Origin of the sequence: Actinacidiphila sp. bgisy160, assembly GCF_965342435.1 — a bacterium.
GTDB lineage: Bacteria > Actinomycetota > Actinomycetes > Streptomycetales > Streptomycetaceae > Actinacidiphila.
In genome coordinates, this window is the sequence record NZ_CBDRCM010000019.1 from 1 (window position 1) to 115,343 (window position 115,343).

Annotated in this window: 83 protein-coding genes and 2 pseudogenes (1 of these 85 running past the window's edge); 53 read left to right on the forward strand and 32 right to left on the reverse strand. The window is 72.8% G+C overall.

Going from position 1 to position 115,343, the window contains the following annotated elements:
- Positions 1–27: 27 nt before the first annotated feature.
- From ACRWNP_RS17290 to ACRWNP_RS17335, 10 genes are all read right to left on the reverse strand, one after another.
- Entirely contained in the window at positions 28–1,083 is a 1,056-nt protein-coding gene (locus ACRWNP_RS17290) for an iron-siderophore ABC transporter substrate-binding protein (protein ID WP_431962187.1), read from the reverse strand.
- 229 nt (positions 1,084–1,312) lie between these two features.
- Entirely contained in the window at positions 1,313–2,002 is a 690-nt protein-coding gene (locus ACRWNP_RS17295) for a hypothetical protein (RefSeq protein WP_431962189.1), read from the reverse strand.
- A 26-nt stretch (positions 2,003–2,028) separates the two neighbouring features.
- A complete protein-coding gene (locus ACRWNP_RS17300; protein ID WP_431962191.1) occupies positions 2,029–2,598 on the reverse strand; it encodes an N-acetyltransferase family protein in 570 nt (189 codons plus the stop codon).
- 95 nt (positions 2,599–2,693) lie between these two features.
- On the reverse strand, positions 2,694–6,770 hold the full coding sequence (locus tag ACRWNP_RS17305; RefSeq protein ID WP_431962193.1) for a discoidin domain-containing protein: 4,077 nt from the start codon (positions 6,768–6,770) through the stop codon (positions 2,694–2,696).
- A 664-nt stretch (positions 6,771–7,434) separates the two neighbouring features.
- A complete protein-coding gene (locus tag ACRWNP_RS17310) occupies positions 7,435–10,194 on the reverse strand; it encodes an FtsX-like permease family protein (RefSeq protein WP_431962195.1) in 2,760 nt (919 codons plus the stop codon).
- A 1-nt stretch (position 10,195) separates the two neighbouring features.
- Positions 10,196–13,540, reverse strand: coding sequence for an FtsX-like permease family protein (locus ACRWNP_RS17315; RefSeq protein WP_431962197.1), 3,345 nt, complete (start codon positions 13,538–13,540; stop codon positions 10,196–10,198).
- 471 nt (positions 13,541–14,011) lie between these two features.
- Entirely contained in the window at positions 14,012–14,422 is a 411-nt protein-coding gene (locus tag ACRWNP_RS17320; RefSeq protein WP_431962199.1) for a VOC family protein, read from the reverse strand.
- A gap of 85 nt (positions 14,423–14,507) precedes the next feature.
- Entirely contained in the window at positions 14,508–14,909 is a 402-nt protein-coding gene (locus ACRWNP_RS17325) for a helix-turn-helix domain-containing protein (RefSeq protein WP_431962201.1), read from the reverse strand.
- Between the two features lie 92 nt (positions 14,910–15,001).
- Positions 15,002–15,214 (reverse strand): hypothetical protein, encoded by a 213-nt coding sequence (locus ACRWNP_RS17330; RefSeq protein WP_431962203.1) that lies wholly within the window; start codon positions 15,212–15,214, stop codon positions 15,002–15,004.
- A gap of 42 nt (positions 15,215–15,256) precedes the next feature.
- The gene (locus ACRWNP_RS17335) at positions 15,257–16,390 is read right to left on the reverse strand and encodes an MGDG synthase family glycosyltransferase (protein ID WP_431962205.1); all 1,134 of its coding nucleotides are present in this window, start codon (positions 16,388–16,390) and stop codon (positions 15,257–15,259) included.
- Between the two features lie 293 nt (positions 16,391–16,683).
- Between ACRWNP_RS17335 and ACRWNP_RS17340 the strand changes: the two genes are divergently transcribed.
- The 5 genes from ACRWNP_RS17340 to ACRWNP_RS17360 all read left to right on the forward strand — a co-directional run bounded on the left by ACRWNP_RS17340 (position 16,684) and on the right by ACRWNP_RS17360 (position 21,644).
- Positions 16,684–17,517 (forward strand): SDR family NAD(P)-dependent oxidoreductase, encoded by an 834-nt coding sequence (locus ACRWNP_RS17340; protein WP_431962207.1) that lies wholly within the window; start codon positions 16,684–16,686, stop codon positions 17,515–17,517.
- A 4-nt stretch (positions 17,518–17,521) separates the two neighbouring features.
- Positions 17,522–18,460: a DMT family transporter gene (locus ACRWNP_RS17345; RefSeq protein WP_431962209.1), complete on the forward strand. Its 939-nt coding sequence runs from the start codon at positions 17,522–17,524 to the stop codon at positions 18,458–18,460.
- The gene (locus ACRWNP_RS17350; protein ID WP_431962211.1) at positions 18,457–19,191 is read left to right on the forward strand and encodes a polysaccharide deacetylase family protein; all 735 of its coding nucleotides are present in this window, start codon (positions 18,457–18,459) and stop codon (positions 19,189–19,191) included. The genes ACRWNP_RS17345 and ACRWNP_RS17350 overlap by 4 nt, the downstream gene beginning before the upstream one ends.
- A gap of 149 nt (positions 19,192–19,340) precedes the next feature.
- Entirely contained in the window at positions 19,341–21,185 is a 1,845-nt protein-coding gene (gene asnB / locus ACRWNP_RS17355; protein WP_431962213.1) for an asparagine synthase (glutamine-hydrolyzing), read from the forward strand.
- A 30-nt stretch (positions 21,186–21,215) separates the two neighbouring features.
- Positions 21,216–21,644: a MarR family winged helix-turn-helix transcriptional regulator gene (locus tag ACRWNP_RS17360; RefSeq protein ID WP_431962215.1), complete on the forward strand. Its 429-nt coding sequence runs from the start codon at positions 21,216–21,218 to the stop codon at positions 21,642–21,644.
- Between the two features lie 194 nt (positions 21,645–21,838).
- Here the strand turns inward: ACRWNP_RS17360 and ACRWNP_RS17365 are convergent, their stop codons facing one another.
- The gene (locus tag ACRWNP_RS17365) at positions 21,839–24,643 is read right to left on the reverse strand and encodes an AAA family ATPase (RefSeq protein ID WP_431962217.1); all 2,805 of its coding nucleotides are present in this window, start codon (positions 24,641–24,643) and stop codon (positions 21,839–21,841) included.
- A 230-nt stretch (positions 24,644–24,873) separates the two neighbouring features.
- Between ACRWNP_RS17365 and ACRWNP_RS17370 the strand changes: the two genes are divergently transcribed.
- Together ACRWNP_RS17370 and ACRWNP_RS17375 are read left to right on the forward strand one after the other, a co-directional pair.
- The gene (locus ACRWNP_RS17370) at positions 24,874–26,073 is read left to right on the forward strand and encodes an epoxide hydrolase family protein (RefSeq protein ID WP_431962219.1); all 1,200 of its coding nucleotides are present in this window, start codon (positions 24,874–24,876) and stop codon (positions 26,071–26,073) included.
- Positions 26,074–26,148: 75 nt separating this feature from the next.
- Complete coding sequence (locus ACRWNP_RS17375; protein ID WP_431962221.1) at positions 26,149–26,337, forward strand: bleomycin resistance protein; 189 nt, start codon at positions 26,149–26,151, stop codon at positions 26,335–26,337.
- A 45-nt stretch (positions 26,338–26,382) separates the two neighbouring features.
- Here ACRWNP_RS17375 and ACRWNP_RS17380 read toward each other — a convergent pair whose 3' ends face one another.
- The gene (locus ACRWNP_RS17380; protein ID WP_431962223.1) at positions 26,383–26,997 is read right to left on the reverse strand and encodes a DsbA family oxidoreductase; all 615 of its coding nucleotides are present in this window, start codon (positions 26,995–26,997) and stop codon (positions 26,383–26,385) included.
- A 111-nt stretch (positions 26,998–27,108) separates the two neighbouring features.
- Positions 27,109–27,987 (reverse strand): alpha/beta fold hydrolase, encoded by an 879-nt coding sequence (locus tag ACRWNP_RS17385; RefSeq protein ID WP_431962225.1) that lies wholly within the window; start codon positions 27,985–27,987, stop codon positions 27,109–27,111.
- A 136-nt stretch (positions 27,988–28,123) separates the two neighbouring features.
- Between ACRWNP_RS17385 and ACRWNP_RS17390 the strand changes: the two genes are divergently transcribed.
- Entirely contained in the window at positions 28,124–30,121 is a 1,998-nt protein-coding gene (locus tag ACRWNP_RS17390; RefSeq protein ID WP_431962227.1) for a BTAD domain-containing putative transcriptional regulator, read from the forward strand.
- A 75-nt stretch (positions 30,122–30,196) separates the two neighbouring features.
- Here the strand turns inward: ACRWNP_RS17390 and ACRWNP_RS17395 are convergent, their stop codons facing one another.
- From ACRWNP_RS17395 to ACRWNP_RS17410, 4 genes are all read right to left on the reverse strand, one after another.
- Complete coding sequence (locus tag ACRWNP_RS17395; protein WP_431962229.1) at positions 30,197–30,400, reverse strand: cold-shock protein; 204 nt, start codon at positions 30,398–30,400, stop codon at positions 30,197–30,199.
- Between the two features lie 239 nt (positions 30,401–30,639).
- Positions 30,640–30,912 (reverse strand): hypothetical protein, encoded by a 273-nt coding sequence (locus tag ACRWNP_RS17400; protein ID WP_431962231.1) that lies wholly within the window; start codon positions 30,910–30,912, stop codon positions 30,640–30,642.
- A gap of 132 nt (positions 30,913–31,044) precedes the next feature.
- Positions 31,045–34,581 carry a S8 family serine peptidase gene (locus tag ACRWNP_RS17405; RefSeq protein ID WP_431962233.1) on the reverse strand — a complete coding sequence of 1,179 codons (3,537 nt, stop codon included), beginning with the start codon at positions 34,579–34,581 and terminating at the stop codon, positions 31,045–31,047.
- Between the two features lie 201 nt (positions 34,582–34,782).
- Positions 34,783–36,921: an alpha-galactosidase gene (locus tag ACRWNP_RS17410; RefSeq protein WP_431962235.1), complete on the reverse strand. Its 2,139-nt coding sequence runs from the start codon at positions 36,919–36,921 to the stop codon at positions 34,783–34,785.
- Positions 36,922–37,099: 178 nt separating this feature from the next.
- On the opposite strand from ACRWNP_RS17410, the gene ACRWNP_RS17415 reads away from it, so the two are divergent.
- From ACRWNP_RS17415 to ACRWNP_RS17435, 5 genes are all read left to right on the forward strand, one after another.
- Positions 37,100–38,275, forward strand: a complete 1,176-nt coding sequence (locus tag ACRWNP_RS17415) for an ROK family transcriptional regulator (RefSeq protein ID WP_431962237.1) — start codon at positions 37,100–37,102, stop codon at positions 38,273–38,275.
- Positions 38,276–38,283: 8 nt separating this feature from the next.
- Positions 38,284–39,597 carry an ABC transporter substrate-binding protein gene (locus tag ACRWNP_RS17420; RefSeq protein WP_431962239.1) on the forward strand — a complete coding sequence of 438 codons (1,314 nt, stop codon included), beginning with the start codon at positions 38,284–38,286 and terminating at the stop codon, positions 39,595–39,597.
- A gap of 20 nt (positions 39,598–39,617) precedes the next feature.
- Complete coding sequence (locus ACRWNP_RS17425) at positions 39,618–40,586, forward strand: carbohydrate ABC transporter permease (protein ID WP_431962241.1); 969 nt, start codon at positions 39,618–39,620, stop codon at positions 40,584–40,586.
- The gene (locus ACRWNP_RS17430; protein ID WP_431962243.1) at positions 40,583–41,509 is read left to right on the forward strand and encodes a carbohydrate ABC transporter permease; all 927 of its coding nucleotides are present in this window, start codon (positions 40,583–40,585) and stop codon (positions 41,507–41,509) included. Before ACRWNP_RS17425 ends, ACRWNP_RS17430 begins: the two co-directional genes overlap by 4 nt.
- A gap of 66 nt (positions 41,510–41,575) precedes the next feature.
- Positions 41,576–43,411, forward strand: a complete 1,836-nt coding sequence (locus ACRWNP_RS17435) for an alpha-galactosidase D (protein ID WP_431962245.1) — start codon at positions 41,576–41,578, stop codon at positions 43,409–43,411.
- 209 nt (positions 43,412–43,620) lie between these two features.
- On the opposite strand, the gene ACRWNP_RS17440 is transcribed toward ACRWNP_RS17435, so the two are convergent.
- From ACRWNP_RS17440 to ACRWNP_RS17455, 4 genes are all read right to left on the reverse strand, one after another.
- Entirely contained in the window at positions 43,621–44,907 is a 1,287-nt protein-coding gene (locus ACRWNP_RS17440) for an ATP-binding protein (RefSeq protein WP_431962247.1), read from the reverse strand.
- 45 nt (positions 44,908–44,952) lie between these two features.
- On the reverse strand, positions 44,953–45,327 hold the full coding sequence (locus ACRWNP_RS17445; RefSeq protein ID WP_431962249.1) for an ArsR/SmtB family transcription factor: 375 nt from the start codon (positions 45,325–45,327) through the stop codon (positions 44,953–44,955).
- Positions 45,328–45,527: 200 nt separating this feature from the next.
- Entirely contained in the window at positions 45,528–45,902 is a 375-nt protein-coding gene (locus ACRWNP_RS17450; RefSeq protein ID WP_431962251.1) for a hypothetical protein, read from the reverse strand.
- Positions 45,903–46,065: 163 nt separating this feature from the next.
- The gene (locus tag ACRWNP_RS17455; RefSeq protein ID WP_431962253.1) at positions 46,066–46,959 is read right to left on the reverse strand and encodes an aminoglycoside phosphotransferase family protein; all 894 of its coding nucleotides are present in this window, start codon (positions 46,957–46,959) and stop codon (positions 46,066–46,068) included.
- Between the two features lie 108 nt (positions 46,960–47,067).
- Between ACRWNP_RS17455 and ACRWNP_RS17460 the strand changes: the two genes are divergently transcribed.
- Positions 47,068–47,760, forward strand: coding sequence for a hypothetical protein (locus ACRWNP_RS17460; RefSeq protein WP_431962255.1), 693 nt, complete (start codon positions 47,068–47,070; stop codon positions 47,758–47,760).
- A gap of 268 nt (positions 47,761–48,028) precedes the next feature.
- On the opposite strand, the gene ACRWNP_RS17465 is transcribed toward ACRWNP_RS17460, so the two are convergent.
- Positions 48,029–49,183: an ROK family protein gene (locus ACRWNP_RS17465; RefSeq protein WP_431962257.1), complete on the reverse strand. Its 1,155-nt coding sequence runs from the start codon at positions 49,181–49,183 to the stop codon at positions 48,029–48,031.
- A gap of 408 nt (positions 49,184–49,591) precedes the next feature.
- Here ACRWNP_RS17465 and ACRWNP_RS17470 point away from each other — a divergent pair, with 408 nt between their 5' ends.
- The 6 genes from ACRWNP_RS17470 (at position 49,592) to ACRWNP_RS17495 (ending at position 58,544) form a co-directional block, all read left to right on the forward strand.
- The gene (locus tag ACRWNP_RS17470) at positions 49,592–51,688 is read left to right on the forward strand and encodes a fibronectin type III domain-containing protein (RefSeq protein ID WP_431962259.1); all 2,097 of its coding nucleotides are present in this window, start codon (positions 49,592–49,594) and stop codon (positions 51,686–51,688) included.
- Between the two features lie 68 nt (positions 51,689–51,756).
- Positions 51,757–52,800 carry a carbohydrate ABC transporter permease gene (locus ACRWNP_RS17475; RefSeq protein ID WP_431962261.1) on the forward strand — a complete coding sequence of 348 codons (1,044 nt, stop codon included), beginning with the start codon at positions 51,757–51,759 and terminating at the stop codon, positions 52,798–52,800.
- A 12-nt stretch (positions 52,801–52,812) separates the two neighbouring features.
- Positions 52,813–53,739 carry a carbohydrate ABC transporter permease gene (locus ACRWNP_RS17480; RefSeq protein WP_431962263.1) on the forward strand — a complete coding sequence of 309 codons (927 nt, stop codon included), beginning with the start codon at positions 52,813–52,815 and terminating at the stop codon, positions 53,737–53,739.
- A 28-nt stretch (positions 53,740–53,767) separates the two neighbouring features.
- Positions 53,768–56,191, forward strand: coding sequence for a glycosyl hydrolase family 95 catalytic domain-containing protein (locus ACRWNP_RS17485; RefSeq protein ID WP_431962265.1), 2,424 nt, complete (start codon positions 53,768–53,770; stop codon positions 56,189–56,191).
- Positions 56,185–57,198 (forward strand): acetylxylan esterase, encoded by a 1,014-nt coding sequence (locus ACRWNP_RS17490; protein WP_431962267.1) that lies wholly within the window; start codon positions 56,185–56,187, stop codon positions 57,196–57,198. Before ACRWNP_RS17485 ends, ACRWNP_RS17490 begins: the two co-directional genes overlap by 7 nt.
- Positions 57,195–58,544: an ABC transporter substrate-binding protein gene (locus tag ACRWNP_RS17495; RefSeq protein WP_431962269.1), complete on the forward strand. Its 1,350-nt coding sequence runs from the start codon at positions 57,195–57,197 to the stop codon at positions 58,542–58,544. The genes ACRWNP_RS17490 and ACRWNP_RS17495 overlap by 4 nt, the downstream gene beginning before the upstream one ends.
- 407 nt (positions 58,545–58,951) lie before the next feature.
- Here the strand turns inward: ACRWNP_RS17495 and ACRWNP_RS17500 are convergent, their stop codons facing one another.
- Entirely contained in the window at positions 58,952–59,938 is a 987-nt protein-coding gene (locus ACRWNP_RS17500) for a LuxR C-terminal-related transcriptional regulator (protein ID WP_431962271.1), read from the reverse strand.
- A gap of 207 nt (positions 59,939–60,145) precedes the next feature.
- Between ACRWNP_RS17500 and ACRWNP_RS17505 the strand changes: the two genes are divergently transcribed.
- Positions 60,146–63,142 (forward strand): S8 family serine peptidase, encoded by a 2,997-nt coding sequence (locus ACRWNP_RS17505; protein ID WP_431962273.1) that lies wholly within the window; start codon positions 60,146–60,148, stop codon positions 63,140–63,142.
- An 86-nt stretch (positions 63,143–63,228) separates the two neighbouring features.
- On the opposite strand, the gene ACRWNP_RS17510 is transcribed toward ACRWNP_RS17505, so the two are convergent.
- From ACRWNP_RS17510 to ACRWNP_RS17525, 4 genes are all read right to left on the reverse strand, one after another.
- The gene (locus tag ACRWNP_RS17510; protein ID WP_431962275.1) at positions 63,229–64,026 is read right to left on the reverse strand and encodes a hypothetical protein; all 798 of its coding nucleotides are present in this window, start codon (positions 64,024–64,026) and stop codon (positions 63,229–63,231) included.
- A 197-nt stretch (positions 64,027–64,223) separates the two neighbouring features.
- Positions 64,224–67,958: a S8 family serine peptidase gene (locus ACRWNP_RS17515; protein ID WP_431962277.1), complete on the reverse strand. Its 3,735-nt coding sequence runs from the start codon at positions 67,956–67,958 to the stop codon at positions 64,224–64,226.
- Positions 67,959–68,073: 115 nt separating this feature from the next.
- Positions 68,074–68,487 (reverse strand): hypothetical protein, encoded by a 414-nt coding sequence (locus ACRWNP_RS17520; protein ID WP_431962279.1) that lies wholly within the window; start codon positions 68,485–68,487, stop codon positions 68,074–68,076.
- Between the two features lie 50 nt (positions 68,488–68,537).
- The gene (locus ACRWNP_RS17525) at positions 68,538–69,188 is read right to left on the reverse strand and encodes a TetR/AcrR family transcriptional regulator (protein ID WP_431962281.1); all 651 of its coding nucleotides are present in this window, start codon (positions 69,186–69,188) and stop codon (positions 68,538–68,540) included.
- Between the two features lie 104 nt (positions 69,189–69,292).
- Here ACRWNP_RS17525 and ACRWNP_RS17530 point away from each other — a divergent pair, with 104 nt between their 5' ends.
- Together ACRWNP_RS17530 and ACRWNP_RS17535 are read left to right on the forward strand one after the other, a co-directional pair.
- The gene (locus tag ACRWNP_RS17530; protein WP_431962283.1) at positions 69,293–69,850 is read left to right on the forward strand and encodes an NAD(P)H-dependent oxidoreductase; all 558 of its coding nucleotides are present in this window, start codon (positions 69,293–69,295) and stop codon (positions 69,848–69,850) included.
- A 106-nt stretch (positions 69,851–69,956) separates the two neighbouring features.
- Positions 69,957–70,436 carry a hypothetical protein gene (locus ACRWNP_RS17535; protein WP_431962285.1) on the forward strand — a complete coding sequence of 160 codons (480 nt, stop codon included), beginning with the start codon at positions 69,957–69,959 and terminating at the stop codon, positions 70,434–70,436.
- A gap of 49 nt (positions 70,437–70,485) precedes the next feature.
- Here ACRWNP_RS17535 and ACRWNP_RS17540 read toward each other — a convergent pair whose 3' ends face one another.
- From ACRWNP_RS17540 to ACRWNP_RS17550, 3 genes are all read right to left on the reverse strand, one after another.
- Positions 70,486–74,211, reverse strand: coding sequence for a S8 family serine peptidase (locus ACRWNP_RS17540; protein ID WP_431962287.1), 3,726 nt, complete (start codon positions 74,209–74,211; stop codon positions 70,486–70,488).
- Between the two features lie 369 nt (positions 74,212–74,580).
- Positions 74,581–74,958: a VOC family protein gene (locus ACRWNP_RS17545; protein ID WP_431962289.1), complete on the reverse strand. Its 378-nt coding sequence runs from the start codon at positions 74,956–74,958 to the stop codon at positions 74,581–74,583.
- Positions 74,959–75,086: 128 nt separating this feature from the next.
- Positions 75,087–78,110 carry a glycosyl hydrolase gene (locus ACRWNP_RS17550; RefSeq protein ID WP_431962291.1) on the reverse strand — a complete coding sequence of 1,008 codons (3,024 nt, stop codon included), beginning with the start codon at positions 78,108–78,110 and terminating at the stop codon, positions 75,087–75,089.
- A 342-nt stretch (positions 78,111–78,452) separates the two neighbouring features.
- On the opposite strand from ACRWNP_RS17550, the gene ACRWNP_RS17555 reads away from it, so the two are divergent.
- The 9 genes and pseudogenes from ACRWNP_RS17555 to ACRWNP_RS17595 all read left to right on the forward strand — a co-directional run bounded on the left by ACRWNP_RS17555 (position 78,453) and on the right by ACRWNP_RS17595 (position 87,414).
- Entirely contained in the window at positions 78,453–79,049 is a 597-nt protein-coding gene (locus ACRWNP_RS17555; RefSeq protein WP_431962293.1) for an MBL fold metallo-hydrolase, read from the forward strand.
- Between the two features lie 94 nt (positions 79,050–79,143).
- Positions 79,144–79,510: pseudogene (locus ACRWNP_RS17560) on the forward strand (GNAT family N-acetyltransferase).
- A 105-nt stretch (positions 79,511–79,615) separates the two neighbouring features.
- Positions 79,616–79,993, forward strand: a complete 378-nt coding sequence (locus ACRWNP_RS17565) for a signal peptidase I (protein ID WP_431962295.1) — start codon at positions 79,616–79,618, stop codon at positions 79,991–79,993.
- A 531-nt stretch (positions 79,994–80,524) separates the two neighbouring features.
- The gene (locus tag ACRWNP_RS17570) at positions 80,525–82,786 is read left to right on the forward strand and encodes a M4 family metallopeptidase (protein WP_431962297.1); all 2,262 of its coding nucleotides are present in this window, start codon (positions 80,525–80,527) and stop codon (positions 82,784–82,786) included.
- Between the two features lie 294 nt (positions 82,787–83,080).
- Complete coding sequence (locus ACRWNP_RS17575; RefSeq protein WP_431962299.1) at positions 83,081–83,941, forward strand: helix-turn-helix transcriptional regulator; 861 nt, start codon at positions 83,081–83,083, stop codon at positions 83,939–83,941.
- 137 nt (positions 83,942–84,078) lie between these two features.
- Positions 84,079–84,912 (forward strand): oxidoreductase, encoded by an 834-nt coding sequence (locus ACRWNP_RS17580; protein ID WP_431962301.1) that lies wholly within the window; start codon positions 84,079–84,081, stop codon positions 84,910–84,912.
- A gap of 157 nt (positions 84,913–85,069) precedes the next feature.
- Positions 85,070–86,005, forward strand: a complete 936-nt coding sequence (locus ACRWNP_RS17585) for an NAD-dependent epimerase/dehydratase family protein (protein ID WP_431962303.1) — start codon at positions 85,070–85,072, stop codon at positions 86,003–86,005.
- A 77-nt stretch (positions 86,006–86,082) separates the two neighbouring features.
- Positions 86,083–86,958: a LysR family transcriptional regulator gene (locus tag ACRWNP_RS17590; RefSeq protein WP_431962305.1), complete on the forward strand. Its 876-nt coding sequence runs from the start codon at positions 86,083–86,085 to the stop codon at positions 86,956–86,958.
- Positions 86,959–87,060: 102 nt separating this feature from the next.
- The gene (locus tag ACRWNP_RS17595) at positions 87,061–87,414 is read left to right on the forward strand and encodes a WhiB family transcriptional regulator (RefSeq protein WP_431962307.1); all 354 of its coding nucleotides are present in this window, start codon (positions 87,061–87,063) and stop codon (positions 87,412–87,414) included.
- 29 nt (positions 87,415–87,443) lie between these two features.
- Here ACRWNP_RS17595 and ACRWNP_RS17600 read toward each other — a convergent pair whose 3' ends face one another.
- Together ACRWNP_RS17600 and ACRWNP_RS17605 are read right to left on the reverse strand one after the other, a co-directional pair.
- Positions 87,444–87,857 (reverse strand): nuclear transport factor 2 family protein, encoded by a 414-nt coding sequence (locus ACRWNP_RS17600; RefSeq protein WP_431962309.1) that lies wholly within the window; start codon positions 87,855–87,857, stop codon positions 87,444–87,446.
- 177 nt (positions 87,858–88,034) lie between these two features.
- On the reverse strand, positions 88,035–88,835 hold the full coding sequence (locus ACRWNP_RS17605) for an alpha/beta fold hydrolase (protein ID WP_431962311.1): 801 nt from the start codon (positions 88,833–88,835) through the stop codon (positions 88,035–88,037).
- A gap of 250 nt (positions 88,836–89,085) precedes the next feature.
- On the opposite strand from ACRWNP_RS17605, the gene ACRWNP_RS17610 reads away from it, so the two are divergent.
- The 21 genes and pseudogenes from ACRWNP_RS17610 to ACRWNP_RS17710 form a co-directional block, all read left to right on the forward strand.
- Positions 89,086–90,267, forward strand: a complete 1,182-nt coding sequence (locus ACRWNP_RS17610; RefSeq protein ID WP_431962353.1) for an ROK family protein — start codon at positions 89,086–89,088, stop codon at positions 90,265–90,267.
- A gap of 293 nt (positions 90,268–90,560) precedes the next feature.
- A complete protein-coding gene (locus tag ACRWNP_RS17615) occupies positions 90,561–91,742 on the forward strand; it encodes an ROK family protein (RefSeq protein WP_431962313.1) in 1,182 nt (393 codons plus the stop codon).
- A 100-nt stretch (positions 91,743–91,842) separates the two neighbouring features.
- Entirely contained in the window at positions 91,843–93,387 is a 1,545-nt protein-coding gene (locus ACRWNP_RS17620; protein ID WP_431962315.1) for a sugar ABC transporter ATP-binding protein, read from the forward strand.
- Positions 93,384–94,421 (forward strand): ABC transporter permease, encoded by a 1,038-nt coding sequence (locus ACRWNP_RS17625; RefSeq protein WP_431962317.1) that lies wholly within the window; start codon positions 93,384–93,386, stop codon positions 94,419–94,421. The genes ACRWNP_RS17620 and ACRWNP_RS17625 overlap by 4 nt, the downstream gene beginning before the upstream one ends.
- 85 nt (positions 94,422–94,506) lie before the next feature.
- A complete protein-coding gene (locus ACRWNP_RS17630; RefSeq protein ID WP_431962355.1) occupies positions 94,507–95,544 on the forward strand; it encodes a substrate-binding domain-containing protein in 1,038 nt (345 codons plus the stop codon).
- A gap of 49 nt (positions 95,545–95,593) precedes the next feature.
- The gene (locus ACRWNP_RS17635) at positions 95,594–96,808 is read left to right on the forward strand and encodes a Gfo/Idh/MocA family protein (RefSeq protein WP_431962319.1); all 1,215 of its coding nucleotides are present in this window, start codon (positions 95,594–95,596) and stop codon (positions 96,806–96,808) included.
- A gap of 28 nt (positions 96,809–96,836) precedes the next feature.
- Positions 96,837–97,841 (forward strand): sugar phosphate isomerase/epimerase family protein, encoded by a 1,005-nt coding sequence (locus tag ACRWNP_RS17640; RefSeq protein WP_431962321.1) that lies wholly within the window; start codon positions 96,837–96,839, stop codon positions 97,839–97,841.
- A gap of 298 nt (positions 97,842–98,139) precedes the next feature.
- The gene (locus ACRWNP_RS17645) at positions 98,140–101,859 is read left to right on the forward strand and encodes a ThuA domain-containing protein (RefSeq protein ID WP_431962323.1); all 3,720 of its coding nucleotides are present in this window, start codon (positions 98,140–98,142) and stop codon (positions 101,857–101,859) included.
- Positions 101,860–101,952: 93 nt separating this feature from the next.
- Positions 101,953–103,137: an inositol-3-phosphate synthase gene (locus tag ACRWNP_RS17650; RefSeq protein ID WP_431962325.1), complete on the forward strand. Its 1,185-nt coding sequence runs from the start codon at positions 101,953–101,955 to the stop codon at positions 103,135–103,137.
- Complete coding sequence (locus ACRWNP_RS17655) at positions 103,134–104,354, forward strand: SCO3242 family prenyltransferase (protein ID WP_431962327.1); 1,221 nt, start codon at positions 103,134–103,136, stop codon at positions 104,352–104,354. Before ACRWNP_RS17650 ends, ACRWNP_RS17655 begins: the two co-directional genes overlap by 4 nt.
- A complete protein-coding gene (locus ACRWNP_RS17660; RefSeq protein ID WP_431962329.1) occupies positions 104,351–105,208 on the forward strand; it encodes a sugar phosphate isomerase/epimerase family protein in 858 nt (285 codons plus the stop codon). Before ACRWNP_RS17655 ends, ACRWNP_RS17660 begins: the two co-directional genes overlap by 4 nt.
- Positions 105,205–105,846, forward strand: a complete 642-nt coding sequence (locus tag ACRWNP_RS17665; protein WP_431962331.1) for an EboA domain-containing protein — start codon at positions 105,205–105,207, stop codon at positions 105,844–105,846. The genes ACRWNP_RS17660 and ACRWNP_RS17665 overlap by 4 nt, the downstream gene beginning before the upstream one ends.
- Complete coding sequence (locus ACRWNP_RS17670) at positions 105,846–106,694, forward strand: TatD family hydrolase (protein WP_431962333.1); 849 nt, start codon at positions 105,846–105,848, stop codon at positions 106,692–106,694. Before ACRWNP_RS17665 ends, ACRWNP_RS17670 begins: the two co-directional genes overlap by 1 nt.
- A 13-nt stretch (positions 106,695–106,707) precedes the next feature.
- Entirely contained in the window at positions 106,708–107,877 is a 1,170-nt protein-coding gene (gene eboE / locus ACRWNP_RS17675; protein ID WP_431962335.1) for a metabolite traffic protein EboE, read from the forward strand.
- On the forward strand, positions 107,874–109,262 hold the full coding sequence (locus ACRWNP_RS17680; RefSeq protein WP_431962337.1) for an alkaline phosphatase family protein: 1,389 nt from the start codon (positions 107,874–107,876) through the stop codon (positions 109,260–109,262). The genes eboE and ACRWNP_RS17680 overlap by 4 nt, the downstream gene beginning before the upstream one ends.
- 34 nt (positions 109,263–109,296) lie before the next feature.
- The gene (locus tag ACRWNP_RS17685) at positions 109,297–110,334 is read left to right on the forward strand and encodes a sugar phosphate isomerase/epimerase family protein (RefSeq protein ID WP_431962339.1); all 1,038 of its coding nucleotides are present in this window, start codon (positions 109,297–109,299) and stop codon (positions 110,332–110,334) included.
- A gap of 510 nt (positions 110,335–110,844) precedes the next feature.
- On the forward strand, positions 110,845–111,111 hold the full coding sequence (locus tag ACRWNP_RS17690) for a hypothetical protein (protein WP_431962341.1): 267 nt from the start codon (positions 110,845–110,847) through the stop codon (positions 111,109–111,111).
- 229 nt (positions 111,112–111,340) lie between these two features.
- A complete protein-coding gene (locus ACRWNP_RS17695; protein ID WP_431962343.1) occupies positions 111,341–112,090 on the forward strand; it encodes an SDR family oxidoreductase in 750 nt (249 codons plus the stop codon).
- 576 nt (positions 112,091–112,666) lie between these two features.
- Positions 112,667–114,100, forward strand: a complete 1,434-nt coding sequence (locus tag ACRWNP_RS17700) for an aldehyde dehydrogenase family protein (RefSeq protein ID WP_431962345.1) — start codon at positions 112,667–112,669, stop codon at positions 114,098–114,100.
- A 147-nt stretch (positions 114,101–114,247) separates the two neighbouring features.
- Complete coding sequence (locus ACRWNP_RS17705; protein WP_431962347.1) at positions 114,248–115,069, forward strand: helix-turn-helix transcriptional regulator; 822 nt, start codon at positions 114,248–114,250, stop codon at positions 115,067–115,069.
- Positions 115,070–115,153: 84 nt separating this feature from the next.
- A pseudogene (locus ACRWNP_RS17710) lies at positions 115,154–115,343 on the forward strand (helix-turn-helix domain-containing protein); it runs 851 nt beyond the window's last position.

Here is a 115,343-nt window from a genome sequence, read left to right on the forward strand (position 1 = left end):
CCACGGCTCTGGAACGGCCTCGCCGGCTCAGGCGGTGAGGTGCTTGTCCAGGTCGTCGAGGACCGCGTGCGCCGCGGTGACCCCGAGCCCGAGGTACCAGGTCTCGTCCGGCACGTCGAAGGCGTGGCCGTCCTTGACCGCCTTCAGGTTCTTCCACAGCGGGTTGCCCTGGGCCTTGGACTTCTCGGTGGCCTTGGGGTCGCCGTAGACGCCGGTGAAGATGTAGTCGCCGTCGGCCTGGTCGATGTTCTCCGCGCTGATCTCCGCGGCCAGGTCGTCGATGTCCTGGTTCTTCGGCCGCGGGATGCCGACGTCCTTGAGGATGGTGCCGATGAACGAGTCGTTCGCGTAGAGGCGGATCTTGCCCTCGGGCATGTAACGCACCATCGACACGGTCGGCTTGTCGGCTCCGAGCTTCGTGCCGAGCTCCCGGGCCTTCTTCGTGTACGCCTCCAGGCTCGCCTTGGCCTGCGCGGTCTTGTCCAGCGCGGCGGCGTTGAGGAGGTAGTTCTCCTTCCACGTGAAGCCGGGGCGGATGGAGAAGACGGTCGGCGCGATCTGCGACAGCTCGTCGTAGGAGTCGGCGGCGCGCAGCTGGCTGCCCAGGATCAGGTCGGGCTTGAGCGCGGCGATCGCCTCCAGGTTGAGGCTGTTGATGGTGCCGATGTTCGCGGGCTTGCCCGCGTCGCCCTCGAGGTAGGACGGGAGTTCCGGCGAGCCCTCGGTGGGCGCGAGGCCGACCGGCTTGACGCCGAGCGAGACGACGTTATCGAGCTCACCCACGTCCAGGACCACGACGCGCTTCGGCCGCGCCTTGAGTACGGTGCTGCCCATGGCGTGCGTGATGGTGCGCGGCCACTCGCCCGGCTTGGCGGTGGTGCCCATGGCCGCGGTCTTCTCGGCGGCGTCCCCGAAGTCCTTGCCGCCCTTCGCGACGGACTTGGAGTCCTTGGACCCGGCGGTCGCGGAGGCGGCTGCGCTGCTCTCCTTCCCGTTGCTGCTGGACCCGCCGCAGGCCGCGAGGGACAGCGCGGCGGCGATGGCGACAGCGACGGCGGCTGTGCCGCGGCGCCGAAGAGACATGTGGAGACTCCTGTACGTGGTTCACCTTTGAAGCGTTAGGCGAGCCTAACCTTATGCGCTGTCCGCGTGCCCTCCGCAGGCGGGGGTCCCCGCACGCTCTCGCCACCCTCGCTCGAACCTCACGGGGCCCTGGTGGTTGCGGCGTTCGTCGGGCGGCAGGCCGTCGTCGTCACTGTGGAGAATGGGTCACGTCCCTGACGCGCTGACCCCCGCCAACGGCTCCCCGTGCTCACCGAGGGCGCGGACGCGGCCCGGGTCCGGGACGTCCGTCGCCGTTCCCCGTACGGGAGCCGCCGCTCAGCGGCGAGCCCCAGGCCGGATCGTGCCAGACCTCGTCCGCCGTCCCGTCGACCAGGCACCGGGCCGCCGTCCCCGCCGTCTCCTCCGGCGCCCCGACCGCCGTGAGCGCACCGGCGATCCGCGGGACGGCCTGCCGGGCGTGCCGGCGGCCGTCGTTGAGCAAGGGCAGCAGGAGCAGCAGCCGGGCGGCGGGATCGGTCAGGCCCTCCCGCGGCCCGGCGGCCGGCACCGCCGCGGCGACGTGCAGCAGGTGCCGCCAGCCGAGGCCGGGGCCGCGGCGTTCGCCGTCGTACGACAGCAGCGTCCGCGCGCCGGCCCAGCCGGGATGGGTGAGCAGGAAGTCGAGCCCGAATGCGTCGGCGAAGTTCCGGAAGACCACGACGGCGCAGTGCCCGTCCCCGAAAGGCACTCGGAGGACCGGCCAGGCCGACTCGTCGTACAGCACCTCGCCCAGGGCGTCGCTGTCGGCGCCGTCGTCCCCGAACCACTTCGGCTCGGGACGGCCGCCGTCCGGCCCTGCCGCGCACCACTCCAGGAGGTGGTTCGCCCAGAAGCCGGGCCGGGCTGCCAGGGGCTCACCGGCCGTCAGCGGCCCGCCCTCGTACCCCTTGATCTGCACGCGCACAGGATGCCACGCGGCGCGCGTCAGGCCCGCGGCTGGGAAGTGCCCGACGACGCGGCGGCGGACACGCGGTCGTGCAGGTCGAGCCGGAGCCGCAGGAAGTCGAGGCCACCCGGGCCGGGGCGGCGGTGGCCGTCCGGGACCCACCCCTGACGGGTGTAGAACGCAAGGGCGCGGCTGTTGCGCTCCCAGGCGTCCAGCAGACCCGTCTCCAGGGAGGATTCCCGCAGGAAGCGCACGAATTCGGCGTGCAACAGCCCCCCGACGCCGCGGCCCCAGCGGTCCGGGCGTACATGGATCCGGTGCAGCTGACCGCAGGAGCGCGCGGCCTCCGCGCCTTCCTTCGGCGGCCCCATGGCCACCACACCGACCACCTCGGTGTCCTCGACGGCGCACAGCACCGTCATCGCGCCCGACTGGATGGCCTGCGCCCAGGACGCCCGGCGGCGCGCCCACCCGTCGGGACTGTCGATCTCGGAGCCGGGCAGGCCGCCCGCCTGGTAGTACGCGGCACGTGCCTGCGTGTGCAGGTCCACGATGGCCGCCAGGTCGCCGAACCGCGCCGGGCGCATCAGGGCTGGAGAAGTCGTCACCTCCTGTCAGACGTCCGCGATGTGGGACGGGTTCCCGGCACGCCGGACCGGCGTGGGGGCCACCCGGCAGGTGACCCCCGCGCCCGCGCGACCGGTTACGGCTGCGCGGTGACCTGCGGCACGTTGTAACCGTCGACCCGCAGTCCGGGCCGCTTCGACGGCAGCGCCCCGGCGGGCCAGGACAGCGTCACCGTGCGGCTCTCGCCCGGCAGCAGCCACAGGTAGTTGTCGCTGTACAGCGTGGGCAGCACCCGGTCGCCGGAACGGGAGTCCAGCAGGCAGAGCCGGACCAGGGCGGCCACCGAGGACCCGCGGTTGCTCAGCCGCGCCGTCAGCCCGTGGCGGGCGCCCGCGAGGTCGGTGTCCGTGACGTCGGCGCAGACCCGGGTCCGGGCGGCCTCGTTGAGCGCCCGCATGTGCTCGGGCTTGCGGTAGCGCCAGTAGACGTTCTCGGACAGCACCTCTCCGTGGCGGTCCGTCAGGCTCAGGCGCAGCAGGTGGAAGTCCGGCAGGTCGTCCGTCCAGGCCACCGTGAAGGCGTCGGCCTTCGCCGACGCGGCCACGTCCACCGTCCCGTGCCGCTCCGGGGACAGCGGACGGCCGGACAGGTCGAACAGACGCGCGGACACCTTCGCGCCCGTCAGGGCCCGGGGCGTGTGGTTGACCGCCACGACCTTCCCGCTGACGGGGTCGGCCTGCACGTGGACGGGCTCGGCGGCCTTGCGGACGCCGTAGTAGGCGCCGTTGACGTCGAAGTCGTAGTCGTACGTCTGCCACACCGTGCTGTACCAGGCGGGGTGCGACATCCACAGCATCAGACCGGAGGCGTCGTCCCACAGCCGGCCGTTCCAGGCCTCGAACATGGCGCGGAAGTTCTCGTAGTTGACGAACTGCGCCTTGCGGCAGAAGTCGTAGAGGTCCTCCGCGGTGCCGAGCCGGCCCTCGATGGCCGCGTGGTAGTTCTGCGGGGCCTGGTTGCCGCGGGTGCTCCAGTCGTGGTGGTACCAGACGCCGCCGACCGGCCACGCGGGCTCTTCGCCGGCCATGCGCCGCATGGTCTCGGCGGTCGATACGACGGGCATGCCGATCTCGGTGTGGAAGCCGAAGACGCCGCCGCCGTAGGTGGACGCGGAGTAGTACCGCTCGGGCTCGACCCAGCCGTACGGGCCGCCGCCCGAGACGATGCCGCCCGCCGAATTGTTCTGGTACAGCAGGGCGGGTGCCTCCGCGCGCACCGCGGCGCGCATCCCGTCGTCGACCGGACCCGGGGGGTTGCCCTCGTTGGCGCCGCACCACACCACGACGCTGGGGTGGATGCGGTAGCGCCGCACGGTGTCCCGGGCCAGGTCCAGGAAGGCCTGGCGGTTCGGCGGGTCCATTGCCCAGGCGTTGGGGAAGTCGTTCCACACCAGCAGGCCGTACTCGTCGCAACTGGCGTGGAACTCCTCGCGGTTGCTGCTGGCGACCCAGTTGCGGATCATCGTGAAGTTCATGTCGCGGTGCATGCGCACGGCCGCGTCCATGCGGTCCGCCGGCATGCGGCGCAGCAGCTCGTCCCAGCCCCAGTTGCCGCCGCGGGCGAAGACGCGGACGCCGTTGACGCTGATCTTGAGCGGTACGGTGGAGTTGTCGACGGACTTCACGTCCGTCCAGTGGTCGCCGTCGTCGGAGACCTGGACGGTGAAGGTCTTGGCGTACGCCTGCTCCCAGGTGATGGCGACGCGGTCGAAGCGCACCGGGGCGCCCAGGTCCACCCGGATCCACTGCTCGTCCTCGTACTTGGAGGACCAGCGGGTGCCCGGCTTGCCGTCCACCGCGTTGGCCGGCTCGCTGCCCTCGCCCTCGAAGGACGAGGCGGTGGCCTCCTTGCGCAGCGCGAGGTCGACGCCCGGCGTGCCGCTGTCGACCACCGACAGGCCCCACATGGACGAGCCCCAGCTGGTGGCCCGCGTGTGGCACAGGATCCGCACGTGGCGCGCCGTGGTGGCGGAGAAGTCGACGTTCTGCAGGCTCGCCGCGCCTCCGGTCCGGAACGGCAGGGGGACGGCGGAGTTGTCCACCGATGCGGCGTCGGTCCAGTGGTCGCCGTCGTCGGAGACCTGGATGGTGTACGTCTCGGCGTACGCCTGCTCCCAGGTGATGACGACGCGGTCGAAGGACACCGCGGAGCCCAGGTCGACCCGGATGAACTGGTCGTCCTTGAACTCCGACGACCACCGGGTGTCCGGGTTCCCGTCCGTGGCGTTGCCCGGCTGGTTGGCCGGGTCGTCGGTCGAGGAGGCGTAGGCCTCCTTGTGCAGGGCCAGGTCGACGCCGGGCGCGGAGCTGTCGGCCACCGTGAGGCTCCACATCGACGAACCCCAGTCGGTCGCCCGCGTCCGGCACAGGACCCGCACGTGACGGGCGGTCGTGCGGGCGAACGTGACCGTCTGGGCGTAGGCGTCGGAGCCCGACTGGAACGTCAGCGGGACGTCGTACTCGTAGCCGAACTGACGCATGCCGAAGCGCGTGGTGCGCCGGTCGCTCTCCTGCCCGGCGACGGAGGCGGTGAGGGTGAGCCGGTGCAGCTCCGGCTCGCCGTAGCCGTTGGGCCACCACAGCTTCGGGTTCCGCACGCGCAGCCGGGGGTCGGAAGCCGGGGCGAAGACGACGTCGGTGCTCCCGCCCCCGGGCACGGTGACCGTCCGCCGCACGCGCACACCGTCGAAGGCGGCGGTGACGGTGACGGACCGGGCGTCCGCCGCTGCGTTGCGGACCGGGACGACGATGGTGACTTCGGCCGTGCCCGTGTCGGGCAGGTCGGGCAGGACGGTGTCGACGCGGGGGTCGCCGAGTACGGCGTCGCCTGTGGAGCGCAGGCGCACGTGATTCCAGATGCCGGCGGCCCGGTCGCGCACTGCGGGCATCCAGTCCCAGCCGGAGGAGGCCAGGTAGGTCGGCGAGTTGCGGTTCATCATGTTCGCGCCGGCGTCGACGAAGGCGAGACCCGCCGGGCCCTTGTCGCCGGGGCTGCCGGGGAACGGCATGGGGCTGATCCTCACCGCGAGGGCCTGCGGGCCCTCGGCGGCCAGCAGCCCGGTCACGTCGTAGGTGGCGCGGGCGAAGGGGAAGGTGAGGGTGCCGGCCTGCTTGCCGTTGAGCCAGATGTCCGCCTCGTGGTTGACCCCGTCGAACTCGAGCCAGACGCGGCGTCCCGCCCCGGTGGGCAGGCCCTTGGGCAGGCGGAACTCGCGCCGGTACCACCAGGAGTGGCGGGAGAGGGCCTCGGGGATGTGCAGGTTGGCGAAGCCGGCGACCGGGTCGGGCAGGTGCCCCTCGGCGACGAGGGAGGACAGGACGGTCCCGGGCACGACGGCCGGCAGCCAGGCGCTGGTGTCCACGGACGGGGCCGACAGCTCCGCGGCGGTGCCGCCCGCCCAGTCGTCCATGGTCAGGTCCCAGCCGGACTCCAGCGGTACGGTGCCGTCGTCGGCGACCTCGAGGGCCGGGGGCGTGCGGTGGTGGGTGCCCCAGTCGGTCCAGCCGGTGGCCTCGGGGCGCTTTCCGCGCGGGGTGCCGTACACCTGGAGGCCGTTGAGGCCCAGCGGGTTGGCGTTGGAACGTTTGGTGACGGTCATCCGCACCCAGCGGGCGGTGACGGGCTCGGCCAGGGCGATCTCCACGACCCCGCCCTTGCCGTCGTCGGTGCGGTGCACGACGGTCCACGACTTCCCGTCGCGCGAGGTCTCGATGACGAAGGCGACCGCGCAACTCGACAGGATCTCCTGGCCGGTGGTGTTGTCGCGCGGGTTGCCGCCGGTCGAGGGGGTGTACGGCGGGTCGTCGGCGGTCGCCTCGAAGGTGAGGCGCACGGACTCCACCTCGCACAGCCCCTGGAGGTCGACGGATATCCACTGCGGGTCGCCGGCGGCGGCCCGCCACCCGGAGCCCCGCACGCCGACCCGGTCGAGGCCGTCGACGGCGAACTCGGCAGGTGTGGGGGCGTAGTCGGTGGAGGACACCGTGACCGGGCGGTACGCGGCGAGTTCGCTCCGGGCACCGGCGGGGTTCGAGGGCCGTGTCTGCGCTGCCGCGGCGGCGGGGAAGGCCATGCCGAGCCCGAACCCCGCGAGGAGGGTGGAGCCGGTGGAGAGTACGGCGCGACGGGAGGGCAAGGAGGACTTATCCGGCATGAACAGCGGCTCCGTTCAGGGATGTTCAATGACGAGACGGCCTGACATCATGGCGATGACAACGTTGCCATCGCGATGACAACGTTGCCGAACATGCACCCGCCGGGAAGAGCCTGTCAAGGTTCCGGGCGCGCCGCGTTCCGGGATTCTCCTGAATTAGGAATACATGTTGACATGAGTCGGGCTTCGCGTAAGAGTCGTTGGTCCGCCCGCGCCAGAGGCCGTCCGGGGTGGCGGCCCGGGACGGGAAGGTGTCGCCCGCCGCGTGACCGTCAAGGACGTCCGTGTCGCCGCGAAGAGAAGGCTGCCGGGCGGTGGGTTGTCCGGAACGTCCGGTGCGCCGGGCTCGTCACTCGTCGAGTACGTGCCACGTGCCGCCGGGCGGCCCCGTGTGAAGGTCTGCTTCCCGCCCGACGGTCGTGCAGTTGAGCCGTCTTGCCTCACGGAGGTTCTGGGCTCCGGTGTCGCCCGAGCACAGAACGAGGTGGGACGCTCACCGTTCCGTGACGGCCGTGTCATCGTGATGGCTTGGCCGGGGACCGCGGCAAAAGCTCCGCCGCAGCAGCGGCGTCGGCTTACGAGTCCGGCGCGCCCTCGGCGTTGTCGGTGTGGTGGTCGGGGGCGCGGTCGCGCTCGGCGGTCCCGGACGTGACCTGACTCATGATCATTCCCCCATCCGCAGTTCGGTTCCTTCTCCCCGTCGTCCGGTCAGCCAGGCCTGCACGGCCAGCACCACGCAGGCCAGCACCACCAGCGCGGCCGACGGCACCAGCAGCGACGCCGCGTCGGTGCGCAGCACCGTCCCGGACGCGCCGGTGACCGGCTCGGTCGTGGAGAAGGCGAGGGCGGTGAGATCAACCCCCTGACGCAGCAGCGGGACCGTGGCCAGGCCGACCAGGATGCCGCCGAGAGCGCCCAGCAGGACCTGTGGCAGCGTCTCCGCGACGGCGAGCCATTGCCGTTGACGGCCCGTCATGCCCATCGTCCGGAGTCGGGCGAGGAGGGCCTTGCGCTGCGGTGTGTGCACCATCAGGGAGAGCAGCAGGGCCAGCGCGCTGTAGCCCGCGCCGGCGGCCACGGCCGCCAGGTAGACCCGTCGGGCGCCGGTCTGGAGTGCCGAGGAGGTGAACGAGGCGCGTTCCGCGGAGCGCAGGACCACCGTCAGGTCCGATGAGACGGCGCGCGCGGCGGCGTTCAGGGCCCGCCCGTCCAGCCGCGGCCCCGTCACGTAGAGCGTGTTCGCGGCCTGGGCGGGGGAGCGGGCGGACTCGGGATGCGTGCGGGCCAGGCCGGCCGCCGGGATGACGACGAAGTCGCCGCCCAGGACGGCGGGCGTCACGTCCCGCACCGCGACGGTGCGCACCGGGGTCGCTCCGGCGAAGGCCTGCACGGTCGCGGTAGTCCTGCCGAACTCCCCCGCCAGGCCGGGGGAGACGATCGCGGGGAGCGGTCCGGTGCCGTCGTCCTCGAGTGCCGCGGCGGAGAAGGGGGCGCCGATGCCCGTGGACGCCGCCAGGGCGGCGTACCGCGCCGGGTCGACGACCACCAGGTCGTAGGAGGTCCCGGCCGGCGCCGTCGACAGTCCCGTCTCGACCCGCACGGGCGAGGTCCCGAGCACGCCGGGCAGCCGCCGGACCCGCGCGTCCAGTCCGCCGGGGAGCGTGGTGAGGGTCTCGATCCGCGCGTCGCCGCCGACCGCCCGCGTGGCGGCCCGGTCGCGGCCGCTCTCGACGCCGGTGAGGACCGAGCCGCCGAACGACGTCACGGCCAGCGCCACCAGCACGGCCACCAGCGGCAGCGCCGTGGCGGAGGGCGTACGGCCGGCCCGGGCCAGCCCCAGGTACAGCACCGAGCCCCGCAGCCTGGCCGCGGGCCCGGACAGCAGGCGCAGCGGCAGCGGGTACAGCCGCAGCAGGACGAGGGCCCCGATCACCGCGACCAGCACCGGCGCCGCGGCGGTCAGCAGGTCCGCGCCGCCGCCGGCCGTGCCCCGGCGCCGCAGCGCCACGACCGCGCCGGTCACGATGACCGCCACCGTCAGCTCCGCCATCGTCCGGCGGCGCGAGGGCGGGGCCTGCACGAGGTCGTCACGCCGCTCCGGGCCGACCCGGCGGACTTGCGCCACCGCCCGCAGCGGCAGCGCCGGCACGGCGACCGCCGCCACCAGCACCCCGGCGAGCAGGGAGGCCGCGAAGCGTTCGGCCGGCACCAGCAGCAGCGCGAGCAGCACCCCGGCCGCCGCGGACGGGACGACCACGACCGCGCTCTCGGTCAGCAGCCGCGCGCACAGACCCGTCAGACTGCTTCCGCGAGCCCGCATCAGCCGCAGTTCGGTGCGACGGCGGGTCGCCGAGAGGCCGCCCGCCATCAGCAGGACGATGCCCGCCACCGCGCCCACGCCGACCGTCGCGATCAGCACCAGCGGCGCGGCCGCTTCCCGCTCCCGTACGAACGGCCCCAGGAGCGAGGCGAGTCCGTCCTCGTCCACGGTGATGGCCCCGCTGCCCGTCATGGTGCGCAGCTGTGTGGAGTCCGGCCCGCCCGACAGCGACGCCAGCCGGTCGCGCAGCGCGGGCACGTCGTGGGCGGAGAGCGCGTCGACGTCGGCGGGGTGGTGCCAGTAGAGGCGGGCGCCCTCGGGCAGGCCGAGCAGCACGCCGCCGGCGTCCTGGCCGATCAGCGCGGTGAAGTGCCAGTAGTGCTCGGGGTCCTCACCGGGCGGCCCGGGGACGCTCACCAAGGTAGGGGCGAGCAGGTCCTGTTCGGCGTTCCAGAAGGCCTCGCCGGGCGAGCGTGGTTCGACGATCCCGGTGATCCGGACGGTCAGCCCGGTCCCCGTCGTGTCCAGCAGGCGGACCGTGGAACCCGAGCGCAGACCCATCACCTTGGCGGTCCGGGCTGTGAGCACTGCCTCCACCTCGCGCTCCCCGGAGGTGGACGCGGGCATGCGCCCGGCGACGAGCCGTGAGCGGGCGGCGAAGCCCGGCTGCGAGACGAGCGTCGCCCGCGGATCAAGGTTCTTGGTCGGACGCGGCAGGCCGGGATCGGTCGCGGCGGCCGCCACCGTGTTGCGCACCCCGTACACCGTCTGCGCGGTGTCCAGGGCCAGCGGCGGCCGCACCACGCTCCGGAACGCGTCCTCGTTCCTGGCGAGCGCGCTCGCCAAGAACGGCGAATCGCCCCCGACACGCGCGCCGGCGAACGACACGTCCAAGGTGGCGGTGACGCTGCGGTCGGGCAAGGAGGCGTGCCGGAGCGTGTCGCGCAGCGCGGCGTCCTCGTACGCCTCCACGGAGCGGGGCAGCGCCGCCGCGAGGAAGGCGGTCACCAGGACCAGGGCGGCCAGCGCCAGCGCCCCGCCCGGGGCCGCGCGCAGGCGGGCAGCGGTCCACGAGGCGGTCCGGGCCGCGCGCACCTCGGCCATGTCATTCCCCTCCCTGGCGGCGCAGCGCGCGGACCGGATCGGCCGTGCGCAACGCCGCCACCGCCACCGCCAGCAGCGGCAGCACCGCCACCGCGGTCAGCAGTTCCAGCAGCGGCACGGCCGGCAACTGCACCCGTACCGCGGGCACCGGGCTGTCCGCGCGCGCCGTCAGCACGATCAACGGCACGATCGACCGGGTCAGCAGCCCGCCCAGCAGCGCCCCCACGCCCACCGCCGTCAGCACCAGCAACCCCTGCTCCGCCGCGATCACCCGGGCCAGCGACCCGCGTGGCGTGCCCAGCGCCCGCAGCAGCGCGAACTCCTCCGACCGCTCTCGTACCGCTCCCGCGGCGGCGACCGCGAAACCCACCGCGGCCAGCACCGCGGCCGCCACCACCGCCGCGGGCAGGGCCGACAACGGGCCCGCGCCCAGCGGATCGCGCCGCAACTCCGCCCGCGCCTCGTCGCGGACGACGATCGTGGCGGCGTCCCCGCGGGCCCGCAGCGCCGCCGCGACACGGGGAGCTCCGGCCGGACCGGCGGCGAGCCACCACTCGGTGGGCTCCAGCGGGCGCTGGTCCTGGAGGACGAGCGCGCGATCGAGGCTCGCCAGGTCGAGCAGGACGGCGCCGCCGCCGGTGCCCGAGGAGCCGTCCGGCCCGGTGGTGGGCAGCGCGTGGACCGACCCCGTGACGCGCAGGGACAGCCGTGTGCCGGCCAGTTCGACCGGGACGGTGCTGCCGGGTCTCGCGTCGACGGCGCTCAGGAAGTCGTCGGTGACGACCGCGGGCAGCACCGTGGGCGGCCGGGGCGGCCCGGCCCGCAGGGTGAGGGAGGCGCCGTCGGCGCCGCCCGGGGCGTCCTTCTGGAAGGGCTCCTCGCCCGTGTCGTAGCGGACGGTCAGCGGGGTGTCCGCGGCGGAGCGCGGCTTGCCGGCGTCCGAGGGGCGGTATCCGAGGCCGGGGGCTTCGGGGAAGTCGGGGTTGTCGATCTGCGTGCGGGCCGACCACGCCGTCGTGGTGGGGGAGGGCACGTCGCGGAGGCCGTCGGCGGTCATGGCGTGTACCCGGGTGACGGTCAGGCTGTGCCGCTCGTTCCGGCGGGGCACGCGGTACTCGGCCCTGAGCCCGGTCATGCGCAGCGGCCCGGCCGGGCCCGCGCCGCGTGCCCGGCCCGTCACGGCGGCGAAGTCGGCTTCCAGCACGTGCTGTTCGCCGTCGGCCCGAACCTCGCCGAGAGGAAGGGTGTACGGGACGCCGTACCGGTCGGTCACCGTCACGTACAGCTGGTCGGTCACCGTGCCCGTGATCGTGCGGTCCTCTGCCCCCAGGGACCGCAGACGGACCGTCAGGCGGAGCCGGTCCGTGCCGTCGGGCAGGACGAACCCGGCGCCGCGGGCAGCGGTTTCGCCGTCCGCGCGCAGGGGCCGCATGAGGTCGGTGAGGGATTCGGTGGACAGGTCGTCGCGCAGCCGCAGGACCTGGGCCGCCGCGGTGGTGTCCACGGCCACGACGGTGGCGTCACGGTCGCGGGGGAGGGACACGGTGTCGCGGGCCGCCGGGGTGACGGCCGCGATGCCGGGCACGTCGTCGTAGATGCCGCCCTGCCCGAACGCGGGCGTGGCGGAACCGGACACGCGCAGGTCGGCGCCGACCGCGAAGTCCGCCTGGTCGTCCTGCGACCGGGTCCAGGTGCTGTTCTCGCCGATCGCGAACATGCTGATCGACACGGCGAAGACCAGCAGCAGGGCAGGCCCCGCCCCGCGGCCCGGGCGGCGCGCCAGCTGCCAGCCCACCAGGGACGCCGGCAGCCCGCGGGCCTTCGCCGCGCGACGCTCGCCGAGCCGTGCCGCCAGCGGCAGCAGCCGCAGCGCCAGCACCGCACCCGCCAGCAGGCACAGCGCGGGCGCCCCCACCAGGACCGGATCCAGCCCGAGCCGTCCGGAGGTGTCCGTGCTCAGCGCTCCGCTCCCCGCCTCGCGGCGGGACAACTGCCAGAACGCCAGGGCGGCCACGAGCACCAGGCCCGCGTCCGCGCCCGCCTGCGCCGCGGCGGGCAACGCCCGCCTGCGCCGCCGCGCCGAGTACTCCTGCGCGTACGTCCCCGAGCGCCGCAGTACGGGCACGACGACGGCGAGGGCACAGGCGAGCGCGGTGAGCGCCGCCACCCACCAGGCGGTCACCGGCGAGGGCTCCAGCCGTACCCCCGCCCGGGCCAGTGCCCCGTGACCGGCGAGCAACCGCACCAGCGGACCGGAGAGCAACGGCGCCAGCACGACGGCCGGTACGGTCAGCAGCAGGGCCTCGGCCGCGGCGAAACCGGTCATCTGGGCGCGCGAGCCGCCGCGGGCGCGCAACTGCGCGGTCTCGCCGGAACGTTCCTCCGCGAGCAGTCCGGCGACCAGGAGCAGAGACAGCGCGGCCAGCAGCATCAGCTGCAGCACGCTGATCAGCAGGGTCGACCGGCTGACCAGCAAAGTGCCACGCAACTCACCGAACAGGAGCGGGAGTTCGCTGTCCGCCACGACGGAGTTCGCGGCCGGCAGGGCTTCCAGCCGCTGCACCGTGCGCTGGACGCTCCCGCTGACGTCGTCGGCGCGGGCCGTGGTCATCGCGGCGAAGTCCCCGTGCGTCTGCCACTCCATCTCCACCGCGGGAACGCCGCCGGGCCCGAAGGCCCCCGGGCCGGTCAGCATCGGCCCGTAGGTGGTGAAGGAGAGCGTCCGTACCCCGCGGCCGCCGAGTGGGTCGAGCCGCCAGTACAGGGAGTACGCGTCGACCGGCCGGTACGTCCCGGTCACGCGGACCCGCAACGTGCCGTGGTGCAGCCGGTCGGCCAGGGTGATCAGCTGCCCGGCGCGTACCTTGAGCGCCTCGGCGGCCGCCTCGGGCAGCGCCACCGGGACGGGCTCGCCGGCCGCGGGCGTGCCGGGGAAGGACCCCTCGGTCATGGTCACCTGCGCCCGGTCCAGCGTCGACAGCACCGTCAGGTCCGGGTCCGCGGTGCGCGGGGCACCACGTGGCCGCAGCGCCGCCGGCAGCCCGTACGGCCCGGAGCGGGTGACCCCGGTGACGGACGCCGGCAGGCCGTCGTAGGCGCCGGTGGCCGTCGCGCGCACGGCCTCGTCCACCGCGCCCGGGTCCTTGCCGTCGACGTCCGCGGTGATCTCGACCAGCGTCCGTGCCGCCGACTGCTCCTGCAGCGCGCGCCGCAGACCGGCGTCCCCCACGGCCGAGCTGAACGCGGCGAGCGCCGCGACCGCGCAGGTCGTGAGGAGTACGGAGAGCAGGGCGGCACCGAGCAGCAGACGATGCGCGCGCAGCCGCAGGAACACGAACCCCGGCACCACGCCCCCCGTTCTCGATGGCCTGTGCAAGGAGATTGGCACAGACTAACGCCCTCCCGGCCCAGCGGAGAGGCCCCGGCCGTCACCGGTTCCAGAAGCAACGCCACCGGTTTTGGGCGCTGTTGGACGAAGGGTGTGAACGGCGCCTCCCGGCTCGCGGCCGGGAGGCGCCGTCGCCGGCCGCGCTCAGTGGGTGACGTGCTGGGCGCGTTCGTAGAGCGGCCGGGTGACGGTGGAGGTGAACTGCGGGCCCACCAGGTGGCGTGTGCAGCCCGGGGCCGGGTCCCTGGGGTCGCACGCGCTGCCCCCGGCGTCGAGCCCGTGCCCTCGGAGTCGTCGCCGACGACGGTGCCCGGACCGGACTGCGCGTCGAGACCGGTGATGCGCGGGCCGCCGCTGGAGCCGCCGCCCATGACGCACGCGGTGCCCCACATTCCCTTCGCCGTGCGGGCGCCTCGCGGCGGCCGCGGCTCAGGCCTTCGGCTGTGTGAAGCGGATGTTGTTGCCGAAGGGGTCCCGCAGGCCGCAGTCGATTCCGTACGGGCGCTCGGTTGGCTCCTCGGTGAACTCCACGCCCCGGTCCCGGAGCGTCTCGTACGTCTTGCGGCAGTCGTCGGTGCTGAAGATCAGGTGGCCGCCGGCGGCGCCCTTGGTGACCAGCTCGCGGACCTGCTGCGCGGTCTCCTCGGACATCGCCGGCGGGCCCGGCTTCTCCAGCAGGATCTGGCGCTCCGGGTGGCCGGGGACGCTCACCGTGAGCCAGCGCATGAAGCCGAGGTCGACGTCCGCGGTCACCTCCAGGCCGAGCTTGCCGACGTAGAAGTCGAGGGCCTCGTCCTGGTCGAGGACGTAGATCTGCGAGTGCGTGATGGCGTTGAACATGTGCATCACGCTACTGGCCGGGCCGGACGAAAACTTATCCAAAACTGCTCAGCCCGTTCGGCCTGCCGGCCCGTTCAGCGGGCGATCAGGCCCTCGGCCGCATCCATGCCTTCGCGAAGCACGTCGGTACGTCCATGGCCGTGGCCTGCTTGCGGTACGCCCGCGGTGACGTGCCCACGATGTCGCGGAAGGTGCGGCTGAAGGTCCCCGGGCTGCCAAAGCCGACCTCGAAGCAGATGTCCGTCACGCTCCGGTCGCTCTCGCGCAGCAGGAACATCGCCCGTTCCACGCGGCGGCGCTGCAGGTAGCGGTGCGGCGTCTCCCCGAAGGCAGCCCGGAAGGTGCGCGTGAAGTGCGCCTGCGACACATGGGCGATCCGCGCCAGCGCCGGCACGTCCAGCGGCTGCGCGTAGGCGCGGTCCATCGCGTCCCGTGCCCGGAGCATCCGGCGGTTGGTCTCTTCGGCGGCGCGACTCACACCGCCCATGAGACCACAGCCCATCGGCGCCCCGGACGGGGCCGGGGGCGCGTAGGAGGCCCGGTCGTCACATTGGCCCGGGAAGGCGATGTGGTCGGGGATCAGCCGGGCGCGCCGAAGAGGACCTGGACGACGTCGCCGGCGACGGCCATGGCGTCGTAGCAGGTGCCGAGGATCAGCAGGGCCGTCCGCGGCCGTAGTCCGCGGCCGGGCGTCGCCGAGCGGGCCGGCGACGCCCGGCTTGCGGGCCACGGCCGGGCGAGCGCGGGCAGCGCGAAGCCGGGGATCGGCGCCCAGGTGACGTTCCAGGTCATCGCGCCCGTGATGGACAGGGCGTGGGTACGGCGGCCATGCGTTCAGACCGCGACCGGGTCCGGTGAGCACGCCTCCATCAGGTGCGCCGCGGTGTCCGGGGCGAAGAGCGCGGCGGCGGCCGGGGAGGGGGTGCGGCGCGCGCGGCGCGGACGGGTGAGGCCGTCCAGGACGTCGATCAGCGTCCACGGATCGGGGGCGAAGCGGGTCAGTCCGAGCGCGGCCATCTGGCGCGCCCCGGCCTTGCCGTGGCCCGGGATGGGGCGGTAGCCGACGACGGGCAGCCCCATGGCCAGTGCCTCGAGCGCGGTCTGCCCCGCGGCGTTGTCCACCAGCGCGTCCGCCGCGCTCATCAGCCCGGGCATGTCGCGCTCCCAGCCCAGCGCGAGCGTCCCGGGGACACGGGAGAGCCGGGCCCGCAGCCGCCGGTTCTCGCCGCACAGCGCCACCGGCAGGAAGCCGGCCTGTGCGAGCAGCGCGGCGGTGTCCGCCAGGTGCGTGCCGGCTCCCCAGGCACCGGCGGAGAGCAGGACGACCGGCCGGTCCCGCGCCCGGTCACGGAACATCCGGTGCCAGGGACCGGCGTCCGGGGCGGACGCCAGGAAGCGGGACGCCACCAGGGGACCGGTCGCGGCGGCCGGGCGGCCGGTGGCCTCCCGCACCCGGCGTGCGGCGCTCTCCGTGAGGCAGCAGTACAGGTCGTTGCCGGGGTGCAGCCACTGGCTGTGCACGTCGAAGTCCGTGACCACCACGGCACTGGGCACCGAAAGCGATCCGCGGGCCCGCATCCCGCCGGTGAGCTGCGCCGCGAGGTGGAACACCGGGACGACCAGGCCCGGGCGCTCGCGCCGGACGAGTTCGGCGAGCCCGCGCTCGGCGAGCCCGGCGAGCCCGCCCGGGCCGGGCGTGCGGCGTGACCCACCCGGGCGCAGGAACGTCGCGTAGATGCCCGCGTAGAGCAGCGGGAGGTGCAGGACGCTGGCGCGGTAGAAGGCGCGCAGTACCGCGCCGGCGTGGGCGGGCAGAAGTTCCAGGACGTCGGCCCGGCGGGCCTTGCCGCCGCGGGCGGTGAGCCGCGCGACGAGCTCGTCGGCGACCGCGTCGTGACCGGCGCCCATGGCGGCGCTGAGCACGAGGAAACGCCGCGGCGCACGGCCCGCCCGCTCGGTGTGCGTCACCGCGACACCACGTCCCGCCGGGAGGAAACGGGCGGCGCTGCTGCGAGCACATCCGGCACGTGATCACCTCGTACACCAGTTGCGGACTATTCGGGTCTAACCGATTTGCCCTGTCTTGAAACGAACCGCCCACGCCACCGGCCGACGGGCCGAGCGCGCTCGGCGGCCGGATCGCCCACAGAGCCGGTCCGGCGATCGGGCGGTTTACTGAGACCGGAGGGGGACGTGCCCCGGGGGAGCCGCACCGGCCATCCCGGGCGGCAACTGCAGCGGCAGGGACAGAAAGCGAAGCCATGACCTCTCACCCTCCCCAAGCGGTCTCCGGCGGCAAGGCGGTGCGCGGCAAGCCCGTGCGCGGCCCGGCGGACCCGGCCGGCGGACCGGCCCCGGTCGCGCTGGTGACCGGGGCGTCCTCTGGCATCGGTGCCGCGATCGCCGACCGCCTCGCCGCTGAGGGCTGGCGGTTGCTGGTCAGCGGCCGCGACCACGAGCGCCTGCGGGCGGTCGCGGAGCGCACCTCCGGGACCGCGCTGCCGGCCGACCTGGAGGATCCCGAGGGCACCGGCCGGCTGGTGCGCGACGCCGCGCTCGTCACGGGCGGCCGGGTCGACCTCCTGGTGGCCGGGGCGGGCATCGGCTGGGCGGGCCCCTTCGCCTCGATGCCGCAGACCGTCATCGAGCGGATCCTCACGGTGGACGTCGTCGCGGCGATGGAACTGGTCCGCCGGGTGCTCCCCGGCATGCTGGCCCGGCGCAGCGGACACATCGTCCTGATCGGCTCCTTCGCGGGCAGCGTCGGCGTCCGCGACGAGGCCGTCTACTCCGCGGCCAAGGCGGCGCTGGGCGCCTTCGCCGACTCGCTCCGCTACGAGCTGGCGGGCAGTGGCGTGCGGATCACCCACGTGATCCCGGGCGTCGTCGACACGCCGTTCTTCGCGACGCGGGGCGTGGCGTACACCCGCTCCCGGCCCCGCCCGATGCCCGCCGAGCGGGTCGCCAGGGTGGTGACCGACGCGATCCGCCGCGGACGGGACGAGGTGTACGTCCCCCGCTGGCTGCGGATCCCGGTCGCCGTACGCGGCGTCCTGCCCTGGGTCTACCGGCGTCTCGCGGGCAAGTACGGATGACGCGGTGCCCGTCCTGACCGTCGTGCTGGCACTGCTGGCGGCCCTCGCCAACGGCGCGGCCTCCGCGCTGCAGCGGCGCGCCGCCCTGCAACAGGAGGAGGAAGAGGGCACGGGGCACGGCGTGCGCGGGCGGGTGCGGCATCTGCTGCGACTGGTCCGGCGCCCGTTCTGGGCGGCCGGGATGGCGGCGCTCGTGGTCTCCGGAGCCCTGCAGGCCAGCGCGCTGGCGGTGGGGCAGCTGTCGGTGGTCCAGCCGTTGATGGCGACCGAGCTGCTGTTCACCCTGATGGCGGGAAGCCTGGCGTTCTCCCGGCGGCCCGACGCCGGGACCTGGCTGTGGTTCCTGGCGCTGGCCGGGGGACTGGCGCTGTTCCTCGGCGCCGCGGCGCCCTCCGGCGGGCAGTCGCAGTCCCTGCCGGGCACCTGGCCGCGCGCCGGTGTGCCACTGGCGCTGCTGGTGCTCGTCCTGTGGTCCGCCGGGCGGGCGCTGCGCGGTGGCGCGCGCGCCTGCGTCCTGGGGTGCGCCACCGCCGCCTGCTTCGCCTGCACGGCGGCGCTGATCAAGGACATCACGGGCCGCGTCCCCGAGGGCCTGCCCAGGGTCCTCGCCTCCTGGCAGCTGTACGCGGTGGGCGCCGTCGGGCTGCTCAGCCTGCTGCTGCTCCAGGTCACCCTGCGGGCCGGCAGCCTGGCCGCGTCCCAGCCGGCGCTCACCATCGGGGACGCGGTGGTGAGCGTGGCGCTGGGCTGGGTGCTCTTCGGGGAGCGGATCGCCCTCGGGGCGCACGTGGTGCCCGAGGCGGCCGGCGTCGCCCTGATGGCCGCCGGAACCGTCGGGCTGTCGCGCTCGCCCGCCGTGGCCGGGGGCTGGGACGTGCCGCGCGAGCACCGCTCGGGCAGCCGGGAGGACCGTCACCGTACCGTCCACGGAGGGCCGGGATGAGGCGCGGCGGCGAGGTCCGGCGGGCGGCGCTGGCGGGGGGCGTCCTGGCGGCCGGCCACATCGTCCCGGCCGCCACCTGGCTCCCGGGACTGCGCCGCCGGGCCTTCCCCGCACTGGCCGGCATCGGGCGCCCCGACCACGTGGCACTCACCTTCGACGACGGGCCCGATCCGGTCTCCACCCCGCGCTTCCTGGACGTCCTCGACGAACTCTCGGTCCGGGCCACCTTCTTCGTCCTGGGCGCTCGGGTGGACGGACACCCCCGCATCGTGCGCGAGGCCCTGCGGCGCGGCCATGAGATCGCCGTCCACGGCTGGACCCACGACCGCCCGTGGCTGCCCGGCCCCGCGCGCGACCGGGCCGACCTGGCCCGCGCCGTCCGGGCGGTCCGCGAGACCTGCGGCGCCACGCCGCTGTGGTACCGCCCCCCGTACGGCATCCTCACCGGCGGCCGCTGGGCGGCGGCCGCACGTGCCGGCCTGACCCCGGTCCTGTGGAGCGCCTGGGGCCGCGACTGGACGTCCGGCGCCACCGCGGAGTCCGTGCTGGCGACCCTCCGGCCCGACCTGGGCGCGGGTGCCACCGTCCTGCTCCACGACAGCGACCACGCCTCCGCCCCGGGTTCCTGGCACGCGACCCTCGCGGCGCTTCCCGGCCTGGTGGCGGCCTGCCGGGACGCCGGTCTGACGGTCGGTCCCCTCGTGGACCACGGGGTCGGCGCGGGCGTTTGACGGTCGACCGGAGCCGGCGCAGACTCAATTGATAGATGCCCGATACATGTCACTGAGAGTGACCATCGCGCCGCGGAGCCGCCCAGGGCCGCACCGATCCGTGACGTTGCGTACGACGGTCGGGCACAGCAAGAGCCCGGAGGACACGCATGTGCGGAATCGCCGGATGGATCTCGTTCCGCAGGGATCTGCGGAACGAGCAGGCAACGGTCGACGCGATGACCGAGACGATGGCCTGCCGCGGCCCGGACGACCGCGGCACCTGGGTGGACGGGCCCGCCGCGCTCGGACACCGCAGGCTCGCGATCATCGATCTGCCCGGCGGCCGGCAGCCGATGAGCGCCGAGGCACCCGAGGGCGGCGCGGTGGTGATGGTGTACTCGGGTGAGGCCTACAACTTCACCGAGCTGCGCGAGGAACTGACCGCGCGCGGTCACCGCTTCACCACCACCTCCGACACCGAAGTGGTGCTGCGCGGCTACCTGGAGTGGGGGGAGGCGGTCGCCGAACGACTCAACGGCATGTACGCCTTCGCCATCTGGGACAGCCGGGAACAGAAGCTGGTCATGATTCGCGACCGGATGGGGATCAAGCCGTTCTACTACTACCCGACCGACGACGGCGTGCTATTCGGGTCCGAGCCCAAGGCGATCCTGGCCAACCCGCTCGTCCCTCGCCGCGTCACCCTGGACGGGCTGCGGGAGCTGTTCGCCTTCGTCAAGACGCCCGGCCACGCGATCTGGGACGGCATGCGCGAGGTCGAGCCCGGCACAGTGGTCACCGTCGGGCGGAACGGCCTGCGCACCCACGTCTACTGGTCGCTGCGGACCGAGCCGCACACCGACGACAAGGAGACCTCGATCGCGCGCGTGCGCGAGCTGCTCGAGGACATCGTGCGCCGTCAGCTCGTCTCCGACGTGCCGCGCTGCACCCTGCTCTCCGGCGGCCTGGACTCCTCGGCGATGACCGCGCTCGCGGCGCGGCAACTCGGCGAACAGGGCGAGAAGGTGCGCAGCTTCGCGGTCGACTTCGTCGGCCAGACCGAGCACTTCGTCCCCGACAGCCTGCGCGGGACGCCCGACACCCCGTTCGTCCACGACGTAGCCGGGCTCTGGGGTACCGAGCACCAGGACATCGTCCTCGACTCCGATCAGCTCGCCGATCCCGACGTGCGCGCCACGGTGATCCGCGCCCGCGACATCCCGGCCGGGCTCGGTGACCTGGACACCTCGCTCCACCTGCTCTTCAAGGCCATCCGGCAGCACTCCACCGTAGCCCTGTCGGGCGAGTCCGCGGACGAGGTCTTCGGCGGCTACCGCCAGTTCTTCGACGAGGAGGCCCGCAGGGCCGACACCTTCCCCTGGCTGGTGCGCTTCGCGACGGAGTTCGGCGACGACGGCGACATCCTCACCGACCAGGTGGCCAAGTCCCTGGACCTGGAAGGCTACGTCCACGACGGCTACCGCCGGGCGGCAGCCGTCGTCGACCGCCTCGACGGCGAGAGCGACTTCGAGTACCGGATGCGTGTCATCAGCCACCTCCACCTCACCCGCTTCGTGCGCATCCTCCTCGACCGAAAGGACCGGGCGAGCATGGCCAACGGCCTGGAGGTCAGGGTCCCGTTCTGCGACCACCGGCTGGTCCAGTACGTCTACAACGCGCCCTGGTCGCTGAAGTCCTTCGACGGCAGAGAGAAGAGCCTGCTGCGCGAGGCCACCGCGGACGTGCTGCCCCGCTCGGTCTACGACCGGGTCAAGAGCCCCTACCCCTCCACCCAGGACCCGAAGTACTTCGTCGCGCTCCAGGAGAACGCCAAGGACCTGCTGGCCAGGCCCTCGCACCCGGTGTTCGAACTGGTCAGCCGGACCCGGCTGGAGGACGCGGTCAGGACCGACACCCCGGTCAGCACGCAAGCCGCCCGGCACGGGCTGGAACGCGCCCTCGACCTGGCGCTGTGGATGGACCTGTACACGCCCACGATCGGGATCCCCTGACCCGAGGGAGACGACGCGAGGGGGCGGACGATGGCGGTGGTCGGCGAGAACGAGGCCCTGGACCTCGTGGTGTCCCTGCACCGCCTGGTGCGGCTGCTGCGCCGGGCCCGCCCGGAGCCGTGGGTGCAGCCGACCCCGCTCATCGTCCTCGCCCTGCTGAACCAGTACGGTCCCTCGCGCGTCGGCGTCCTCGCCGAACGGGCGGCCTGCAGCCAGCCCACGATCACTGCCGCGGTGGTGCAACTCGAGGCGGCCGGGCTGGTCCGCCGCGAACCCGACCCGGTCGACGGCCGCGCGACGCGGGTGGTCATGACCGAGCCGGGCGGGCGGGAACTGGCCCGGATGGCCCGTGGCGAGGCGGAGGCCCTCGCCGTGCGGCTGGGCACGCTGCCGCCGGAGGACGTGCACAAGGTCCTCGAGGCGGGCCGCCTGCTGCGCCGCCTCACGGACTGCGAATGACACCCGGATGCGACGGAAGCGCGCACCGCGCCCACGAGCTCAGGAGCCGGGAGCGCATCCTCCGGGTGGGCGCGCGACGCCTTCGCCGTCGACCGCGAGAGCCGCGCCCCCTGTCCTGAGCGAGGGCAGTCGGCACGCCGCCGCGCGCCTGCGAGGCGGACGGCGCCCCTCGGTTCCGGGCTCTTGCCCGGGCCTCAGACGCGCCGGGTCGTCGTGCCTCCGGGGGACAGCGCCGTGCGCAGCTGCCGGCGCCCGGAGATCCCGAGCTTGGTGAAGACGTTGCCGAGGTGCCATTCCACCGTGCGCGGACTGATGAACAGCTGGGCGGCGATCTCGGAGTTGGTCCGCCCCTCCACGGCCAGGGCCGCGATCTGGGCCTCCTGGCCGGTCAGGCGGTCCGCCGTGTCGGGCGTCCGCTTGCGTACCGTCTCCCCGGTCGCCAGCAGCTCACGGTAGGCGCGCCCGGCGAACCCGTCCGCCTTGAGCCGGCTGAACACCTCGTGGGCGGCGCGCAGTTGGGTACGGGCCTCCTGGCGGCGGTTCCGGCGCCGCAGCCACTCGCCGTACAGCAGGCGGGCGCGGGCCAGGTGGACGGCGATGCGGCAGCGGCCGAGGTGCTCGATCGCCTCCCGGTAGAACGCGTCGGCGGCGTGGTCGTCCTCGCACAGCAGCGCGCGGGCACAGGCATCCATGCCCCGCGCCCACTCCGTGCCGCTGGCGCGGGTGCGTTCGGTGAGCCGGTCCAGCGCGGTGGCGGCCGCCTCGGGCCGGCCGCCGCGGGCGGCCGCCTCGATCAGTTCGAACAGCGTCCAGCCGAGGAAGCCCAGGTCCTCGTAGCGGCACGCGCGCTCCGCCGCCTCCAGCGCGGCGTCGTAGCGGCCCAGGCCGTTGTAGAGCACGGCGGTCGAGCACTCGGCGAGGCTGAGTGCGCGCCCCTCGCCACGCTCGCCCACCTCCCTGATGTGGTGCTCGATCAGCTCCAGGGCGCGGGACTCCTGCCCCCGCCAGGCGGCGAGCAGCATGGGGGTGTACATCATCGGCGCGCTGCCGGTCGCCTCCGAGATCGCGGTCGCCTCATCGATCAGGGCCTGCGCGGTGCCGAACTCCCCGGCGTGCACGTGGAAGCAGGCCTGGTAGCTGAGCGCCATCGGCAGGACGGCGAGCGCACCGCCCGCGCGGGCGACGCACACCGCGCCGGACGCAAGTTCGTGCCACGCGTCGTCGTCCCACAGCTCCAGCGCGAGGGGTTCGGGCGTCACGGGGCAGGCCAGCCAGAGCCACATCCGGGAGTCGTCCGCGCGGACGGCGCCGGAACGCAGTTCCCGGCGGACCCGGCCGAGCGCGTCCCTGAGGGTGTCCACGCTCGCCGCGTAACCGTCGAGGACGAGGGCCGCCACGCTGTCCAGGAGTACGTCGAGGGTCCGCGGGACCGGGGGCGCGGGCGCCCTGCGGGCCTCTTCCGCGACCTCGCGCAGCCCCGGCCCATCGCTGAGGCCGCCCGCGAAGATCGCCGCGCCGACCGCCTCCAGCAGGGTCTCCCGGGCCAGGGCGGTGTCGAGCGGTGCCATCCGGTGCGCCGCGTCGAGCAGCAGCCGGGGCGCGACGCTCCCGCGTACCTGCAAGAACTCCAGGCGGGCCCGCAGCCGTTCCAGCCGGGCCCGCTGGAGTCCGTCGAGCGGGCAGGACTCGGCGGTCGCCAGCAGGGCGCGGGCCCGGTCCACTCCACCGGCGTCGATGGCTGCCTGGGCGGCGGCCACCGCACGGCCGGCCCGGCGGGCGGGATCGGGGGTCAGATCGGCCGCCTGACGCAGGAACGCCGCGGCGGCGGCCGCCCCGCCCCGGCCCTGCGCCCGGCACGCCGAACGTTCCAGATCGGAGGCGACGCTCTCGTCGGGCCGCGCGGCGGCGTGGGCCCGGTGCCATGCCCGGCGATCGGGATCCAGACCGGGATCGGTGGCCTCCGCCAGCGCGTGGTGTGCCGCCCGGCGCTCCGGCGCCGGTGTCCGCTGGTAGACGGCCGAACGTGCCAGGGGGTGGGGGAAGCGCACCGTGGCGCCGAACTCGACCAGCTCCGCAGCCTCCGCCGGCCCCGCGGCCTCCGCGGCTATCCCCTGCGCGGCGGCCGCCCGCCACAGCAGTTCCACGTCGCCGGTGGGCTCCGCCGCGGCGGTCAGCAGCAGCCGGCGGCTGTCCCGCGGCAGCGACAGGAACCGCTGGTGGAAGGCCCGCTCCACGTGACCCGCCGCCGGACGCCTGCCGGGGAGCCAGAAACCGCCCGCCAGCTCGGACGCGCTGAGCGTGCTCGGCAGGTGCAGCAGGACCATCGGGTTGCCGTGGGCCTCGGCGACGATCCGGTCCCGCACCAGCGGGTCGAGCGGTACGCGGACCGCGAAGTCCAGCAGGGCGCGCGCGTCGGGTTCGCTGAGGCCCTCCACGGTCAGCGCGGGGAGTCCGGCCAGCCCCGGATCGTCGTCGGGCTCACGTACGGCCAGGACCAGGGCCACCGGTTCGGCCATCAACCGCCTGGCGACGAAGGCCAGCACCTGCCGGGATCCGGCGTCGAGCCACTGCGCGTCGTCGACGAAGCACGCCAGCGGCTGCCGCTCCGCGGCGCCCGCCAGCAGGCTCAGTGCCGCCAGGCCCACCAGGAACCGGTTCGGGGCCGGGCCCTCCCGCAGCCCGAACGCGACGGACAGGGCGTCCCGCTGCGGTCCGGGCAGTCCGTCGAGCCGGTCCAGCAGGGGAGCGCACAACTGGTGGAGGCTGGCGAACGGCAGCTCCATCTCCGCCTCGACGCCCGCGATGGCCGCGGTGCAGAAGCCGGTGGCCCGGGCGGCCGCGTTCTGCAGGAGGGCGGTCTTGCCGATGCCCGGCTCTCCGCGGACGACCAGCACCGCGCTGCTGCCCGCCCGTGCCGTGGCGAGCACGCGTTCCAGCGCGGCCAGCTCCCGCTCCCGGCCCCGCAGCCCGAGCCGTGCGTCGATGGCGGGCACACCCATGGGTCGATCTTCCTGATCTCCAGCCTGACCCGGTCATTTTAGTTCATTCATGCGATTTGGGTGGCTTTCGGGGTGTCGTCCACCCCCGGGCCGCGCCCTGCCCAGGGGTGCGGCCCCGGGGTGGAGCCCGGGCGATCCCCGGGGTTTTCCCTGGGGCGATGCCCGCCCCTTTCAGGCGATTTTGGGTGAGCCGGCGACGCAGGGTCGCCGCATATGACGAGGAGACTTAGATGTCCTTCACTCCGCAGAACCCGGAGATCCGTCCGTTCACGTTCGAGTTCTCCGATGCGGACCTCGCGGACCTGCGCGCACGCATCGAGGCGACGCGCTTCCCCGAGAAGGAGACCGTCGGTGACCAGTCGCAGGGCACCCAGCTCGCCACGATCAAGGAGCTCGCCCGGTACTGGGCCAAGGAGTACGACTGGCGCAAGGTCGAGGCGAGGCTGAAGGCCCTGCCGCACTTCATCACCGAGATCGACGGGCTGGACATCCACTTCATCCACGTGCGCTCGAAGCACGAGGACGCGCTGCCGGTGATCGTGACGCACGGCTGGCCGGGCTCGATCGTCGAGCAGCTGAAGATCGTCGAGCCGCTCACCGACCCGACGGCGCACGGCGGTGACGCCTCCGACGCCTTCCACCTGGTGATCCCCTCGATGCCGGGCTACGGCTTCTCCGGCAAGCCCACCGCCAAGGGCTGGGGCCCGGAGCGCATAGCCGCCGCCTGGGGCGAGCTGATGAAGCGCCTGGGCTACACCAAGTACGTCGCGCAGGGCGGCGACTGGGGTGCGGTCGTCACGGACCTCATGGGCGTGCAGGAGCCCGAGGGCCTGGTCGGCATCCACACCAACATGCCGAAGGTGATCCCGCCCGCCATCGAGGAGGCGATCGTGGCCGGCAACCCGCTGCCGTCGGACGTCGTCCTCGCCAACGACGAGGAGAAGGCCGCGGTCGAGCAGCTCGACTTCGTCTACCGGCACGTGTACTACGCCTACATCATGGGCTCCCGCCCGCAGTCGCTGACGGCCCTGGCGGACTCCCCGGTGGGCCTGGCGGCCTTCATGCTCGACCACGACAAGGCCAGCCTGGAGCTGATCACCCGCTCCTTCAACGGCGTGAGCGAGGGCCTGACCCGCGACGACGTCCTGGACAACATCACGCTGTTCTGGCTGACGAACACCGCGATCTCCGCGGCGCGTCTGTACGGGGAGAACACGACGCCGTTCTTCGGCGCGAAGGGCGTCAAGCTCCCCGTCGCCGTGAGCGTCTTCCCCGACGAGCTCTACCAGGCTCCCAGGAGCTGGGCGGAGCATGCCTACCCGAACCTCGTCCACTACAACCGGCTCCCCAAGGGCGGTCACTTCGCCGCCTGGGAGCAGCCGGAGCTGTTCGTGAGCGAGGTCCGTACGGGCTTCCGCCCGATGCGCTAGTCATCCCCGGGTTGCGGAATCCCGCCGTCCTCGCGGACGGTGGGATTCCGGGCCCATGAACGAGGAGGTGCCGCCATGGACGTCCCGACCCTGGCCGGGCTCCTGCACGAGGCCGAGGAGCACCACGGCGCGTACGAGGCGGCCGCACCGGAGCACCACTGGTGGGACTGGTACGCCGCCTACCTGTTCGCCCGCGAGCAGGGGCGCACCCCCGACGAGGCCGCCCGCGAGGCCGCGGCCCACATGGAAGCGCTGCTGAAGTAGGGCACGCCGGGGCGGGCACGACGTCGTCGCGCCCGCCCCGGCGGTTCATGGGGTCAGCGCCGCGGCCCAGTCCCGGAACCACTCCCGGGGTCGCAGGCCGGCGATGCCTTGCCGCCCGGAGACCCAGGTGGGTGTGCCGCGGACGCCGTACCGCGAGGCGAGCGACCTCGACGCGGCCAGCGCGTCGGTCATCGCCGAGGAACGCCATGCGGCGCGCAGTCCGTCCGCGTTGCCGCCGGCCTTCCCGGCGAGGGAGACCAGCAGGTCCTCGGACTCGATGTCGAGGCCGTCGGCGAAGTAGGCCGCGAAGACGGCGGCGGTCGGCGGCCTCCGGATCGGTCGCGGCGAGCCACTCGTGGGCCGCCAGGGCCGGGCGCGAGTGGCCGATGCGGTCCGGCCACCGCAGCGGCAGGCCCGCGGCCTCGGCCTCCGGGCCAGGAACGAGTAACCGGGGCCGGTCCGCGGACCGGCCGGGATGCCGCCGGGGCCGATCCGGGGGTGGATCCACAGCGCGTGCCCGACCACGTGGATCCCGTGCTCGCGCAGGATCCGCGTGCGGTCCTGGGCGACGTAGCAGTAGGGGCAGATGAAGTCGAACCAGTGCTCGGCGGTCGCGATGCGCGGCGGCGAGCCGGTCCCGAGGGCTGAGGTGACGGACATCCGGTGCTCCTCACTGGGGTCCAGCAAGTTCCGTTACGATGAGTTTTTGTAACGTAATTCGCCTCGGAGTTCTTCCCGCCCCCGGCCCCCGGGCACGTGCGGAGCGAGGGCTCAGGAGGCGACGAGCGCGCGCAGTGCCGTCGCGACGAGCTCCGGGTCCTCCTCCGCCATGAAGTGGCCGCAGCCGACCGTGGTGTGCGTCAGGCCGGGGGCCCAGGCCTCCCAGACGGCGCGGGCGTCGTAGCCGAGGGCGGCGCCCCAGTCCTGCTGGAGGACCGCGACCGGCATCCGGAGCCGCCGGCCCGCGGCCCGGTCGGCGCGGTCGTGGTCGGCGTCGATCGTCGCCGAGGCGCGGTAGTCGGCCACGATCGAGGGGACGGCCGCGCGGCACGCGTCCAGGTACGCGGCGCGCACCTCGGGCGGGACGGCACCCGGAAAGCGGTTCCACGCGTCGAGGAAGTGCCCGAAGAACGCGTCCGGAGCAGCGGCGATCATCTGCTCGGGCAGCCCCGGGGGCTGGGCCATCAGGTACAGGTGGAAGGCGACGGCCGCGTCGGCGCCGTGCAGGACGTCCCACATGTCGAGGGTCGGCAGGACGTCGAGACAGGCCAGCCGGCTGACCGCGTCGGGATGGTCGAGCCCGGCCCGGAAGGCGACCAGGGCGCCGCGGTCGTGGCCGGCGAGCGCGAAGCGGTCATGGCCGAGCGCGCGGGCCAGCGCGACGACGTCCGCGGCCATGGTGCGCTTGGCGTACGTGGCGGGCCCCACGGCCGCCGGTTTGTCACTGGCACCGTAACCCCGCAGGTCGGGGCAGATCACGGTGTGGTCGGCGGCCAGGTCGGCGGCGACGTGGCGCCACATGAGATGAGTCTGCGGGAAGCCGTGCAGCAGCACGACGGGGCTGCCCGAGCCGCCGACGGCGACATTGAGGGCGACCTCGTCGGCGACGGGGACGCGGTGGTAGGTGAAGCCGGGGATGACCGGTGTCATGGTGCGTTGCTCTCGTTCCGCGGTGAGGGAGTGATGTGCCCGCCGGCGGCGGACGCTCCGAGCCTCCCGCCCGCGAATCAGCATCCGGTCAGCGCGTAGCGTGGCAGCGGGGAGGACGGCCGGAGAGGTGGGCAGCGTGCGGGTCGCGTTCGGTGTGCTCGGGCCGGTCGCCGCCTGGGACGGCGACGGCCGCGCGCTCGCGCTCAAGGGCCCGCGGCACCGGGAGGTGCTGGCGCGGCTGGTCGCGGCGCGCCGCCGCGTCGTACCCGTGAACCGCCTGGTGGCGGACCTGTGGGACGAGCCGCCGGCCGGTGCTGTGGGGTCCGTGCAGACCTTCGTCGGCGCGCTGCGCCGGGTGCTGGAACCGGAGCGGCCGCCGCGCGCCCCCGCCCGGTTGCTGGTCACCGCGGGCACCGGGTACGCGCTGCGGGCGGATCCGGAATCCGTGGACGCCTGGCGGTTCGAGGCCGCCATCGACGCCGCCGCGGCACTGCCGCCCGCGGCGGCGCTGACGCGGCTCGAAGTGGCGCTGGAACTGTGGCGCGGCCCCTCGTACGGGGAGTACGCCGACCGGGAGTGGGCCCGCGGCGAGCGTTCCCGACTCGCCGAACTGCGACTGCGGGCGGTGGAGCGGCGTGCCGAGGCACGGCTGGACCTCGGCATGGCCGCCGAGGCGGTGCCCGACCTGGACGCGCACCTGACCGAGCACCCGTGGCGGGAGGACGCCTGGCGGCTGCTGGCGCTCGCGCTGTACCGCTCGGGCCGCCAGGGGGACGCGCTCGCCGTGCTGCGCCGGGCCCGGACGATGCTGGCCCGGGGGCTGGGCCTCGACCCGGGATCTGCGCTGCGCCGCCTGGAGGCGGACATGCTCGCCCAGGACCCGCTCCTGGACCCGCCGTCGCCCGCGCCCGCCGGGCCGGTTGACACGGCCGCACGGGTGTGGGCCCGGGCGGCCGAGGCGTACGACCGCACGGTGGCTGCCGGGGCCCGTGCCCGCCTGGAGTCGACGGTCGGCCTCCTGCGCAATCTCGCGCTGACCGGGGGCGGCGGCCTGGCGGCCACCCGGGAGCACCGCCTGGCGGCCGTGGCCGCGGCGGAGGAGTCCGGCGACCCGGAGCTGACGGCCCGGGTGATCGGCGCCTACGACGTACCCGCGATCTGGACCCGCAGCGACGACCCGGAGCAGGCCCGCCGCATCGTCGCCGCCGCCGAGCGCACGCTGGCCGCCCTGCCCGCAGACGCCGCGCACGAGGCCGTGCGCTGCCGCCTGCTGGCCACGGTCGCGGTGGAGTCGCGGGGCATCCGCTCCCCGCGCGGACCGATGGCGGCGCGGCAGGCCGAGGAGGCGGCCCGCCGGCTCGACGACCCGGCGCTCCTGGCGTTCGCGCTCAACGGGGTGTTCATGCAGACGTGCACCCGGGCGGGCCTCGCGCCGCGGCGGGACACGGTCGGCGCGGAACTGGTGGCGCTGGCCCGGCGGCACGGCCTGACGACGTACGAGGTCCTCGGGCACCTGATCCGCCTCCAGGCCCGCGGCGCGCTCGCCGACTTCGCCTGGGCGGACGAGCACGCCGCGGCGGTCGACGTGCTGGCCGAGCGACACGAACTGCCCCTGGCGGGCGTGTTCACGCAGTGGTACCGGGCGCTGCGCACGGCCGCCTCCGGGGGCGGGCCACGGGCCGAGGCCGCCTACCGGGCCGCCGCCGCACGGCTGGAGGGCGCCGGGATGCCGGGTGTCGAACGTGGTTTGCTGCCGCTCGCGCTGCTCTGCCTCGACCTGGCCGACGGCACCCTCCCGGCGACACGGATCGCCGAACGCGTGGATCCGGCCGCGGACTGGGGGCCGTACCGGCCGTGGGCCGAACCCTTCCTCCTGCTGCGTGACGACCGCCGCGCCGAGGCCCTGGCGGTCCTCCGGGCCCTGCCCGAGCCGCCGCCCGATCTGCTCTACGAGGCGCTGTGCTGCCTGCAGTGCGTGCTCGCCGTCGAACTCGGCGACCGTGACCTCCTGGGGTCACTGCGGGCCCGCCTGCTGCCCGCCGCCGGCGAACTCGCGGGCGCCGGGAGCGGTCTGCTCACCGCGGGCCCGGTGGACCGCCACCTGGCCGCCGTCACCGCGGCCCTCGCCCGGTAGGCCCGGCGCCCGGGGTCCCTCAACGAGGAGGGGCCGGCACCCCGTGAGGTGCCGGCCCCTTACATCCCCGGTGGGTCAGAGGGGGAGGATGTTCTCGGCCTGCGGGCCCTTCTGGCCCTGCGTGACGTCGAAGCTCACCTTCTGGCCCTCCTGGAGCTCACGGAAGCCCTGGGTGGCGATGTTGGAGTAGTGGGCGAAGACGTCGGCGCCGCCGCCGTCCTGCTCGATGAAACCGAAGCCCTTTTCCGAGTTGAACCACTTCACGGTGCCGGTCGCCATGGGAATCTCCTTTGGGAGCAGTACACGAAGGCCGCACTTTGCGGACTTCCGTCGCCGCAATGACCCCTCCGGAAGGACCGGAAAACAAAAAATGCACCTGACGGTTACATCCCGGCAGGTGCACAAGAAGTTCATGGGTACCAAAACTGCAACGCGAAGAACCTAGCACATGCGGGGCCGCACGGCGGGAGGCCGGACCCGCCACGCGTCGGTGGCGGACCCGGCCCCGCGGTCCCCGGTCAGTAGGTGAATCGCTGAAGCCCGTTGGCCCAGGGGTTCACCAGGTAGACCGTGCGTGTGGCGGGGTCGACGAACAGGCCGCGTCGGCTGGTGAAGTCGAAGTTGGACGTGCTGAGCGTGGAGTTGACGAGGTTGGCGACGGGGTGCCGGGCGAGCACCTCGCCGGTGCCGGGGTCGAGGACGGTGATCTCACTGAGGGCGTTGTTGTCGCCGGTGGTGGCCTCCTCGTAGAGGTGGGCGACGAGGGCGACGTGGTTGCGGGTGTCGAGCACCGGCCACATGACGCCCCGGGTGCCCAGGTCGGCCGGCGCGGAGGTGGCCAGGGACTTCTGGTCGGCCGAGCGCCAGGTGCTGGTGGGGAACTCACCGGTGGTGTAGCTCGGGGTGGCGGGTCCCGCCGTGACCTACACCCGGTCGCCCTTGCCGTCGGGCAGCAGCCCGGCGGTGCAGGCCGGCATGGTGGTCAGCGGCGACACCGTGGCGGTGGTGGGGTCGACCGAAACGGCCCAGTAGGGAACGCGCCCGGACAGGCAGGGCCCCATGGTGCCGCCGGTGGCGGCGAAGAAGGTGCCGGTCGAGGTGTCGACGGAGACGCTGTTGAAGGTGCGCCCCGGGTTGTCGGGGTTGAGCGGGATCGGCGCGGAGACCTCGCCGGTGGACATGTCGACGGTCCACAGCGAGGCCACTCCCGAGACCCCGTCGAAGGTCGTCACGGCCGCCCGGTGGCGGGCCGGGTCGACGATCCCGCCCTGGAAGTAGAGTGACGTCGAGCCGGTGCCCGGGTCGAGCGCGCTGAGCCTGACGCGTTCACCGGTCGCGGTGTCGCGCAGGTCGACCTCGGGGAGCACGCCGCCGTCGAACGGCCGGTGGGCGACGAGGGTGTGCCCCGAGCCGGGGTCGGCCCCCAGCACCATCTGCATCATCGAGTTCCCGGTCTCGTGGGACACCGTGGTGCCGAGGGTGCCCTCGGAGAGCGAGTACGTGGTGGTGGCCGAGCCCTCCAGGTGGATCCAGCCGTCGTCGCCCTCGGCGAAGTCGTCGGTGGCGATCAGCGCCTTGCCGTCGCTGACCTCGAAGTTCTCCAGGGTGCCGGAGACCGTGTCGCCGTCCAGGTACTGCACGAACGACGTGGGCGAGGCCTGCCCGATCGGCTTGCCGGCGCGGGTGGGCAGGATCCGGACCGGGTACTGCAGACCGGTGGGGAGGCCGAGGGCCCTGAGGTCGAGCACCGTCCGTCCCTTCACCGACGGCAGGGGCCGGAAGAGGGTGGAGGCGTGGTCGACGCCGTTGTCGTCGCGGCCGCTGCCGTTCTGGTTGGTGGCGGTGTTGAGCGCCCCGTACAGGGTGGGCGCCGGGGTGAGGAACTCGATGGCCGCGCCGTCGGCGTGCCGCACCGAGGAGGCGTCCCAGGAGACCGTCAGCCTAGGCTCCGGCCGGGACAGCTCAAGGGTGTGGGCCGTGGCGGACTTCCCCTGCCCCAGCAGCGGTGCCTGCGGCCGCTGGTCGGCGCCCGGCCCGACGCGCAGTGCGCGGAATTCCCCGAAGACCTGGCCGTCGTAGAGCGTGACGCCGATGCCGTACAGGCCGGCGCCACCCGGCTCGAAGGCGGAGGCGGGGATGGTCACCGTGCCCTTGGTGCCGGTGAGCGGGGTGCGCCACTGGGCACGCCACTTGTCGCTGGTGGTGAAGGGCGTCCAGTGACCGACCGAGGAGAGCACCAGCTCGGGAGCGGTCGCGTCCCGCAGGCCGGTGAGGTCGTAGTGCACGGTGACGGGCTTGCCCAGCGGGGACGAGCCCGGAGCGGTCGGGGCCTTCGGCTGCACATAGGTGCCGTCGGCCGCGCCGAGGGTCAGCCGCCGACCGGCCGAGGCCACCACCTTGCCCCCGGAGAGCGCCTCGAAGGTCACCTGCACGGTGCGCGGTTCGTCGGAGGCGAAGGGCAGTCCGGCGGCGGCCAGCAGCTCCCGCGGCAGGACCCGCAGGCTGGGACCGGCGGACGGGATCGTGCCGTGGTCGCCGACGCGCAGACGGTATGTCAGCTTCCGGTGTCCCCCGGTGAGGTCGAGGCCGAACGTGATGGGCGAGACCGCGTTCTGCCCCGACGGGTTGCCCCAGGCGTCCGCCGGGCCCGCCAGGTCGATGGCGGAGGGATCGGTGGCCTCGACGAAGGAGGTCGTCGGGCTCACCGACAGCAGCTGGCGCTCGGCGACGGAGAGCCGCACCGCCGCCGAGGTGAGGGAATGGCGCCTGGCGAGCACCTTCTCCACCGCCGCGGTCATGTCCAGCTGTGGCCCCATCCGCAGTTCCCGGTCGGCCTGCGGCGGCTGGGCGATCGGGCGGCCGGTGTCCACCAGCAGCTTCCTGACCTCCCGCGGGCTGAGCTTCTGCCCGGTCGCCTCGGCGGCCGCCAGGACGTTGGCCGCCGCGGCGGCGATCATCGGGGCCGAGGCCGAGGTGCCGCCGTTGAGCACCACGCCGGGTCCGTCCGGAGTGTGGATCAGCGAGGGCAGGTTGTCGCCCGGTGCGGCCAGGTCGATCCGGCTGCCGAACCCCGAGGAGTAGCCGGCGGACCCGTTGTAGCGGGTCGTCGGGTAGACGGCGGTCCGTACGTCGTCCGAGCTGAGGGTGTCGTCGACGGTGGTGCCCCCGGCCGCGATCACCCCGGTGTCACGGACCAGGGTGGGCGTGGTGGTGGGGGCGACGTCGTCGATGGAGGTCTGTGAACCGGGGCGCGACGTCACGTCGGTCGGGGTGCTGCCGCCGTCGGGACCGACGGACACCGGCAGGCCCAGGCGGGTGCCGTCGTTGGACGACACGACCACCACGATTCCCGAGTCCACGATGGAGCGCAGGGTGTCCCGGATCTCCGGGTCGTCCTCCAGCCACCGCGAGGGGAAGCCGATCGAGCCGTCCGTGCCGAAGCCGAGGCTCGCCGTGATGACGTCCGGCCGGGGCTTCTGGGCGGCCGCGGCCCGCAGCGCGGCCGCGATGCCCGTGGCCGAGGGCTCCTCGGGGACGACGAGGCGGTACTGCGCGCCGGGCGCGATGCCCAGAAGGTCGGTGGCGCCGCTCCCGGTGGCCTCCGGGCGCTGCCGGTCGTGCGGCAGCGGGGCCATCATGGAGAAGTCGAGCAGCACCTCGGCGAGGTTGGGGTCCTGTCCCTCGATGGCGCCGGCCGGGTCGAGGCGGCCGTTGTTGTCGCTGGTGTAGGTCGGTATGAGCGGCAGGGAGGGGAAGTCCAGGTAGCGCTTGCCGTCACGGAGCACCGTGGTGGGGCCGTTGAGGCGCACGTAATCGTCGCCCGCGTCGGCCATGCCCTGGTCGGTGAGGTCGCCGAGCGACACGTTGGTGACGACCTGGCCCTGACCGGGCAGCGCGTCGAGGTACCGGGCGGTGTCCCGGAAAGCACCCACGGCGTTGACGCCGCCCGCGTTGAGGTAGGACTGGAAGGACGTCGTGAGCCCCTCGTTGGCGGGCAGGTCCTCGGCGGCGGTGGAGGGGACGACGGTGCGGGCCGCGCTGCGGTCGCCGAGGCCGTCGATGGCCTCGCGGACCGCCTTCGGGAGCGGGACGGCACCGGAGTTCATGGTCCGGGGGCGTACCGCGGAGCGGGCGCCCGTCGACGCGCCCACGGCGTACGGCGTCAACGCGGCGGCGTCGGCCCGGCGCTGGAGGATCTCCGCGGACGGGGTCAGGGAGCCGCCGAACGCGCTGCGGCCCTTGGTAACGGCGACGGGGAAGGCCCGGATGGTGCCGTCCTTGCGGGTCAGGGTGCCCGACCCGTCGTCGGACCAGCGCAGCACCGAGCCGTCGGCGAGGGTGAGGGAGTGGGCCGCGGGGGCCCCGTGGGCCGCGGACCGGGACGCCGGGGCGTCCGGATCCGCGGCGTGGGCGACGGAAGGCGCGGCGATCGTGGACAACAGGGCGGCGAGCGCCGTCAAACGCGCTCGTCTGAAGCGGTGGGACATGCAACGCCCTTCGATGATCGGGAGAGGAACGTGCAGAGCGCCGACGGGACTTCGGGACGGACGGGCGGACGGAGCTCACCTTGACGGTGCCACGTCACGCGGGACAAGCTCCGGCAGCTGCGGGTTTGCGCAGTTGCCCACATGCGCGTGGCGCGGCACGGCCAGGCCGGGTGGTCACGCGCCGTCCCGCTCCGCGACGCGGACCAGGTGCACCGCCGTGCTGGCCCAGTCCCCGGACGGCAGATCGAGCGCGAGCCCGTAGCCGCCGAGCACGGCGGCGTGGTGCACGTTCCCGGTGCGCGTGTCCCGGTAGCGGGCCCCGGGTGTGAGGCCGCCCAGCCGCACCGGTCCCCGCGGGCCGCCGTGCCGCTGGACGCGCTGCCAGGCGAGCAGCAGCGCCTCGCTCCCGTCGTGCGCGGCGTACTCCACCACGGTGGGGCCCTCGTCCGCGGGACCGCGCAGCCGGTGCAGCTCGCCGTGCTGGACGAGGTGGCGGACCCGCTTGTACTGGGCCACCAGCCCGGCGCCTTCGGCCAGTTCCTCCTCGGACCAGCGGGTGAGGTCACCGCCGATGCCGAGCAGCCCCGCCATCGCGACGTGGAAGCGGAAGCGCAGCGGCACCGTGCGGTGCGTCAGCTGGTTCGGCACGTCGGTCACCCAGGCGGCCATGGTGCGAGCGGGGTAGACCTGGCCGTAGCCGTGCTGGATCGCCACGCGGTCGGCGGCGTCGGTGTTGTCCGAGGGCCACGCCTGGTCGGTACGGGAGAGGATGCCGAGGTCCACCCGGCCCCCGCCGCCGCTGCAGGACTCGATCCGCAGCCGCGGGTGGTCGGCGCGGAGCCGGTCGATCACCCCGTAGAGGTTGTGCACATAGCCCGTCCACAGCCGGTCGGCCCCGTCGTCACGGCCGGGCCAGCCTGCCTCGCTGAAGGCGCGGTTCATGTCCCACTTGAGGAAGTCGACACCGTTGGCGGCGACGAGCCGGGTGAGCCAGCCGTACGCCCAGTCGGCGACGTCCTGCCGCGCGAAGTTGAGGACCAGCTGGTTGCGCAACTCGGTCCTGGCGCGGTGCGGGACGTGCAGCACCCAGTCCGGGTGCTCGCGGTACAGGTGGCTGTCGGGGTTGACCATCTCCGGCTCGACCCAGAGGCCGAAGCGCATCCCGAGCCGGTGCACCTCGTCGGCGAGGGGGCCGAGCCCTGCGGGGAAGCGGTCGGCGGCCGGGGTCCAGTCGCCGAGTCCGGCACGGTCGTCGCGCCGTGCCCCGAACCACCCGTCGTCGACGACGTAGAGCTCCACGCCGAGCGCGGCGGCACGGGCGGCGAGCGCCATCTGGCCGGGCTCGTCGACGTCGAAGCCGGTGGCCTCCCAGGAGTTGTAGAGCACCGGCGCGATCTCCCGCGGGTGCGGCAGGACATGGGCCAGGGTGTGGGCGTGCCAGGCGCGGCTGGCGGCACCGAAGCCCCCGTCGGTGCACACGGCGGCGAAGCCCGGAGTGGTGAACTCCTCGCCCGGGGCGAGCGGCACGCTCGTCCCGTCGTGCCCGGCGCCACCGGTGAAGCCGGCCCGCCCGTCGGGAGTGCGCTGCGCGGTGATCCGCCAACTGCCGCTCCAGGCGAGCGCGGCGCTCCACACCCGGCCGTGGGTCTCGGTGGCGTCGCCCGCGTCGAGCATCACCCAGGGGTTGGCGTGGTGGCTGGTGATGCCGCGGCGGCTGGTCAGCACGGTCTCGCCGTACGGCAGCCGTTCCCGCCGCAGTTGGCTCTCCGCCGACCACTGGCCGGTGACATGGCTGAGCCGGTAGTCGGGCAGGGGCGGCAGGGTCCAGGCCGCGGAATCGGCGCGGAGCACGGTGAGTTTCCGCTCGCCCGCGTTGCGCAGGACGGTGTGCCGCTCGATGACATCGCTGTCGTCGTGCACACGGTAGCGGAGGGTGACCTCCAGCGGGTGGACGCGGTCGCGGAACCGAAGCGACAGCTCGCTCACACCAGGCGCCGGCTCCCGCACGTCATGCCCCGTCGGCAGCCACTCGAAGGCCCGGGTCCCGTCGGCGAAGCGGACCTGGAGCGACGGCGGCCCGAAGCGCGCTCCGCCGTCGACGGGGAGCTCCTCGCCCACGGGGGACCGGCCCTCGAAGCTGCTCGCGTCCGGCCCCGGGGGGACGGCGAGTTCCGCCGCCTCCTCGAGGGTCAGCCGCGGGCCCCAGGCGACGTGGCAGGGCGCACCGGTCGCGTCGATGTGCAGCGCGTACGACGTGCGCGGGGTGCTCAGCAGCCAGATCCCGGTGTCCGGGGCATGGGAGATCACGGGCATGGGTCCTCACGTTCAGTGGCGCCGGGAGACAGGCGGCAGCCAATCCTTACCTTGGATCAGATGTCAACACCCACCAGGATTTGGCGTTTGCAAGTTGACAGACCCTCACAGGGACAACTTCCCAGGATCCTTGCTTCTTTTATTGACAGCAGAAAAGAACCCACCTAGGTTCCCGGCCATGCCCTCGATCCCTCCGGGGGAGGCGTTCCCGGCCCACACCCCGGCCGCCTCCCAGATCTTCACCACCGTCCTGTGCCACGGTCCGCTCACCCGCACCGGGATCGCCAAGCGGGCCGGACTGTCGGCGGCCGCGGTCACCAAGGCGGTCCGGCCGCTGATCGAGGCCGGCTACCTCGTCGAGGACGTGGACGAGGAAGCGCGTCCCTCCCTGGGGCGACCGGCCAACCCCGTGCGGGTGGACGGCGGCCGGGCGCTGTTCATCGGCCTCAAGATCACCGGGGACGAGATCATCGGCGTGCTCACCGACCTGTGCTGCCGGATCCGTACCTCCCGCCACATGCCGCTGGCCGCCCCCGACCCCAGGGCCGTCCTGGCGTCGGCGGCGGCGCTCGTACACGAACTGCTCGCGGAGGCGGACGGTTTCGGGGTCCCCGTCAGTGGCCTGGGCATCGCGGTCTCCGGTGACGTGGACCGGGCCGGTGGCGTGGTGCGCTACTCGCCCTTCCTCGACTGGCGCGACATCCCGCTGGCCGAGCTGGCGCGGATGACCACGGGCCTGCCCGTCACCGTCGACAACGACGTCAGGGCGCTCACCGTCGCAGAGCAGTGGTTCGGCGCCGGGGTGGGCCTGTCCGACTTCGCCGTGGTGACGGTCGGTGCCGGCATCGGCTGCGGTCTCGTCGTGCACGGACGGGTGGTCTCCGGCGCGTACGGGGTCGCCGGTGAGATCGGGCACCTGTCCATCGACCCGGCGGGGCCGCTGTGCCACTGCGGCAACCGCGGCTGTGTGGAGGCGATCGCCGCGGACCCGGCGATCGTCCGCGCGGTCAGCGAGGCGACGGGCACCCCCGTGGCCGACGCCGCCGAGGCATTGCGACTGGCCCACGGCGGCGACCCGGGGGCCAGGGAGGTGTACGCGCGGGCCGGAGAGGCGATCGGACGGGCCATCGGATCGGTGGCCAACCTCTTCGGCCCGGAGCGCGTGATCATCTCGGGCGAGGGCCTGGTGGCCCACGACCTGTTCGCCGACCAGATCCTCGAGGCGTTCGCCGCCTCCGCCTTCGGCACCGCCGGGCAGTGCGACCTGCGGACCCGGCCGCTGCCCTTCGAGGAGTGGGCGCGCGGGGCCGCGGCCACCGCGATCCAGTCCTTCATCAGATCAGACACGTTCTAGGAGTAGCGATGACGCTGCAGAGCCGCACCGTCCTGACCGCGCGTCAGCCAAGCCGCCGCACCGTGGTCGGCGGGCTGTTCGGGCTCGGAGCCGCGGCGCTTGCCGCCCCCGTCCTCACCGCCTGCGGCGGGGGAGCGGCGGCCGACCCCAAGACGGTGAGCTTCGGGTCCAACGGGGCCGACGCCACGCCCAAGTCCGCCTACGCCGCGGTGACCAAGGCCTTCGCCAAGGAGAGCGGCCTGACGGTCAAGACCAACACCGTCGACCACGACAGCTTCCAGAAGAGCATCTCCAGCTACCTGCAGGGCACCCCGGACGACGTCTTCACCTGGTTCGCCGGCTACCGCATGCAGTACTTCGCCAAGAAGGGCCTCGCCACCCCCCTCGACGACGTGTGGGAGAAGATAGGCGGCGGCTTCAGCGAGGCCACCAAGCAGCTCTCCCGTGGCGAGGACGGCAAGTTCTACTTCGTCCCGCTGTACAACTACCCCTGGGGCGTCTTCTACCGGAAGAGCCTGTTCAAGGAGCGCGGCTACACCGTCCCCCGCACCTGGTCCGAGTTCACCGCGCTCGCCAAGCGGATGAAGAAGGACGGCCTCTCCCCGATCGCCTCCGGCTACGGCGGCGGCGACGCCTGGAGCATCCTCGGCGCCTTCGACTACCTCAACCTGAGGGCCAACGGATACGAGTTCCACATGTCGCTGATGCGCGGCGAGGTCTCCTGGACCGACAAGCGCGCCGCCACCACCCTCGACCTGTGGCGCGAGATCAGCCCGTACTACCAGCAGGGCGCCGGCGGGCGCTCGTGGCAGGACGCGGCCCAGTCGCTGCTGGACAAGAAGTCCGGCATGGCGGTCATCGGCCTCTTCCTCGGCCAGCAGGTCTCCGACGAGGCGCTCCGCGCCGACATCGACTTCTTCCCCTTCCCCGAGATCGACCCGGCCAACGGGCAGGACGCCGTCGAGGCGCCCACGGACGGCTTCATGCTCAGCCGCCGCCCCAAGAACGAGAAGGGCGCCAAGCAGCTCCTTGAGTTCCTCGGCAGCGCCAAGGCCGAGAGCCTCTACATGGGCGTCGACCCCAGCAACGTGGCCGTCAACGCCCAGGCCGACACGGGCTCCTACAACCCGCTGCAGAAGAAGTCGGCCGAACTCATCGCCTCCGCCAAGCACATCACCCAGTTCGCCGACCGCGACAGCGACCCCGGCTTCATCTCCACGGTCGTCCTGCCCGGACTCACCCAGTGGCTCGGCCACCCGGACGACGGCTCGGCCCTGCTGAAGCGCATCGAGTCGCAGCGCTCGCGCTTCTTCACCTCCTGACCGGACCGGGAAGGTTCACCGTGCCCTCCGCGTCCCCCACCGCACCCCCCGCCCCCGGGCCGAAGGCCCCCGACACCGGGACGCCCCGGCGCCGCCCCCGCCGGCTCGGCGGCGGTGACCGGCTCTTCCTCGCGGTCGTCGTCGGCGTGCCGCTCCTCGCCCTCCTGGTCTTCGTCTGGCTGCCCGCACTGGCCTCCATGGGCCTGTCGTTCACCAGCTGGGACGGCATCCACCTGTCCGACATCCACTGGGTCGGGGTCGACAACTACCACCAGATCCTCACCAACTACCCGCCGTTCTGGCCGGCGGTGCGGCACAACGTCATCTGGATGGTCTTCACGGCGCTGCTGCCCACCCCGTTCGGGATCTTCCTCGCCTATCAGCTCGACCGGAAGCTCCGCTTCACCCGGGTCTACCAGACGGCGATCTTCCTGCCGATGGTGCTCTCCCTGGCCGTGGTCGGCCTCATCTGGGAGATCATCTACAACCCCGACACGGGCCTGCTGGACGGCATCGTGGGCGCGGTGTCCCCCGGCCACCACATCGACTGGCTGGGGGACCCCGACCTGAACCTGTGGGCCGTCCTGGTCGCCTCGGCCTGGCGGCACACCGGCTACATCATGATCCTGTACCTGGCCGGGCTGAAGGGCTTCGACCCGGCCCTGAAGGAGGCCGCCGCCCTCGACGGCGCCAACGGCCGCCAGACCTTCCTGAAGGTGGTCTTCCCCGCCCTCAAGCCGGTCAACGTCATCATCCTGGTCGTCACCGTCATCGAGTCCCTGCGGGCCTTCGACGTCGTCTACGTGCTCGGCGGCGGCGTCGGCAGCAAGCCCGGCATGGAACTGCTGTCGCTGCTGATCACCGACAACATCATCGGCGAGTCCAGCCACATCGGTTACGGCTCCGCCCTCGCGGTCGTCCTGCTCCTGGTCTCCCTCGCCGCCATCGGGACCTTCCTCGTCCAGAACTTCCGCAAGGAGGACCGGTGACCACGACCGCCACCGCGCCCGTCACCCCGGCCCGCCCCCGCCACGAGCCGCCGCCCGGCGGCGCCGCGTCCAACCCCCCGCGGCAGACCGGCAGGCACCTGATGCTCGCCACGATCGCACTGCTGTGGCTGCTGCCGCTGCTGTGGGCCGTCTACACCTCGCTGCGCCCCTACGCGGACACCAGCAAGCACGGCTACCTGTCCTGGCCGCGCGGCATCAGTCTGCAGAACTACACCGACGCCTGGAACCAGTCCGGCATGCCGCACTTCTTCTGGAACTCGGTCCTGATCACCGTCCCCTCCGTCCTGGGCACCCTGCTGTTCTCCGCGGCGGTCGCCTTCTTCGTCTCCCGCTTCGACTTCCGCTGGAACATCGCGCTGCTGATGCTCTTCACCGCGGGCAACCTGCTGCCCGCGCAGGTGCTCATCACCCCGCTCTACCGGCTCTACCTGCTGGTCCCGCTGCCGGCGTGGATGAGCGACTCCCTGCTCCTGTACAACTCGACCTGGGGCATCATCGCCATCCACATCGCCTACCAGTGCGGCTTCTGCACCTTCGTGCTGAGCAACTACATGAAGACGATCCCGGGGGAGATCACCGAGGCCGCCCTCGTCGACGGCGCCCAGGTGTGGCGGCAGTTCTTCCAGATCGTCCTGCCGCTGTGCCGGCCGGCCTTCGCCGCGCTGGCCACCCTGGAGTCGATCTGGATCTACAACGACTTCTTCTGGCCGCTCGCCCTCATCGAGACGGGCGACAAACGCCCCATCACCTCCGCCCTGGCCAATCTGCAGGGCCAGTACTTCACCAACCCCAACCTCATCGCCGCCGGTGCCCTGATGACCGCCGTGCCCACCCTGCTGGTGTACTTCGCGCTGCAGCGGCAGTTCATCAGCGGCCTGACCATCGGCTCGGGCAAGGGCTGACGCCTCAAGGCCCGGGACACCCACCCGCACCGCAACCGCCGTACCCCATCCCAGGAGGTCCGACCCATGAGGTCACCCTCGCGCTCCACCCTGCCCTCGACCGCCGCCAGGACACTGCTCGTCCTGGCCCTCACCGCCGGCGTGTCGGCCGCCGTCCCCGCCGCCCAGGCGACCGGCCCCGGAAGCGTGGCCGCAGCCCCCGCCGCCTCGCACACCACCGCGCACCAGGTCGCCGCCAAGCCCTACATGGGCTGGTCGAGTTGGAGCATGCAGTCCTCGAAGTACCCCGGACTCAACCCCACCGGGGACTACAGCTACCTCACCGAGGCGAACGTCCTCAAGCAGGCCGACGCCATGGCCGCCAAGCTGAAGAAGTACGGCTACAGCTACGTCAACCTCGACGCCGGCTGGTGGCGCGACCAGTCCTGGAAGCCCGAGTTCGACGCGTACGGCCGGCAGACCCCCGACCCCGAGCGCTTCCCGCGCGGCATGAAGGCGGTAGCCGACCACATCCACGCCAAGGGCCTCAAGGCCGGCATCTACCTGCCCGTCGGCCTGGAGAAGGAGGGGTACGGCGACGGCAAGGTGCCGATCTGGAACACCCCCGACTGCACCACCGCCGACATCGTCTACGACGACCTGCGCACCACCAACGGCTGGGACAGCTCCTACAAGATCGACTTCTCGAACCCCTGCGCGCAGAAGTACGTCGACTCGCAGGCGCGGATGCTGGCCGACTGGGGCTACGACTTCCTGAAGATCGACGGCGTCGGTCCCGGGTCCTTCAAGAGCGGCGACAACTACGACAACCGCGCCGACATCGCCGCCTGGCAGAAGGCCATCGCCGCCACCGGGCGCCCCATCCACCTCGAGCTGTCCTGGTCGCTGGACATCGGCCACGTCGCCGACTGGAAGAAGTACTCCAACGGCTGGCGCATCGACACCGACGTCGAGTGCTACTGCGACACCCTCGTCAGCTGGGAGAACTCGGTCGACGACCGCTTCGACGACGCCGCCGCCTGGAGCCGGCACGGCGGTCCCGGCGGCTGGAACGACCTCGACTCCCTCGACGTCGGCAACGGGCCCATGGACGGCCTCACCAAGGCCGAGCGGCAGACCTACATGACGCTCTGGGCCATCGCCAAGTCCCCGCTCTACACCGGTGACGACCTCACCCGCCTCGACGACTACGGGCTGTCCCTGCTGACCAACCGCGAGGTCATCGCCCTCAACCAGTCCAGCACCCCGCCGGCCCGCCCCGTCACCCCCTCCGACGGACAGCAGGTCTGGGCCGCGAAGAACGCCGACGGGAGCTACACCGTCGCCCTGTTCAACCTCGGCGACGCCCCCGCCGCCGTGACCGCGGACTGGACCTCACTGGGCTTCTCCGGCCGCGCCTTCGTCCGCGACGTGTGGAACCACGAGAACCTCGGCACGTACAAGGACAAGGTCACCAAGTCCCTCCCCGCGCACGGCTCACGCCTGTTCACCGTCACCCCGCACGGCCCCGCCCAGCCCACGACCGGATACGAGGCCGAGGCCCCGGGCAACACCCTGTCCGGCAACGCCTCGCTGGCCGACTGCGGCGCCTGCTCCGGCGGCCGCAAGGCCGGCAACCTCTACCTCGGGGGCTCGCTCCGCTTCAACGACGTCGTGGTGAGCAAGCCCGGCACCTACATGGTCAAGGTCGCCTACGTGAGCGGCGACGCGCGCACGGTCCAGGTCTCCGCCAACGGCGGCGGTGCCACCGGCCACAAGTTCCCCTCCACGGGCGACTGGGGCACCGTCGAGACGGTCAGCCTCCCCGTCACGCTCGAGGCGGGAGCCAACACCATCACCTTCGACAGCGGCTCCTCGTACGCCCCGGACATCGACCGGATCGATGTGCCCAAGTTGTCCTGACCCCCGTGGGGCCCGGCGAACGCCGGGCCCCACGGGGCCGGAGGACGGGACGGGCCGGCAGACACGGACGGGGGAGCGCGTATCTGCCGACCCACCGTCACCATAGGGCCCTCAAGGGGGCCGCCGCCCACGCATCGGGGATGTCCGCCGGTTTCGGCCACGAACCCGGCCGGGAGCCGCCACCCCCTTTCCGCCGTGCCCTGCGTGCCTCACACGCGGGCGGCGGAGCGCAGGTCATGGTCGAAGGCGCGAATGTCCTCGGCCGTGAGGGTGGTGCGGGTGCGGGCGACCGCCTGCAGGTAGTCCTCGGTGCGGTGTGTCAGGTCCGCCGCGGTGCGCGGGTCCGTCGCCAGGTGCCGCTCGAAGGCGGTCTGCGCGGCGGCCTGAGCCGCGTACTCGATGTCCGCCGGGGTGAAGCGGTCGCTGGCCTCGACGAGTGCGTCCAGGTCGATGTCCGCCACCCGGTCCGGCCCGATGTAGCGGATCCAGATGGCCCGGCGGGCCGCGGCGTCGGGCGGGCCGACCGGGATCAGGAAGTCGAAGCGGCCCGGCCGCAGGAAGGCCGGGTCCAGCGAGCGCACCGCGTTGGTCGCGCAGATCAGCAGCCGGCGCTCGCCGCGCCGGAACTGCGGGATGAGCTTGAGCAACTCGTTGGTCACCCGGTGGGCCAGCGTGGACGGGTCCTGCCGCTCCGAGGCGATCTCCTCCGCCTCGTCGAAGAAGAGCACCACCTGCTCAAGGTGCTCGACCCGGGCGAAGAGCCGCCGCAGCCCGTCCGCCACGCCGTGCGCGTCCTCGGCCAGCTGGTACGGCAGCACCTCGATGAACGGCCATGCCAGCCGGGAGGCCACGGCCTTGGCGAAGGTCGTCTTGCCCGTGCCCGGCGGACCGAACAGGACCACCGCACGCGGCGGCACCAGGTGGTAGCGCTCCGCCACCTCCGGGTTCTCCAGCGGCAGCACCAGCCGTCGTTCGATCAGTGTCTTCTCCGCGGCCATGCCCGCGATGCGGTCCCACAGGCCCCCCTCCGGAACCACGCCGCCGAGCTGGTCGAGCAGCGTGGCCTGCGCGGAGTCGGCGGACAGCACCTTCTCGAAGTAGCCCAGCCCCGGGCGGAAGGAGTAACCGGAGTTCCTGAACGCCTGCTCACCGACCTCGCCCGCGGGAAGCAGCGCCCCGATCCGGCGCACCCCCACCTGGCCGAGGCTGTCCTCCAGGGCGGCCAGCAGCGCCGAACCCACCCCGTGGTGCCGCCACTGGCGGGCGATGGCCAGCCGCAGCACCCAGGCCCGCTCCTGGGCCGTCGAGGACACCGCCGAGCCCACGACGCGGTCGCCGACCATCGCCACCACGGCCGGCGCCCGCGCGCGCAGCGCCCCGACCACCTCCGCCAGCGTCACCGCGGGGTCCTCGGCCGTGTCGCGCGACTCCTCCCAGATGCGCACGACCTGGTCCAGGTCACCCTCCTCCAGATCACGAACCCGCCAAGGCGTCATCGCGCTCACCTCCCGACCATTCTGGCCCAGGCGGCGCCTGAGCGCTCAGCCGGCGGGGCGGCCGGCCTCCTCCTCCGCACGCGCGGGCGGGGCGTCGGCCTGGCGGAGTTCGGCGAGCAGTTCGGTCTGGCCCGCGAGGAGTTCGGTGAGGATGCGGCGGGCCGCGCGCAGGAGTTCGGCGACGTCCCCGCCGGCGAGGGCGTAGCTGACGGTGGAGCCCTCGCGTATCGACACCACGATGCCGGACCGGCGCAGCACCGCGAGCTGCTGCGACAGATTGGAGGGTTCGATCTCGATCTCGTTCAGCAGGTCCCGCACCGGCACCGGGCCGTTCTGGAGCAGCTCCAGGACCCGGATCCGCACGGGGTGCCCGAGCATGCGGAAGAACTCCGCCTTGGCCTGGTACAGGGGTACCTGCATCGTCCGATCGCTCCTGCCCGGTTTCCGACGGCCTTCCCGCGTCGCGCCGGCGGCCGCTCCCGCTGCCGCCGGCGCGACGCCGCGTCCAATCCTTCCCCCTCCGGGGCACGTGCGCCGGCGTGCTTGTGCGCATCAGGATGTGCCGAATTGAAGGATTCTTCAATTCCCGGGCACACGAAGCCCCGGACCCGGACGGGCGGCTACAGCTCGAGATCGGCCTCGATGCGCCTGAGGCGGTGCCGGGCCATCGCGAGGTTGGCGTTGCGCCGGTCGAGCACGAGGTAGAGGAACAGGCCGTTGCCGTCCCGGCTCTTGAGCAGCCGGATGAGGTGGTACTGCGTGTCCAAGGTGATCAGGACGTCCTCGATCTCCTCCTTGAGCCCGAGTTCCTTCATCGTGCGGGCCTTGGCCCGGATCACGTCGGTGTTGCCGGCGGCCGCGACGGTCAGGTCGAGGTCCTTGCCGCCTCCGATCGTGCCCAGCGCCATGCCGCTGGTGTAGTCGACCAGGGCAGCGCCCACACTGCCCTCGATCGATGTCATCGTCTCCTTGAGGGAGGTCTCCACATTCGCCATCGGCGTTCGCTCCTAGCCGTCGCTCTCCGGCGGCCGCGCCTTCGCGCGCCGCCGCCCCGGTTGGTGACGGAGAAGCTACTGAACGTGACGATTCCTGTGAGGGAATCACCAATGCGGGGGAACGGCCCGGGCGGCCCCGGGTAGGATGCGCCGCTCCCTGTGGTCAGCGCCCCCCGTCGGCGATCAGCTCGCCGAGGACGTGCCGAGCGATCGACGCCATCCGCTCCTGGGTGCCCTGGTAGTGGCGCAGCTCCATCAGCGCGATCGACAGCGCCCAGCCGCGGCCACGCGCCCAGGTCGCGTCGTCGGTGCCCAGCGCCGCACGGAACGCGCCACGGGCCGAGGCGGGCAGCACATACCACGCGGCGATGGTGTCGACGGCGGGATCACCGAGCCCCGCGCACCCGAAGTCGATGACCGCGCAGAGCCGTCCGCCCGCCACCAGAAGGTTGCCGGGCTGCAGATCCGCGTGCACCCAGACCGGCGGCCCCTGCGGTCCCGGAGCCGCCAGCGCGGCCTCCCACACCGCGCCTGCCGCCGCCGCGTCGACCTCGTCGCGCAGCGCGTCGATCGCGGACCGCGTCGCGCCGTCGCGCGCCGCGAGGGGCTCGCTGCGGTACGCCGGTGGCGCGTCGGTGGGGTCGGCGCGCCGCAGGGCGGTCACGAAGGCCGCCACGTCGCGGGCGAGCGCTACGGGTTCGGTGAGACGCCCGGCGGAGGGGTTCTCGCCCTCCAGCCAGCCGTACACCGACCACGGCCACGGGTAGCCGTCGACGGGAGCCCCCTTGCCGAGGGGCGCGGGGACGGACGCGGGAAGCCCCGGCGCGAGCCGCGGCAGCCACCGGTGCTCCTTGTCCACGTCGCCGGCGGCACCCGCCGTCCTGGGCAGACGTACGACCATGTCGGTGCCCAGGCGGTACATGACGTTGGAGGTGCCGGCCGATCCGGTGGGGGAGAGGGGCAGGTCCGCCCAGTGGGGGAACCGCGCCTGCAGCAGCCGGCGTACCAGCGCCACGTCGATCCCGGTCTGGTCGCCGCTCAGGGTGCGTGGGGGCATGTCCGCCTTCCGGAGTTGGTCTCGCCGGACCATGCTTAGCAGTACCGGGGCGTGGACGGCACCGGATTTCCGCGGAGGCGGGAGCCACGGGTGGGGGATGTCCGGGCCATGGGCTTGGATGTGCGCGTGACCGTTCACGACGTTGCCCCTCTCCTGCCCTCCATCGCCGAACTGCGCGACCACTGCCGTGCCCTGGCGATGCTCGACGCGATCCTCAGCCCCGAATGGGAGATGCGCCACCACTCCTTCGACGCCGCGTGGGACACGGGAGAGGAGATGGCCTCCCTTCGTGACGGGTCCGGCGACGAGTACGCGATCGTCTTCTCCGCCGCCGGGGCCTTCGTGCGCGGCTTCGACCACGAGTCCCCCGTCAGCCCCTACGGCTCGGAGGATCACGAGCCGTGGCCGGGTGTCGTCGACGAGGTCCCCGAGGCGTTCCGGCCGTATGTCGAGGAGCCGGCGTTCTGCGACGAGGACGGCGTGCCGGTCGCGACCGTCTGCCTGTGGCGCGGGGCGGGGGACGATGCGTGGCGGCACGGCTCCGTCGACCTGCCGGAGGACCGCGCGGACGCCGACGGCGCGACGTATCTGTTCGGGCTGCTGACCGACCGTTCCCCCGAGGCGTTCCGGGCTTTCGCCGAGGACTCCTACGAAGTGCCGGTGGACCTGGAGGCCGTACGCCACGTGTACGCGCTGCGACCGCTCACCGCGGAGGTCGTCGCGACGCTGAACGCCGAGGTCACGCTGCGGCAACTGGCAAAGGACATCGCCGGCATCGGCTATCCGCGGGACGCCGCCTGACGATCCGCCGTGCCGGAGGCGCCCCGCGCGACGTCCCGCGGCGCGTCGGGCGGGTCCCCGCGGCCCGGACGCCGGCACGGGCGTCGGGCGGCGCACCTCCCGTACCCGTACGACGAGGACGGGCTGATGGTGCGCCAGGGCGGCGGGCGGCAACAGGCTTCCCCTCCGGCGCCGCGGCCACGAACCCCCGCGTGGTGGCGTCACCCCGTGCCCGTGAGGCCGTCGTCCGTGGTGAGCGGGGCCAGGACGGTCTCCTGGCGGGGGCAGATCATTTCGCGGGGGCGAAGACCCGCTGGGCGGCGACCGCCGCGCCGCCGCGCGCCCATTCCTCGAAGGGCAGCGGACGCACCACGAGGTCGCAGTCGGCCGCGGCCCCGAAGGCATGGTCGGCGAAGGTCTGCCGGATCTGGTCGGCGAACAGGTCGTAGGAGGCCACGCCCTCGCCGGAGATGATGATGCGTTCCGGGCCGATCAGGTTGGCCACCGACGCCATGGCGAGGCCCATCACGTGTCCGGCGCGGGAGAAGACCGCGCGGACGGCGGCGTTGTCGGCATGGGCGAGCCGCACCGCCTGCTCCATGGTGAGTGCCGGGTCGCCGGTCGCCTGACGGGCCTGCTCGGTGATGGCGTCTGTGGAGGCCACGGTCTCCACACAGCCGGTGTTGCCGCAGGTGCAGACCCGGTCGGTGCCGCCCACCGGCAGGTGCCCCACCTCGCCGGACACCCCATGGGCCCCCGACACCACCCGGCCGCCGATGGACAGCCCGCAGCCGATGCCGGCGCCCACCGTGACCAGGGCGAACGAGGACAGTCCCACCCCGGCGCCGAACCACTGCTCGGCGACGGTCAGTGCGCGCACATCGTTCTCGATCAGCGTGGGGATGCCGGACGCCGACTCGATCAGCTGGGCGAGCGGCACCCGGCGCCAGTTGAGGAACGGCGAGAACTGCACCGTGCCGGTCTGCCCGTCCACGTCGCCGGAGATCGTGACGCCGGCGCTGTGGACGGCGCCGTCCTCCTCCACTCCCGCGGCGGCGCGCAGTTGCGTGATGAGCCGGGCGATCGCCAGCACCACGGTCCCGACGTCGCGGGAGTCCAGTGCGGCGCGCCGGGATGCCAGCGGCCGGGCGGTCAGGTCGGTCAGCACGCCGATCAGTTCGTCGTCGGTCACCTTCACGCCGACGAACCGCGCGCGGTCGGCGCGCACGGCCATCGGCGTCGCGGGCCGGCCGCTGGCCCGCTCACCGGCCGGCCTGCCGAGTTCGGTGATCCAGCCGTCGGCCAGCAGGGGAGTGGCGGCCTTGGTCACCGCGCCCGCCGACAGCCCCGTGCGCCGCCCGATCTCGGCCCGGGTGAGCGGTCCGTGGACGAGCAGGGTCTGGAAGACCAGGACGGCGGCGGGGGGCTGGTCGGCGAGGCTCATGCCCGGACCATACCTTTCCAGCGGAAAGTAAGGAAGGGGTCCAGTCAGGGCAGTCATCCCATCTTTCGGTGCGCTATTCAGGGATCCGATGAAGGTTTTCCCGCGATGGGCTGCGGCTCGGTGCGGTAGACATCGGATTTTTGCCGGGGAATATGTTGACGCTGGAAGGAAAGCCTGGCTACATTCGCCGCACTCCTCGGCGGGGGCGGACGAACCGCCCCCGCCGAGGAGCGCGACCGGAGCCTCCCCCGGTCGCGGTAAGCCCGCCCTCGGTGGTGTTCCGGGACGACCGCCACCGAGGGACGTCCCCTGCCTCCCGTACCCCTGCCCACTCGAAGCGGACGCCGTCGCGCCGGGATGGAGTGCCCCATGGCTCGTTCAGCTCTACTCGCACGTCTCAGATGGCCCGTGACAGGCAGGCGTGGCGGCCTGCGCGGGGCCGCCGTGCCCGCGCTCGTCGCCACCGCGCTCGCCACGGCCCTGGCCGTACCCGCCGCCGCGTCGCCCGCCGCGCCCGGGGCACCCGCGTCCGAGGCGTCCCCGGCCGGCACCCCCGGCTCCGAGGCCACCCCCGCGGTGGCCGCCAAGCCCTACATGGGGTGGAGCAGCTGGAGCCTGGAGTCCACCAACTTCCCCGGCTACGGCGGTTCCTGGCTCACCGAGTCCCATGTGCTGCGGCAGGCCGACATCCTGGCCTCGAAGCTGAAGCGGCACGGCTACGAGTACGTCAACGTCGACGCCGGCTGGAACGTCGGCAGCGAGACGAACAAGAGCCTCTCCGATGAGTACGGCCGCCCCGTCTCCGACCCGGTGAAGTTCCCGCACGGCATGAAATACCTCGGCGACCAACTGCACGCCAGGGGTCTGAAGTTCGGCCTCTACCTGGCGGTCGGCCTGTACATCGACACGTACAACGACGGCAGGACGCCGATCCATGACGCCCCGGGGTGCACGACCAAGGACATCGTCTACCCCGACCTGCGCAAGACCAGCGGCTGGGACAACGTCTCCTACCAGCTGAACTTCGCCAGCCCGTGCACCGAGAAGTACATCCAGTCCGTGGCCGACCAACTGGCTTCTTGGGGTGTGGACTTCCTGAAGATCGACGGCGTCGGACCCGGCTCCAACCAGGGCGACGCGGCGCACGACAACGTCCCCGACATCCGGGCCTGGCACGCCGCGCTGGAGCGCACCGGCCGCCCCATCCAGTTCATCCTGTCCTGGTCGCTCAGCCACGACAAGGCAGACGTCTGGAAGGAGAACTCCAACGGCTGGCGCATCGACACCGACGTCGAGTGCTACTGCGACACTCTGGTGACCTGGAACAACTCGGTCAAGCAGCGGTGGAACGACGTCGTCCCGTGGATCGACGAGGCCGGGCCGGGGCACTGGAACAACCTCGACTCCCTCGACGTCGGTGCCGGCCCGCTCGACGGCCTCAACGAGGTGGAGCGGCAGAGCCACATGACGCTCTGGGCCATCGAGAGCGCCCCGCTCTACATCGGCGACGACCTCACCCACCTCGACCCGTACGGTCTGTCGCTGCTCACCAACGACGAGGTCATCGCCGTCGACCAGTCCGGCAACCCGGCCAGGCCGCTCAGCCAGGACACCCCGCAGCAGGTCTGGTACGCCCGCAACGCCGACGGCAGCTACACGGTGGCCCTGTTCAACCTCGGCAAGGGCTACTCCGACGTGACCGCGGACTGGAGCGAGCTGGGCATCAGCGGCAGGCCCGCCGTCCGTGACCTGTGGAGCCGCAAGAACCTCGGCACGTTCGGCGACGGCTTCACCGACAACCTGCCCCCGCACGGCTCCCGGCTGCTGCGCGTCACCCCGGCGAAGGTGACCGGAGAGCCCGGTGTCCCGCTCGGCGTGCACGCCACCGCCTCCACGGCCGGCAGCGTCTCGCTCGCCTGGCAGCCGGTCAACACCGGCACCGCCACCACCGGCTACGACGTGTACGCCGACGGCGCGAAGGTCGCCACGGTCGGCGGCACCGCCGCCACCGTCACCGGGCTGCACGCCGCCACCGGCTACGCGTTCACCGTGGCCGCCCACGACGCCCGCGGCGTCACGTCCGCACCGAGCAAGGCCGTCTCCCTCACCACCCCCGCCGCCGACGGGCCCACCGCCTACGAGGCCGAGGCGTCCGGCAACCCCCGCACCGGCAACGCCAGCGTGAGCGACTGCTCCCGCTGCTCCGGCGGCAAGAAGGTCGGCAACCTGGGCGGTGACGCCTCCGTGACGATCAACGACGTGACGGCGCCGAAGGACGGCACCTACCTGATGAAGCTGGACTTCACCGACGGCTCCTCGGGCCGCACGGCCGTGGTCACCGTCAACGGCGCCTCCTTCCAGCTTCCGCTGCACGGCGGCAACGACAACGACTGGGGCCGTCCGCGGTCGGTCACCGTGCCCGTCCACCTGAAGGCCGGGGCCAACACGATCGCCTTCGGCAACCCGTCCGACTACGTGTCCGACATCGACAAGATCACCGTCTGACCGACGCCGGCCCGGCGTCGGGACACCGTCCCCCCCCGCTCGACCCGACACATGTGAAGGAGAGTGCCGTGGTGGTCACATCGCAGGGCAACCACACGACGCCGGTGGCACCACCGTCCGGCGCAGCCGGTACGGGGGCCACCACGGCCTCTTCCCTCCCGCAGTCCCGCGGACCCCTGAACGTCCGCAAGGACACCGGCGGCCGTCGGCCCCGGCGCGTGACCGCGACCCGGTCCGCGGCGGCCCGGCGGCGGGACCTGCCGGTCGCGCTGCTGCTGATCCTGCCCGCCGTGGTCGGGTTCGCGATCTTCTACGCCTACCCGACCCTGCGCGGCATCTACCTGGGCTTCACCGAGTTCCACGTCCTCACCCCGCCGCGCTGGGTGGGACTGGCCAACTTCCACGAGATGCTCGGCGACGGGGTCTTCTGGCACTCCCTCCTGGTCACCCTCTGGTTCGTGGTCCTGTCCGTCGTCTTCGGCACGCTGATCTCCCTGGTGACCGCGGTGGTGCTGCACCGCGTCACCGGCTCCTCGCTGTTGCGCGGCGTGATGCTGCTGCCGTTCCTGATCTCCAACGTGATCGCCGCGCTGGTGTGGCAGTGGATGCTCGACCCGCACCTCGGCGTCGTCAACATCGTGCTCGACCACGTCATCGGCCACCCGGTGCTCTTCCTCGGCAGCGGCCCCTGGGCCATCCCCTCGCTCGCCGCGATCAGCGTGTGGAAGTGGATGGGCTACTACTCCCTGCTGATCTTCGCCGGGCTGCAGACCATCCCGTCCACCATCTACGAGGCCGGCCGGGTGGACGGCGCGAGCGAGTTCCAGATGTTCCGCCGCCTCACCGTGCCGCTGCTGCGGCCGATCCTCGTGATGGTGGTCGTCCTGACGGTGATCAACGCCTTCCAGGTCTTCGACATCGTCGCCGTCACCACCCGGGGCGGACCCGCCAACGCCTCGAACGTGCTGCAGATGTACATCTACGACAAGGCCTTCCGCCAGTTCGACTTCGGCTACGCGGCGACCATGTCGCTGGCCCTGTTCGCCTTGCTCATCACGGTCACCTTCACCCAGCTCCGGCTCGCGCGGGCCGACGAATCCGACCTGAACTGAAGGAGGCCCCCGATGACGCTCCCCCTCGCATCCCGTACGCCGAGCGTGCGGCGCCCCCGCGCCCGCAAGGCGACCCCCGGCCGGATCGCGGCCTGGGCCTACCTCGGCCTCGTCTCACTGGTAACGCTCTTCCCCTTCTACTGGATCGTGCGCACCGCGCTGTCCAACAACTACCGGCTGGCCACCGACCCCTCGTCCCCACTGCCCGTCGGCTTCACCTTCGGCGCCTTCAAGCGGGCGCTGGGCCTGGCCTCGATCGCCGAGGCCCAGGCACAGGGCGGCTCGGGCGCGTCCCTCGACATCGCGCTGTACCTGCGCAACTCGGTGATCTACGCGTCGGTGCAGACCGTGCTCATCGTGCTGTTCTCCGCCTGCGCGGCCTACGCCTTCTCACGACTGCACTGGCGTGGTCGCAACCTGGTGTTCGGCATCCTCATCAGCGCGCTGATGGTTCCGGGCGTCTTCACGCTGCTGCCGAACTTCGTGTCCGTCAAGGACCTCGGCCTCACCAACACCTTCGCCGGTCTCATCCTGCCCGGCGGGCTCTTCCAGGCGTTCACGGTGTTCTTCCTGCGGCAGTTCATGCTCGGCCTGAGCAGCGAGATCGAGGAGGCCGCGATCATCGACGGCGCGGGACCACTGAGGATCTTCTACCGCGTCATCCTGCCGATGTCGGCGGCGCCGATCGCCACCGTGTCGCTGCTGATGTTCGTCAACGCCTGGAACGACTACATGTGGCCGCTGCTGGTCACCAACGACCCCGCGGTGCAGCCGCTGACGCTCGCGCTCGGCGTGTTCAAGCAGTCCTCACCGCAGGCCGCCCCCGACTGGGCCGGACTGATGGCCGCGGCCCTCATCGCGGCGCTGCCGATGCTGCTGCTGTTCCTCGCCTTCGGCAAGCGGATCGTCAACTCCATCGGCTTCTCCGGGCTCAAGTGACCGCGCCCGCACACCAGGACGGCACCCCATGAACTCCACTGACCTGCTGCTCGGCTGGCCCGCGCCCGCGGCCGACTGGAACGAGGCGGCACCGGTCGGCAACGGCCGGCTCGGCGCGATGGTCTTCGGCGGTACCCACCGCTCCCGGATCCAGATCAACGACTCCACTGTGTGGTCGGGAACCCCCGGCGGTCCCGCGAAGGCGCTCGCCGACGCCGTCGCCGCCGGCGCCGGCCCGGAGCGCCTCGCGGAGGTCCGCGAAACGCTCCGCGCCGGCGAACCGCACCGTGCCGAGGAACTCCTGATGGCCTTCGAGGGCCCGTACAGCCAGGAGTACCTGCCCTACGCCGACCTGTGGCTGACCGTGCGCGGCGGCCAGGACGCCACCTACCGGGGCCGCACCCTCAACCTCGACAGCGGGATCGCCGCGGACGCCTTCCGCCTGCCCTCCGGGACCTCGGTCAGCCGCCGGACCTGGGCCGACGCCACCACCGGGACCCTGTGCACCGACCTGGCCGCGCGGGACGGCATCGTGGACCTGCTGCTGGAGCTCACCACCCCCCTGCGGGAGGCGCACCGCGCCGTCGGCCCCGAGGGGGTCCGCCTCGGCGTGGAGATCCCCGTCGACGGGGCACCCGCCCACGAACCGGACGTCCCCGAGCCGTTGCGGTACGCGGACGGCCCCGTCGACGGCTACGACCCCTTCGGTGCGCTCGCCCTGCGCGTGGCCACCGACGGAGAGGTCACCGCCGAGGGCGGAGCCCTCCGCGTCACCGGCGCCACCCGGCTCCTCGCGGTGGTGGCGAGCTCCACCGAGGCGCTGCGCCACTGGCGCGGCCTCGACACCCCGGCCGGCCGCGCAGCGCACCTCGCCGCCGCCGCGGACAGCGCCGCCCGGGCGGCCGAACGCGGCACCGAGGACCTGCTCACGGCACACGAGACCGACCTGCGCGCACTCCTGGGTGGCACCTCGCTGCGCATCGGAGCGCGCCGCACGGGCACCCACGACGTGGCCCGCGACCTCCTCTCCGGCGAGGACGAACTCCTCACCGCCACGGTGCTGTTCCAGCTCGGCCGCTACCTCCTGGCCGCCGCCTCCCGCCCGCACGCCGGCCCGCCCGCCAACCTCCAGGGCATCTGGAACGCCGACCCGCGCCCCGCCTGGTCGTCCAACTACACGATCAACGTCAACACCCAGATGAACTACTGGGGCGCGGAGGCCGCCGGCCTCGGCCCCTGCCACGAGCCGCTGTTCGACCTCCTGGACCGCGTCGCCGCGCACGGCGGGGACGTCGCCGAGCAGCTGTACGGCGCACGCGGCTGGGTCGCCCACCACAACACCGACATGTGGGGCTGGGCGCTGCCCGTCGGCATGGGCCACGGCGCCGCGTCCTGGGCCATCTGGCAGATGGGCGGTGCCTGGCTCGCCCAGCACCTGTGGGACCACTGGGAGTTCACCCAGGACACCGCCTTCCTGCGCGAACGCGCCTGGCCGCTGCTCAGCGGCTGCGCCGAGTTCCTGCTCGACTGGCTGGTGGACGACGGCACCGGGCGGCTGGGCACCCTCCCCTCCACGTCGCCGGAGAACCACTACCTCACCCCCGACGGCTCCATGGCCTCGCTGACCCGATCCTCCGCGATGGACATGGCGCTCACCCGGGCCGTCCTCGAACGCACCCAGCGCACGGCCGCGCTCCTCGGCATCGACACCCCGCTGGGCAGCCGCATCACCGCCGCGCTGCCGCGCCTGCACCCGCTCCGGATCGCCGCGGGCGGCTGGCTCCAGGAGTGGGCCGACGACCTCCCAGAACAGGACCCCCACCACCGCCACCTCTCCCAGCTGGTCACCGTCCACCCACTCGGCCAGGTCGGCCCGGACCGCACCCCGGAGCTCGCGGCCGCCGCCGCGGCCCTGCTGGACCGGCGCGGTCCCGGTGCGATGGGCTGGTCCTGGGCCTGGAAGACCGCCCTGCGCGCCCGGCTGCGCGACGCCGCGACGGCCCGCTCGCTCCTCCTGGAGGCGAGCCGGCCGCTCACCGGCGACCCGGACACCGACGCGCCCGTCGACGGTTCGCGGTGGGGCGGTCTGCTCCCCAACCTGTTCTCCAGCCACCCGCCGTTCCAGATCGACGGCAACTACGGCCTCATGGCCGCGGTCACCGAGATGGTGCTGCAGAGCCACGACGGTACCGTCCACCTGCTGCCCGCGCTCCCCGCGCAGTGGCGTGAGGGCGAGGCCACCGGCCTGCGCTGCCGCGGCGGCCTGGCGGCCGACTTCACCTGGCACGACGGAGCCCTCACCTCCCTGACACTGCGCCGGCTCGCCGGGGACGACACCGAGCCGGTGACGGTCCGCCACGGCGACCGCACCGCCCGGGTACGTGTCGCCGCCGGCACCGCCGTGACCCTCGGTGCCGACCTCACCACGCGGGAGGAGGCCCGGCCGTGCTGACCGAGGACGACGTCCCCGAACTGTGGGCCTACCGCAGCGGCTACCGCGAGCCCGCCGACTTCGACGCCTTCTGGAAGGACACCCTCGACGCCGCCCGCGTCCACGAGGCACGGCTCGAACTCACCCCGGTCGACACCGACCTGGAGACCGTGGACGTCCACGACGCCGTCTTCCCCGGCTTCGGCGGCCACCCGGTCCACGGCTGGCTGCGGCTGCCGCGCCACCGCAGCGGCCCCCTGCCCGCCGTCGTGCAGTTCCACGGCTACGGCAGCGGACGCGGCGCCCCCGTCGAGGACCTGCTGTGGGCCTCCGCCGGCTACGCCCACCTGCTGGTGGACACCCGCGGTCAGGGCGGTGCCTGGGCGGGCGGCGGCGCCACCGGCGACCCGGTCGGCAGCGGCCCTTCGCACCCCGGTTTCCTCACCCGCGGCATCGAGGACAAGGACACCTACGTCTACCGCCGTGTCTTCACCGACGCCGTCCGCGCCGTCGAGGCCCTGCGCACCTCGCCGCACGCCGACCCCGACCGCGTCGCGGTGACCGGCCCGAGCCAGGGCGGTGGCATCGCCCTGGCCGTCTCGGGGCTCGTCCCCGGACTGCGCGCGGCGCACTTCCAGGCGCCCTTCCTGTGCGACATCCGGCAGGCCACCCGGCTCACCGGCGAGCAGCCGTACGCGGAGCTCATCGGCTACCTCGCCGCCCGCCGGGACCGGGTCGAGCAGACCTTCCGGACCCTCGGCTACTTCGACGGCCTCGCCTTCGCGCGCCGCGCCACCGCGCCCGCCTGGTTCTCCGCCGGACTGCGCGACGAGGTCTGCCCGCCGGCCACCACCCTCGCTGCCTACCACCGCTACGGCGGGCCGAAGCAGATGCGGCTGTGGGAGTTCAACGGCCACGACGCCGGCGGCCCCGAGGACCTGGTCATCACCCTGAGTGCCTTCCGCGCGCTCCTCAAGACGTCGTCCCACCACCCTCACCTGGAACCGTCCCGAAAGAAGGAACCATGAGAATTCGCAGAGTCGTCGCGCTCGGGGCCACGCTCACCCTCGCCGCGCTGCTGTCCGCCTGCTCCTCCGGCTCGGACTCCGCGGGCGGTTCGAAGACCGTCAACTGGTGGACCTGGGACGACAAGCAGGCCGCCGCCTACAAGACCTGCGCCACGGACTTCGAGAAGGCCAACCCCGGCACGACCGTCAAGATCTCGCAGTACAACGTCGACGACTACTTCACCAAGCTGACCGCCGGCTTCGTCGCGGGCAACGCCCCCGACGCCTTCCAGAACAGCGTCCAGTTCTTCCAGGCATACGCGAGCCAGCACCAGCTGCTGCCGATGGACGACTTCATCGCCAAGGACAAGTTCGACCTGTCCCGCTTCTCCGTCGGCGTGAACGCCTGGAAGTTCACCGACGGCAAGCAGTACGCGCTGCCGCTGGACTGGGCCGCGGCCGGCCTCTACTACGACCAGGACGCCCTGACCAAGGCCGGCTACAGCAAGAGCGACATCGACTCCGTGACGTGGAACCCCGACGACGGCGGCGAGTTCGGCAAGATGATCGCCCATCTCACCGTCGACGAGAAGGGACGCCGCGGCGACGAGCGCGGCTTCGACAAGGCCCACGTCAAGACCTTCGGCTTCGGCCAGATCGCGGCGAAGGACTTCATCGGCCAGACCTCCTGGAGCCCGTTCGCCTCCAGCACCGGGTGGCGGCTCGGCGACAAGGAGAGCTGGCCGACCGTCTTCGACTACGGCGACCCGCGGCTGGTGAAGACGCTCAAGTGGGCGCGCTCCCTGACGGAGAGGGGCTACGCGCCGAAGATCGGCGAGTTCACCTCCAGCGTCAGCGACGTCGACCTGCTCTCCTCCCACAAGGTGGCCATGGAGATCGGCGGTTCCTGGTCCGCCTCCACCTTCGCCAAGGTCCCCGGCGTCAGGACCGGCATCGCCGCGCCCCCGTACGGCCCCGACGGCAAGACCCGCGCCGTGATGAGCAACTCCAACGGCAACAACATCTGGGCGGGCACCAAGAACCCCGAGCTGACCTGGAAGTGGGTCTCCTACATGGGCTCCGAGGACTGCCAGTCCAAGGCCTCGCGCACCGGCTCGTTCTTCCCGTCCATCCCGGCCTCCATGGACGCCGCGACGAAGGCCCTGGCCGCCGACGGGGTCGACCTGTCGGTGTTCACCAGCATGCTGAAGGACGAGGTCCTGTACCCCTCCCCGGTCTACGGCAACGGCGCCGCCGTGCAGGACGCGCTGAACCCGCTCTTCGAGGCCTACTTCGCCGGGCAGAAGGACGACTCCGTCTTCGCGGACATGCAGAACCGGAGCAGGACCCTCCTCGCGAAGAACTGAGCCACCGGCAGCGAACCGAACCCCCGCCGCCGCACGTGTCCCCACCCGGGGCCGTCCGGCGGCGGGGCACACCGAAAGGACTCCCCCCATCGCAGACAGCACCGCGCGGATCGTCGCGCCGCGTGCGCCGGCACCGCATGCGTCGTAGAACTCACCGAGCCGGTGCCCAGGATCCTCCACTGGGGAGCCTGCCCCGGCCCGCTGTCCGTGGACGACCAGGCCGCCCCCAGCCTGACCGCGGAGCCTGCGGTCCTCAACAACTCCCTCGACGTGACCAGATTGACCAAGGCAGCCCAGACCCGGCGCCCTAGCCACGGACCGCCCGGGGGACTCACTCCCGTACGCCGGGCTCCGCGTGGGCCTGGCCGCTTGTGACCGGCCCCGGTGCGATGTGCCGTCAGGAGTGATCAGATCCAGCCACGTGCGCCGGCCTCCACCCCGGCCTGGAAACGCGTCGTCGCGTCGAGCCGTGCCATGAGCGCGGCGATGCGGCGTGTCGCGGTCCGTGTGCTGAGTCCCAGCTGACGGGCGATCGCCTGGTCCTTGAGCCCGGCGCGGAGCATCGTCAGCAGGGCGACCTCCTCGTGCGTGGGACCCCCGTCGCCCGCCGCGCGGGGCGGCACGCCGATCGGCTCGGCCCGGGCCCAGTACGCCTCGTACAGCTCGATGAGGGCGTCCAGCAGGCCCGAGGGGTGCACGACGGCGAGACTGTCGTAGCCCCCGCCGACCAGCGGGACGAGGGCCACGCGGCGGTCGATGATGTGCAGCTTGAAGGGGAGGCTGGGCAGCATCCGGGCCTGTTCGCCGAGCGCGGCCATCTCCAGCACCGTCTCGAAACGGCCGGGCCGCTCCATGGACTCCGGGCAGTAGATCGAGCGGATGTCGACACCGCGGCGCGCCCAGGCGGCGGTCGACGCCTTCTCGGCCTCGTTGGTGTGGGGGAGTCCGTCGGCGCGGTCGTGGTAGGGCGGTTTGTCGAGGATCCAGATGTGCGTACCGGCCGAGCGGTTGAGCTCGTCGATCCGCGGCGCGACGACGTCGCGTCCCGACAGCACCTCCACCAGGCTGCCCGGATCGGTGCGCAGCCGTCCCGCCCGGTACTCCTCGGCGAGGTCGTCGACGACCGACCGCACCCCGGCGAACGCCGCCTCGGCCTCCAGCCGCCGCTGGTCGAGCAGGGCGGTGAGCGCCGTATCCGGCCCGACGGGCCGGTAGCCGCCGCTGCCGTCGCGGCGCAGCAGGCCCTGCCCGGCGAGCCGGGCCACGGCGCGGCGGACACGGCCCGGGGAGACCCCCGCGGTCCTGGCGTACTCCAGCGGGCCGAGGTCCGCCCGGGTGAGGAAGGCGCGGTACACCTCTTCGTCGAACTCGCTGATACCCAGGGCCTGCAGCACGTACGCGCTCCTCGTGGTGGCGTGGTCCGCCAGCTGTCCGAAGACGCCACAAGATTATCTGGACATCGACCCGTCGGGGGCCGTTCACTTCTGAATCGTTGCGAACACCCGTACCCGGGAGCGGCAGTTCGGCGTCCTTCCCCGCTCGCCCCGCCGCGCCCGGGCGCGCTGTGATGTCCCTGGCCTCTTCCCTTTGGAGGACCGAACGTGACCTCGAAGTCACGCATCAGACCGGCCGCCCTGGTGGCGGTCACCGCAGTCGCGCTGGCCCTGCCGGCCGCGGTTCCCGCCCAGGCGGCTCCCGCCGCGGGCCCGACGCCCGTCCCCGTGGCGGGCCACCTCGCCGCGGGCCGCTACATCGTCACCCTCGCCGACCGGCCGATCGCCGCCTACCGGGGCGGAGTCGACGGCATACCCGGCACAGCCCCCGCGCCGGGCGCCAAAATCGACCTGACCGACGCGGACGCCGTGCGCTACCGCGCGCACCTCACCGGCGAACAGCGCTCCATGGCCGCCTCGGTGGGCGCGCGCATCAAGCGCCAGTACGCGGTCGTCACCAACGGCTTCACCGCAGACCTGTCCGCCGCGCAGGTGGCCGCGCTCTCGGAGGCCCCCGGGGTGCTGTCGGTGACGCCCGACACCCTCAACAAGGTCTCCGACGACCGGAACTCCCAGGACTTCCTCGGCCTCTCCGGACGCCACGGACTGTGGGCCGCCCTCGGCGGCACCGAGAAGGCAGGCCGCGGTGTCGTGATCGGCGACATCGACACCGGCATCTGGCCGGAGAGCCACTCCTTCGCGGCCACCCCGCTGGGCACGGCGCGGCCCACCGCGAAGGAGCCGTACCGTCCCTACCGCCAGGGTGACAAGGTTGTCATGCGTAAGGCGGACGGCGGCACCTTCACCGGAAGCTGCCAGGCAGGCGAGGAGTTCACCGCCGGGGCCTGCAACAGCAAGCTCGTCAGCGCCCGTTGGTTCGGCGACGCCTGGCTGGCCCGTGTGCCGCCGGAGCGCCGCGCGGACTACGTCTCCGCGCGGGACGGCGAGGGCCACGGCACGCACACCGCGTCCACCGCCGCCGGGAACAGCGGCGTCGACGTCACCGTCGACGGGCGGCGGTTCGGCGGGATATCCGGCGTCGCGCCGGCCGCCGCGATCGCCGTCTACAAGGCGTTCTGGACCGGCAAGGCGGCGGGCGACAGCGGCGGCATGACCTCCGACATCGTCGCGGCCGTCGACCAGGCGGTCGCCGACGGCGTCGACGTCATCAACTACTCCGCCGGGTCGATCGTCGAGACCGCCCCGGACTCCCCGGTCCAGGCCGCCTTCCGCACCGCCGCGGCCGCGGGCGTCTTCGTCGCCACCGCGGCCGGCAACTCCGGCCCCGAGGTCTCCTCCGCCGACAACGTCGCCCCGTGGACGACCACGGTGGCCGCGAGCACCCTGGCGCCCTACGAGGCCACCGCGCGCCTCGGTAACGGCGACACCTACGTCGGCGGAAGCACCACCGTGGACGCCCCGCTCGGCCCGAAGCCCCTCGTACTGGCAGAGAAGGTGAAGAACTCCGGCGCCTCCACGACCGACGCCGCGCTGTGCCAGGACGGCACCCTCGACCCGGCGAAGGTCGTCGGCGCGATCGTCGTCTGCGACCGGGGCGTCAACCCCCGCGTCGACAAGTCCCACGAGGTCCAGCGCGCCGGCGGCGTCGGCATGATCCTGGTCAACGTCAGCGACCTCGACACCGACGGCGACCTGCACGCGGTGCCCACGGTGCACCTCAACACCCCCGGCGCCACCGACGTCCGGGCGTACGCCGCCACCTCCGGAGCGGAGGCGAGCCTGCTCCCGGGCGGTACGACCGGCCAGCCGTACCCGCAGATCGCGCCGTTCTCCTCGCGTGGGCCGTCGACGACGAACCACGGCGACCTCCTCAAGCCCGACATCGCCGCCCCGGGCGTCGGCATCCTCGCGGCCGTGGCACCGGCCTCCAACTTCGGCCACGACTACGACTTCATGACCGGCACCTCGATGGCGACCCCGCACATCGCCGGTCTCGCCGCGCTCTACCTGGCCGAGCACCCCAGGTGGTCGCCGATGGCCGTGAAGTCCGCGATGATGACGACCGCCGCCGACACGAAGACGGCGACCGGTGCCAGGAACACCGACCTGTTCGCCCAGGGAGCCGGTGAGGTGCGGCCGGCCGGCATGTTCGAACCGGGTCTGGTCTACGACTCGACCGAGAAGGACTGGCTGGCCTACCTGGAGGGCCTCGGCGTCGACACCGGCAGCGGTGTGAAGGCCGTCGACCCCAGCGACCTCAACTACCCGTCGATCGCCATCGGCCGGATGGTCGGCTCGCAGACCGTGACCCGTACCGTCACCGCCGTGACGCCCGGCACCTACCGGGCCTCGCTCTCGGTGCCCGGGGTGAAGACCACCGTCCACCCGTCCGTACTGCACTTCAGCAGGGCCGGCCAGAAGGCCACCTTCACCGTCTCCTTCGAGCTGACGACCGGGCGGTCCGGCGAGACCGTCACCGGTGACCTCACCTGGCGGCACGGCCGCACCGGTGTGCGCAGCCCGGTCGTCCTCACACCGTGGAGCCTGATCGCCCCGGACCGGGTGTCCGGCCCCGCCGGCAGCGGCAGCGTCTCCTTCGAGGTGACGCCGGGTACCACGTCGCTCGCCGTCACCCCGCGCGGCCCGGTCGCGGGCACCCCGGTCCACAACTCGGTGTCCCCGGACAAGCCCGAGCAGGACTTCACGTTCACGGTGCCGGAGGGAACGCAGGCCGGGCAGTTCTTCGTGACGCCCGACAACCCCGAGGCCCGGCTGAGCCTGCTGCTCGCGTACGATCCGGGCGACGGCCAGTCGCCGTACATCGTCGGGGACCTCGCCCTCGACCAGACGCGGCCCGTCGTGAGCCTGCCGAGCATGAAGGCCGGCAAGTACCTGGCCATCGTCGTGACGCTGGGCAGCCAGCCGGAGCTGACGGACTTCCCGTTCTCCTTCCAGGCCAACCTGATCGGCCCGGACAGCGCACCCACGCAGGGCACGTTCACGGTGACGCCGCAGCACCCCGCCACGAAGCCCGGCGTCCCGCTGACGCTGACCGCCTCGTGGAGCGGCGTCCCGTCAGACCGTCCGGCCACCGGTTACGTCGGCTACCCCAACGCGGCGGGCACCCTCGTCACCATCGGCTGACGCGGCACCGCGCCACGGTGCCGGCCCCCTCATGACGAGGGGGCCGGCACCGGTCCGTTCCGGGCGGCGCTTCGAGGGCGGCCGGGTCAGGGACGTACGGCCCCCGGCCCCGGGGCCCCGCCCGGCAGGTCCTCAGGCTTGCGGGCCGGCCGCCCGCCGGCCGGGGCGTCGTCGCCGGGTTCACCGCGGAGCGCCGCCACGGCGAACGCCACCGCCGAGACCAGCAGGAGCAGCGCCAGCGGCCCCCAGACCGCCGGGATCGACCACATCGGCCAGTCGTTGGCCGCCTGCACCCAGAGCGTCACGATGGCCGCGACGCCCATGGCCACGCCGTGCCACCGCACCGCGCGCGCCGCGCTCGCGTGACGGGAACCCGACGCGAACAGCGACCACAGCGCCCCCACGAGCCCCACCAGACCGAACGAGAGGCCGGCGAGCGCGCCGCCGAGGCGGTCCTCGGGCCACTCCAGGGGCCCGTCGCTGGTCTCCTGCCACGTTCCCGCGGCGTCCCGTATCTCGACGACCCGCCCCCGCCAGACCAGGCCCACGATTTTGTCGTCCGGCTCCAACTGCGACAGTACGGGACCGGTCTGGCGGAAAGTCACATGCCACGGCTTACCGGACGGCAACACCAGTTCCGCCTCGGCCGATTGGGCCCGTTCACCGCTGTGCGTGTCCACCGACCGCACCGTGAACCGCTGCTCCCATCGGCACTCCGACGCCTTGACGGGTACCGAGACGCACGGCGGCGCGGCGCGGAACGCCCGCTCCCGTTCCAGCGCCCCGCGTGTCTGGAAGACCATCGCCACCCCGACGGCCAGCGCCGCCACGGCGATCAGTAGCCATATCCCCGCCGGTGACCTCTTCTGCTCCCCCGGACCCACTGTGTCTCCTCACCGCGGGTGACCCCCGCTCGCTCATCCGATCACGCCGTGCCGAGGGCCGCCCAGGGCCGGTTCCGGCAGCGGACGACCCGTCCGGCCTGCCGGGTCGAGGCAGGCGACGAGGGGAGCGTATGGGGAACGGCACCGCGGCCGGCCCCCGTACGGGGGGACCGGCCGCGGTGTGTGCGGGCCCCGGATCAGGCGAGGCCGGTCGCCCGGATCACCGTCTGCGTCACCGTGTTGCCCCGCTTGTCCGAGGCACGCACCCGCAGCGACAGGAACTCGGCCCGCCGCGGCGCGTCCAGACGGACCCGGGCGCCGCCGTCGTCCGCGCCGCGCAGCGCGAGCCTGTGCCACGTGCGGCCGTCGTCGTACGAGACCTCCACCGCGTCGGTGCGGACCCGCCCGGTCGACGTGTCCGGCAACGGGGAGGCACTCACCGTGAGTTCGGCGTCGCGTCGCGCGGCGCCGGCCGCGTCGGTGCGGATCCCGTAGTCGAGCTGCAGCAGCGGCAGCACCCGCGGGTCGTCCGTGCCGGCCGTCGCGGAGGAGAAGCCCCACTCGGTGCGGGTCGCCGTGGAGTACGGGTACCCCTCCGTCCGCTCGGTGGACGTCACCAGGCGGTACCGGCCCGAGGCCGCCGGGACGTCCCCGCCCAGCCAGCCGCCCTCGGTGCGGGTGACCAGCTCGTCGCCCCGGTAGAGCTCGTTCACCTGGGTGGTGGTGCCCGGGCCGACCACTCCCGCGTGGTCGCGGCCGCCGTCGCCCCAGGCCGGGATGATCACGTCGAGGACGTCACCGCTGCGCTGGGGCAGCCACTGGCTCTCGTTCATCCGCGGGTGCTCGACGGGACCGAACCACTGGACGTCGGTGGTGCGTCCCGCCGGATAGCCGACCAGCCCGGAGAACTGGATCGAGCGGATGCCGTTGGCGGCCTCCTCCATCCAGGTCGCCTCGCCCGCCGGGGTGACCCAGTCGGTGCGCTCGGCGCCGGCCGTCGACAGCCGCGTGCCGCCGACCTTCACCCCGAGGTACGGCTGGATGTCGTAGCGGAACTCGTCCACCTCGGTGCCGGGTTCGTTGCGGAACCCGACGTCGACCCGGGCCAGCCGGTGCTCGGCCGGCGCGTAACGCTGGCTCCGTGGGATCGTGCCGTGCCAGGTGTGCACCAGGTCGTACAGGTAGTCGGTCTCGGCGTGGCCGACGACCCGCATCGGCACCGAGCCGTCACTGCTGTCCTGGATGCGGCCGATCAGGGTCTCGCCCTCGGTGCGGGAGATGCCCGCGATGACCAGGTCGGTGCGGCGCACCGGCTCGCGCAGCCGGCCGTCCAGGTCGTTCACCATGACCAGCAGGGCGACGCCCGCCTTTTTGGCGGCGCTGACCTGGTCGTCGCTCCCCGTGTAGCGGACCACGGCCACCTTGTCCTCGGCGTCGGCGGCCGCGTACTCGGCCGCGGTGCCCTTGCCGGCGAAGACCGCGGGCAGCGTCCTGGTTCCCTCGGCCGGGCGGCCGGAACCGGGCTGCAGCCACAGGTCGTCGAAGGCCTGGTCGCCGGAGGAGAGCGCCAGCAGCGGCTGCTGCATGCGCCAGCGCACCGTGTACGCCAGGTCGCCGCCGGAGGCCTTCGGCATGGGCAGCGCCCACACGCTGTCGAAGCCGTCGCCGACGGTCGCGGTGTCCGTGATCGCCGGAGCGCCGTCCTTGAAGGACTGGGTGAAGTCCATGCGGATGTCGCTGTCCGTGGACGTCTTCGGCGTGACGACCTCGGTCCTGCGCAACTTCGTGCCGTCCAGGGTCGTGTCGGTGTCGGTGTTCCCGACCACGACGCCGGTCCTGGCCAGCAGCGCCCGCCCGTAGGAGGACTCGCCGTGGACGCCGCGCACGGCGCCCCAGGTCCAGACGGTGTACGTGCCCGGAGGGACGACGGTGTCCAGCACGCCGTCGAGGTCGGTGTACAGGGCCTGCGCGTACTCGTCGCCCTTGCGCTGGTACATCACCAGGCCGACCAGCGGGTCACCGGCGCGGTCGGTGACGTGGACGCGCAGGTGGTGGTACTCGTCGCGGGTGCTGACCGCGAGCAGGGTGCGGGTGACGGCCTTGCCGTCGACGACGCCCTCGACGTGCCCGGTGAAGCGGGATCCCGCCGGGGCCCGGTCGAGCGTGGTGGTCACGGTGGTGGAGGCGGTGCCGTGTGCGGGGACGGTCACCTGATCGTCCGTCACGGTGAACAGGCCCTCGGGTGCCCCCGCCGCGTCCACCCGCGGCGTCACGGTGACGGCGGTGTCAGCGGAGTTGGCCCACTCCACGGTACGGGTCACGGTCCCGCCGGACGCGCCGCCCGGGGGGTGGATGCCGGCGTCGGCCTTGGCGGTGGCCACGAGCGTGCCGCTGGTGGCGGCGACCGCGTCCACGCGTCCGTTGCCGCCCGAGTCCGCGGGGATGTCCGGCGTCGCGACGGAGGTGGAGACCAGGGCGTCCTTGATCCGGGCGCCGTTCCAGTCCGGGTGCTCGGCCGCCACCAGGGCGGCGACGCCCGCGACGTGCGGGGTGGCCATCGAGGTGCCGCTGAGGGTGGCGTACGAGCCGCTGCCGAAGGGCGCCCACTGCGAGCGAGCCGCCAGGATGCCGACGCCGGGGGCGGTGATCTCCGGCTTCATCGCGTCGTCGCGGAAGCGGGGGCCGCGGCTGGAGAAGTCGGCGATGGCGTCGGAGGAGTCGACGGCGCCGACGGTCAGCGCGGCGTCCGCGGCGCCGGGCGCGGCCACGGTGCCCTCGTACGGGCCGGAGTTGCCTGCGGCGATGGTGAACAACGCGCCCGTCTCGGCACTGAGTTCGTTGACCGCCCGGCTCATCGGGTCGGTGCCGTCGGTGGGCTGGTCGCTGCCGAGGCTCATGCTGATCACGCGTGCCTTGGCGTCGCGGGCGGCCCACTCCATGCCGGCGATGATCCAGGAGTCGGATCCACTGCCCGCGTTGCTGAGGACCTTGCCCACGTGCAGCCGCACGCCGGGGGCGACGCCCTTCTCCTTGCCGCCGGACGCGGCGCCGTTGCCGGCGATGGTGGACGCCACATGGGTGCCGTGGCCGTGGTGGTCGTCGACGTCCTCGCCGGGTACGAAGCTGCGGGAGTCGGTGACGACACCGCCGAGGTCGGGGTGCCCGGGGTCGTAGCCGGTGTCGAGGACGGCGACGTCCACGTCCTGGCCGGTGTTGCCGCCCTTCCACACCTCGGGGGCGCCGATCTGCGCGACGCTGTCCGCGAGGTCGGCCTCGACCTTGCCGTCGAGCCACACCTTGCGTATGCCGCCGGTCAGGGCCAGGCCGCCCGCCCTGGCGTTCGCGGCCGCCTGCGGGGCGGCCCGGCCGGTCAGGTCGGCCCAGAACTCCGGCGCCTGGTCGTGGTCCTGGGTGGTGGCGGTGCTGTCGATGCTGGTCAGTGCCCGTGCGCCGGTGGCCCCTTCGGGAAGGGACGGCGCCGCGAGCTTCCGCCGGGCCTCGGAGGAGTACGTCAGGATGACGGGCAGGCCCTTGGACCGCGCGTCGTCGTAACCGTCGGCGATCAGCCGCGTGACGTTGAAGAGGTCGGTGTCGAGCAGTCCGGCCGCCACGTACCGCTCGGCGGCGGACGGGTAGACGTAGGTGTCGCCGTGCTGCGTGGTGATGCGGGCGTCCGCGCGGTGGCCGCGGGGGCCCTCCACGGTGACGGAGGCGCGGCCGTCGCCGCCCGGGGTGACGGTGACCCGGTCGCCGGTGATGAGGGTGACGGTTCGCGAGGTGGAGGCCGAGTGGGCACCGCCGGTCACGACCACGCCCTCCGACGAGGAGGCGGTGGCGTGGTCACTGGCAGACGCCGGTGGGATCGCCATCAGCATTGCCGCGACACCCGCGACGATCGGCAGGCCAGTTCGGCCCGGGAAGAGCGGTCTCACAGGGGATCCTTCACGTTAGATCCATCCAATGTCCGCCGCATGCTAGCGAGTTAAACGATTCAACAGATGGGGAAACGGGAGACGGACAACGGCGTCTTTACGCCCGCTGTCGGGATCACGACAGAAGGAGGACCCCGGCCGTCAGCGCCGCGTACGGCACGGGGACGAACGCCGCCGCCACGAGCCACGGCCGGGCGCTCCGGCCCCGGGAGAGCGGCAGCAGCACGTCGACGACGAGCACGACGGCCAGGACGAGGGCACCGGTCAGGAACAGCAGGAACACGACCGGGCCCGCGTGGTCGAGCGTGCCGTAGTCGCAGTCGCCGGAGAAGCCCGGCGCGTACGAGTCCGCCACGCTCCGGCAGTCCATCGGCAGGTACACCGTGAGCAGCCACCGTGCGCAGTACAGGGGGAGCGCCGCCGGCACCCCGATGGCGAGGTTCGCCCACACCTGGGGGCGCGGCCACAGCGGCCGCTTCCCGGGCGTCCCCGGCGTGCCGGTCACCACGTCGCCGACGTGCCGTGTCATCTCTTCCCCCTCGCCCCTGCAGCCCGCTGTCCCCTCGGCCCCACGGCCCGCTATCGCGGTGTGCCGAGGCGGTCGACCAGATCGCACCAGCCGGCGTCCAGCCGCTCGACTGGCATACCGCGGACCGTGAGCAGGTATTGGGCGAGCGCGGTGTCGAGGTAGGCCTGCAGGGTGTATCCGGTCAGTTCGAGGTCTCCGGGCGCGCCCGCCTGCCGGAGCAACAGCGTCAGATGTGTGAGTCGGAGCTGGAAGGACGGGTTGAAGCGGCGGCTCTCCTCGCGGCGTGCGGCCATGTAGAGGTCGCGGTGGGCGTGCTCGTGGCGTATCACGGCGGGGCCGAAGGCGCGCAGCCGCTCCAGGGGCGGGGCGTCCGGTCCGAGGGGTGGCGGGCCGGTGAGGAAGGCCGCCTGGAGCTGCTGCTCGATGTGGTCGAGCAGGGAGAGCATCAATCCCGTGCGGTCGCCGAAGCGCCGGAAGACCGTCCCCTTGCCGACCCCGGCCGCGACGGCGACGGCGTCCATGGTCACGTTCGCGGCTCCGCGTTCAGCGGCGAGTTCGGCCGCCACCTCCAGCAGGCGCTTGCGGTTCCGCGCCGCGTCGGCCCGCAGCGGTGGGGGTTCGTTCGCCGCCGTGAGTGTGAGGTGCGCGCAGCCGGCGGAGGCGACGCTCACGGGGAGGGCGGTGCTGGGCGGCTCGGTCATGGACACAGCGTAGCGGCGGGAATGAAAGTGGACCCCGGTCCGTTTTGCTGGTACAAAATAATCGGACCACGGTCCGCTTCAATGTCCTCACAGGGAGATCGCCCATGACCGTCCGCATCCTCGCCCTCGTCGGCAGCCTCCGCGCCGGTTCGCACAACCGTCAGCTCGCCGAGGCGGCCGTGAAGCACGCCCCTGAGGGCGTCGACATCACGCTCTACGAGGGGCTCGCGGAAATCCCCTTCTACAACGAGGACATCGACGTCGAGGGCGCGGTGCCCGAAGCCGCCGCCCGGCTGCGGGCCGCTGCCGCCGCGACCGACGCGTTCCTCTTCTTCTCGCCCGAGTACAACGGCACCATCCCGGCCGTCCTCAAGAACGCCATCGACTGGCTGTCCCGCCCCCGCGGCGCCGCGGCCCTGACCGGCAAGCCGGTCGCCGTGGTCGGCACCGCGTACGGTCAGTACGGCGGCGTGTGGGCGCAGGACGAGGCCCGCAAGGCGGCCGGCATCGCCGGCGCCTCGGTCCTCACGGACGTCAAGCTCTCCATCCCGAGCTCGGTGATCCGTTTCGCCGAGACCCACCCGGCCGACGACTCCGAGGTCGTCGCCGGCCTGACCAAGGTCATCCAGGAGCTCTCCCAGGCCGGCACCGAGGCCGCCTGAGTCCCCTCTCACGCCGGGACCCCGCGGGCCGTCGCCCGCGGGGTCCCGGCGTCTTCCGCATCACCGCCGTGACACGAACGCGACGGTGTGTGACAGGCTTGTGGGCATGATCGACCAGGACGGCGGACTCCGCCGCGGACGCGCACTCGCTGACGGGCTGAGCCCCGCGGACGCGGCGTGTGTCCACCGGGAGGCACTACGCGTCCTGCGGCCGGACCTCGACAGCGCGCACGTCGACGCGTACTGCGACCGTCGCACCTGGCCGGCCGAGGCGCTGTCCTCGTACGGCGGCGCGCTCACCCTGGCCCGGGAGGCGGTGGCAGCCGGCACGCGCTCCCGGCGCGCCGATCCCGGGATGGGGATCGACATCGACGTCCGTGACGACGCGCAGTTCGGGCTGCTGCTCGATCTGGTCCCATACACGATCCACGCCGAGGGCCGACGCGCGGGACGGACGGTCTTCACGGCCGACGACTCGGGGGCCGCCCTGTGGATCGCCGTGACGCGAGCACAGGAGGCGGAACTCCTGAAGCGGCTGGCGGCGCGCGGGATCGCGGCCACCGCGCTCAGCGCCCGGGGGCGCTGAGCGCGGTGCGGGCGGGCCGCCCGCACCGGTGGGGAACCGGTGTCCCGCGTCAGCGGAGGCCGAAGGCCCGGATCACGGTCTGGGTGACCGCGTTGCCCGCCGAGTCGTGCGCACGCGCACGCAGCGAGACGAACCGCGCCTGCTTCGGGGCGGACAGCCTGAAGCGGCCGTCGTGCCCGCAGGCGGTCTTCCGCCAGGTGCGTCCGTCGTCGTAGGACACCTCCAGGGAGACGGCCGACAGGGTGCCCGCGCCGACGGCGCCCGGCAGGTGGGCGGCCGTGACGGACAGCGCGTCGCCGCGAGCGGCCCTGCCCTCCCCGTCCGTGGCGATGCCGTAGTCGATCTGCGGCAGCGGAAGCACCGCCGGCTCGTCGCCCGACGGCGCCTCGGAGGTGAACGCCCACTCGGTGTGCGTGGTGGAGGAGTAGGGGCTCACCGAGGCGTCACGGCTCGCGTCCAGCACCAGGCGGTAGGGCAGCCGGCCGGTGGCTGGGGCGGTGCCACCCATGCTGGTGTTGGTCGTGCTCTGCCCCAGGCGTGTGTCGCCCTGGTAGAGCGTGAGCGTCTGCCGGGTGCGCTCGTAGTCCATCGACATGCCGACGTGGTCCGCGCCACCCCAGGCGGGTATGTCGAAGGCCAGCCAACTTCCGCTGCGCGTCGGCAGCTTGTAGTTGTCGTTGAGGTACGGCCGCTCGACGGGCTTGAACCACTCCTGGGTGTGCCGGCTGCCCGGCCGGTACGTGGCGCGCGGCTCGATCTCGTACAGCAGGCCGTCGACGTACGCCTCCTGGCCCCAGGAGTACCCGGGCCCGGTGGAGACCCAGTCGACCCGCCGGGAGTTCACCGGCTCCCGCATCGTCAGGCCGATGCCCCAGTTGGAGTACACGGGCCAGTCGAAGCGGAACTCGCCGCCGCCCTTGGCCGGATCGGGGCTGTCGAAGGAGACGTCCACCCGGGCCAGGTTCTTCGTGCCGCCCTCGACGACCAGGTCGCCGGGGATCTCGTTGTGCCACGTCCACATGAGGTCGTAGACGTACGGGCTGACCGGCTGCGAGCCGGCCTTCAGCACGGCGCCCCGTGCCGACGCGCGGCGCATGAGCCGCTCGCCCTCGTCGGTGCTCAGCAGCGCGACGTCGATCCGGGCGGGCGTGAAGGGGTCGTCGGTGTAGCTGCGCAGCTGACGTCCCGGCTGGTCGTTCACGACGAGCAGAAGCCTGGCGCCCGCCGCGGCCGCCGCGGCGGCCTGTTCGGCGTCGCCCACGGCCGCGTTGCGGCGCACGACCACGGCCTTGCCGCGCGCGTCCAGCCCGGCGTAGTCCGCGCCCGCGCCGTCACCGGCCGCCACCAGCGGGAACGAGTACGTGCCCTGGGGGAGTGCGGTGACGTCCTCCTGTCGCAGGACGTCCGTGAACTCGTCGCCGCCGGTCGTCACGGACAGCGCGGGCTGCTCCTTGCGCCAGCGGGCGCCGAGGTGGAAGTCGCCATGGGTGACCTTGTGCGTGGTGGGCTGCGCCCAGAGGCTGTCGTAGCTGGTCTGGGTCTCCATGTAGTCGCGCCAGCGGCCGCCGCCCATCGCCCGGTTGTACTCCAGGCGCTGGTAGGTCGCCTCGGTCGGCTGCGGTGTCGTCATCTCGACCCGCGTGACCTTCGTCGCGTCCAGCGTCACCGTCCGGTCGCGGTCCATGACGACCTCGGGGTCGCCGAGGAGCGCCATGCCCATCGAGTGCGGGCCGTGCACGCCGCGTACGTCCTTGAAGGACAGCACCGAGTAGACGTCGTCCGGGAGCCAGGCCTCCAGCCGACCGGTCGCGTCGGCGATGTAGAACTCCGGCTCGAAGTTCCCGGAGCGCAGCACCTGGACGACCCCGGACATCGGCTTGCCGTCGCCGTCCTTGAGGACCATCGTCAGCTTGTGGGCGCCGTCGCCCAGCGACACCGCCGTGTGGGTGACCGTCCTGCCCTCCGGGTCGGCCGCGACGACCTGGCCGGACCAGCGGCCGTTGCCCGTCGCCTTCGAGCCGTCGATGCCGACGGTGACCTCTGCGGTGCCGTGCGCCGGCACGACGACCCGGGACGCGGACAGCGAGAACAGGCCCGCCGGGGCGTTGGGGGCCTCGACGGAAAGGGCGAGCGTCACCGGGGCACTCCCGGTGTTGGTGTACGTGACCGGGCGCCGGACCGCGGCCGCGCCGCCGCCCGCCTCCGCCTGGCCGGTGAACGCGGTCGCCGAGGCGAACACGTCGGCACCGAGCGCCGACGGGACGTCCACCCGGCCGCTGCCCGCCTGGAACGCGTCGTACTGCGGGGTCTGCTTCGAGCTGCTCACCAGCAGGTCCTTCAGCTGGGAGCCGGTCAGCCCCGGACGCGCGGACGCGAGCAGCGCGGCCGCGCCCGCGACGTGCGGGGTGGCCATCGAGGTGCCGCTGAGCGTCTGGTAGCTGCCCTCGCCCTCCGGCGCGTACTGCGAGCGGGCCGCCAGGACGTCCACGCCGGGGGCGGTGATCTCCGGCTTGAGGCCGCCGTCGCCGACCCGCGGACCCTGGCTGGAGAACCAGGCGACGTCGTCCGAGGAGTCGACGGCGCCCACGGTCAGGGCGGAGTCGGCCGCGCCCGGTCCGCCGATGCTTCCCGGAGTGCCCGCGTTGCCCGCGGCGATCACGAACAGCGCGCCGGTCTGCGCGCTCAGGCGGTCGACGGCCGCGCTGAGGGGGTCCGTGCCGTCGGACGGCGTGCCGGAGCCCAGGCTCATGCTCACGATGTCCGCGTCCTGGTCCACCGCGGCCCACTCCATGCCGGCCAGCACCCAGGAGTCCTGACCGGAGCCGGTGTCGGCCAGCACCTTGCCGACGTGCAGGTCCGCGCCGGGGGCGACGCCCTTCTCCTTGCCGTCCGAGGCGGCCCCGGTGCCGGCGATGGTGGACGCGACGTGGGTGCCGTGCCCGTTGCGGTCCGTCACGTCCTCGTCCGGGACGAAGCTCCGCGAGGCCGCGATCCGGCCCGACAGGTCGGGGTGCCCGGCGTCGACGCCGGTGTCGAGGACGGCGACGTCGACGCCCTTGCCGGTGTCGCCGGCCGACCACGCCCGCGGGGCGCCGATCTGGGCGGTGGTGTCGGCGAGATCGGCCTCGACCTTGCCGTCGAGCCAGATGCGGGCGATGCCGGAGCCGAAGGTGGGGGCCTCGCCGGACGTGACCTTGGTGGCTCGCGATCCGGCTCCGGAGGTGACGGACCGCCAGAAGTCGGCGGACCGGTCCTTGTCCTCGGTGAGGGCGGCACCCTGGACGCTGCTGAGGTCCCTGACCCGGGTGGCGCCCCGGGGCGTCGTGGAGCGCCGTCCGGCGGTGGTGTCGTAGGAGACGATCAGCGGCAAGTGGTCGCGGTGCGCGTCGTCGTAGCCGTCCGCGACGAGCTTGCTGATGTCGAACAGGCGCCGGTCCAGCGTGCCCGCCGCCACGTAGGGGAGGGCGGATTCGGGGTAGACGTACAGGTCGCCTCGTGACTCCATGATGTGCGCGCGGGCCTTGGAGCCGTCGGCGCCGCGCACCTCGACGGTGCCCCCTGCGGCACCGGACTGACGGGTGATAACGCTGTCACCCGTGATGAGGGTGACCGTGTGGACACCCGGCGGCACGTCGCTCCGCGCCGCCTGGGTGTCGGATCCGGTGCTCTCGGGCGCAGCGGCGTGGGCGGCTGTGACGGCGGCGGGTTGCGCCACCGACAGGAGGGCGGCGCCGGCGGCGGCGAACACGCCCCAGCGTCTGGGTGATGGTCTCAAGGGATTCCCTGGCTGTTCCGTGGGGCCGGGACCGGCCCGGCAAAGGTTCGGACTGCCCCGGTGGGGGCGGTCGCATCCTGGCCCCAAACCGCCGGACGTGGTCAGGGCGTGCGGGGTGATCTTCCCCACGTCCGCTTCGCGCCCGAACGGTTTGGAGCCGTCAAGCCCGCTCTCACGTGGAGAAGTTGAACGCCGGAACGACGGCGCGGCACACTCCACCCCCGTCGAGACGAGCACCGTACGGCCCTGCTCCAGGCGCACCACGTGGTCCACGTTCACGTTCGCCGGCTGCGCCGGCAGGGTCACCGGCCAGGAGTCCAGCCACGCGCACCGCCGGGCCCGGTTCCCGCCGGAGGAAGGCGGGCCGCCTCAGCCCGCGCGCTCCGCCGCGCCGCGCTCGACGCAGAACTCGTTGCCCTCCGGGTCGGCGAGCACGACCCAGCCGGTGCCGTCCGGGCGGCGCCGGTCGTCGACCTGGGTCGCGCCGAGCAGCAGGAGCCGCTCGACCTCCTCGTCCCGGGTGCGGTCCTGCGGCTGTACGTCCACGTGCACGCGGTTCTTGACGGTCTTGGGGTCCGGAACGGTCACGAAGAGGAGCCCCGGGCCGCCGTCGACCTCGATCAGGGCCTCCTCGTCACCGGGCTTGTCGTCCTCGTGCAGGGGGCGGTCCAGGACGAGGGACCAGAAGCTCGCCAGACGGTGGGCGTCGGCGCAGTCGATCGTGATGTGGCGCATCGCGGAAGTCATGCGGCCGGATTCTCGTGCACGGCGAAGGACCGGGGCAACGTGATTGGCTCTGGGGTGCGGGAGAACCAGGTGGCCGGGGTCCCCGCCGGTCGTACGTCGGCCGGCGGGGACCCCGGAGGCGGGGGCCGTCAGTCCCGGCCCACCACGGCTTGGCCGTACGGGATCAGCCGCACCGGCCCGACGAGCCCGGTGCGCTGCGAGGCGGCACCGCCGTACACCGACGGGTCGCTGACGCGCAGCCGGTTGATCAGCGGCGTGGCCACCTCCACCTCGATCGTGTTGGTGCCGGGGCGCAGCAGCCCGCCGAGGTCCGCCACGGGGTTGATGTGGCTGGTGACCGGAGCCGGGCGCCCGTTGACGCTGACCCGGAAGGTGTCGGTGACCTCGCCGAGGTCGAGCAGGGCGCCGAGGCCGCCGCTCCAGGGCCCGCCGAGTTCGACGGTGGCGCGGTACCGGCCGATGCCCGCGGCGTCCGTGAGGTCCGGGATGGCGTTCCACGGCGCCAGTGCGTCGAGGGCGATCCGGTGCCGCACGACGGTGGTGCGGTCGGGGTCCGCGCCGGGACGCCAGTCCTCGGCGTCCAGGGTCCAGGAGGTGAGCTCGCGCGGCGCGGGCACCTCCTCGACCACGGTGCCAACCGAACCCCCGCGTGATAGCGCGGTGGTGTAGGTGCCGGCCGCGCGGGCGCGCAGGACGAGCCTCCCGTCGTCGAAGCGCACGTCGTCCGCGTCCGTGGTGACCGCGTGCGTGCGGCCGGGCTCGCCGTGGAAGCGTCCCGGCGGCGCGAAGGCCACGACCATCGACTCGGACGGCTGCAGCGCCACCCGGAAGGTGCACAGGTCGCCGTCCTGCGCGTACAGCGCCAGCGGCCGGGCCTCGCCCGTCCACGGGTCCAGCAGGTGGGGTACCGCGTCCGAGCGGGTGCGGCGCACCGTGACGGCGTGGTCGATCGCGGCGACGGGGGGCTTCACGGTCTCGGCGTGCTTGCCGTTGACGAGGTAGAACCAGTCGACGCCCTCCTCGAAGCGGTGCATCGTCAGCAGCGTCGAGGGGACGGCGTAGCTCACGTCGGGCGCCAGACCGAGGTCCGCGAGGGCCTGGCCCACCGCCGTCTTCTCGGTGACCTGCCGGACCCGCGGCTGCGCGAGCAGTTCGGCGACGAGGGAGCGGAGCTGCTGCAGGGCGGAGTCGTCCGCCACGCCGGGCGTCGTGACCGTCGTCCAGTCGCCGAGCAGGACGACCGGCAGCCCGGCCCGCGTCAGGCGCAGCAGGTGGCGCGCGTCCGCGAGGGTGAGGGTGACCGCGGAGCCGGAGAAGAAGTCCCCTTCGACGAACAGCGCGCGGTAGGCCGGGCCGTCGGGGGCCAGGCGCCCGTCGCGGACCTTCGCCGACGGCAGGTCCAGCAGGGGACCGCTGACGAACTGGTGGGTCCAGCCGAGCGGAACGCCCGTCGAGGTGAACCAGGAGGCGCCGATCCCCGTCGCGGTGTACCCGGTCTGCCGGAAGACGGCGACGTCGATGCGCGAGGTGCCGCGCTGCATGGCGTGGTGCACCCGGGACAGGTAGCCCGACACATCGCCGACGTGCCGCCAGGTCGGGTGCCGCGGACCCCAGGACTCGCCGTAGCCGACGGTGCCGTTGTACGGGGTGAAGGCCGCGAAGCCGGGCCACTTCACCCCGGGCAGCGTGGCGTAGGAGAAGCCGTGCACGACGGTCTGGTTGACGCCGGCCGCGTACGCGCCGCCCATGGTGCGCAGGAACTTCTCCCATGTGGTGCTGTACGCGGAGCCTGTGTAGGCGCCTGCCTCGCAGGAGAGCACCGTGTGGCCCGCCATGTCCCGGCCGCCGGCCAGGCAGCGGTAGTCGTCCAGGTTCTTGAAGCCCAGCGACTCGCCCTCGGGGATGTCCAGCAGCGCGGCCGACTCGATGGCGTCGGTCTGCAGGCCGTACGGCTGGGCGCGCATCCCCAGGCCCAGCGCGTGCGCCCAGTCGCGCAGCGCTGTGAGGTGGTGGGTGTTGTACAGGTCGCTGACGGTGTCCCAGAAGTCGTGCCGTATCTGCCGCGTCGCGACGGCGTCGTAGGCGTAGACCTGGTTGCCACCGCTCATCGCGACCACGGGCAGGACGGGCAGCAGCGGGTAGCCGTTGCGCTTCTCGAAGGCGGCGGGCAGACCCGGGGTCCAGGGCAGCGCCTTGGTCTCGATCTCCAGGGAGTCCTCGAACAGGACGCCGCCGGCGGACTCGAGGAGCTTGCGGATCTCCTGGGTGAGCAGGCTCCGCTCCCAGAAGTCCGTGACGGCCGCGGTGCCGGCCGCGCTGAAGTGGTCCACGACGTAGGCGGTGGGCGAGGTGTGCGGGCCGCCCTCGGGGGTCTGCCCCGTGCCGCGCTGCCAGAAGGCGGTCAGCACCCAGTCGCCGTCGGCGGGGGCGGTCCAGTCCACGGCGCCGTCGGCGACACGCGCGGTGAGGTCCCGGGCGCTCGCGCGGTCCAGGCCGGTCTCCTTGCGGGTGGCGTTCTCGGGGGCGACCCGGGTGGCCAGCAGGCCCAGCAGCCGCTGCCGCGTGACCCCGGAGGCGGCGGCCGCGGCCGGCGGCGGCACGGGGCCCGAGTAGTCCGCTCCGGCCGCCACTGTGACGGCGCCGAGCGCGAGTTCCTGTACGGCGGCCTCGCTGTCGGGGGTGATCCCGGGGACGGCCGCGGGCCAGCTGGGGCCGATGGTGAGGTCGATGGTGACGCCCCGCCGGCGGGCCTGGTCCAGGGCCGCCTGGACGCCGGCCACCCAGGCGGGGCTGCCCCAGCCGTGGTGCTCGGTGTCCAGGACTGAGGCGTCCTTCACGCTGTGGTGGACGGCCGCGATCTCGGCACCGCCGAACCCGGCGTCGGCGATCTGGTCGACCTCGCGTCTGATCTCGTCGGGGTCCACCAGCCCGTCCGGCCACCACCAGCGGAACTTGGGCCGCACCGCGCTCCCCGGCTCGGCGAACGCGCGTGCCGCCTCGCCCTCGCCCGCCGCCCCGGTCCCGGTCCGCGCCTCGGCGGCAGCGGGCAGTGCGGGGGCCAGGGCCGCCGCTGTGCCCGCGACGGCGGTGGCGATGAGGAGGCTGCGGCGGGAAACCCCGCCGCCCTCGGGGCGGTTGCTGTGGTCGTGCATGGTTCCGTAGCTCCCCGGAGTGAGTGGTGGAGGTGCCTTTCATCCCGGGGTGATCAGTGCCGGGATGCAACGCGCTGCTTATTGAACCGTTTCAATCTTTTGCGGAGGCTACAGCGAGGTCCCTGGCGGGGGCAAGGTCCCAGCGGGTACGAACCTCGACGGGCGTGGTGGGGTGCGGCATCCGCGACGTCGGGGAGCGGGGCGCCGGCGGTCCGCGCCAGGGGTTCGCGGTGGGCGCGGCCCATGAGATGAGAACGTTTCAGGGAAATGTCTCGCCGATCGCGTCACCCGGCTCGGCTCGGCTCGGCTCGGCTCGGGCGGGCTCGCGTTACGGTCGGGGTCATGCGGATCACGAAGTACACCCACGCCTGCGTGCGCGTCGAGCACGAGGGGCGCGTGCTCGTCATCGACCCCGGGACGTGGAGCGAGCCGGCCGCGCTGGCGGGGGCGGACGCCGTACTGGTCACGCACGAGCACAGCGACCACGTCGACGTCCTTCGCCTGGCCGGGCTCGGCGTCCCGGTTTACGCCCCAGCGGGGGCGGACATCCCGCGGCTGGAGTCGGCCCGGGTCGGCGCCGGCACGGAGTTCACCGCCGCCGGCTTCCGTGTGCGTGCGGTGGGCGGCCGCCACGCGCCCGTCCACGCCGGCCGGCCCGACTGCGTGAACCTCGGTTACGTTGTCGACGACACCCTCTACCACCCCGGTGACGCGCTGCACGTGCCCGCCCAGCCGGTCGAGACGCTCATGGTGCCGCTCCAGGCGTCCTGGCTGAAGACGACCGAGGCGATCGACTTCGTCAACGCCGTCGCACCGCGACGGACGTTCGGGATCCACGACGGCCAGATCAACGAGCGGGGCCTCGGCAGCGTCAACGGCTGGCTCGCGGAACAGACCGACCACGGCTACCGGTATCTGCGGCCCGGCGAATCGCTCTGAGCGCGCCGCATGTGCCCAGCCGTAGATGTCCCACCAGTGAACGCCGTTCGTCGGGAAGCGGTACCGCGAAGGCCGGTCGCACTACGATCGCGCGATGGCTGACGACACCTTCCTCGCCCACGGTCCCCGGGTGGCCATCCGGCGGATCACCGTCCGGGACCACGAAGAGATCGGCGCGCTCGCCCGGGCGAGCGCCGCACTGCACGGGCCCTGGGTGCCCAGGTGGGAGCACACCCCGGAGACCTTCTCCGTCTACGTCGAGCGCTTCGACCACCCGACGCACGAGGGTTTCGTGCTCTGCCTACGCCTTCGGCGACCTCGGCCTGCACAGGCTGGAGGCCAACATCCAGCCCGCGAACGTCGCGTCGATCAGGCTGGTGGAGCGCCTGGGCTTCGAGCGCGAGGGGTACTCCCCGCGTTTCCAGTACCTCGACGGCGCCTGGCGAGGCCACGAACGATGAGCCGTCACGGCGGAGATGGTGGCCGGCGAACCCCGCGAGACGGAGTGAGGCACCCGCCTGGCCGGGCGATCGGGGCGGCGCAGCCGCGGTGTTAGCGTCCCGGTCATGGACGACAGCGTTTACGTGGGCAACGCCGGTGAGGACGCGCCGCTCGACCGGGGGTGGCTGCTGGGGCACTTCAAGGAGGCGGCAGACCCCCGGCACAGTGACGCCGTGGAGATCAAGTGGGGCGTCCACCCGGCGGGGGACGAGCGCGGGGAGTGGGTGCGCGGCGAGGAGCGGACCGCGCTGCAGATCCTCATCAGCGGGCGGTTCCGGGTCGAGTTCCGGGGGCGGTCGGTGGTGCTGGCCCGTCAGGGGGACTACGTCGTGTGGGGCAAGGGCGTGGACCACTCGTGGGTGGCGGAGGAGGACTCGACGGTGCTGACCGTCCGCTGGCCGTCCGTGCCGGGGTACGCGGTCCCGGCCGCCGAGGACGTTTAGCGACCCCATCGTCCCCCGAGGAGCGTTGGCTCGAAATTATCGACGCAGTGGTCGAGTTGAGCCGCTCCTCGCCGAACGCATGGGCCTCGGCCTCTTTTGATCAGGGAAAAGAGCCTCAGATCCCCATCATCCGGACGGCTTGATGTGTCCGCTGCCGTGGCTGGATCTTTTCGTTCGGCATCGTCAACTCTCTGTTGCCGCACGGTAAATCCGCACGTGGTCGGCAAAGCGTGGTACCGCTCCCACGGGAGGGAGGTGACCGACTTTCGGACAATGATCTCCGCAGTGGTGACATGGGGCGAACATGCTGAAACGATCCACGGCGTCGCGCGAGCATCACTCGCACGTCACCTTGCGGAGGCATTCTGGGCCTCCGATGTTCCCGTTCCCAGCGGCCGTTCGAACGGCCGGGCACAAGGAGCTTCACGAGTGACGAACCAACCCGCTGTCACGGGTGCCACTTCCCTGCCGAATCCCTCTCCCGACCGTCGTGCGCGTGGCGCACGCGGCCGTGTCACGGCGATCGCCGCCGTGACCCTGGCCGCCCTGCTCACCCCCCTCCTCCCGGCCACCGGCGCCGTCGCCGCGTCCGAGGGGGACGGGACGGCGCCGCGCAAGATCGTGGCGGACTCCCGGCCGGGGGCGCGCTCCCTCGCCCTTTCCACCGCGCAGCGCAAGCAGTTGCTCGAGGCGGCGTCCGACGGCCGGGTCACCGCCGCCCGCGCACTCCGGCTGGGCGACAAGGAGGCGCTGATACCCAAGGACGTCATCAAGGACGCCGACGGCACGGTGCACACACGCTACGAGCGCACGTACGCCGGGCTCCCCGTGGTCGGCGGGGACCTGGTGGTGCACGAGCGGGCCGGCGCACGCACCGTCAGCAAGGCCTCGTCCGCACGGGTCGCCGTGCCCAGCACGAAGGCCGCCGTCAGCGCCGCCACGGCGAAGAAGTCCGCCCTTGCCGCGGCCGAGAGCGAGCGCACCCGGAACCCGGCCGCGGACGGCGCCCCCCGTCTGGTCGTCTTCCTCGGCGACGGCAAGCCCACCCTTGCCTGGCAGTCCTTCGTCACCGGCACCCAGAAGGACGGGACCCCCAGCCGGCTGAACGTCGTCACCGACGCCGCGACCGGCAAGGAGCTCCAGAAAGTCGAGGAGATCCGCTCGGGCACCGGCAACAGCCAGTACAGCGGGCAGGTGCAGATCGGCACCGTCGACAACAACGGCCTCTACGAGCTGACCGACCCGGAGCGCGGCGGGCACAAGACGTACGACCTGACCGGCGTCGGCGGCAACGGCAACCTGGTCACCGACGACGACGACGTCTGGGGCGACGGGACGATCACCGACCGCCAGACCGCCGCCGTGGACGCGGCCTACGGCCAGCGGGAGACCTGGGACTTCTACAAGGAGCGCTTCGGCCGCAACGGCATCGCCGACAACGGTGTCGGAGCCTTCTCACGGGTGCACTACGGCGACAACTTCGCCAACGCCTTCTGGGACGACGGCTGCTTCTGCATGACGTACGGCGACGGCCGCGGCAATGAGCACCCGCTCACCGAACTCGACATCGCCGCCCACGAGATGACGCACGGCGTCACCTACGCCACCGCCAACCTCACCTACGCCGGGGAGTCCGGCGGCCTCAACGAGGCGACCAGCGACATCATGGCCACGGCCGTGGAGTTCTTCGCGGACAACCCCGCCGACGTCCCCGACTACATGATGGGCGAACTCGCCGACGTGCGTGGCACCGGCAAGCCGCTGCGCTACATGGACCAGCCGTCCAAGGACGCCGACCCCGTCAAGGGCACGTCGCTGGACTACTGGACGCCGCAGCTGAGGAAGGAGGACGTCCACCACAGCTCCGGCCCGGCGAACCACTTCTTCTACCTCCTCTCCGAGGGCAGCGGCAAGAAGACGATCAACGGCGTCGCCTACGACAGCCCCACCTACGACGGCCTCCCCGTCGCCCCCGTCGGCCTGCGCAACGCGACCGACATCTGGTACCGGGCCCTGACCACGTACATGACCAGCAGCACCGACTACGCCGGGGCGCGCACCGCCACCCTGCAGGCGGCCGCCGACCTGTTCGGGCAGGGCAGCGCCACCTACGAGGCGGTGGGCAACGCCTGGGCGGCGGTCAACGTCGGCGCCCGCTACGTCAACCACATCGCCGTCGTGACGCCCTCCACCCGGCCCGTGGCCGTCGGCCAGCCGATGAGCCGCCAGATCGAGGCGGTCGGCTCCAGCCCCGGACGGCTGGCCTACTCGGCGCACGGGCTGCCCAAGGGGCTGTCCATCAACGCGCGGACGGGCCTGATCAGCGGCACGCCGAAGAAGGCCGGCACTTTCAAGACGGCCATCACCGTCGAGAACACCGCCCAGCACAAGGCCAGGCGCACGGTGCGCTTCGAGTGGCCTGTCCTGGCCTCCGGCGGCAGCTTCTTCGTCAATCCCGCCCGCTACGACATCCCGAACTGGAAGACGATCGAGTCCCCGCTGATCGTGACCGGCCGCAAGGGCAACGCGCCCAGCGACCTCAAGGTGACCATCGACCTGGTCCACCCATGGGTGGGCGGCCAGATCGTCACCCTGGTCGGCGAGGACGGGACGGAGATCCCGGTGAAGCCCTGGTACTGGGACACCGGCGAGGGCGAGGTGCACGCCACGTACACCGTGGACGCCTCGGCGGTCCCCGCCAACGGCACCTGGAAGCTGCGGGTCACGGACAACACCCCCGGCATCTTCACCGTCGACCCCGGCTACCTCGACCGCTGGAGCCTGACCTTCTGACCGTCTGCCCCTCTGACCCCTGACCCCTGCGCAGCCGGTGCCGCCACGGCACCGGCTGCGCAGGGCGATGTCCGTCGCCGCCGAGCCGGACCCGCCCCGGCCTTCGACCCACCGGGCGAGTACGACCTCGGCCCGGGCCGGGAGCTCGCCAAGACGGCCCCGTCCGCCCTGGCACCGCGGGACGCCGGACCGGCCGACGCCGTCCCGCTCGCACGGGGCCTGCCGGAGGCACTGCCCCAAGGCCCCCGGCCGGCGGCGCTCCCGGTACCGTCCCGCAGCGTCGATAATCGACATATGAGTCAGCGGAACGCTTCGAACACCACGCTGGGTGACTTCCTGAGGGCGTGCCGTTCCCGGGTGAACCCCGAAGACGTGGGCCTGCCGGACGACGGGCGCCACCGCCGGGTCCCGGGGCTCCGGCGGGAGGAGCTGGCGCAGCTGGCGAACGTGAGCGTGGACTACGTGGTGCGCCTGGAGCAGGGCCGTACGGTGCACGTCTCGACGGCGGTGTTGGACTCGCTCGCGCGGGCGCTGCGCCTGCGGCCCGACGAGCGTGACTACCTGCTGCGGGTCGCCGCGGCCGGCGCGCAACGACCCGCCTCGGCGCCCGGCCGCATCCGGCCGCAGACGCAGACCCTGCTCAACGGGCTGCAGGAGTACCCGGCCCTGCTGCTGAGCCACCGGCTGGACGTACTGGGCTGGAACCCGCTGGGCGCGGCGCTGCTCACCGACTTCGCCGCCGTGCCGGAAGCGCAGCGCAACCTGGTGCGCATGGCGTTCCTGGCCCCGGCCTTCCGCGAGCTGTACGCCGACTGGCGAACCGTCGCCCGCGAGTGCGTCGCCTACCTCCGGATGGGCGCGGCGCGCGACCCGCAGGACCCGCGGCTCAAGGCCCTGGTCGAGGAACTCTCCGCCGCCGACGCTGACTTCCGCCGCTGGTGGACGGACCACCGGGTGCGGACCCGGGCCGCGGGCGAGAAGACCTTCCGGCACCCGGTGGCCGGCACCATGACGCTGGACTTCCAGAGCCTCGTCGTGGGCGACGACCCGGACCAGACCATCTTCGTCTACACCGCGCAGCCCGGCACCGCCGCCCACGAGGCGCTGCGCTTCCTGGCCACGTGGTCGGCGAGTCCCGCGGCCGTGCGCCCGTGACCGGATCCGACTGGTACTGCCGGTCCCAGGCAGGCGTCTCCTACGGTTGATCCTTCCCTGCCCCGCCCTTCGCCGCGGGTGGACGCTGGGACACGTCGACAGAACGACGCCCAGTGATCATGAGGAGCACATCACCAATGACGACGTGGTTCATCACCGGCGCATCCCGCGGGTTCGGCCTGGAAATCGCCCGGCAGGCCCTCGAGCGGGGCGACAACGTCGTGGCCACCGCCCGCAAGCCCCGCGCCGTGGAGGACGCGCTCGCGGCCCACGCCGACCGGCTGCTGGCCGTACCGCTCGACGTGAACGACGAGGAGCAGGCCCGGTCCGCCGTCGAGGCGGCGGTCGAGCGCTTCGGCACCATCGACGTCCTCGTCAACAACGCCGGCCGGGGCCTGCTCGGCGCGGTGGAGGAGACCAGCGACGCCGAGGCGCGCGCGGTGTTCGACACGAACGTCTTCGGACTGCTGACCGTGACCCGTGCCGTCCTGCCCGTCATGCGGGCCCGGCGCTCTGGACGGATCATCAACCTCAGCTCCGTCGGCGGGTTCGTCGGGTGGGCGGGCTGGGGCCTGTACTGCGCGACCAAGTTCTCCGTCGAGGCGGTGACCGAGTCGCTGCGGCTGGAACTCGCGCCGCTCGGCATCCAGGCGACCGCCATCGAGCCCGGCCCGTTCCGTACGGACTTCCTGGACTCCTCCTCCCTGCACCGCACCGAGCGGGTCATCGAGGACTACCAGGAGAGCGCGGGTGGCATGCGCGACTGGGCCGACGACAGCAACCACGCCCAGGACGGCGACCCGGTGAAGGCGGCGACCGCCATCATCACCGTCGCCGGGGCGGAGGCGATGCCGGCCCGGATCCCGCTGGGCAAGGCCAGCCTCGCCGACGTGGAGAACAAGCTCGCCGGAGTCGCCCGTGAGATCGGCGCGTGGCGGGACCTCGCCCTGTCCACCGACTTCACCTCGTGATCCGGACCGGTCCCGCGGCTGCGTGAAAGCCCCGGTTCCCCCGCCGCCATGGCGGGGGACCCCTGCCCCGGCCCGCTCAGCGCACGGTCCCCGCAGGAGCTCATCGACGCGGTCCTGCGCTGATACCCGGCGGGTATCACAGGGAGGGGAACAGGTCTTGGACGCGCCGCACGCCCCGCCCGAAGACTCGGAGGTGTCGCAGGACATCACGAGAAAGGCGAGCGCCATGAAGGTCTTCCTCACCGGAGGCTCCGGCTACATCGGGCGGGCCACCATCGAGGCCCTGGTGCGCCGGGGAATCCAGGTCGTCGCCCTGGCCCGCAGCGAGGACTCGGCCCGGGTCGTCCACGACCTCGGGGCCGTCCCCGTGGCGGGGGACCTGACCGAGACGCACGTGCTGCGGGCCGCCGCGCGCGCCGCCGACGGGGTCATCCACATGGGCCAGCACTACGGTCCCGACACCGCCGAGGTCGACCGCGCCGCCGCCGAGGCGCTGCAGGACGGCGCCGGGCCGCGCCCGTACGTGCACACCGGCGGGGTGTGGGTCTACGGCGACACCGACGGCGTGGCGGACGAGGACGCCCCGCTGTTCCCGCCGCGCATCACCGCCTGGCGGCTGGAGAACGAGAAGCGCGTCCTCGCCCGCGCCGCGACCGGCGAACGGCCGGTGGTGGTCATGCCCGGCCTGGTCCACGGCCGCTGCGGCGGCCTGGTCGACATGTTCTACGCGGCGCCGGGGCGGGAGACCGGCTCCGTGCCCTGCGTCGGCGACGGCGCCAACCACTGGTCGACCGTTCACGTCGACGACGTCGCCGAACTGTACGCGCTGGCCCTGAACGCCGCGCCCGGCTCGGTCTACGCCGGGGTCGGCGACCTCCACCCGACCCAGGCGGAGGTCGCCCACGCGGTGAGCCGGGCGATCGGCCGCCCCGGATCGGTCCGGCACCTGACCGAGGCGGAGGCCGAGGAGCGGATGGGCCCCATCGCGGAGGCCTTCGCCCTCGACCAGCGGCTCACCGGCGCCCGGGCCCGTCGTGAGCTGGGCTGGCAGCCCTCCCGGCTCGACCTGGCGGCCGACCTCGCCCGCCCCTGAGCCTTCCCGCTGAGAAGCGTGAGCCGGGCGGATACGCTCGGATATGTCCGCCCCCGTGAGGAGGCGAGGAGGGGTCCGTGGATCTGGATCTGCGCAAGCTGCGGTACTTCGTCGCGGTGGCCGAGGAACTGCACTTCGGGAGGGCGGCCGAACGCCTGCACATCGCGCAGCCCGTGCTGTCGCGGCAGATCAGGGCGCTGGAGAACGAGCTCAAGGTGCAGCTGTTCTCCCGCGACCGCCGCAACACCGAACTGACCCCGGCCGGCACGCAACTCCTCGCCGACGCGGGGCCGCTCCTGGCGGCCGCCGACGCCACCCGGCGCAGGGCCACCCGCGCGGCCCGGGGCCTCGCCTCCTTCACCGTGGGTTTCATGCCCGGACTGATCGTCACGGGTGCCGTGCGGGAGATCTCCCGCCGGCACCCGGACCTGTCGGTCGAGGTCGTCAGGACGAGCTGGGACGACCAGACGGAGGTGATCCGCGACGGACGCGTCGACGTCGGCTACGTCAGGATGCCCATCGACACCCGCGGCCTGGCCACCCGCAGCCTCCTCGCCGAACCCCGCGTCGCCGTCCTGCCGGCGGACCACCCCTACGCGGGCAAGCCCGCCCTCGGCATCGCGGACCTCGCCGACGAGCACCTCCTCCAGGACCCCGCCGCCGTGCCCGAGTGGCGCGACATCGCCCGGGAGATCGCCGACCCTCAGCGCCGGCCGGACGTCCCGGGATTCCGTTCCGTCGAGGAGAAGCTCGAGAGCGTGGCGGCGGGCCGCGGCGTCGTCGTGCTGCCGCTCTCCACCGCGACCTACTACACCCGCGCCGACATCGCCCACGTCGAGATCGAGGACATCGGCCCCAACCGGGTGTTCCTGGCGTGGGACGGCAGCCGGCACGACCCGCTGATCGAGGAGTTCGCCGGCATCGCGGTCGCCTGCGCCGACTCGTCCGCCTGACCGCTGAACGGTTTGCGTGCGCGGTCCGTACAGAGGGCGCGGGCACGAGAGGAGAAGCCCCGCGCGACTGCGCGACGGGGCGGCGGAGCGGGAGATACGCGGATGAAGCTTGACGTGGTGGGGGAGCCGGGGCCGACGGGCGCTGCCGGCGAGGGCGACGTCTGGGTGGAGAACTGGGGAGCGCAGGCCGTGTGCCGGATGGAGGACCCGGACGTGCTGTTCGTCCAGGGGGCCGCCCAGAAGCGCGTCAAGGCCGTGTGCGGCGGCTGCCCCGTGCGCACCGAGTGCCTGGCCGACGCCCTCGACAACCGCATCGAGTTCGGGATCTGGGGCGGTATGACGGAGCGTGAGCGACGCGCCCTGCTACGCCGCCGCCCCACCATCACCTCCTGGCGCGCCCTGCTGCGGACGGCGCGTCAGGCCTACGAGCGGGGCCCGCAGCAGGCCTCGGCCTGAGTATCAGCCACCAGGCACAGGCCCGGCGGTCAGCGGCCGACCGGGCCCTCCGGGCCCAGGGGGTCATCGCCGTACGCGTCGAATCCGACGATCCTGCCCGCCTCGACCGTGAAGACGTGGACGATCGCGGAGTCGAAGGGCCGGGCGGCCCCGCCTCCCGTGCCCTGCGTCCGTCCCACGGGGACGACCTGGCCGCCCGCCTCGAAGAGCCGAGCGGTCTCGATGCGGCTCTCGATCAGGTGGAACGCCTTCTTGAAGAACGCCGCGAAACCGGCGAGTCCGGGGTCCGTGCCGCCACAGGGCAGCGCCTCCGTCACCCGGATCCGCAGGCCCGGGGAGGCGATGGCCGCCAACGTGGTGCGGTCGGACCGCAGCATGGCGTCGTACATCGCCCCGGCGACCTCCTGTGGGGCCGCGCTCCCGGATCCGGGTGCCTCGGGCATGGCGATCTCCTGAGATGATTCAACGATTAACTGTTGGGAAGGTTGTCGGATCGTAGGCGAGCATAGGGGAGTCGAGGGCCCGCTCGCCGGGGTGTCCACCAAGGCGGGACCCGCATCCCTTCTTTTCGCGCGGACGGCCGGCCCACCCGGGCGCCCGCTCCCGTCATGCGGGCGGCGTCACCCGAGCCCGTCGAGGAAGGCGGTCATCGCCTGGCGCAGCGCGTCCGGACGCTCCAAGTGGAGGTCGTGGCCCGTCCCGGGAACGCCGACGGCCACCGCCCGCGGCTGCCGGCGGCACATCTCCCGTGCCTCGTCGGCGCCGATGATCCCCTTCTCGGCGAGCACGACCAGCGTCGGGCACCGCAGCGCGTCCCACTCCTCCCAGAAGGCGCGCTCCGCGTTCTCCCGCAGGGAGGCCACCATGACGTCACGGTCGAAGCGCGGCCACCAGCCGTCGTCGCGCCGCTCCAGGCCCTCCGCCCAGCCCCTGCCGACCGGCCCGCCGCCGAGGAACGCGGCGGCGGACTCCACCGAGGGGAAGGGCACCGGCCAGGAGTCCAGCCACGCCCCGATGTCCGCGGGAACTCCCGGGTTCGGGCCGCCGGGTCCCGCCTCGACCAGCACCAGGGCGCGGACCAGATCCGGGCGGGCCGCGGCCGTCAGCATCGCGGTGTGGCCGCCGAGCGACTGGCCCACCAGGATCACCGGCCCGGTGCCCAGCTCCGTGATGACGGCCGCGGCGTCGTCCACGTAGGCCGCGCGGGAGACGTCCCCAGGGCGCCGCTCGGAGGCGCCGTGCCCCCGCTGGTCCACGGCTACCACGTGATGACGGGCTTTCAGCCACCGCGCGGTGTCGTCCCACTCGCCCGCGTGGCCGGCCAGGCCGTGCAGCAGGACCACCGACGGCCCCGGACCCGGCCGGTCCCGGCACTCCAGCCGCACGCCGTCGCGGACCACCGTCAAGCGGGACCACGTCATCACGAACCCCTGTCCCCCGGCGCGCAGAGCCCGCGCCGCGTGCTGTCGTTCCGCACCCTGCCGGACGCCGCGGGCGCCCGCAAACGGCGCCCCGCCGGTCGCCCGGAGAAGCGGCCTCCGGGTGTCTTTCGGCGGTTTCTTCCCGGCCGCCGACCCCGGTGGTACGGTCCCGTCCAGTCGTGGCCCCGCCCGGAGGGTGACGAGAGGCACCCGAGGGTGACCGGCGAGGAAGAGGCGCGACGTGAGACGGATGACTGCCCGGCCGGCGAACGGGCACCAGGCGAGGGTGCTGCGCCTGCTGCGCGATGCGGGCCCGCAGTCGCGGGCCGTGCTCGGCGACCAGGTGGAGCTCTCCCGGTCGAAACTGGCGGTCGAGGTCGACCGCCTCCTGGAGACTGGTCTCGTGGTCCCCGACGGACTCGCCGCCTCCCGCGGCGGACGGCCCTCGCACAACGTGCGCCTCGCCCCCTCGCTGCGCTTTCTCGGGGTGGACATCGGCGCCACCTCGGTCGACGTGGCGGTCACCAACGCCGAGCTGGAGGTGCTCGGCCACCGTACCGTGCCGTTCGACGTGCGCGAGGGTCCGGTCGCCGTGTTCGAGCAGGTGCTGGTGATGGCGGCCGAACTGCGCGCCGCCGGCACCGCGGAGAGCTTCGACGGCGCGGGGATCGGGGTGCCCGGGCCGGTGCGGTTCCCCGACGGCGTGCCGGTCGCCCCGCCGATCATGCCCGGCTGGGACGGGTTCCCGGTCCGGGAGGCCATGAGCCAGGAACTCGGCTGTCCCGTCCTGGTCGACAACGACGTGAACCTCATGGCGCTGGGGGAGCAGCATGCCGGGGTCGCCCGTTCGGTGCGGGACTTCCTCTTCGTCAAGATCGGGACCGGCATCGGATGCGGCATCGTCGTGGGTGGGCAGGTCTACCGCGGGGTCAACGGCAGCGCCGGCGACATCGGGCACATCCAGGTGGTCCCGGGCGGAATCTCCTGCGCCTGCGGCAACCACGGCTGTCTCGAGGCCTACTTCGGCGGGAGCGCCCTGGCCCGGGACGCCGCCGCCACGGCCGCCGCCGGGGATTCGGCGGCGCTCGCCGCCCGGCTGGCCTCGGCGGGGACGCTCACCGCCGCCGACGTGGCGGGCGCCGCGGCGGGCGGGGACGGCGCGGCCCTCGACCTCATCCGGCAGGGCGGCAACCGCACGGGCCAGGTCATCGCCGGCCTGGTGAGCTTCTTCAACCCCGGACTCGTCGTGATCGGCGGTGGGCTCACCGGTCTGGGGCACACCCTCCTGGCCAGTATCCGCAGCCAGGTGTACGGGCAGTCGCTGCCGCTGGCGACCGGCAACCTGCCGATCGTCCTCAGTGAACTCGGCCCGACCGCGGGCGTGGTCGGGGCCACCCGCCTGATCAGCGACCACGTCTTCTCGCCGGTGTGAGCCGCGGCGGGAACCGCCCTCCGGTGCGGCCCCGTTCCACCGCCCTTCACTCCGAGGTCCCCCTCCGTTCCGGATCGGGCGTGCCTGCATCCCCCGTCCGGCGGGAGAGTTGACCTCCCTCCAGACTTTGTCCTGGAACCGGAAAAAGACCTCGGTGATTCCTGCGCAACTTCTTCCCCCACCAGGCGGGCGCTGCTACTTTCCCATCGAAAGCCTGACGGAGCGGGACCGGTTCACGCCGGTCCGGTATCCCCATGCCGACGGCCGGGGGAGGTGAGGGGCACGTGAGACGCATGACAGCTCGACCCGCCAACGGGCATCAGGCGCGGCTGCTGCGGCTGCTCCGTGACGGCGGACCCAACTCCCGTGCCCAGATGGGGGACCAGATCGACCTGTCCCGTTCCAAGCTGGCCGTCGAGGTCGACCGGCTGCTGGAGACGGGTCTGGTCGTCGCGGACGGCCTGGCCGCCTCACGCGGCGGACGGCGCTCGCACAACATCAGGCTCGCCCCGGGTCTGCGCTTCCTCGGCGTCGACATCGGCGCCACCTCGGTCGACGTCGCCGTCACCAACGCTGAACTGGAGGTGCTCGGCCACCTCAACCACCCGATGGACGTCCGTGAGGGACCGGTCGCCGTATTCGAGCGGATCCTCGAAATGGCCGCCAAACTCAGGGCCGCCGGCCTCGCCGAGGGCTTCGACGGTGCGGGCATCGGGGTGCCGGGGCCGGTGCGCTTCCCCGAGGGCGTCCCCGTTGCACCGCCGATCATGCCGGGCTGGGACGGCTTCCCGGTCCGCGAGGCGCTCAGCCAGGAACTGGGCTGCCCCGTCATGGTCGACAACGACGTGAACCTGATGGCCATGGGGGAGCAGCACGCCGGGGTCGCCCGATCCGTCGGCGACTTCCTGTGCGTCAAGATCGGCACCGGCATCGGCTGCGGCATCGTCGTCGGCGGTGAGGTGCACCGCGGTGTGACGGGCAGCGCGGGCGACATCGGCCACATCCGGGTCGAGGCCGACGGACGCGCCTGCGCCTGTGGCAACAAGGGCTGCCTGGAAGCCCACTTCAGCGGCGCCGCGCTCGCCCAGGACGCCCTGGAGGCGGCCAGGTCGGGGCGGTCCTCCGCCCTCGCGGCCCGGCTCGGGGCGGCAGGGCAGCTGTCCGCCGTCGACGTCGCCGCGGCGGCCGCGGTCGGTGACGCGGCGGCACTGGAACTCATCCGCGAGGGGGGCAACCGCGTCGGCCAGGTCATCGCCGGCCTGGTGAGCTTCTTCAACCCCGCACTGGTCGTGATCGGCGGCGGCGTCACCGGCCTCGGCCACACGCTGCTCGCCAGCATCCGCAGCCAGGTCTACCGCCAGTCGCTGCCACTGGCGACCGGCAACCTGCCCATCGTCCTGGGTGAACTGGGCCCCACCGCCGGCGTGATCGGCGCGGCCCGGCTCATCAGCGACCACGTGTTCTCCCCGGCCTGACCCCCACCGGCCAAGCGCTCCACCGGTACCACGGCACCACCGGCTCCACCCGCACGCTCCGCACGCGCACGTGTCACCCGCACCCGCCGAGGGGATCGTCATGGCACCTGAACCACCGGCACCGCCGCCCCCGACAGCAGCCCCGCTGCTCACCATGTCCGGCATCACCAAGTCCTTCCCCGGCGTCCGTGCCCTGGACGGCGTCGACCTGGACGTCCAGGCCGGCGAGGTGCACTGCCTCCTCGGCCAGAACGGCGCGGGGAAGTCCACCCTCATCAAGGTGCTCGCCGGGGCGCACCAGCCCGACGGCGGGGAGATCACCTGGCGCGGGGAGCCGGTGTCGCTGAAGTCGCCGATCGCCGCCATGCGGCTCGGCATCGCCACCATCTACCAGGAACTCGATCTGGTCCAGGGGCTGTCCGTGGCCGAGAACGTGTTCCTCGGCCACGAACCGACCACCGCGGGCTTCGTCGTGCGGGGACGCGACGCCCGCCGCGGGGCCGCCGTCCTGCTGCGCCGGCTCGGCCATCCCGAGATCGACCCCGCCCGCCGCGTCGGGGACCTCTCGGCCGCCCAGCAGCAGATCGTCTCGATGGCCCGGGCGCTCTCCCACGACGTGCGCCTCATCGTCATGGACGAGCCGTCCGCCGCGCTGGATCCCGAGGAGACCGACAACCTCCTGCGCATCGTCGGGCAACTGACCGCCGACGGCGTCGCGGTCGTCTACATCTCCCACCGGCTGGAGGAGATCCGCCGCGTCGGCGACCGGGTCACCGTCCTGAAGGACGGCCGCGCGGTCGCCGGCGGGCTCCCCGCCAAGTCCATGCCCACGCGGGAGATCGTGGCGCTCATGACGGGCCGTGACGTCGAGTACGTCTTCCCGCCGCGCCCCGCGGGACCGCGCTCCGGCGACCCCGTCCTGCGGGTCGAAGGGATCGCCAGGGAAGGCGAGTTCGCCGCGGTCGACCTGGAGGTGCGCCCGGGCGAGATCGTCGGGCTCGCGGGGCTCGTGGGCTCTGGACGGTCGGAGATCCTCGAGACGCTCTACGGCGCCAGGAAGCCCACCGCCGGCCGGGTCACCATGGACGGCCGCCCCCTCAAGCCCGGCAGCGTCCGCTCGGCCGTCCGCGCAGGACTGGGGCTGGCACCGGAGGAGCGCAAGGCGCAGGCACTGCTGATGCTGGAGTCCGTCACGCGCAACGTGTCGGTGTCCACCCTCTCCCGCTTCTCCCGGGCCGGCTGGCTCGACCGCAGGGAGGAACGGCGGGCCGCCCGGGAGTCCACCCGGTCGCTGTCACTGCGGCCGGACAACCCCGACGCCCCGGTGCGCACGCTGTCCGGGGGCAACCAGCAGAAGGCCGTCCTGGCCCGCTGGCTGCTGCGCGGCTGCCGCGTCCTGCTGCTCGACGAGCCGACCCGCGGCGTCGACGTGGGCGCCCGCGCCGAGCTGTACGCGGTGATCCGCCGGCTCGCCGACGACGGGCTCGCCGTACTGCTCGTCTCCAGCGAGGTCCCCGAGGTCCTGGGACTCGCGGACCGGGTGCTGGTGCTCCGCGAGGGACGCGTCGTGCACGCGGCGCCCGCGACGGAGCTGGACGAACACCGCGTACTCGACCTTGTCATGGAAGGGAGCCCGAGCCGATGACGCAGCCCGCTTCCGAGGCCCCGCAGGCACCGACGCCGCCCGCGGACGCGCCCCCCGTCACGAAGGGCGGCGGCCGGCGTCCGGCGCTGGGGTTCCACGCCGACATCCGCAACCTGTCCCTGCTCGGCGTCCTCGCCGCCCTCGTCCTCGTCGGGGGCATCACGCAGCCCGACGCCTTCCTGGACGTCTCCAACCTCCAACTGGTGCTCACCCAGGCCTCCGTCATCGGTGTCGTCACCGTCGGCATGACCTTCGTGATCACCAGCGGCGGCATCGACCTGTCCGTCGGTGCGATCGTCGCGTTGTCCTCCGTATGGGCGACGACCCTCGCCACCCAGGAGTACGGCTTCGTCGGCATCCTGTTCACGGCGATCGCCGTCGGTGTCGGCTGCGGGCTGGTCAACGGGGTGCTCATCGCCTACGGCGGCATGGTGCCGTTCATCGCGACCCTCGCGATGCTCGCCTCGGCACGCGGGCTCGCCCTGCAGATCACCGACGGCAAGACGCAGATCGTCACCGTGACCTCGGTGCTCGACCTCGGCATCCCCGACGCCTACGTCCTCGGAATCCCGCCGCTGGTGCTGGTCTTCGCCGCGGTCACCGTCATCGGCTGGCTGGTGCTGAACAGGACGACCTTCGGGCGCAGGACCGTGGCCGTCGGCGGCAACGCGGAGGCCGCCCGCCTGGCCGGCATCGACGTCCGCCGGCAGCGGCTCTACCTCTACCTGCTGTCCGGGCTGTGCTGCGGCATCGCGGCCTTCCTGCTGATCATCCTGTCCGGCTCGGGCCAGAACACCAACGGCAACCTCTACGAACTCGACGCCATCGCCGCGGCGATCATCGGCGGCACGCTGCTCAACGGCGGCCGCGGCACGATCGTCGGCTCAGTCCTGGGCGTGCTGGTGTTCACCACCATCCAGAACATCTTCGCCCTCAACAACCTGGAGAGCGCCGTCCAGGAGATCGCCAAGGGAGCGATCATCGTGGCCGCCGTCCTGGTCCAGCGCAGCACCGTGCGCAACGGCGACGGCTGACCCAGCCCGTCGCCCCCGCTCCACCCGACAACCGGCACGCGCCCCGCACCGCCCTATCCCGGAGGGTTTCACCGTCATGCCACGAATCCCGGTCACCAGCCGCAGAGGACTCCTCTTCGGCGCCGCCGCCGTCTCCGCCGGAGCGGCCCTCACCGCCTGCACCAGCAACGAGCCGAAGAAGGCCGGTGCGGCCGCCACCACGGCGGCGGCCGCCGACGACAAGCCCGGCACGCCGGTCACGATCGGCTTCGCCGGCCCGCAGGCGGACCACGGCTGGCTCAACGCCATCAACCAGAACGCCAAGGACCGTGCCGCGAAGTACTCCGAGGTGACGCTGGAGATCACCGAGGGCTCCAACGACACCGCCGCCCAGATCGGACAGATCCAGACGTTGATCAACAAGAAGGTCGACGTCCTGGTCATCCTGCCGGCCGACGGCAAGGCCCTCACCCAGGTCGGCCTGCAGGCCATGAAGGCCGGCATCCCGGTGATCAACCTGGACCGGATCTTCGCCTCCCCGCAGGCGTACCGCTGCTGGATCGGCGGCGACAACTACGGCATGGGGCTCAACGCCGGCCGCTACATCGGCGAGCAGCTCAAGGACAAGCCGGACGCCAAGGTCGTCGAGCTCGCCGGCATCGACAACCTGGAGCTGACCCGGCAGCGCACCCAGGGCTTCGACGACGCCCTGAAGAACTACCCCAACATCAAGAAGGTGGCCCGGCAGGCCGCCGAGTTCACCGTCGAGACCGGCCAGGCCAAGATGGCCCAGCTGCTGCAGGCGCAGAAGCAGTTCGACGCGCTGTGGAACCACGACGACGACCAGGGCGTCGGCGCCCTGCGCGCCATCGCGCAGGCGGGCCGCGACGAGTTCTTCATGGTCGGCGGCGCCGGTTCCAAGTCGGCGATGGACGCCATCAAGGCCGACAACGGCGTGCTGAAGGCGACCGTCCTCTACCCGCCCACCATGGCCGCCTCCGCCATCGACCTGGCCCGTGCGCTCGGCCAGAAGAAGGGCGTCGGCGGGTTGTCGGAGCTGGAGATCCCCGCGTCGATCACCCTTTACTCGGCTGTCGTCACCAAGGAGAACGTCGACGAGTACCTGCCGACGGGCTTCATCTGACAGATACGCCCCGCCCGTCCGAACCGAGCAACCGACGAGGAGCAACGGCATGGCTGATATGGCCGGCAACCAAGACAGTGACGCGGGGGCCGCTTCGCCGGCGCTCGGTATCGGCATGGTCGGCTACGCCTTCATGGGCGCCACCCACTCCCACGCGTGGCGCACCGTCGGCCGCGTGTTCGACCTGCCGATGAGGCCCGTCCTGGCCGCGATCGGCGGCCGGGACGAGAGTGCCGTCCGAGCCGCGGCCGCCCGGCACGGCTGGGCCGCCGCGGAGACGGACTGGCGGGCCCTGGTGGACCGGGACGATGTCCAGCTGGTGGACGTGTGCACCCCCGGTGACAGCCACGCCGAGATCGCCGTCGCGGCGCTCGAGGCGGGCAAGCACGTCCTGTGCGAGAAGCCGCTGGCCAATTCGGTCGCCGAGGCCGAGACCATGGCCGCGGCGGCCGAACGGGCGGCCGCCCGCGGCCAGGTGGCCATGGTCGGCTTCAACTACCGGCGGGTGCCCGCGGTCGCCTACGCCCGGCGGCTCATCGCGGACGGGAGGGTCGGCACGATCCGCCACGTGCGGGTGACCTACCTCCAGGACTGGCTCGTCGACCCGGAGTTCCCACTGACCTGGCGGCTGAAGCGCGAGTACGCGGGCTCGGGGGCACTGGGCGACCTCGGCGCGCACGCCGTCGACCTCGCGCAGTACCTGGTGGGGGAGCTCCTGGTGGGTGTCTCGGCGCTCACCGAGACCTTCGTACGGGAGCGGCCCGAGCTGGCCGGCGCGTCGTCGGGGCTGTCGGGCTCCGGGAGCGGGCGGCGCGGGCCGGTCACGGTCGACGACGCTGCGCTGTTCACCGGGCGGCTCGCCTCGGGGGCGCTCGCCTCGTTCGAGGCCACCCGCATGGCGTCGGGGCGCAAGAACGCCCTGCGGCTGGAGATCAACGGCGAGCGCGGCTCGCTCGCCTTCGACCTGGAGCGGCTGAACGAGCTGTCGTTCCACGACCACACCGAGCCCGCCGAGTCGGCCGGTTTCCGGCGGATCCTGGTGACCGAGCCGGGCCATCCGTACCTGGAGGCGTGGTGGCCGCCGGGCCACGCGCTCGGTTACGAGCACACCTTCACCCACCAGGCGCGCGATCTCGTCGCCGGCATCGCCGAGGGGGTCGCCCCGGCGCCGTCGTTCGCCGACGGCCTACAGGTGCAGCGCGTCCTGGCGGCGGTGGAGGAGAGCGCCGAGAAGAACGCCGTCTACACCCCCGTCACCACCTGACCACGCCCGCATCGAGGAGGACCTCGCCGTGCCACGACCCTTCACCCTCTTCACCGGCCAGTGGGCCGACCTGCCCCTGGAGGAGGTCTGCCGCCTTGCCCGCGACTTCGGTTACGACGGGCTCGAACTCGCCTGCTGGGGAGATCACTTCGAGGTCGACAAGGCCCTCGCCGACCCCTCGTACCTGGACGGGCGGCGGGCACTGCTCGACAAGTACGGCCTGAAGTGCTGGGCGGTCTCCAACCATCTGGTCGGCCAGGCCGTCTGCGACAACCCGATCGACGAGCGCCACAAGGGGATCCTGCCCGCCCGGATCTGGGGCGACGGTGAGCCGGAGGGTGTCCGGCAGCGAGCCGCGCGCGAGCTGGCCGACACCGCGCGCGCCGCGGCGGCGTTCGGGGTGCGCACCGTCATCGGCTTCACCGGCTCGTCGATCTGGCACCTGGTCGCCATGTTCCCGCCGGTCCCGGAGCGGATGATCGAGCGCGGCTTCGAGGACTTCGCCGAGCGGTGGAACCCGATTCTGGACGTCTTCGACGCCGAAGGGGTCCGTTTCGCCCACGAGGTCCACCCGGCCGAGATCGCCTACGACTACTGGACCACGCACCGCGCGCTGGAGGCCGTCGGCCACCGGCCGGCCTTCGGGCTGAACTTCGACCCGAGCCACTTCGTGTGGCAGGACCTCGACCCCGTCGGGTTCCTGTGGGACTTCAAGGACCGCGTCTACCACGTCGACTGCAAGGAGGCCCGCAAGCGCCTGGACGGCCGCAACGGGCGCCTGGGCTCCCACCTGCCGTGGGGCGACCCGCGGCGCGGCTGGGACTTCGTCTCGGCCGGGCACGGCGACGTGCCGTGGGAGGACGTCTTCCGGATGCTCCGCTCGATCGGATACGACGGCCCGATCTCGGTCGAGTGGGAGGACGCCGGTATGGACCGCCTCGCCGGTGCGCCGGAAGCGCTTTCCCTCCTGAAGCGGTACGACTTCGACCCGCCGGCGGCCTCCTTCGACGCCGCGTTCGGAGGCAGCGACTAGGGCATCACCACAGGTCAAAGCCGATAGTCCGCAGCCCGGCGGCCACCGCCGCCGGGCCTGTCGGGCTGCCCGGGAACGTCTTTGTCCTGATGCTGGAGAAAGTTCAACTTATCTGCCGCACAAGGGCTTTCGGTCCCGGACGAACCCGGCTAACGTCCCTGAGGTGTACAGGACACGGGCCTGAAACACGAGGCCGGTCCTGACGCGGCACCCCCGACCAGCGTGACGGCGCACGCCGGTCCCCGGATCTTCCGCACGGCAGCTGCATCCGCCCGTACGACCTTCCCGGAGGACACACGTGCACAGAAAACGGCCCGGAACGTCCAGAACCCGATTCCGGCAGTCACTCGCGCTCCTCACCGGCGGCCTCCTCGCCGCCACGTCCCTCGTCCTCTCCGCCCCCGCGGGCGCCTCGGCCCAGCCCCTCGACTCGGAGCCCGCGGCCGCGGCGGCGGAGGAGTTCCAGCAGGTCACCCTCGCCAAGGGGGAGCCTGAGACCGGCGAGCCCATGTCGCTCGCGGTCCTGCCCGACCGCAGCGTGCTGCACACCTCGCGCGACGGCGAGCTGCGCAGGACCGACGCCGCCGGCAACACCACCGTGATCGGAACCGTCCCCGTCTACACGCACGACGAGGAGGGCCTCCAAGGCGTCGGTATCGACCCGGACTTCAGCGAGAACCGGGCGATCTTCCTCTACTACGCGCCACCGCTCGACACCCCCGCGGGCGACGCCCCCGATCAGGGGACCGCCGCCGACTTCGCCAAGTTCGACGGCGTCAACCGGCTCTCGCGGTTCACGCTCAAGGCTGACTGGACCCTCGACCTCGGCAGCGAGAAGAAGGTCCTCGACGTCGCCACCACCCGCGGCATCTGCTGCCACGTCGGCGGTGACATCGACTTCGACGCCCAGGGCAACCTGTACCTGTCGACCGGCGACGACTCCAACCCCTTCGCCTCCGACGGCTACGCGCCCATCGACGACCGCCCGGGCCGCAACCCCGCCTACGACGCGCGCCGCACCTCCGGCAACACCAACGACCTGCGCGGCAAGCTGCTGCGGATCAAGGTCGCCGACGACGGGACGTACACGATCCCCGAGGGCAACCTCTTCGCCCCGGGCACGGACAAGACCCGGCCCGAGATCTACGCCATGGGCTTCCGCAACCCGTTCCGCTTCAGCGTCGACAAGAAGACCGGCATCGCCTACGTCGGCGACTACGGTCCCGACGCCGGCGCGGCCGACCCCACGCGCGGCCCCGGCGGCCAGGTCGAGTTCGCCCGTGTGACGAAGGCCGGCAACTTCGGCTGGCCCTTCTGCACCGGCGACAACGACCCGTACGTCGACTACGACTTCGCGACCGGGCAGTCCGGGGAGACCTTCGACTGCGCGGCGCCGAAGAACGACTCGCCGTACAACACGGGCCTGACCGACCTGCCGCCCGCGCAGGCCGCGTGGATCCCCTACGACGGCGGCTCCGTGCCCGAGTTCGGTACCGGTTCCGAGTCCCCGATGGGCGGCCCGGTCTACCGGTACGACCCCGAGCTGGACTCCCCGGTGAAGTTCCCCGAGGCATACGACGGCGACTTCTTCGCGGGTGAGTTCGGGCGCCGCTGGATCAAGCGCATCGAGCAGGGCGAGGACGGCACCGTCCAGTCCATCAACGACGTCCCGTGGACCGGGACGCAGATCATGGACATGGCCTTCGGCCCGGACGGCGCGCTGTACGTCCTCGACTACGGCACCGCATGGTTCGGCGGTGACGAGCACTCCGCGCTCTACCGGATCGAGAACGCCACCGACGGCCGCTCCCCGAGCGCCGAGGCGTCCGCGAACAAGACCTCGGGCGCCGCGCCGCTGAAGGTCACCTTCTCCTCGGCCGGCACCACCGACCCCGACGGCGACACGCTCGCCTACAGCTGGGACTTCGGTGACGGCGGCACCTCCACCGCGGCGAACCCCGCGCACACCTACCGCACGAACGGCACCTACACCGCCACCCTCACCGTGAAGGACCCGACCGGGCGCACCGCGAACGCGAGCGTCCGAGTGGTCGTCGGCAACACCGCGCCCAAGGTCACCCTGGATCTGCCCGCCGAAGGGGCCCTGTTCAGCTTCGGCGACGAGATCCCCTTCAAGGCGACGGTCACCGACCCCGAGGACGGGACCATCGACTGCTCCAAGGTCAAGGTCACCTACGTTCTCGGCCACGACAGCCACGGCCACCCCGTGACCTCCGTCAACGGCTGCTCCGGCACCATCAAGACCTCCGCCGACGGCGGCCACGACCCCAACGCCAACATCTTCGGCGTCATCGACGCCGAGTACACCGACGGCGGGGGCGGCGGCCAGGAGGCGCTCGCCGGCCACGACCAGGCGCAGCTGCAGCCGCGCCACCGGCAGGCCGAGCACTTCACCGCCTCGTCCGGCGTCGACCTCTTCGACAAGGCCGAGGCCCACGGCGGCCGCACCGTCGGCAACATCGACAACGGTGACTGGATCTCCTTCAAGCCCTACAACCTCACCGGTTCCGTCCGGCTGACCGCCCGGGTCTCCTCCGGTGGCTCCGGCGGTTTCCTCGAGGTGCGCACCGGCTCGGCGACCGGCCCGATCCTGGGCTCCGCCCCCGTCCCGGTGACCGGCAGCTGGGAGACCTTCCAGGAGATCGACGTACCGCTGCGCGCCGTGCCGAAGAAGACCACCGAGCTCTTCCTGGTCTTCAAGGGCGGCTCCGGAGCGCTCTACGACGTCGACGACTTCGAGCTCTCCGACGTCCCGGCCGACCGCGCCGCCAAGCGGGTCCTGGTCTTCTCCCGGACCGCCGGGTTCCGCCACGACTCCATCCCCACCGGCGTCGCCGCGCTGAAGGAGCTCGGTGCCACCGCGAACATCACCGTCGACGCCACCGAGGAGCCGAAGCAGTTCACCACGAACAACCTGGCCCGCTACGACGCGGTGGTCTTCCTGTCGACCACCGGTGACGTCCTCAACGCCGACCAGCAGCAGGCGTTCGAGAACTACGTCAAGGGCGGAGGCGCCTACATGGGCGTCCACGCCGCCGCCGACACCGAGTACGACTGGCCCTTCTACGGCGGTCTGGTCGGCGCCTACTTCCAGTCGCACCCGCAGATCCAGAAGGCCACCGTCCGCGCCGAGGACCACGACCACCCGGCCACCGCGCACCTCGACGAGGCCGGCTGGGAGCGCACCGACGAGTGGTACAACTACCGCAGCAACCCGCGCGGTCAGGCCCGCATCCTCGCCACCCTGGACGAGACCACCTACCAGGGCGGCACGATGAAGGGCGACCACCCCATCGCGTGGTGCCAGACCTACGAGTCCGGCCGCTCCTTCTACACCGGTGGCGGCCACACCAAGGAGTCCTACGCCGAGCCGGCCTTCCGCCAGCACCTCCTGGGCGGGCTGCGCTACGCCGTCGGTCAGGTCAAGGCCGACTGCAAGCCGCAGACGGGCTACCGCGACCTGTTCAACGGGCACACCCTGGAGGGCTGGAAGCAGGCGGGCCCCGGCAAGTTCAACGTCGTCGACGGTGAACTGCACACCGAGGGCGGCATGGGCCTGCTGTGGTACCAGGCCAAGCAGTTCGGCGCGTACTCGCTGAAGCTCGACTGGAAGATGGACGGCGACGACAACTCCGGTGTCTTCGTGGGCTTCCCGGCCTCCGACGACCCCTGGTCCGCGGTGGACAACGGCTACGAGGTCCAGATCGACGCCTCGGACGCCCCCGACCGGACCACCGGCTCCGTCTACAGCTTCAAGTCGGCCAACCTCAAGGCGCGCGACCAGGTGCTGCGTCCCCCGGGCCAGTGGAACAGCTACGAGATCAAGGTCCAGGGTGAGCGGCTCCAGGTCTTCCTCAACGGAGTCAAGATCAACGACTTCACCAACACCGACCCGGTCCGCAGCCTGAAGGACGGCTACATCGGCCTGCAGAACCACGGGGCCGACGACCAGGTGTCCTTCCGGAACATCCAGATCAAGGAACTGCCCTCCTCGTAGGGCGGTCCCTGCCGGCACCCACGAGCCGGCGGCGGGCGGGGAGACGCCGTGCCCCCGCCCGCCGCCCCCACCACTCGCACCAGGGAGGCAGTCGTGACGAACCCGCCCGCCGCGGCACCGGCATCGGACAACCAGTCGCCCGCGCGCACCGGAGTGTGGCTCATCGGAGCCCGCGGCTCCGTCGCCACCACCGCCGTCGCCGGATGCGCGGCGGTCACCGCCGGACTTCACCCGGCGACCGGCATGGTGAGCGAGACCGCTCCCTTCGCCGCGGCGGGGCTCCCACCGCTGCCGTCCCTGGTCTTCGGCGGCCACGACACGGCCGCCTGCCCGCTGGGCAAGCGGGCGGAACAGCTCGCGGAGGGCGGTGTGCTGCCGCACGGCCTGCCCGCCGCCCTCCGCGCCGAACTGGCCGCCGCGGACCGGGAGATCCGCACCGGCGGCCCGCTCCCTGGCGACAGGCGCGGCGACGAGGAGCTGATCGCGGCATTCGCCGCGGACATCACCGCCTTCACCCGCCGCAACGACCTGGCCAGGACCGTCGTCGTCAACGTCGCCTCCACCGAGCCCGTCCCCGAGCCAGGGAGCGACCGGCTACCGGCGAGCTCCCTCTACGCCACGGCGGCGATCGAGGCCGGATGCGCCTACGTGAACTTCACCCCCTCCACCGGGATACGGACCCGGGCCCTCGCCGAGGCGGCCGCGGCCCGCGGCCTCCCCTTCGCGGGACGGGACGGCAAGACCGGGCAGACCCTGCTCCGCTCCGTCCTCGCCCCGATGTTCGTACAACGCGCCCTGACGGTGCGCGCCTGGTCCGGCACCAACCTGCTCGGCGGGGGCGACGGGGCGGTACTCGCCGACCCCGCGGCCGCCGCGGCCAAGAACGCCGGCAAGGAACGCGTCCTCGCCGACGCCCTCGGCACCACCCCCGAGGGCGAGGTCCACATCGACGACGTCCCGGCCCTCGGCGACTGGAAGACGGCCTGGGACCACATCGCCTTCGACGGATTCCTGGGCACCCGGATGGTCCTGCAGACCACCTGGCAGGGGTGCGACTCCGCCCTGGCCGCCCCGCTCGTCCTCGACCTCGCCCGCTTCGCGGCCCGCGCTCACGAGGCCGGTCTGACCGGCCCCCTCCCGGAACTGGGCTTCTACTTCAAGGACCCCGACCCGGGCGCCCCCGCGGCGCTCTCCGAGCAGTACGGGGAGCTGCTGGCCCTTGCCGCCAGGCTGGGGGAGTCCCGCCTGGGGGAGTCTCGCCTGGGGGAGCCCCGGTGAGGGCTCCGGGAGCGGGGCGACGGCGGGTCCTGGCCGTCGTGGCGGCCCTGGGCGTCGTGACGGCGCTCGCCACGCGCCGCCCTCCGCGCGGCGTGGCGGGCGGCAGCGTCCCTCGGGACGGGGCGCGTGGCACCCACCGGCCCGGGGCGGAGGAGGGGGCCGCCCCGGGCGGGAGCGGAAGCGCCGAGAAGGCCGACGTCGTAGCCGACACCGCGGGCGACGCCAGGGCGGAACGGCCCGCACCGGCCCCCCGGCTGTGGGACTGGGCCGAACTGCTGCGCGTCTCCGCCCTGTTCACCGTCCCGGGCGACGCCCTCGCGGGTGCCGCCGCCACCGGACGGGGCCCTGGTCGCGGAACGTTCCTCGCCATCGGCAGCTCCCTGTGCCTCTACCACGCGGGCATGGCGCTCAACGACTGGGCCGACCGCGACGAGGACGCCGCCGACCGCCCCCACCGTCCCCTCCCGTCGGGCCGGATCAGCCCTGTTGCCGCCCTGACGGCCGCCGGAGGGCTCACCGCGGCCGGCCTGGCGCTCGCGGCCCGCGCGGGACGTGCCCCGCTCGCCCTGGCCACCACCCTCGCGGTGACGGTCTGGGCGTACGACCTGCGCCTGAAGCACACTGCGGGGGGCCCGGCGGCCATGGCCGCGGCACGCGCCCTCGACCTCGTGCTCGGCGCGACGGCCACCCGTCCCCGGGCACTCGGTGCCGCGCTGCCCCACGCCGCCCTGCTCGGCGCGCACACCTACGCGGTCACCACCGTCTCCCGCCACGAGACGCGGGGCGGCTCCAGCACGGCACCGCTCGCCGCCCTGGTCACCACCACGGCGATCGCCGCCGTCACGACGGACGCCACCCGGACGCCGCGCCTCCCGCGCGCGTCCGCACGTCCGCCGTCGGCCACCGCCCGGCACGGGGCGGGCGGTGGCCGACCTGGGCGACCGGCCCCGGGGACGGAGCGACCACCGGCCCTGCCCCACGTGATGACGGCACTGGCCTCCACCGTCTATGCCGCCACCGCGCTCACCCCCTTCCTGCACGCGGCTCTCAACCCTTCCCCGCTGCTCACCCAACGCGCCGTCGGCGGCGGGATCCGCGCCATGATCCCGCTGCAGGCCGCCCTGGCGGCCCGCTGCGGCTCGGGGGCCTCCGCGGCGGCCGTCCTCGCCCTCGGCCCCGTCGCCCGCCGGGTCGCCAGAAAGGTGAGCCCCACATGAGCCTGCGTCTCGGCTACGGAACCAACGGCCTCACCGACCTCCGCCTCGACGACGCCCTCGCCCTCCTCACCGACCTCGGCTACGACGGCGTCGGACTCACCCTCGACCACATGCACCTCGACCCCCTCGCACCCGACCTCGCCGCCCGTACCCACCGCCTCGCGCGACGGCTGGCCGCCCTCGGCCTCGAGGTCACCGTCGAGACCGGCGCCCGCTACGTCCTCGACCCGCGCCGCAAGCACGGCCCCTCCCTGCTCGACCCGGACCCCGACGCCCGCGCCGCCCGCACCCGGCTGCTCGAGCGCGCCGTCCAGGTAGCCGCCGACCTCGGGGCCCACGCTGTGCACTGCTTCAGCGGGATCACCCCCGCCGGCACGTCGCCCGCCACCGCCTGGCAGCGACTCGAAGGCGCCCTCGCGCCCGTCCTCGACGCCGCGTCCGCCGCCGGGATCCCGCTCGCGGTCGAGCCCGAGCCCGGGCACCTGCTGGCCTGCCTCGACGACTTCCACCACCTGCGCGGGCTGCTGGGTGACCCCGAACCGCTCGGACTGACCCTCGACATCGGCCACTGCCAGTGCCTGGAACCGGCGCCCCCCGCGGACTGCGTCAAGCAGGCCGCTCCCTGGCTGCGCCACGTGCAGATCGAGGACATGCGCCGCGGCGTCCACGAACACCTCCCCTTCGGCGACGGGGAGATCGACTTCCCGCCCGTCCTCCAGGCCCTGACGGACAGCGGCTACCAGGGACTGACCGTCGTCGAACTTCCCCGCCACTCCCACGCCGGACCCGAACTCGCCCGCACCTCACTCGACTTCCTGCGCTCCCACACCCCCACGAACGGAGCCACGGCATGACGACACCCACCCGCGAGGGCCTCCACGGCCGTCTCGGCGAGACCGCCCGCGCCTGGCTGGACGCGGCCCTCGCCGAAGCCGAAGCCGAAGCCGCCCGCGGTGGCGCCACGAACGACGCCACCCCCACAGCGACCTCCTCCGTGCCCGCCTGGGAACAGCGCTTCGCCTCGGCGGGCCGCCACTGCGGCCAGCAGCACGCCGACGCCGTCCGCGTGCTGCTCCTGCGGGAGGCCCGCGCCGGCGCCGCCACCCTGACCCGCCTGTACCGCCACGGCACCGCCGCGGAGCGCCGTGCCGTCCTCCTCGCGCTGACGCACCTCGCGCCGGGCCCCGCCGACGGGGTGCCCCTGGTCGAGGACGCCCTGCGCACCAACGACACGGGGCTCGTCGCCGCCGCCGTCGGCCCCTACGCCGCCGAGCACCTCGACCCGCACACCTGGCGTCACGCCCTCCTCAAGTGCCTGTTCACCGGGGTGCCGGTGGACGCGGCCGCCGGGCTCGAGCAACGAGCGCGCGGTGACGCGGAACTGGCCCGCATGCTCGGCGACTACGCCGCCGAACGCACCGCCGCGGGCCGCTCCGTCCCCGCGGACCTCCACCGCGTCCTCGCCCTGACGTCCCGGACGGAGGAGTCCTGATGCGCATCTTCGACCCCCACATCCACATGACCTCCCGAACCACGGACGACTACGAGGCCATGTACGCCGCCGGTGTCCGCGCCCTGGTCGAACCCTCCTTCTGGCTCGGTCAGCCCCGCACCTCTCCGGAGTCCTTCTTCGACTACTTCGACTCCCTCCTTGGCTGGGAACCCTTCCGGGCCGCTCAGTACGGCATCGCCCACCACTGCACCGTCGCGCTGAACCCCAAGGAAGCGAACGACCCGCGCTGCCTCCCCGTCCTCGAGGCGCTGCCCCGCTTCCTCGTCAAGGACAACGTCGTCGCCGTCGGCGAGATCGGCTACGACTCGATGACCCCCGCCGAGGACACCGCCCTCGCCACCCAGCTCCAGCTCGCCGCCGACCACGGACTGCCCGCCCTGGTCCACACCCCGCACCGCGACAAACTCGCCGGGATGCGGCGCACGATCGACGTCGTCCGCGAGTCGTCGCTCGACCCCGAGCACGTCCTGCTCGACCACCTGAACGAGACCACGGTGAAGGAGGCCGCCGACAGCGGCTGCTGGCTCGGCTTCTCCATCTACCCCGACACCAAGATGGACGAGGACCGCATGGTCGCCGTGCTGAAGGCCCACGGCACCGAGAAGATGCTGGTCAACTCCGCCGCCGACTGGGGGAAGAGCGACCCACTCAAAACCCGCAGGACGGCCGACGCCATGCTCGCCGCCGGCTTCACCGCCGACGAAGTCGACCAGGTCCTGTGGCGCAACCCCGTCGCCTTCTACGGCCGCAGCGGCAAGCTGCAGCTCGACGTCCCCGCCCCGCGGGACCTGCACGAGGGCAACTCCATCCTTCGCGGCGGGGAATGAGGAGGCGGCACCCATGCGCTTCCGGCACCCCGACGGCTCCGTCGTCCACCTGGCCTACTGCACCAACGTCCATCCCGCGGAGACGCTCGAGGGAGTGCTCTCGCAGCTCCGCGACCACTGCGAACCGGTCCGCAAACGGCTCGGCCGCGACCGCCTCGGCATCGGGTTGTGGCTCGCCAAGGACGCCGCACACGCCCTCCACACCGATCCGGCGGCACTGCGCGGGCTGCGCACCGCGCTCGACCGCCGCGGCCTCGAGGTCGTCACCCTCAACGGCTTCCCCTACCAGGGCTTCGGCGCCGCAGAGGTCAAGTACCGCGTCTACCGGCCGGACTGGACCGAACCGGAACGGCTCGCCTACACCAGCGGCCTCGCCGACCTCCTCGCCGCCCTGCTCCCCGCCGACGTCACCGAAGGGTCGATCTCCACCCTCCCTCTCGCCTGGCGCACCCTCTGGGACGACCGCGCCGCGCGGACCGCCAGGACTGCCCTCACCACCCTCGCCGGACGGCTGGACGCGCTGGCCGAGCTCTCCGGCAAGTCCATCAGGATCGCCCTGGAACCCGAACCGGGCTGCATCGTCGAGACCACCGCGGACGCGATAGAGCCCCTCACCGCGATCGCCCACCCCCGGATCGGGTTGTGCGTCGACACCTGCCATCTCGCCACCTCCTTCGAAGAACCCGCCGCCGCGCTGGACGCGCTCACCGCCGCGGGCATCACCATCCCCAAGGTCCAGCTCTCCGCCGCCCTGCACGCCGAACACCCGCACCTGCGGGACGTACGCGATGCGCTCGGCGCCTTCAACGAACCCCGCTTCCTCCACCAGACGCGCGCCCGCACCGCCGGCGGCCTGCACGGCACCGACGACCTCCACCAGGCGCTCACCGAGGGGCCACTCCCCACCGGCGCACCCTGGCGCGCCCATTTCCACGTCCCACTGCACGCACCGCCCGCGCCTCCGCTCACCTCCACCGTTCCCGTCCTGAAGGACGCCCTCGCCCGCCTCGTCGGCGGGCCGGTCCCGCTGACCCACCACCTCGAAGTGGAGACCTACACCTGGCAGGCACTCCCCGCCGAGCTGCGCCCGCGCACCCGAGCCCAGCTCGCCGACGGCATCGCCGCGGAACTCGGCCTCGCCCGCGACCTCCTCCACGACCTCGGCCTAAAGGAACTCCCATGACCGACACCGCCGGGCCGGCCCCCCTACTCGTCCTCGACGTCGTCGGCCTCACCCCCCGGCTCCTGGACCACATGCCGCATCTGAAACGACTCGCGGACACCGGCACGCAGGCGCCCCTCGGCACCGTCCTGCCCGCGGTGACCTGCGCCGCCCAGTCCACCTTCCTCACCGGTGCGCCGCCCGCCGAGCACGGCATCGTCGGCAATGGCTGGTACTTCCGCGAACTCGGCGACGTCCTGCTGTGGCGCCAGCACAACGGTCTCGTCGCCGGCGACAAGCTGTGGGACGCGGCCCGCCGTGCCCACCCCGGCTACACCGTGGCCAACATCTGCTGGTGGTACGCCATGGGCGCCGACACCGACGTCACGGTCACCCCACGCCCCGTCTACTACGCCGACGGCCGCAAGGAACCCGACTGCTACACCCGGCCCCCCGAACTCCACGACGAGCTCACCGACGCCTTCGGAACCTTCCCCCTCTTCCACTTCTGGGGCCCCGGCGCCGACATCGTCTCCAGCCGCTGGATCATCGACGCCACCCGGCACATCCTGCGCACCCGCACACCCGACCTCGCCCTCTGCTACCTCCCGCACCTCGACTACGACCTGCAGCGCTTCGGTCCCGACGATCCCCGCTCCCGCCGCGCGGCCACCGAGCTGGACGAGGCCCTGGCCCCGCTCCTCGACGACGCGCGCCGGGAGGGCCGCACGGTGGTGGCGCTCTCCGAGTACGCCATCACACCGGTCAGCCGTCCCGTCGACATCAACCGCGAGCTGCGGCGCGCCGGACTGCTGGAGGTCCACACCCAGGACGGCATGGAGTACCTGGACCCGATGGCCTCCCGCGCGTTCGCGGTCGCCGACCACCAGATCGCCCACGTGTACGTGCGCCGTTCCCAGGACCTCGAAGCCACCCGCAAGGTCCTCGCCACCCTGCCCGGCATCGCCGAACTCCTCGACGACGAGGGCAAGAAGCGCCACGGCCTGGACCACCCGCGTTCCGGCGAGCTCGTCGCCGTCGCGGACCCGGACGCCTGGTTCACGTACTACTACTGGCTCGACGACGACAGGGCACCCGACTTCGCCCGGCTCGTCGAGATCCACCGCAAACCCGGCTACGACCCCGTCGAGCTGTTCATGGACCCCGCGGACCCCTACGTCCGCGTCAAGGCCGCCGCGGCCCTGGCCCGCAAGAAGCTCGGCATGCGCTACCGCATGGCGGTCGTGCCGCTCGACCCCTCGCCTATTCGCGGCAGCCACGGCCGCCTCCCGGCGAGCGACGACGAAGGTCCGCTCATCCTCTGCTCCATCCCCCGTGCCGTCGGTGGCCGCGTCGCGGCCACCGAAGTGAAGTCCCTGCTCCTGCGCCTGGCAGGACTCCACTGAACCACACGTCACCGACGTCAAGGAGTTATCCACAATGACCAGCACGCGTCGTAACAGCACCCCCGACCCGGAGCTCAGCCGCAAGCTGAGCAGACGGGGCATGCTCGGTGTCGCCGCCGGGGCCACCGCCGCCGCGCTGCTCGGAGTGACCGCCCCCACGGCCGGCGCCCACGGCAAGGGCCACGGCCGTCCCGTCCTGCCTCCCGGCCGCCTCGGCATCCAGCTGTACTCGCTGCGGGACAAGGTCTCCACCCTCGGCTTCGCCCCCGTCTTCGCCGAACTCGAGAAGTACGGCTACGACGAGATCGAGTACGCCGGCTACACCCAGGGCTCCGCGGGCGCCATCACGCTGGCCCAGCTGCGCCGGCTCGCCGAGGACCACGGACTGCGCGCGATCGGCAGCCACGTCGGCTACTACAACGACGGGGACCCGGGCGCCTACACCTTCGCCCAGAACCTGACGAGGGTCCTCGACGACGCACAGGCCCTCGGGCTGAAGCACATCGGCACCGCGTCCGGCCCCTGGCGCTACGGCAGCACCGTCGACGGCTGGAAGCGCTGCGCCGAGGAGTTCAACGAGTACGGCGCCGCCGCCAAGGCCCGCGGCATGAAGTTCTACCAGCACAACCACGCGGAGGAATTCTCGTTCGCGACCGACCGCCCGAACGTGCGGCTGTACGACGTGCTCCTCGCCGAGACCGACCCCGACCTCGTCTACCTGGAGATGGACATCTACTGGGCCTACGCCGGTCAGTTCCGTTTCTCCAAGCGGGCGGACGGCACCCCCGCCCCCTTCGACCCGCTGCGCTACGTCCTCGAGCAGCCCGACCGCTACCCCCTCTTCCACGTCAAGGACGGTGAGCGCGACGACACCGCCCGCGACGGCTACCGCATGGTCGACGTCGGCGATGGCGACATCGACTACCAGCGGTTCATCTCGGAGGTGACGCGCACGCACGGCGGCCGCCTCGCCCACCACTGGCAGACGGAGCACGACACGCCGGCCGATTCCCTCAGCTTCGCCCGCAGGTCGAGCGCGTACCTGCACTCACTGCGCGAGAAGGACTGCTGACGTCACGTCGGCGTCCGTCTGACGATTCGTCGGAGCCCCGTGCCCGCCGCCCGGGCGGGCCGGGGCCCTTCGTCTTCCGGCGGGGGGCCGGGCTTGCGTGTCGCCGCGACTTCGGGCAGCACGCGACCGCGGCGGCACCTGAGTCCGTGACCAGCGACGGAACGGTCCGCGTCCGCTCCGGGCCCGCTGCCGCCGGGGTCGCCCCCGAGGACGGGGGCCGGGTTGGCGTACGTTGTCGGTGACGAGGATTCACCCGTCGGGAGGTCCGGACGTGACGGTTCGTGATTACGGTGCGTGCTGGAACGGTTGAGGCCCCTTCGGGCCCGTGATCAGCAGGCATTCGCCGCTGTGAGCCCGTTCCGGAGTCCACCGTTCGCCGCATCTGACGCCGCGTCGAGTGACGGAGTGTGACGGGATTCCGCCGTGCGGCGCGGAAGTCCTCGACGCAGGCTCTCCATGTCGGAACCCTGCGGACGCCGCCACGGTGTCCGCCGAGACAGGAGAGTCAGCATGCGTGTTTCCCGTTTTGTGGCCGCTCTTGGCGTGGCCTCTGCCGTTCTGCTGGGTGGTGCCACTGCTGCCGGCGCCGCCACCCCGGATCTCGTTCGCGCCCACGGTACCCACGTCACGGGCGACCACGGCCGGGGCTACGACCGTGGCCACGGCGGCCGGGGCCACCACCGTGACCACTACCGCTTCGACCGCGGCTTCTTCGGCTCCTACCTCTTCGGCCCCTACCTCTTCGACCCCTTCTTCTTCGGTGGTCGCTACCGCTGACCTCCGGCCCGGCCTGAACGCCCACGCGTGACGGCCGCTGGTTCCCGGGCCGCCGCCCCGCACAGGGGTGGCGGCCTCGGAGTGTGCGAGGTGGACGTCCGCAGACCGTGAACGACGATAACAGATCGGTGTTATCGATGCTTGCGCTTCCGTCGATAACGTGGCACTGTTATCGACGGAAGCGGGGCGACGGAAGGAGTCGCCTCCCTCGCGTGATCAGGAGACCGCCATGACCGAGACCACCACCGCTACCGCCCGCCGCGTCGCAATCGTCACGGGCGGCTCCCGCGGCATCGGCCGCGAGGTCGCGCTGCGCCTGGCCGCCGACGGCCAGGCGGTCGTCATCGCCTACGCCGGCAACCAGGCGGACGCCGACGCGACCGTCGCGCAGATCGCCGCCAACGGTGGTTCCGCGCTCGCGGTGCGGGCCGACGTCGCCGACGAGAAGGCAGTCCTGGCGCTCTTCGACGCCACGGAGCGGGAGTTCGGGGGTGTGGACGTGGTGGTCAACTCGGCCGGCCTCATGATCCTCAACACCGTAGCGGACTTCGACCTCGACGCCCTGGACCGCATGCACCGCACCAACATCCGGGGTACCTTCGTGGTCAACCAGCAGGCCGCCCGCAGGCTCCGTGAGGGCGGCGCCGTGATCAACGTGTCCTCGTCGCAGACCCGGATCGCCACGCCGACCTACGCCGCGTACGCCGCGTCGAAGGGTGCGGTCGAGGTCATCAGTCTGGTCCTGGCCCGTGAGCTGCGCGGCCGTGACATCACCGTGAACGCCGTCGCGCCAGGCCCGATCGCCACCGACCTGTTCCTGAACGGCAAGGACGAGGCGTCCATAGAGCGGTTCGCGAAGCTGAGCCCCCTCGAGCGTCTCGGCTCCCCCCAGGACGTCGCCGAAGTCGTCTCCTTCCTGGCCGGCCCGGGCCGCTGGATCAACGGCCAGACGATCTTCGCCAACGGAGGAGCGGCCTGACCCGCCGGCCGCGTCCCCGCACGGCCGCTCCCGGCACCGGACCGCGGGCTCGTCGGCGCTGCCCGCCGGACGTTGGTTCCCCGCCCCTCGTCGCCCCCGCACCACGACCGCGGCCTGCCCCACGGCATGTCCCGCACCTCGCGCCACCCACCCGATCCGGGACCCGGACGCCACAGCCGCCGGGACCGGCCCCGGCAGCCCGAGGAGATCCGTCATGTCCCCCGTGTCTTCCGTCGTCCGGGTCACCGGTGCGAGCTCCGGGTTCGGCGCGCTGGCCGCCCACGCCCTCGCCTCCGCGGGACACACCGTCTATGCGAGCATGCGCGACATATCCGGCCGCAACGCCGAACGCGCGGCGGAGGTACGCGAACGTGCCGCCCGCGAGGGCATCGACCCGCCCCGTGCTCGTCCGCCCCAGCGGATGCCTTTCTCGCTGCGGATGCCGGCACGACCACTGCCGGTCCCGACCACTTGGTCATTGACCGCGTTCAGCCAGGTGCTCCCAAGCGGGAGTGACGCGCATCATGGGTATGGCCGGGCATGGATGCCGCGCGGCAGTCGCTGTTGTCTGGCGGTATGAACGAAAACCCCGATGTTCCCTTCCCGGCCCCGTCCCATTGGATCGGCGGCCGCGCGGTCCCCGGTTCGGGTCCGCTGATCGACGTCATCAACCCGGCCGACGACTCCGTGGTCGCCACCGTTGCCCAGGGCACTTCCGAGGACGTCGACATGGCCGTGGACGCGGCGCTCGCCGCCTTTCCCGTCTGGTCGGCGACGGAGACCGAGGACCGCATCGCCGTGATCCGGCGCGTGGCCGAAGGGATGCAGAAGCACTCCGAGGAGATCGCCGCCACGATCACCCTGGAAATGGGCGCACCGATCACGTTCTCGCGTCAGGCGCAGGCCGGCTTCCCGGTGGCGTCGACCCTTGCCGCGATCGTGACGGCCGAGCGGTTCGAGTGGACCGAGACGGTGGAGAACTCTCTGATCATCCGCGAGCCCATCGGCGTGGTGGGCGCCATCACCCCGTGGAACTTCCCCCTCCAGCAGCTGGTGACCAAGGTCGTCCCGGCTTTGCTGGCCGGCAACACCGTGGTCCTCAAGCCGTCGGAGCTCTCGCCGTTGAGCGCCCGGATGTTCGCGGAGATCGCCACCGAGGCCGGTCTGCCGGCCGGTGTGCTGAACGTCGTGCAGGGCACCGGGCCGGTGGTCGGCGAGGCCATCTCGCGGCACCCGAAGATCGACATGGTGTCCTTCACCGGGTCCACGGCCGCCGGCAGGCGTGTCTCGGCCGCCGCTGCCGAGACCGTCAAGCGCGTCGCACTGGAGCTCGGCGGCAAGGCCGCACACATCATCCTTCCCGACGCCGACCTCGACTTCGCCGTCAACCGCGGCCTGGCCTATGCCTGGGCCAACGGCGGTCAGGCCTGCGGCGCCTACACGCGGATGCTCGTGCCCGGGCACCTGCAGGAGACCGTCGTCGAGAAGCTGCGCTCCGCCGCCGTCGCTTACACCGTCGGCGACCCTGCCGACGAGGGCACCCGTATCGGCCCGCTCGCCTCGGAGAACCAGCGCCGGCGCGTGGACGGCTACATCCGTCGCGGCATCGCCGACGGCGCCACGCTCGTCGTCGGCGGCACCGGCCGCCCCGAGGGCTTGGAGACCGGCGCGTACGTCAAGCCCACGATCTTCGCCGACGTCGACCCAGGTTCCGCCATCGCCCAGGAGGAGATCTTCGGCCCCGTTCTCGTGGTGATTCCCTACACCGACGACGACCACGCCGTCGAGATCGCCAACGACACGGTCTACGGACTCAACGGCGCCGTCACCGGCGAGGAGGAGCACGCCGTGGCGATCGCCCGGCGTCTTCGGGTCGGGCAGGTCGACGTGAACGGCGGGCCCCACAATTTCCAGGCGCCGTTCGGCGGTTACAAGCAGTCCGGCAACGGCCGGGAAATGGGCCGGGCCGGCCTTGAGGAGTTCCTCGAGACCAAGGCGATCACCCGCTGACCTGCGGCCGCTGGTGGCCGCGGACGCTCACCGGGACGTCCGCGGCCCGCGGCCGCCACCGGGGAGGGCCGGCGGTGCGGAGTTACCCTGCGTTGTGGGCGGCCCGCGCCCGAGCGGCCCGTGACAGACGAAAGGACGGGAGGGCACATGACGGACCGAGCCGGGCTGGCGGCGTTCCTGCGGGCACGCCGTGAAGCCCTGCAGCCCGAGGACATCGGCCTGCCGCGCGGGCGGCGCAGGCGCACCGGCGGGCTGCGCCGCGAGGAGGTGGCGGCCCTGTGCGACATGTCGGTCGACTACTACAGCCGGCTGGAACAGCCGCGCGGCCCCCACCCCTCGGAGCAGATGCTCGCCGCGATCGCCCGCGGGCTGCGCCTGTCGCTCGAGGAGCGCGACCACCTGTTCCGGCTCGCCGGTCATGCCCTGCCGCGCAGGGTGCGCCGCGGCGACCACCTCAACCCGGGCATGCTGCGCATCCTGGACCGCCTGGAGGACACTCCGGCCCAGGTGATGAACCACCTGGGCGAGACCTTGAAGCAGACCCGCCTGGCCGTCGCGCTGCTCGGCGACCAGACGGCCTACACCGGCTGGGCGCGCAGCGCGCACTACCGCTGGTTCACCGATCCGTCCTCCCGCCTGGTGCCCGAGAGTGACGTCCCCGAGCAGAGCCGGCTGATGGCGGCGGACCTGTACGGCGCGTACACCCGCGACGGCGGCGACTCTCCGGTCGGCGAACTCGTCGACGCGCTCCGCCAGGCCAGCCCGGACTTCGCCGCGCTGTGGCGCGGGCATCCCGTGCTGGGCCCCTCCTGCGCGGTGAAACGCTTCCAGCACCCGCAGGTCGGACTGCTGGAACTGCACTGCCAGACGCTCGTCGACCCCGACCAGTCGCAAAGGCTCCTGGTCTACACCGCGGTGCCAGGCACGGAGAGCCACACCAATCTCCAGCTCCTCTCCGTGCTCGGCTAGGTGCTGTGACCGCATAGGTTCGCCGGGTTGGCGGTTGGGGCGGTTGGATGTGCGGTGACGTTCGATCCGATTGCTGGAGGTGCGGTGGCTGAGCCTGTGCGGGTGCGCAGACTGACCGATCAGGAGGGGCAGAAGCTGCAGCAGATCGTGCGCCGGGGCAGTACCAGTTCGGTGCGCTACCGGCGGGCGATGATGCTGCTGGCTTCGGCGGACGGGAACCGGGTGCCGGTGATCGCGCAGCTGGTCCAGGCCGACGAGGACACCGTCCGGGACG

What these genes read in the sequence shown, in the direction of transcription:
- ACRWNP_RS17290 (WP_431962187.1), bottom strand. Translation starts at nt 1,083, where the DNA reads ATGTCTCTTCGGCGCCGCGGCACAGCCGCCGTCGCTGTCGCCATCGCC.
- ACRWNP_RS17305 (WP_431962193.1), bottom strand. Translation starts at nt 6,770, where the DNA reads ATGCCGGATAAGTCCTCCTTGCCCTCCCGTCGCGCCGTACTCTCCACC.
- ACRWNP_RS17310 (WP_431962195.1), bottom strand. Translation starts at nt 10,194, where the DNA reads ATGGCCGAGGTGCGCGCGGCCCGGACCGCCTCGTGGACCGCTGCCCGC.
- ACRWNP_RS17320 (WP_431962199.1), bottom strand. Translation starts at nt 14,422, where the DNA reads ATGTTCAACGCCATCACGCACTCGCAGATCTACGTCCTCGACCAGGAC.
- ACRWNP_RS17325 (WP_431962201.1), bottom strand. Translation starts at nt 14,909, where the DNA reads ATGGGCGGTGTGAGTCGCGCCGCCGAAGAGACCAACCGCCGGATGCTC.
- ACRWNP_RS17330 (WP_431962203.1), bottom strand. Translation starts at nt 15,214, where the DNA reads ATGACCTGGAACGTCACCTGGGCGCCGATCCCCGGCTTCGCGCTGCCC.
- ACRWNP_RS17340 (WP_431962207.1), top strand. Translation starts at nt 16,684, where the DNA reads ATGACCTCTCACCCTCCCCAAGCGGTCTCCGGCGGCAAGGCGGTGCGC.
- ACRWNP_RS17350 (WP_431962211.1), top strand. Translation starts at nt 18,457, where the DNA reads ATGAGGCGCGGCGGCGAGGTCCGGCGGGCGGCGCTGGCGGGGGGCGTC.
- asnB (WP_431962213.1), top strand. Translation starts at nt 19,341, where the DNA reads ATGTGCGGAATCGCCGGATGGATCTCGTTCCGCAGGGATCTGCGGAAC.
- ACRWNP_RS17360 (WP_431962215.1), top strand. Translation starts at nt 21,216, where the DNA reads ATGGCGGTGGTCGGCGAGAACGAGGCCCTGGACCTCGTGGTGTCCCTG.
- ACRWNP_RS17365 (WP_431962217.1), bottom strand. Translation starts at nt 24,643, where the DNA reads ATGGGTGTGCCCGCCATCGACGCACGGCTCGGGCTGCGGGGCCGGGAG.
- ACRWNP_RS17370 (WP_431962219.1), top strand. Translation starts at nt 24,874, where the DNA reads ATGTCCTTCACTCCGCAGAACCCGGAGATCCGTCCGTTCACGTTCGAG.
- ACRWNP_RS17375 (WP_431962221.1), top strand. Translation starts at nt 26,149, where the DNA reads ATGGACGTCCCGACCCTGGCCGGGCTCCTGCACGAGGCCGAGGAGCAC.
- ACRWNP_RS17380 (WP_431962223.1), bottom strand. Translation starts at nt 26,997, where the DNA reads ATGTCCGTCACCTCAGCCCTCGGGACCGGCTCGCCGCCGCGCATCGCG.
- ACRWNP_RS17385 (WP_431962225.1), bottom strand. Translation starts at nt 27,987, where the DNA reads ATGACACCGGTCATCCCCGGCTTCACCTACCACCGCGTCCCCGTCGCC.
- ACRWNP_RS17395 (WP_431962229.1), bottom strand. Translation starts at nt 30,400, where the DNA reads ATGGCGACCGGCACCGTGAAGTGGTTCAACTCGGAAAAGGGCTTCGGT.
- ACRWNP_RS17410 (WP_431962235.1), bottom strand. Translation starts at nt 36,921, where the DNA reads ATGCCCGTGATCTCCCATGCCCCGGACACCGGGATCTGGCTGCTGAGC.
- ACRWNP_RS17415 (WP_431962237.1), top strand. Translation starts at nt 37,100, where the DNA reads ATGCCCTCGATCCCTCCGGGGGAGGCGTTCCCGGCCCACACCCCGGCC.
- ACRWNP_RS17420 (WP_431962239.1), top strand. Translation starts at nt 38,284, where the DNA reads ATGACGCTGCAGAGCCGCACCGTCCTGACCGCGCGTCAGCCAAGCCGC.
- ACRWNP_RS17435 (WP_431962245.1), top strand. Translation starts at nt 41,576, where the DNA reads ATGAGGTCACCCTCGCGCTCCACCCTGCCCTCGACCGCCGCCAGGACA.
- ACRWNP_RS17440 (WP_431962247.1), bottom strand. Translation starts at nt 44,907, where the DNA reads ATGACGCCTTGGCGGGTTCGTGATCTGGAGGAGGGTGACCTGGACCAG.
- ACRWNP_RS17445 (WP_431962249.1), bottom strand. Translation starts at nt 45,327, where the DNA reads ATGCAGGTACCCCTGTACCAGGCCAAGGCGGAGTTCTTCCGCATGCTC.
- ACRWNP_RS17450 (WP_431962251.1), bottom strand. Translation starts at nt 45,902, where the DNA reads ATGGCGAATGTGGAGACCTCCCTCAAGGAGACGATGACATCGATCGAG.
- ACRWNP_RS17455 (WP_431962253.1), bottom strand. Translation starts at nt 46,959, where the DNA reads ATGCCCCCACGCACCCTGAGCGGCGACCAGACCGGGATCGACGTGGCG.
- ACRWNP_RS17460 (WP_431962255.1), top strand. Translation starts at nt 47,068, where the DNA reads ATGGGCTTGGATGTGCGCGTGACCGTTCACGACGTTGCCCCTCTCCTG.
- ACRWNP_RS17465 (WP_431962257.1), bottom strand. Translation starts at nt 49,183, where the DNA reads ATGAGCCTCGCCGACCAGCCCCCCGCCGCCGTCCTGGTCTTCCAGACC.
- ACRWNP_RS17480 (WP_431962263.1), top strand. Translation starts at nt 52,813, where the DNA reads ATGACGCTCCCCCTCGCATCCCGTACGCCGAGCGTGCGGCGCCCCCGC.
- ACRWNP_RS17485 (WP_431962265.1), top strand. Translation starts at nt 53,768, where the DNA reads ATGAACTCCACTGACCTGCTGCTCGGCTGGCCCGCGCCCGCGGCCGAC.
- ACRWNP_RS17495 (WP_431962269.1), top strand. Translation starts at nt 57,195, where the DNA reads ATGAGAATTCGCAGAGTCGTCGCGCTCGGGGCCACGCTCACCCTCGCC.
- ACRWNP_RS17520 (WP_431962279.1), bottom strand. Translation starts at nt 68,487, where the DNA reads ATGACACGGCACGTCGGCGACGTGGTGACCGGCACGCCGGGGACGCCC.
- ACRWNP_RS17525 (WP_431962281.1), bottom strand. Translation starts at nt 69,188, where the DNA reads ATGACCGAGCCGCCCAGCACCGCCCTCCCCGTGAGCGTCGCCTCCGCC.
- ACRWNP_RS17530 (WP_431962283.1), top strand. Translation starts at nt 69,293, where the DNA reads ATGACCGTCCGCATCCTCGCCCTCGTCGGCAGCCTCCGCGCCGGTTCG.
- ACRWNP_RS17535 (WP_431962285.1), top strand. Translation starts at nt 69,957, where the DNA reads ATGATCGACCAGGACGGCGGACTCCGCCGCGGACGCGCACTCGCTGAC.
- ACRWNP_RS17545 (WP_431962289.1), bottom strand. Translation starts at nt 74,958, where the DNA reads ATGACTTCCGCGATGCGCCACATCACGATCGACTGCGCCGACGCCCAC.
- ACRWNP_RS17550 (WP_431962291.1), bottom strand. Translation starts at nt 78,110, where the DNA reads ATGCACGACCACAGCAACCGCCCCGAGGGCGGCGGGGTTTCCCGCCGC.
- ACRWNP_RS17555 (WP_431962293.1), top strand. Translation starts at nt 78,453, where the DNA reads ATGCGGATCACGAAGTACACCCACGCCTGCGTGCGCGTCGAGCACGAG.
- ACRWNP_RS17565 (WP_431962295.1), top strand. Translation starts at nt 79,616, where the DNA reads ATGGACGACAGCGTTTACGTGGGCAACGCCGGTGAGGACGCGCCGCTC.
- ACRWNP_RS17575 (WP_431962299.1), top strand. Translation starts at nt 83,081, where the DNA reads ATGAGTCAGCGGAACGCTTCGAACACCACGCTGGGTGACTTCCTGAGG.
- ACRWNP_RS17580 (WP_431962301.1), top strand. Translation starts at nt 84,079, where the DNA reads ATGACGACGTGGTTCATCACCGGCGCATCCCGCGGGTTCGGCCTGGAA.
- ACRWNP_RS17595 (WP_431962307.1), top strand. Translation starts at nt 87,061, where the DNA reads ATGAAGCTTGACGTGGTGGGGGAGCCGGGGCCGACGGGCGCTGCCGGC.
- ACRWNP_RS17600 (WP_431962309.1), bottom strand. Translation starts at nt 87,857, where the DNA reads ATGCCCGAGGCACCCGGATCCGGGAGCGCGGCCCCACAGGAGGTCGCC.
- ACRWNP_RS17605 (WP_431962311.1), bottom strand. Translation starts at nt 88,835, where the DNA reads ATGACGTGGTCCCGCTTGACGGTGGTCCGCGACGGCGTGCGGCTGGAG.
- ACRWNP_RS17610 (WP_431962353.1), top strand. Translation starts at nt 89,086, where the DNA reads ATGACTGCCCGGCCGGCGAACGGGCACCAGGCGAGGGTGCTGCGCCTG.
- ACRWNP_RS17615 (WP_431962313.1), top strand. Translation starts at nt 90,561, where the DNA reads ATGACAGCTCGACCCGCCAACGGGCATCAGGCGCGGCTGCTGCGGCTG.
- ACRWNP_RS17620 (WP_431962315.1), top strand. Translation starts at nt 91,843, where the DNA reads ATGGCACCTGAACCACCGGCACCGCCGCCCCCGACAGCAGCCCCGCTG.
- ACRWNP_RS17625 (WP_431962317.1), top strand. Translation starts at nt 93,384, where the DNA reads ATGACGCAGCCCGCTTCCGAGGCCCCGCAGGCACCGACGCCGCCCGCG.
- ACRWNP_RS17635 (WP_431962319.1), top strand. Translation starts at nt 95,594, where the DNA reads ATGGCTGATATGGCCGGCAACCAAGACAGTGACGCGGGGGCCGCTTCG.
- ACRWNP_RS17660 (WP_431962329.1), top strand. Translation starts at nt 104,351, where the DNA reads ATGAGCCTGCGTCTCGGCTACGGAACCAACGGCCTCACCGACCTCCGC.
- ACRWNP_RS17665 (WP_431962331.1), top strand. Translation starts at nt 105,205, where the DNA reads ATGACGACACCCACCCGCGAGGGCCTCCACGGCCGTCTCGGCGAGACC.
- ACRWNP_RS17670 (WP_431962333.1), top strand. Translation starts at nt 105,846, where the DNA reads ATGCGCATCTTCGACCCCCACATCCACATGACCTCCCGAACCACGGAC.
- eboE (WP_431962335.1), top strand. Translation starts at nt 106,708, where the DNA reads ATGCGCTTCCGGCACCCCGACGGCTCCGTCGTCCACCTGGCCTACTGC.
- ACRWNP_RS17680 (WP_431962337.1), top strand. Translation starts at nt 107,874, where the DNA reads ATGACCGACACCGCCGGGCCGGCCCCCCTACTCGTCCTCGACGTCGTC.
- ACRWNP_RS17685 (WP_431962339.1), top strand. Translation starts at nt 109,297, where the DNA reads ATGACCAGCACGCGTCGTAACAGCACCCCCGACCCGGAGCTCAGCCGC.
- ACRWNP_RS17690 (WP_431962341.1), top strand. Translation starts at nt 110,845, where the DNA reads ATGCGTGTTTCCCGTTTTGTGGCCGCTCTTGGCGTGGCCTCTGCCGTT.
- ACRWNP_RS17695 (WP_431962343.1), top strand. Translation starts at nt 111,341, where the DNA reads ATGACCGAGACCACCACCGCTACCGCCCGCCGCGTCGCAATCGTCACG.
- ACRWNP_RS17700 (WP_431962345.1), top strand. Translation starts at nt 112,667, where the DNA reads ATGAACGAAAACCCCGATGTTCCCTTCCCGGCCCCGTCCCATTGGATC.
- ACRWNP_RS17705 (WP_431962347.1), top strand. Translation starts at nt 114,248, where the DNA reads ATGACGGACCGAGCCGGGCTGGCGGCGTTCCTGCGGGCACGCCGTGAA.